Here is a 111,588-nt window from a genome sequence, read left to right on the forward strand (position 1 = left end):
TGGGAGGCGTCGCTGTTCGAGGAGCACGACTTCCGCGACATCAAGATCTCGGTGAAGCACAACGACCCGGTGGTGATGATCGAGGCCTACCGGCAGCTCGCCGAGAGTTGCGACTACCCGCTGCACCTGGGTGTGACGGAGGCCGGTCCGGCGTTCCAGGGCACGATCAAGTCGGCGGTGGCGTTCGGTGCGCTGCTGTCGCAGGGGATCGGTGACACGATCCGGGTCTCGCTGTCCGCGCCGCCCGCGGAGGAGGTCAAGGTCGGCCTTCAGATCCTGGAGTCGCTGAACCTGAAGCAGCGCGGTCTGGAGATCGTCTCCTGCCCGTCGTGCGGGCGTGCCCAGGTGGATGTGTACAAGCTGGCCGAGGAGGTCACCGCCGGTCTGACCGGGATGGAGGTCCCGCTGCGGGTGGCGGTCATGGGCTGTGTGGTCAACGGTCCGGGTGAGGCGCGTGAGGCCGACCTGGGGGTCGCCTCGGGCAACGGCAAGGGGCAGATCTTCGTCAAGGGCGAGGTCATCAAGACCGTTCCGGAGTCGAAGATCGTGGAGACCCTGATCGAGGAGGCCATGAAGCTGGCCGAGCGGATGGAGCACGGTGGCGTCGCGTCCGACGCCCCCGCCGTCACGGGGACACCCACCGTGACAGTGAGTTGAAGCACGGCACGGACCGAGAGGGGGCCGAGCGTGACCATTCTGGAGACCATCCGGGGACCACGCGACCTGAAGGCGCTGTCCGAGACGGAACTGGCCGAACTGTCCGACGAGATAAGGGAATTCCTGGTGCACGCGGTCGCCAGGACCGGCGGCCACCTCGGCCCCAACCTGGGGGTGGTGGAACTCACCCTCGCGCTGCACCGGGTCTTCGAGTCCCCGGCCGACCGCATCCTGTGGGACACCGGCCACCAGAGCTATGTGCACAAGCTCCTGACGGGGCGCCAGGACTTCTCCAAGCTGCGCGGCAAGGGAGGCCTGTCCGGCTACCCCTCGCGCGAGGAGTCCGAGCACGACGTCATCGAGAACAGCCACGCCTCCACCGCGCTCGGCTGGGCCGACGGGCTCGCCAAGGCACGCCAGGTCCTGGGCGAGAAGGGCCATGTCGTGGCGGTCGTCGGCGACGGCGCGCTGACCGGCGGCATGGCCTGGGAGGCGCTCAACAACATCGCGGCCGCCAAGGACCGGCCGCTCATCATCGTCGTCAACGACAACGAGAGGTCGTACTCCCCGACCATAGGGGGCCTCGCCAACCACCTGGCCACTCTGCGCACCACCGACGGCTATGAGAAGGTCCTGGCCTGGGGCAAGGACGTCCTGCTGCGCACGCCGGTCGTCGGCAGCACCGTCTACGAGTCCCTGCACGGCGCCAAGAAGGGCTTCAAGGACGCCTTCGCCCCGCAGGGCATGTTCGAGGACCTGGGGCTGAAGTACCTCGGCCCGATCGACGGGCACGACGTCAAGGCGGTCGAGTCGGCGCTGCGCCGGGCCAAACGCTTCCACGGCCCGGTCCTGGTGCACTGCCTCACGGTCAAGGGCCGCGGCTGTGAACCCGCCCTCGCCCACGAGGAGGACCGCTTCCACACCGTCGGCGTGATGGACCCGCGGACCTGCGAGCCGCTGACTCCGGCCGGCGGTCCCTCCTGGACGTCCGTGTTCGGCGACGAGATCGTCCGGATCGGCGAGGAGCGGGAGGACGTGGTGGCGATCACGGCCGCGATGCTGCACCCGGTGGGCCTCGGCAGGTTCGCCGAGCGCTTCCCCGGCCGGGTGTGGGACGTCGGCATCGCCGAGCAGCACGCGGCCGTCTCCGCGGCGGGCCTGGCCACCGGAGGCCTGCACCCGGTCGTCGCCGTCTACGCCACCTTCCTCAACCGCGCCTTCGACCAGCTGCTGATGGACGTGGCGCTGCACCGCTGCGGGGTCACCTTCGTGCTGGACCGGGCCGGTGTCACCGGCGTCGACGGGCCCTCCCACAACGGTATGTGGGACATGTCCGTCCTCCAGGTGGTGCCAGGCCTGAGGATCGCCGCCCCGCGCGACGCCGACCAGCTGCGGGCCCAGCTCCGCGAGGCCGTCGCCGTGGACGACGCGCCGACCCTGCTCCGCTTCCCGAAGGAGTCGGTGGGCCCGGCCGTCCCGGCGGTCGGCCAGGTGGGCGGCATGGACGTGCTGCACGCGGACGACGACCCGGACGTCCTGCTCGTCGCCGTCGGCGTGATGGCGCCGGTCTGCCTGAAGGCCGCCGAGCTGCTCGCCGCCCGCGGCATCGCGTGCACCGTCGTCGACCCCCGCTGGGTCAAGCCCGTCGACCCGGCGCTTCCCGGTCTCGCCGCCGGCCACCGCCTGGTCGCCGTCGTCGAGGACAACAGCCGCGCGGCCGGCGTCGGCTCCGCGGTCTCCCTGGCCCTCGGCGACGCCGAAGTGGACGTACCGGTGAGGCGGTTCGGCATCCCGGAGCAGTTCCTCGCGCACGCCAAGCGCGGCGAGGTGCTGGCCGACATCGGCCTCACGCCCGTGGAGATCGCCGGACGGATCAGCGCGAGCCTGGCCACCAAGGAGCAGGCCGGGGCCCCCGGCGCGGGACACCGCCGGGGGCCCCGGGCCAGTCAAGGAGAGAGCTGAATGAGCAAGGAGTTCGACCTCGGCAGCCTCCTGTCCGAGCGCGGAGCCGAACGCTACGAGCTGCACGCCCGGCACCTGAACCACCAACTGCCGCGCATGCTGCACACCATCGGCTTCGACAAGGTCTACGAGCGTGCCGAGGGCGCCTACTTCTGGGACGCGGACGGCGACGACTACCTCGACATGCTCGCCGGGTTCGGCGTGATGGGCCTGGGCCGCCACCACCCCGTCGTCCGCAAGGCGCTGCACGACGTGCTCGACGCGCAGCTCGCCGACCTCACCCGCTTCGACTGCCCGCCGCTGCCCGGACTGCTGGCGGAGCGCCTGCTCGCCCACAGTCCGCACCTGGACCGGGTGTTCTTCGGCAACAGCGGGACGGAGGCGGTGGAGACGGCACTGAAGTTCGCGCGCCGCGCCACCGGCAGGCCGCGCGTCCTGTACTGCGAGCACGCCTTCCACGGCCTGACCGTGGGCTCCCTGTCCGTGAACGGCGAGGACGGCTTCCGCGACGGCTTCGCCCCGCTCCTGCCCGACACGGCCGTACCACTCGGCGATCTCGACGCCCTGGCGAGGGAGCTGGAGAAGGGCGACGTCGCCGCCCTGATCGTCGAGCCGATCCAGGGCAAGGGCGTGCACGAGGCCCCGCCCGGCTATCTGCGCGCCGCCCAGGAGCTGCTGCACCGGCACAAGGCGCTGTTCATCGCGGACGAGGTGCAGACGGGACTCGGCCGCACCGGCGACTTCTACGCCTACCAGCACGAGGACGGCGTGGAGCCGGACCTGGTGTGTGTGGCGAAGGCGCTGTCCGGCGGCTATGTGCCGGTCGGCGCCACGCTCGGCCGGGACTGGATCTTCAAGAAGGTCTACTCGTCCATGGACCGGGTGCTGGTCCACTCGGCCAGCTTCGGGTCCAACGCCCAGGCCATGGCGGCCGGACTCGCCGTGCTGTCCGTCATGGAGAACGAGCAGATCGTCGCGGGCGCCCGGGCCACCGGCGAGCTGCTGAAGTCGCGGCTCGCGGCCCTGACCGAACGGTACGAACTGCTCGCCGACGTGCGTGGCCGGGGCCTGATGATCGGCATCGAGTTCGGCCGGCCCCGTTCGCTGAAGCTGCGCGGCCGCTGGACCGTGCTCCAGGCCGCCCGCAAGGGCCTGTTCGCGCAGATGGTGGTCGTCCCGCTGCTCCAGCGGCACCGGATCCTCACCCAGGTCTCCGGCGACCGTCTGGAGGTGATCAAGCTGATCCCGCCGCTGATCATCGGTGAGCGGGAGGTGGACCGCTTCGTGGACGCCTTCACCGCCGTGATGGACGACGCGCACGACGGCGGACTGATGTGGGACTTCGGGAAGACACTGGTGAAGCAGGCCGTCGCCCACCGGTAGGCCAGGGGCCGGGCTTTTGCCTCTGAGGCAATAAATTTGCCTCAGGGGCAAGACCGGGGCTGAATGGAGGCATGAGCGCTCCCGAGTCCGAGCCCTCGGCGGGACCGGTCGAGGACCTTCCCGCCGTCGCCCCGCAGCTGCGTGCGCTGCGCCGCCGCAGCTCCCTCACCCTGGAGGCCGCGGCCCGTGCGGCCGGGCTGTCGCCCGCCCACCTCTCCCGCCTGGAGACCGGACAGCGCCAGCCCTCCCTGCCTCTGCTGCTCGCGCTCGCCCGTGTCTACGGTACGACGGTCTCCGAGCTGCTCGGCGAGAGCGTCGCCGCCCGGGACGCCGTGGTGCGCGCTCCGGACATGGAACCGACACGGGCGGGCGGCTGGACGTACTGGCAGGCCGGCGCGCCCGGCCGCGGGATGCAGGCCCTGCGGGTCCACGTGCCCCACGGCTCCCAGGGCGACATCGTGCGGGTGCACCCGGGCGAAGAGTGGCTGTACGTCCTCAAGGGGCGCCTGCGCCTGCGCCTCGGGGACACCGCGCACCTGCTCGCACCGGGCGACAGCGCCCACTTCGACTCGCTGACCCCGCACCGGATGGCCGCCGAGGACCACGACGGGGTCGATCTGCTCTTCGTCCACACCCTGCTGCAGAGCCCCACGGCCGCGCTGTGCCTGGGCCCCCACACCGGAGACAAGTCATGACCGACATGGAAGAGAAGTTCCCGCGAGCCCTGTGGATCCGGCTGATCATCTACATCGCCGTCGGGCACGTCTTCGCCGCGTTCGTCTGGCTGCTGTTCGAGGTGGGCGCCAAGTAGGGATCGCGAAGGAGGCAAGCGCGGAGTGGGGAAGCCGGAGCGGGCCGCGGCCGGCCCGGCGTTCCCGCACCGGCCGTGGACCCGCGGCGCCGTCCCTCAGTCGAGCAGTCGCTCCCGCAGCCGTTCCCGGGTCTGCGGGGTGAGCTTCAGCCCCCGCTCCAGGTAGGCGTCGACGCCTCCCCAGGTCTCCTCGATGGTCTCCAGGGCCGCGGCCAGGTACTCGGCCCGGGCGTCGAAGAGCGGGCCGAGCAGCTCCATGACCTCGGGGGAGTAGGCCGAGGCCGCGCTGCTGCTGCGGTGCACCTTGTAGCGACGGTGCTTGGCGTTCGACTCCAGGTAGTCCGCCCGGATCGCGTCCTCGTCCACGCCCACCGCGAGCAGCGTCACGGCGATCGACAGGCCCGCGCGGTCCTTGCCCGCCGCGCAGTGCATCAGGGCGGGGACGCTGTCCTGCGCGAGGGCGTGCAGCACGTGGGAGTGCTCGGCGGTGCGCTCGGTGATGATCATGCGGTAGGAGGCAATCATCCGGTTCGCCGCCTTGCCGTCCGCCAGGATGGTGCGCAGCTGGTCGAGGTCGCCGTCGCGGACCATCCGCCAGAACTCGGCGCCGTCGGCCGGGTCGCTCAGCGGCAGGTTGACGTTGCGCACGCCGGGCAGCTCGACGTCCGGGCCCTCGAGCTTCTTGTCGGCCGCGTTGCGGAAGTCGAAGATCGTGTGCAGGCCGAGGGAGGACAGAAAGTCCGCGTCCCGGTCCGTCGCGTGCGCGAGGTGGCCGCTGCGGAACAGCACTCCGTGCCGCACCCGCCGTCCGTCCGCGGTCGGCAGCCCGCCCACGTCGCGGAAGTTGCGCACTCCGGCCAGCTCCGGTTCGGTCGACGGGACCTGCTGCGTCACGGGGGCTCCTCCCACTCGGTCGGCCCGGCCCGAAGGGCGGGGCCCGCGCCCGCCGTCACGGCTCGTCGGCGGGCGCGCCTTCCGACGATACGACATGGGTTCCCAGGGCAACGGTCTGGCCACGGGCGAGGAAGCTCCCCGGTCGGCGGCGGCCCCGCTCCGCGGCGATCGCCCAGGCGACCGACCGCCCCCCTTTTGCCCTATATAGGCAATTTAGCCGTCTTGGGGTATTGAGCCCCAACTCGTCAGCCCCTGGGGGCTACTGGCGGGCGGCGACGTGAGGAGCGTCATATTCGTGACCCACGGTGGCCCGCCATGTCCACGTAATCGCGGTGCCTTCTCGGCGGGTTGGCGAGGAGGGCGCTGATCGAATGCACGGAGCGTCACCGGTTTTGCCCGAATTGGATCATGATGAGCTCCTCTGAGCGGAACCGGCTGCTTGTCCGAACACGTCCCGCTCGCTTACGTTCCACCCCGATCCGGACGGACGCCTCATCCTGCCGCCGTCCGGGGCCCGCACACCCACCCGTGCACGGCAGGAGCGGGGGACCCACAGGTACAACCGCCTGTTCCGGTCTCCGGAACGGCTAGGGGTGAAGCCGCGTCCCGCGCGGCCGGGCATCTCCAGCCCGAACCCGACAGCTCACCTCGCAGGCGCCGGAGAGGAATCCGCCATGCCCGCGAAGGGTAAGCACCGCCGTCCGAAGCCCCAGCGCCTGACCCGCATCCTCGCCGCCGCCGGAACCGGTGGCGCCGTGCTCGCACTGCCCCTCATAGGCGCCGCGGGAGCCCACGCGGCCCCCGCGCAGTCCGTCACCGAGCAGACCGTCCGCAGCGCCCCGGCGGCCGCCAAGGCGCCCGCGGCCAAGGGCGCCGGCGCCCGGACCTACACCGTCCGCGCCGGCGACAGCCTGTCGGGCATCGCCGAGAAGCAGCACGTCCGCGGCGGCTGGAAGCAGCTGTACCAGGACAACCGCCGGGTCGTCGGCGACGACCCCTCGCTGATCCACCCGGGCCTGAAGCTGACGCTCGGTCACGCGGCCGCCGGCGTCACCCGGGCGCCCGCGTCCCCGAAGCCCGCGACCGCCGCCTCCTCCGCCGCCAAGGCGAAGACTGTCTCCGCCGCCCAGGTGAAGACCGCGGTCGCCCGCGCCGAGCGGACCGCCGCCACCGGCTTCACCCTGCCGGTGACCAGCGCCGCCATCGGCACCGGCTACCACGTGGCCGGCAGCCACTGGTCCAGCGGCTACCACACCGGCGTCGACTTCGTGGTCCCCACCGGCACACCGGTCAAGGCCGTCGGCGCGGGCACGGTCGTCTCCGCGGGCTGGGGCGGCGCCTACGGCAACCAGGTCGTCCTCCGGCTCCAGGACGGCCACTACGCCCAGTACGCCCACCTGTCCGCGCTCTCCGTCTCGGCCGGCCAGGCCGTGACCACGGGGCAGCGGCTCGGCCTGTCCGGTGCCACCGGCAACGTGACCGGCCCGCACCTCCACTTCGAGATCCGCACGACGCCGAACTACGGCTCCGACGTGGACCCGGTCGCCTACCTGCGCGCGCACGGCGCCCCCGTCGCCTGACGCACGCGTCACCGCCACCACCTGCCTGACACGCCACCGAAGGCCGGACCCACACCCCCCGGGTCCGGCCTTCGGTGTGTTCTATTCCTGGTCGGCCACATTCGCCCAGTGGCTTATCTCACCGTCCGTCAACCCTTGCCTACGGTCGCGTAGGTCACATTCCACGGTGAATCATGGGCCGATGTGGCAGACGATTCGAAGAGTGACAGCAGAGCAGTGATCGGGTCGTACGTGGCGGTGGGGGACAGCTTCACCGAGGGCGTCGGCGACCCCGGCCCCGACGGGGCGTTCGTGGGCTGGGCCGACCGGTTCGCGGTCCTGCTCGCGGACCGACGTCCCGAGGGCGACTTCCGGTACGCGAATCTCGCCGTGCGCGGCAAGCTGCTCGACCAGATCGTGGCGGACCAGCTCCCGCGGGCCGTGGAACTCGCCCCTGACCTGGTGTCGTTCTGCGCGGGCGGCAACGACATCATCCGTCCCGGCACGGACCCGGACGACGTGGCGGAGCGGTTCGAGAAGGCCCTCGCCCGGCTCGCCGCCGCGGCCGGCACCGTGATGGTCACCACCGGCTTCGACACCCGGGGCGTGCCGGTGCTCAAGCACCTGCGCGGCAAGATCGCCACCTACAACGGGCACGTGCGGGCCATCGCCGACCGCTACGGCTGCCCGGTGCTCGACCTGTGGTCCCTCAAGGCCGTCCAGGACCGCCGGGCCTGGGACCACGACCGACTGCACCTGTCGCCCGAGGGGCACACCCGGGTGGCGCTGCGGGCCGGCCAGGTCCTCGGCCTCGACGTGCCGGCCGACCCCGAGCAGCCCTGGCCGCCGCTGCCGCCGCGCGGCGCCCTCGGCATCCGGCGCGACGACGTCCAGTGGGCCCGGGAGTTCCTGGTGCCGTGGATCGGCCGCCGCCTGCGCGGCCAGTCCTCCGGGGACCATGTGACGGCCAAGGGCACGCTGTCACCGGCCGACATCAGGAGCCGGATCACGACGGTGGCGTGAGGGCGGCCGGAGTCCGCCTCGCACCAGGGGGCACGCCGGAGCACAGGGGCACGGCATCCCGCCGCGGGGCCGTGCCCCTCGCCGTACCGGCCGACGCTCGCCCCGGCCCGCGCCGGGGCCCGTGTACGGCGCCGACTTCACCGTCCGGCGGTCGTCAACGCCTCCCGATCCAGGCCCAGTTCCCGAGCCAGTGCCTCGTCGACCCACACCTGGGCCCGCGCGCGGGAGACCCCGCCGCCGTACGCCGTCAGCTGCACGGCGAGCCCGTCGAGCAGGGCCGTCAGACGCAGCGCCGAGGCTCCGGGGTCCGGGCACTGGAACTCGCCCGCCGCCACACCCTCCGCGACGACCTCGGCGATCGCCGCCTTCCACCGCCGGTCGAGGCCCTGGGCGACCTCCCGCAGGGCGGGTTCGCGCAGTGCGGCCGCCCACCCCTCGATCCACAGCCGCCAGCCCTTGGCCTGCCCGGTCGGGGCGTACCAGCGGACGGCGGCCCGCAGCCGGCGCAGCGCCGTCGTCCGCCGGCCCAGCAGCTTGCGCAGCTGCGCCAGATCGTCCTCGGCGGCATGGGCGAAGGCGGCCGCGACCAGCTTCTCCTTCGTCGAGAAGTGATAGAGCACCAGCGCGTTGCTCACCCCGAGCACCGAGGCCACGTCGGCGATCCGCACCGCCGCCACGCCCCGCTCCTCGATCTGCCCGATGGCGGCCCGCAGCAGCTCCTCGCGCCGCTCCGCCACGCTCAACCGCACTCTCGCCACGCGGTCACCCTAACTCCCCCCGCATCCCGCCCGATTGGCGCGCACGGCGGCACGGCCCGCGGGCCCTCCCGCGCCGCCGTACCCTCCCGCGGGCGCGGCGGACGGGAGGGTGCCGGAGGGCACCGCGCGGCGGCCCTCCATAATGGAAAATCTGACCGACTCCACCTGGAGGTACCGTGGCCGGCTTCCGTTCCCTGAGCGCCGGGCTCCGCGCGCTGCAGCCCGCGGCCTTCGGCGCGGACCCCGGCGGGGAGCGCATGGCGCGCATCCGCCGGTCGCCCCACTTCAAGGACGGCGTCTTCCAGAACCCCGGGGGCGTCGCGCGGACCCGGCCCTCCGGCTCGATGCCGGCCTTCGCCAAGGTCTACTTCGACAAGGACGCCCGCCCCCGCCGGGCCCCCTCCGGCACCGTGCCGGTGCATGCCACCACGCTCGCCGACCTGTCCCGGCCCCCGGCCACCGGCCTGCGGCTGACCTGGATGGGGCACTCCAGCGTGCTGGCGGAGATCGACGGGCGGCGAGTGCTGTTCGACCCGGTGTGGGGCGAGCGCTGCTCCCCGCTCCCGTTCCTCGGGCCCCGCCGGCTGCACCCGGCACCGCTGCCGCTCGCCGCGCTCGGCCCGGTCGACGTGGTCGTCATCTCGCACGACCACTACGACCACCTGGACATGCCCACGATCAAGGAACTGGCCGGCACGGACACCGTCTTCGCCGTGCCGCTCGGCGTCGGGGCCCACCTCGAGCACTGGGGCGTGTCCGCCGACCGTCTGCGCGAGCTGGACTGGCACGAGGCCACCGAGGTCGGCGGAATCACGCTGACGGCGACGCCGGCCCGCCACTTCTGCGGCCGCCGGCTGCGCAACACACAGCACACGCTGTGGGCCTCCTGGGTGGTCGCGGGCGACGAGCACCGGATCTACCACAGCGGCGACACCGGCTACTTCGACGGCTTCCGGGACATCGGCGCCGAGCACGGCCCGTTCGACGCCACGATGATCCAGATCGGCGCGTACTCCGAGTTCTGGCCCGACATCCACATGACACCCGAGGAGGGCTCGCGCGCCCATCTCGACCTCCAGGGCGGTCCGTCGGGCGGCCCGATGCTGCCGATCCACTGGGGCACGTTCAACCTCGCCCCGCACGCCTGGGCCGAGCCGGGGGAGTGGACGAAGGACGCGGCAGCGCAGGCGGGACACCCGGTGGCGCTGCCCCGGCCGGGCGAGCCCTTCGAGCCGGCCGGAGACCTTCCCGCGCGCCCCTGGTGGAGGGACGTGTCCCTGCCGCTGGACCGCGAGTGGCCCGTTGCGAAGGCCACTCCGACGGCGTCTCCCGGCGACCTCGACCTCGTGGGCGAGGACTGACCGACCGGATCCGGTACGCCGCCGGCATCGAGCCCCGGTCGTCGGCAACCAACTGCCCGTTCACACCCTCTTCCTGGTCGACCGATGGACGCGGCCGGCACCGGCCCGGCCATCTCCGGCCGAGGGGGAATCGTTGTTCCGCAGTGCGGTGAGGGCCGTGGGCGTGGCCGGTATCGCCATGGCGACCCTGCTGGGAGGGGCGGCAGTGGCATCGGCCGAGGGCACCGGCCCGGCTCCGGGCGGCAGCCCGTCCGCGGCGGTCCGCCTGGAGTACCACGTGCCTCAGGGCAATACCCCGGAGGCGGGCGACGCTCTCTGGTTCAGCATCGAGGGAATGCCACCGGGATGGGACAAGGTCGAGGTCACCTCCCCGGCCCTGCGGGAGCCGGTCACCCTGGCTCCCGTGCGGAAGGGAGCGACGCAGTCGGTCCAGGTGGACGAGGCGGGAACACAACACCGCATCCGCTCGGGTCTGCGACCGGGCACCTATCCGGTCGTCGCGACGAGACACGGCCGGACCGTCGCGACGGCCCGGCTCAAGGTCGCGGCCGAGGGCTCCGCGCAGATCGACCGGTTCGTCCTCGGGCCCAGGGACGCGTTCCCCGGCGGCGACGAACCCGCCTCCCCGCGGCCGGGCAGTGACGTCCGAGTGGTCCTCACCGACCTGCGGGCCGCGCCGGGGGAGAAATACCTGACCGTCACGTCGCCCATCTTCAAGGACCCGTTCACCATCAAGACGGACAGCCCGGACGACCCCGGCTGCAAGTGCGACGACGGCGGCACTGTCTACGCGGGTCACGCGCGGCTGCGCGGCGACGTACCCGACGGCCGCTACACCGTGACCGTGGTCAGCCACCACGGGCAGCAGACCACAGAACAGCACGTCACGGTGGCCGGCCGGCCCGTCACGGACGGCGCGCCCTCCTGGGCGGTCGCCGGTGGCGTCGCGGCCGCGGGTCTGGCCCTCGCCTCCGGCGGAGTGTTCGCCGCGCGGCGCCGCCGCTCGCGGAAGGCCGAGCCCTCCGCGTAGCCGCGAACCCGGCCGGAGCGGCGAACCATGAAGCCGAAGAGCGCCTGGAAGGACGCCACCCTGGTGACCGCGGGCGACTTCACCGGGGGCAGCAACTGGGACATCCTGGTGCGCTGGTCCGACGGAAGGGTCTCCCAGTTCCAGGAGACCGGCCCCGACGGCGTCGGCAAGGAGGTGCGGATGGCTCCGGCCGGCAGCATCTGGTCCCACGACTCGGTGATGACGGCGGGCGGCTACGACTCCAACGGCTGGCCGGACGACCTGGTCGTCCGCTGGTCCGACGGCGAGACCACCATGTACACGCACACCGGCGCCACCTTCGGCACCGAACGCATGCTCGTCGCCCCGAAATAACCGCTCCGCGACCCGCCCGGCGGCCGGGGCGGATCCGGGGGACCCGAACCACCGGGCCCCCTGGATCCGCCCGCCGGGGATCCGCCGTGACCGCGGGCAGACCCCGATCGCTGTCGGGAGGGTCGGAGAGCCCCGGTCACCGCCGGCCGGGCACGATCCCGCTCACGGAAACCCTTCCGTGACCCGGGGCAGCCCCGCCGCTCGCAGCGCCCGGTTGAGCGGCCCGAGATCGTAGATGCCGTCCAGGTCCGCCGACTTGAGCAGGCCCACCCGTACCGCGTGCCGGGCCTGGGCCCGCAGGGTGGCGGCCAGCGGGTCGTCGGTGAACGTGATCCCCTGCCAGGCCTGGTCGAGCACACGCGCCGGAAGGGCCCTGCCCGTCAGCCGCTTCAGCCGGGCGTTGGCCGCCGCCTCGGCCTGGTCCGGATGGGCGGAGATCCAGGTGTTGGTGGCGACGGTGCCCCGCACCACCGCGTCCACCACGTCCGGGTGTTCGGCCAGGAACGTGCGCGAGACGATGACGTTCGTCGTGACGAACCGGTGCCCCGGCCAGAGGTCGGCCTCGTCCAGCAGCACCCGCGCCCCCTGTGCGACCAGGAGGGACGCGGTCGGTTCGGGAACCCAGGCGCCGTCGACCGAGCCGGAGCGGTAGGCGTCCACCGTCACCCTGTTGTCGCTGCGGACGACCGAGACGTCGCCCCGGCCGGTCGCCGGGTCGATCTTCCAGCCGCGACCCGCCGCCCAGTGCAGGAAGGCCACGTCCTGCGTGTTGCCGAGCTGCGGGGTGGCGATCCGCTTGCCCTTCACCTCGGCCAGGGAGTGGATGCGGTCGGGGTTCACCACCAGCCGTACGCCGCCGGACGCGGAGCCCGCCACGATCCGCAGCGCGTCACCGCCCGACCTCAGATATCCGTTGACGGCGGGCGACGGGCCGGTCCACGCGATGTCCACGGACCGGGCGCCGAGGGCCTCGATGGCGGCGGGGCCCGCGTTGAAGACCCGGGGCGAGATCGCCGTGCCCTTCAACTCGCGGGCGAAGAAGCCGCGTTCGAGTCCGACGAGCGCGGTGGCGTGGGTGAGGTTGGCGAAGTAGCCGATACGCACGGTTTTGACGGAGAGGGCGGGGCCGTGGGCGGGGGGACCGGCGGCGGCCGCCGACTGGGGCCGGTTCTTTCCGTATCCGCATCCCGTCAGCAGGCTCAGCGCGACGGCGAGCGCCGCGGCGGCCACGAGCCGGGTCAGGTGCGGTAACGGTAACGGGGCAGGTCGCATACCGGGGTCCTCGGGGTCAGTCGTGGAGACCGTCGGAAGAAGGAGGGGAGATGGCCGCGGGGCTCTGGGCCACGAGGCCGCGGCGCGCCACGTCGATCGGCCCGGTGAAGGCCCGTGCGGCCGCGCCGAGGGCAGCCGAGGGATCGGTGCCCGGCCACAGATGGGTGAGCAGCAGTCGCGCTGCCCCGGCCGCCTCAGCGTACTCACCCGCCGATCGCGCGCTCAAGAGGAACTCGGCGTCGGCACGCGGTACCTGGTCGACGTAGGTGGCCTCGGACAGCAGCAGATCGGCCTCGCGGGCCAGGGCGGTCAACTCGGGGCTGGGACCGGTGTCGCCGGTGTAGGCGAGGGACGTGCCGCTCGCGGTCAGCCGCAGGCCCGCGTTGGGGACGAAGTGCGGCAGCAACCGGGTGTCGACGCGGAAGGGGCCGATCTCGAAGCGGTCGCCGCCCCGGAACTCCCGCAGCGTGAAGGCGTCCCGCAGCATTCCGGGCCGGTCCAGGGCGAGTACGGCGTCGAGGGCGCCCGGCAGCGAGTGCACGGGCAGCGGGGCCGGCGGCTCGTCGGTGAGGGCGCGGGCACGCAGCAGCGGGTTGAGGTCGGCGCAGTGGTCCGGATGCCCGTGCGTGACCAGGACGGCGTCGATCTGCTCCGCTGTCGCGTACTCCTGCAGGGCCGGGAAGGTCGCGTAACCGGGGTCCACGAGGAGCCGGAAACCCTCGCTCTCCACCAGGTATCCGCTGCACGGCTGGCCCGGGACCGGCCAGGCTCCGCAGCCGCCGAGGACGGTGAGGTGCATCATGCGGCGTTCCTGTTCGGACGTGCGGCGGCGCGCGGTGACGGGGTCTGTCGATCTTACGCTCGCCGGGTCCGCGCACCCCCACGGAGAGGTCTCGGCCAATCGGACGACGGTGGGAAGCCGCCGCGCACGGCACGCCACAAAACGGAATCTTTTCCTCCCCGCTCGGTCGGCGGCCGGACGAAAGAAATGGTTATGAGCGACGTGGGCCGACCGGGGCGTCCGGGCGGGGAAGGCCGGGCCGATGCTCCGTTCGCCCCGTTTCCCTCATAAGTCGTGCTTATCGGAACCCACACGGATCGTGGAGATGTTGTACATGGAACGTTCATGGCCGAAAGGCACCCCGAACGCCTGGGGCTGGAGATACCTTGATTGACATTGTTGTCATACGCTTGCAATGATTCGATCAAAATTCGAGTCAGAGCTGTCCGTCGATACTCACAAGGCATCAACGGGAAAGTAAGGGGATGACTGTGCAGCAAAAGGTTCCGGACGTCAGCGGTTTACGAGCGGAACGCGTCGTCGTAGTCTCGCTGATGAAATCCGGCACCCATCTCGTGCAGGAACTGATGCTGGCTCTCGGCTACAGAATCTACGGCCAGTCGAGGATCCCGCAGGAAATACAGCCCGTTCTGGACGAGGGGACGCGCGATCGGATCGTGCGCATGGTCCACGGCGACCAGGCCGCCGACGCGCTCGGGGAGCAGGGCGAAGAGGCTTTCCGGGTCGGCTCCGACCAGGCGTGGGAGGCCCTCGGCTGGGCCTGGCAGCAGCGTCTGGGGATGCCTCTGGTCAACCGCTACGGTGCGCGGCTCACCCAGACCGAACTCGTCGAGCAGGCCTTCCGGCGCACGGCCGGCACGCCCTTCTCCGCCACTCCGGAGAACACCTGCTGGATCATTCCGGAACTGGACATCAAGAAGCTCGACGGCAAGTTCGTCGAGGAATGGGCGCAGACCGGCGAGCCGCGTATTCTCTTCATGTACCGCGACCCTCGCGACATGGTCCTCTCCATGGTCAACTTCCTGCTCGGAAAGACCGTCCAGGGATTCGGCAACTTCAGTGAGTTCCAGGTTTTCCACAGTATTCTGAAGTCCAAGGGTTCCCTGGAGGAACGCCTTCTGTACGCCCTGTCGGACCCCGCCTTCCCCGGCAGCGGCGACCACGAGCGGATGCTCTGGCTGCTGAACCACCCCAACGTCTGCAGCCTCTCCTTCGAGGAGATGGTGGGCCCGCAGGGCGGTGGCTCGGCCGAGGCCCAGCTCGACGTCGTACGCCGCGTGATCGAGTTCGTCGGCGCCGACGCGGACCCCGAGAAGACCGCCGACGGCATCTTCCGCAGGGACTCGTTCTCCTTCTTCAAGGGCCAGATCGGCAGCTGGCGGGAGGCCTTCACCCCGCGGGTCGAGCGACTGGCGCACGAGCGCCTGGCCAAGTCCCTGGAGCTGTACGGCTACTCGGCCTGACCGCCGGCCGGGCAGGCCGCCCCCCGGCGGACTCTCTTTCCCCGCACGCCGAACCAAGGAGTTCCGAACCCGCATGACCAAGGCCAACAGTCCTGCGCGGCGCACCCTCGTGCTCGTGATGAGGCGTGGGCTGAGCACGTCGCCGGACCATGTGCAGACCATGCTCGACCTGGACATCCGGACCCACCTCCTGACCGTCGACACCGAACCCTGGGCGAACGACCCCCGCTTCGCGTCGGTGCGCCGGCTCCCGCACGACGCCGACCAGCGGGCGTTCGTGCGGGCCGCCGTCGAGATCGCCCGGGACCGTGACGCGTCCGCCGTCGTCACCTTCATCGAGCCGGACATCGAGATCGTCGAGGAGGCCAACGCCGAACTCGGCCTCGACTGGGCGATCCCCGAGTCCGCCCGCGTCTGCCGGGACAAGCTGCGCCAGCGGATGTTCCTGGCCGAGCACGACATCCCCTCGGTCTGGTTCCACCCGGTCACCGACATCGAGTCGGCCGTCGAGGCGGCCACCGCTCACGGTCTGCCGGTCATGGTGAAGCCCACCCGGGCCGCCGCCAGCGACTGCGTCGAACTCGTCCACGACCCCGACCGGTTGAGGGCCTCTCTGAAGGTCGTCCAGAGCTACATCGAGAGCGGCCGCAACTTCTACTTCTCCGGCGCCCCCGAGTCCTGGGCGGTCCTGGAGGACTACCTGCCCGGCGAGGAGGTCACCCTCGACGGCGTCGTGCTCGACGGGCGGTTCGTCCTCGGCGGGGTGCACAACAAGAAGCACTCCACCGGGCCGCACTTCGAGGAGGACCTGTACACGCTGCCGTTCCGCACCCCGGAGCACGAGGCCGAGGTCGCCGGCATCGCCGCCGACATCACCCGGCGGCTGGGGGTGAAGCACGGCCTGTTCAACGCCGAGCTGCGGCAGGACGCCCAAGGCCGTTACCGCGTGGTCGAGTTCTCGATCCGCGTCTCCGGCGGCCATGTCTACCGGCACATCAAGGACGTGTACGCCATCGACATCGTGCGGATGTTCCTGCGCGCGGCCTGCGGCGAGAGCGCCGCGGACATCCTGGCGCAGGAGAACGCCAAGCAGCCGCCCCGGATGACCGTGAGCGCCAAGGTCATCTACCGCAACGGGCGCGTGGTGCGCAACAGCGTCGGCGAGGCCATGCACTCGCCGTACTTCCGCACCTACTTCCCCGTGGCCAAGCCCGGTACGGACGTCGTCTCCGGGGAGAACGGCTTCGACTTCACCGGACTGCTGTCCGTGTGGCACCCCTGGGAGCCCGGCCAGGACCCGGCCGTCGTCCACGAAGTGGCCCGCTCCCTGGCGGAGATGCTCGACGTGGAGGTGGCCGAACCGGCCGGGACGCACGGGCAGGAGGCCCCGTGACGGCGTCGCGCCCCCGCCGGCGGCGCCTCGCCGTCGGCGGCGCGGCCCTCGGGGTCGCCCTCCTCACCGCGTCCTGCGGGGGAGCGTCCTCCCAGAAGGCCACCTCCCCGCGGGTCAAGAACGTGACCCTGGTGAGGTCCGGGAAGATCGTGGTGTGCACCAACGTGCCGTACGAACCGTTCTCGTTCACGCGGAACGGCAAGGTCGTCGGCTTCGACATCGCGCTCATGGACAAGGTGGCCGCGCGACTGGGCGTACGGCAGGAGATCGTCGACATCGACTTCGACCCGATCCGCAGCGGAGCGGCACTCAACTCAGGCAAGTGCGACGTCGCGGCGGCCGGCATCACCATCACCGAGGAACGCAGGAGGAACGTCGCCTTCTCGAACCCGTACTTCGACGAGGCACTCACCCTGATGAGTCCCAGGGGCAAGCCGGTGGCCACCCTCGAGCAGGCCAGGAAGGGCAAGCTGCGCGTCGGGGTGCTCACCGGCACCACGAGCATGAAGGCCGCGGTGGACGCGGGCATCGAGCCGCAGGAGTACAAGGACTCCGGCAAACAGCTCACCGCCCTGCGTTCGGGGAGCGTGGACGTCATCGTGCAGGACCTCCCCGTGGTCACCAGCTGGCTCAGGAAGCCGGAACTGGCGGGGAGGTTCACCGCCGGACAGTCCATCGCCACCGGAGCGCACTACGGCTTCGTGGCGAAGAAGAAGGGCAGCGAGCACCTGCTCGGAGTGATCAACGAGGTGATCGCGGCAGCGAAGAAGGACGGCAGCTACGCCCGGCTCCACCAGCAGTGGCTCGGTGTCCCGCCCGAACAGAGCACGACCTCCTGAGAGAGTCATGGCAAAGACGTCCGCAGCTCCGCCGAACCTCGACCCCCTTCCCTTACCCCCGCCCCCTTCCCGGATCGGCCCGCGCCGCCGCAGACGCATCGGCCTGGCCGCGCAGTACGCGGTGTTCGCCCTGGTCGTCGTCGCGGTGGCGCTCCAGGTCGACTGGACCGCCGTGCGGGAGAACTTCCTCGACCTCGGCGTCGCCCGGGAGACCTTCCCCGGCCTGCTCACGGTGGCCCTGCGCAACACCGTCGTGTACACCCTCTCCGGCTACGTCCTCGGCTTCCTGCTCGGGCTCGTCCTGGCGCTGATGCGGCTGTCCTCCGTACCGCTGCACCGCTGGACCGCCCTGATCTACATCGAGGTCTTCCGGGGACTCCCCGCACTGGTGATCTTCCTGATCATCGGCTTCGGGATCCCGGTCGCCTTTCCCGGCTTCGCCCTGCCCGGCGACATCTACGGGCAGGTGGCGCTGGCCCTCGGCCTGGTCTCGGCGGCGTACATGGCCGAGACCTTCCGGGCCGGCATCCAGGCGGTGCCCAAGGGGCAGATGGAGAGCGCCCGCTGCCTCGGCATGTCGCACAGCCGGGCCATGTTCTCCATCGTGGTCCCGCAGGCGCTGCGCATCGTCGTGCCACCGCTGACCAACGAGCTCGTCCTGCTCTTCAAGGACTCCTCGCTCGCCTTCGTCCTCGGAGTCACGGCGGCCACCACCGAACTCGCCAAGTTCGGCTCCGACGTGGCCGCCGACCAGGCCGACTCCACCCCGCTCGTGGTGGCCGGCCTCGGCTACCTCCTGATCACCGTCCCGCTCGGGATCCTGGTGCGCCGGCTGGAGAGCCGCCGCGCCGAAAGGGGCTGACGCATGGCCACGGCTCGACCCGCCGTCGAGATGGCGGGACTGCACAAGTCGTACGGGCGGCTCGACGTCATCAAGGGAGTCGACCTGAGCGTGGCGCACGGCGAGGTCGTCTGCGTCATCGGGCCCTCGGGCTCGGGCAAGTCCACGCTGCTGCGCTGCGTGAACCTGCTGGAGGAGCCCACCTCGGGCGCCGTCCTGGTCGACGGCGTCAGGCTCAACCACCCCGACACCGACCTGGACGCGGCCCGGCGGCGCATGGGCATGGTCTTCCAGATGTTCCATCTGTTCCCCCACCTGACGGTGCTGGGCAACGTGACCATCGCCCAGCGGCGCGTCCTGCGCCGGGACCGCGCCGAGGCGGAACGGGCCGGCCGCGAATGCCTGGCCCGGGTGGGCGTCGAGGACAAGGCGGACGCCTACCCGGCACAGCTCTCGGGCGGGCAGCAGCAGCGCGTGGCGATCGCCCGCGCGCTGGCGATGAACCCGGGCCTGATGCTCTTCGACGAGCCGACCTCCGCCCTGGACCCCGAACTGGTCGGCGAGGTCCTCACGGTCATCCGTGACCTCGCCCGGGACGGCATGACCATGCTGATCGTCACGCACGAGATGGCCTTCGCCCGGGACGTGGCCGACCGGGTCGTCTTCATGGACGGCGGGGTGATCGTCGAGGAGGGCCTGCCGGCGCAGGTCATCGACGCCCCCCGCCACGAACGCACACGGACCTTCCTCCAACGGGTCCTCGGACCGCAGGGCCCGGCAGCTCCGGGTCCGGCTCCGCGGGGCCCGGCAGCTCAGGGCCCCGCGGGGCCGGGCTCCACCAGCACGGGGAGAACACATGAATACCTCTGACGCACCCGCGTCGCGCGTCACGGCCGACGCCTTCGACGTGCCCGACACACCCGACGACCACGCCTTCGCCCGCGCCTGCGCCGCCGCCGCGGGAGCGCGGCTCCTGGAGATCAGAGCAGCGGCGGCACCCGGCACCGACCCGCGCGAGCTGAGAGCCGCCGGCGACCGCGGCGCCCAGGCCGTCCTCGCCGGCCTGCTCGCGCGGCACCGGCCCCTCGACTCGGTCCTCTCCGAGGAGGCGGCCGACGACCGCACCCGGCTGACGGCGCGCCGGGTCTGGATCGTCGATCCGCTCGACGGCACCCGGGAGTTCGCCGAGCCCCCACGCGAGGACTGGGCCGTGCACGTGGCCCTGTGGGAGGCGGGCGGGCTGACCGCGGGCGCCGTCGCGCTGCCCGCCCGCGCCACCGTGCTGAGCACCGCCGACCCCGTGGCCGCCCGCGCGCCGCTCCGGCCGCGTCCCCGGATGCTGGTCAGCCGCAGCCGGCCGCCCGCCTTCGTCGCGCGGCTGGCCGAGGAGCTGGGCGCCGACGTCGTACCGCAGGGCTCGGCCGGGGCCAAGACGGCCTCCGTCGTGCTCGGCGAGGCGGACCTGTACGTGCACGCGGGCGGCCAGTACGAGTGGGACTCGGCCGCGCCCGCCGCGGTCGCCGCCCACCACGGATGCGTGGTCACCCGGCTCGACGGCAGCCCGCTCCGCTACAACAGACCCGACCCCGCCCTGCCCGACCTGGTCGTCTGCGCACCGGAACTGGCCGGGCCGCTGCGGGCGGCGCTCGCACGGGTCTGCCCCGCCCCGCCCGCCACCGAGGCGGGTGGGACCGTATGACGGCCGCCGTGCGACAGGGCTGCACCGTCTGGCTGACCGGGCTGCCCAGCTCCGGCAAGACCACCATCGCCACCGCGCTCGCCGCACGGCTGCGCGGCGACGGGCACCGCGTGGAGGTGCTCGACGGCGACGTGATCCGCTCGTTCCTCTCGGCCGGCCTCGGCTTCAGCCGCGCGGACCGCGACACGAACGTCCAGCGCATCGGGCTGGTCGCCGAGATCCTCGCCCGGAACCGGATCATCGCCCTGGTCCCGGTGATCGCCCCCTACCGGGACAGCCGCGACGCGGTGCGCAAGCGCCACGAGCAGAGCGGCACCCCGTACCTGGAGGTCCACGTCGCCACGCCCGTCGAGGTGTGCGCGCGGCGGGACGTCAAGGGGCTCTACGCCCGGCAGGCCGCCGGCGAACTGACCGGCCTGACCGGGGTGGACGACCCCTACGAGGCGCCCGACTCCCCGGATCTGCGGATCGAGACCCAGAACCAGACCGTGCAGGAGTCCGCCGTGATGCTCCATGCGTTGCTGATCGTGAGGGGGTTGTCATGACGCGGGCGACCGCACCGGACTCGCCCGCGCGGGCCTCGCGGGTCTTCGGGCACCTGGACTCGCTGGAGTCGGAGGCGGTGCACATCCTGCGGGAGGTGGCGGGCGAGTTCGAGAACCCGGTGCTGCTGTTCTCCGGCGGCAAGGACTCCGTCGTCATGGTGCACCTGGCGCTGAAGGCGTTCGCCCCGGCGCCCGTGCCGTTCCCGCTGCTGCACGTGGACACCGGGCACAACTTCCCGGAGGTGCTCGCCTACCGGGACCGTACGGTGGCCGTGCACGGACTGCGCCTGCTCGTGGCCGGTGTGCAGGACTACATCGACCGCGGCGTCCTGCGGGAACGCCCGGACGGCACCCGCAACCCGCTGCAGACCCTGCCGCTGACCGACGCCATCCGGAAGCACCGCTTCGACGCGGTGTTCGGCGGCGGCCGCCGCGACGAGGAGAAGGCACGCGCCAAGGAGCGGGTGTTCTCGCTGCGCGACGAGTTCTCCCAGTGGGACCCGCGCCGCCAGCGTCCCGAGCTGTGGCAGCTCTACAACGGCCGGCACGCCCCGGGCGAGCACGTGCGGGTCTTCCCGCTGTCCAACTGGACCGAGCTCGACGTGTGGCAGTACGTCCAGCGCGAGCGGATCGAGCTGCCGGACATCTACTTCGCCCACGAGCGCGAGGTGTTCCTCCGCTCGGGGATGTGGCTGACGGCCGGCGGATGGGGCGGGCCCACCGCGGCCGAGGCGGTGGAGAAGCGCCTGGTCCGCTACCGGACCGTCGGCGACATGTCCTGCACCGGCGCGGTGGACTCCGACGCCGCGACCGTCGAGCAGGTGATCGCGGAGATCGCCGCCACCCGGCTCACCGAACGGGGCGCCACACGCGCCGACGACAAGCTCTCCGAAGCGGCGATGGAAGACCGCAAGCGCGAAGGGTACTTCTAGCGATGGGCACGACCACCGAGCAGACCGCCGCCCGCCCGGCGGCCACCACCCTGCTGCGCTTCGCCACCGCGGGCTCCGTCGACGACGGCAAGTCCACCCTGGTCGGACGGCTCCTGTACGACTCCAAGAGCGTGCTCGCCGACCAGATGCAGGCGGTCGAGCACGCCTCCCGCAGCCGCGGCCGGGACGCCCCGGACCTCGCGCTGCTCACCGACGGCCTGCGCGCCGAGCGCGAGCAGGGCATCACCATCGACGTGGCCCACCGCTACTTCGCCACCCCCCGGCGCCGGTTCATCCTGGCCGACTCGCCGGGCCACGAGCAGTACACCCGGAACATGGTCACCGGCACCTCCACCGCCGAGCTGACCGTCATCCTGGTCGACGCCCGCAAGGGGATGGTCGAGCAGACCCGGCGCCACGCGGCCATCGCCGCGCTGCTGCGCGTCCCGCACGTAGTGCTCGCGGTGAACAAGATGGACCTCGTCGGCCACGAGGAGTCCGTCTTCGCCCGGATCGCGGTCGAGTTCACCCGGTACGCCGCCGAGCTGGGCGCCGGGGAGATCACCGCGATCCCCATCTCCGCGCTGGCCGGTGACAACGTCGTCGAGCCGTCCGCGAACATGGACTGGTACGGCGGCCCCACCGTCCTGGAGCACCTGGAGACCGTCCCGGCCGGCGCCGACCCGGGCGGGCGCCAGGCCCGTTTCCCGGTGCAGTACGTGATCCGGCCGCAGACCGCCGGCCACCCCGACTACCGCGGCTACGCGGGCCAGATCGCCGCCGGGACGCTGCACGTCGGCGAGTCCGTCACCGTGCTGCCCTCGGGCCGGGTGACCACCGTCGCGGCGATCGACGCCCTGGGCGTCCGCGTCCCGAGCGCGTCGGCGCCCGAGTCGGTGACCGTCCTGCTCGCCGACGACCTGGACGTCGCGCGCGGCGACCTCATCGTGCCGACCGGCGCGGCCCCCGGTCTCACCCGCCGCGTCGAGGCCACCGTGTGCCATCTGCACGAACGGCCGCTGACGGTGGGCGCGCACGTGCTGCTCAAGCACACCACGCGCACGGTCCGGGCGAGCGTCAAGGAGCTGCCGTACCGCATCGACACGGCGCACGGCCTGACGCGCCGGTCCCGGCCGCAGTCCCTGCGGGCGAACGACATCGGGACGGTCGTGCTGCACACGTCCGAGCCGCTGGCCATGGACGGATACGCGGACTCACGCCGCACCGGATCGTTTCTGCTGATCGACCCGGCGGACGGGGCCACCCTCACCGCCGGCATGGCGGGCGCCGCGTTCGCGGACGGCTGCGGGGGAGTGCGGTGAACCGGCCGGTGTGCGACGGTCTCCGCGCGGGCGAGCAGGTCGCGGAGGGTCTCCGCGCGGGCGAACAGATCGCGGACGGCCTCCGCACGGGCGAACCGGTCGTGACGGCCGAGGCGCCCACGCCGCCGCGGGCCGGGCCGGCGGGAGCCGCCGGCGAGCCGCCCGCGCTCGCACTGCGGTCGGTCTCCAAGTCCTTCGGCCACCCCGGCGGGCGGCAGCTCGTCCTCGACGACATCAGCCTGGACGTCGCCCCCGGCGAGTTCGTGTGTCTGCTCGGCGCCTCCGGGTGCGGCAAGTCCACCCTGCTCGGGCTGGCCGCGGGCATCGAGGCACCCAGCGCCGGGACGATCTCGGCGGTGGGCCCGCGCCCCGCGCTGATGTTCCAGGAGCACGCGCTGTTCCCGTGGCTGACCGCCGGGAAGAACATCGAACTGGCGCTCAGACTCCGGGGAGTTCCCCGGCGCGAGCGCCGCCCCGAGGCCGAGCGCCTGCTGGAGCTGGTGCGGCTGGGCGGCGCGTACCGCAAGCGGGTGCACGAGCTGTCCGGCGGGATGCGCCAGCGCGTCGCCCTCGCCCGGGCGCTGGCCCAGGCGTCGGAGGTCCTGCTGATGGACGAGCCGTTCGCGGCGCTCGACGCGATCACCCGCGACCTGCTGCACGAGGAACTGATCCGGGTCTGGCACGAGTGGAACCGGCCCGCCGCGTCCGAGGCCCGCCGCCTGTCGGTGCTCTTCGTGACGCACAACGTCCGGGAGGCGGTGCGGCTCGGCGGACGGGTGGTGCTGCTGACCTCCCGGCCCGGCCGTGTCGCCCGCCAGTGGCGCATCGGCCTGCCGTATCCCAGGCGTCTGGAGGACGAGGCAGTGGCGGAGATGTCGAAGGAAATCACCGAAGAGTTACGCACGGAGATCAGCCGCCATGGCACACACTGACACGACACGGTCCCCGCGGCCGGCCGGCGGCCGCGGTGTCCTGCCGGGCGGCTCCCGGGACGGCTCCGACCTCGCCGGCCTGAGCACCGGGCTGGACGCCCTGCAGAGCGCGCCGGCCGGCGGCGGCGCCCGGCTGGGCAGGATGCTGCGCTCCCGCCTGCTGCCGCCCGTGGCCGCCTGCGCGCTGATCCTGACCGTCTGGCAACTGGTCTACCTCTCCGGTGTCAAGCCCGCCTACGTCCTGCCCGGGCCGCGCGCCGTGTGGGACGCCCTGGTCGAGCAGTGGTACCTGGGCACGACCCTGGGCGTGGTCTGGACGAGCGTCTCGCGGGGTGCCCTCGGCTTCCTGGTCGCCATCGCCGTCGGCACACCGCTCGGGCTGCTCGTCGGACGGGTGCGTCCCGTCCGCACCGCGATCGGGCCGATCCTGTCGGGGCTGCAGTCCCTGCCCTCGGTGGCCTGGGTCCCGGCCTCGGTCATCTGGTTCGGCCTGACGGACACTGCCATCTACGCGGTCGTGCTGCTCGGTGCCGTACCGTCCGTGGCCAACGGCCTGGTGGCGGGCATGGACCAGGTGCCGCCGCTGTTCGTGCGCGCCGGGCGGACGCTGGGCGCCCAGGGCCTGCACGGAGTGCGGCACATCCTGCTGCCCGCGGCGCTGCCCGGGTACCTCGCCGGGCTGAAGCAGGGCTGGGCGTTCTCCTGGCGGTCCCTGATGGCCGCCGAACTCATCGCCGGATCACCGGAGATGGGGTACGGGCTGGGGCAGATGCTGGAGAACGGGCGGGTGGCGCAGGACATGCCGCTGGTCCTCGCGGCGATCCTGCTGATCCTGAGCGTCGGCATCGGTGCCGAACTCCTCGTCTTCGCGCCGCTGGAGCGGTACGTGCTGCGGACCCGCGGGCTGCTGGAGCGTGTGCGGTGAACGGCCGGGACGTCCCCGAGGGCGAGGGCATCGCCGCCGGCGAGCTGCGCGGCCTGCGCTACTTCCTCGCGGTGGCCGACGAGTTGAGCTTCGGCCGGGCTGCGGTGCGGCTGCACATGACGCAGCCGGGCCTGTCCCAGGGCATCAAGGCGCTGGAGCGCCGGCTCGGGATGCCGCTGTTCGAACGCGACCGGCAGGGCGTCGCCCTGACCGCCGCGGGCCGGGTCCTCGAGCCGAAGGCCCGCCAGCTCCTGTCCCACGCAGAGGAGTTCGACAGGTTCGCGAGTGTGCTGGCAGGCCGGCACAACGGGACGCTCGCCCTGTCCTACTCCCGCTCCGGCGGGATCGGGCTGGCCTCCGATCTCACCCGCCGCTTCCAGGAGGAGTACCCCCACATCACCGTCGAGACCTCCACCGGCCACACCCACTCCAACGCCGAGCGGATCCGGATGCGCGCGATCGACGTCGGCTTCGTGCGGCCGCCGATCGCCGGGGACGACCTCCAGTGCTCCGTCATCGCCTACGACCGGGTGGTCGTCGCGGTGCCGGCCGGCCACCCGGTCGCGGACCGGGCCGGCGTGTCACCGGCGGACCTGGCCGGCGAGCGGCTGGTGTTCTTCCCGCGTGAACGCAGCGGCCTGTGGGAGTCCATCCTCGCCGCGGTGTACGGACCCGGCGCCGAGCCGGAGATCGGCCGCGTCGAACCCGACGAGCCCCACATGCTCGCGGCCGTCGCCCAGGGCGCGGGCATCACGCTGGTCACCGAGCCGACCGCGGCGCTGCTCGCCGTGCCGGGCGTGGTGTTCCGGCCGTTCACCGTGCCGGTCGCCGTGCCGATGGCGCTGGCCTGGCGGAAGGACAACGCCAATGCGGCCCTGCACACCTTCGTGTCCTTCGTGCGCGGCGCCGTCGCACCGGCCGTGCCGCCCGCGTCCCCGGCGGGCACCGTCGTATCGGGCCGGAGCAGACACGGCCGGCCGTCGGAGGGACAGCCGGGGTCCCGGCCCCCGCGCAGTCCGGCTACCCGGGGACCGCGGCCGTCGGTCGCCCGGCGGTGAGCGGGGGCCGCAGTTCCAGCGTGCAGCACTTGACGCCGCCGCCGGCCTTCATCAGCTCGGACATGTCGACGCCGATGGGGTGGAAGCCGTGCGCACGCAGCTGTTCGGTCAGCCCGGTCGCGGCCTGCGCCAGCACCACGTGGTGCCCGTCGCTGACCGCGTTGAGGCCGAAGACGGCGGCGTCGGCGCCGGAGGCGAGCAGCGCGTCGGGGAACAGCTCGCGCAGCACCGCGCGGCTGCCGGGGGAGAACGCGGAGGGGTTGTACATGATCCGGTCGTCGTCGAGCACCGCGAGGGCGGTGTCGAGGTGGTAGTAGCGCGGATCGGTCAGCGTGAGGCTGACGACGGGGCGCCCGAAGAACTCCTGGGCCGCCCGGTGACCGGCCGGGTCCGAGCGGAAGCCGCAGCCGGCCAGCACCCAGCGGCCGGTGACGAGGTAGTCGCCCTCGCCCTCGTTCACATGGCCGGACTCGTGCACCTCGGGGAAGCCGTTGGCGCGGAACCACTCGGCGTAGGCGGGCCCCTCGGCGGCGCGCTCCTCGTTGCGGAAGCGGGCGGCCAGCACCCGGCCGTCCACGACGGTGGCCCCGTTGGCGGCGAAGACCATGTCCGGCAGCCCGGGCAGCGGGTCGATCAGCTCGACCGTGTGTCCCAGCGCGACGTACAGGTCGCGCAGGTCCTCCCACTGCGCCAGGGCCAGTCCCTGGTCCACCGGCTTGCTCAGATCCATCCACGGATTGATCGAGTAGGTGACGTCGAAATGGGCCGGTGGACACATGAGGTATCGCCGCTTACGAAACCCACGGGGGTGCTCTTCGACCATCTGGGCTGCCTCCGGAGCGCTTGCGAATTTCCGGTACGGAGAAATGTGCACGGCTCGCATTCGGGAGTGCACTTGACCAGTAGCGCACAAAGTCGAAGGGGCCGTCCAATTCCATCTCCTGATCAGCTCATAACGGCGCCCTATGGATCCGGAACGGCAGCTGAGGTGTTGTCAGGAACCGCTTGACAGTGTGCTCGACATGCTGCAAAGGTCGTAGTCAAATTTTCACAAGAAGGCCCGGAGGGATGGGGCGTGGGAAAAGCATCTGCCCTGAAGAACGGTAACGTCGTGACGTTTTCCGATGCGCGCGTGGAAGCCGCGCTGGACGCCGGTGACCCGGATATCGGAACGTTGTGGGAACTGTGCATGCTGTTCGAGTTCGACCGTGAGGAGACCGCCGACGGAATAGCCAGGTGGCTGGGTCCCGCGGAGGGACTCAGCATTCTCGACTGCGCCTGCGGAAGCGGATTTCCCGCCCTGGAGCTGATCCGCCGCGGCTACGACGTGACCTGCACCGACGGCAGCGAGCTGATGCTGGCCCACTTCCGCCGCAACGCCGGCGTCGAGGGTCTCGGCGTCCGCCCCGAGCTGGTGCTGTGGGAGGACCTCCCGCGCCGCTACGCCGGGCAGTTCGACGTGGTGATGAACCGCGGCGGCGGCAACTACATCTACGCCGGAGCCTGGGACGAGGAGGGGCTGGCCGACCAGTCCGCCATGGCCGAGGCCATCGGGCAGTGGGTGGCCTGTGTGCGCCCCGGCGGCCGCTTCTACGTCGACATCACCCGCGCGGAGGACCTGGAGCGCCGGGAGGAGCAGTCGGTGGTCCACCCCACCCTGCGCATCGGCCGGCACACCGTGGACATCGCCGAGACCATCTCGATCGACCGGTCCAGCGGCATCCGCACCTGGTGGAGCAGCCTGACCGTGGACGGCACGGAACGGACCTTCCAGCGCCGCTCCCGCTATCTGCGGCACGACCAGCTCGTCGACATCCTCGAGGGCTGCGGGCTGACCGACGTGCGCAAGACGCCCGTACGGGGCGAGTACTACGACATCTACACCGGAGTGCGTGCCTGACATGAAGTTCCGGTCCCTGCACCCCAACCTCCGCGTCCGCATCGTCGTGGGATCCGTGCAGCGCTTTCTGCACGTCATGGTCATGCCCCTGATGACCGTGTTCCTGGCCGAGCGTTTCGGCGTCGCGGTCGCCGGTGCGATGGTCCTGGTCATCGCGGTGTGCGAGGTGTCGGGATCGCTGCTGGGCGGCTACCTGGCCGACATCCACGGCCGCCGCCCGCTGCTGCTGGCGGGCGAGGCGGGCGTCGTCGCCGCGTATCTGACGATGGCGGCCGCCGCGACGCCCTGGTGGGAGAACTCCGGCGTCGTCTACGCGGGCTTCCTCGCCGCGAGTCTCGCCTCCAACCTCGCCGTACCGGCGAACGACGCGATGATCGTGGACGTCAGCACCCCCGAGTCGCGGCAGTTCGTCTACACGATCAACTACTGGTCGATCAACCTCGCCCTCGCCTGCGGCGTCCTCATCGGCGGCTTCCTGTACCGGGGTTACTTCCCCCAGCTCCTCGCCGCGGTCGCCGCCGGTTCGCTCGTGGTGTTCCTGGTGACCCTCGTGAAGATCAGCGAGACGGCACCGGAGGGGACGGCGGCGGAGAAGTCCGAGTCGGCGCGCGCCTACATCCGCAGTTTCACCTCCGGCTACCGCGCGGTCCTCGCCGACCGGCTGTTCTCGGCGCTGCTGATCGCGGCCACCCTGCGCATGGCCATCGAGGTGCAGATCAACTACTACATCAACGTGCGGGTCAGCGAGACCTTCGGGCAGCAACGGCTGTTCGGACTCGGTTCCTGGGACGCCACCGTCGACGGGGTCGAGATCCTCGGCATCCTGCGCGCCGAGAACACCATCCTGGTGGTGCTGCTCGCGCTGGTCGTCCACCGCCTGCTGCGCCGGGTGCGCGACCGCCCGCGGCTGTACGCCGGCGTGATCCTGTTCACCGGCGGCTACATGGTGATGGCCGTGTCCGGCAACGGCTGGGTGCTGCTCGCCGCCATGCTCGTCCTCACCGTCGGCGAACTGCTCAACGTGCCCGTGCAGCAGACCATGCTGGCCGACCTGGTCCCCGAGCGCTCACGGACCAAGTACATGGCCGTCTTCAACCTCAACGTCCGCCTCGCTCTGCTCATCGCCTCGCTGTGCATGACGCTCGGGGCCGTCGTCTCGCGCTGGGGCATCGCGGCGCTCTACGCGGTCTTCGGAGCGGTGATCGTCCTGAAGTACCGCACCATCCTGGTCGCGCGCGACCGGGGCCGGCCGGCGGCCGACGCGGAGGGCTCCGTACCGGTGGGACGTCCGGCACAAGACTGAAAGGGAAACACATGGATTCGTCGTGGACGGACACCCCGGTCGTCGACGTACTGGGCGTGGGATTCGGCCCGGCCAACCTGGCACTGGCGATCGCGGTCACCGAACACAACGAGACGGGGGGCGGGGCGCCGCCCCTGACCGCCGAGTTCCTCGAACGCAAACCCGCCTTCGACTGGCACGGCAGCATGCTGATCGAGGGCGCCACCATGCAGGTGGCATTCCTCAAGGACCTGGCGACGCTGCGCAATCCGGTCAGCCGGTTCGGCTTCGTGCCCTACCTGCACGCCCGGGGCCGGCTCGTGGACTTCATCAACCACAAGATCCTCTACCCGTCCCGGGTGGAGTTCCACGACTACCTCTCCTGGTGCGCCGGGCAGGTGGACCACCTGGTCCGCTACGGCCACGAGATGGTCTCCGCCAGAACGGTCGCCGAGGACGGCGCCGTCACCCACTTCGAGGTCATCGCCCGCGACGAGAGCACGGGCGAACTGGTGGTCAAGAAGGCCCGCAACCTGGTCCTCGCCCCGGGCCTGGTGCCCAGGATGCCGCACGGCCTCGAGGTCTCCGCCCATGTGCGGCACAGCTCGACCACACTCGCGGACCTCGCGCGGCTGGACGCCTCCGCGCGCACGCCGCGCCGCTTCGTCGTCCTGGGCGCGGGGCAGAGCGCCGCCGAGGTCGCCGACCATCTGCACCGCACCTACCCGGCCGCCGAGGTCCACGCCGTCTTCTCCCGGTTCGGCTACAGCCAGGCCGACGACAGCCCCTTCGCCAACCGGATCTTCGACCCCTCGGCCGTCGACGACTTCCACGGCGCGCCCCCGGAGGTGAAGGACGCGCTCTTCGGCTACCACGCCAACACCAACTACTCCGTGGTGGACGTCGACCTCATCGAGGAGATGTACCGCCGCGTCTACGAGGACCGGATCGCCGGCGTCGAACGGCTGCGCCTGCACAACGTCTCGGTGCTGCGCGACGTCCAGGAGGCCGGCGACGCGGTCAAGATGACGGTCCATCACCTGTCCACCGGCGGCACCACCGACCTGGAGGCGGATCTGCTGGTGTGCGCCACCGGCTACCGGCCCCCCGACCCGCTGGCCCTGCTCGGCCCGGCCGGCGACCCGCTGCTCCGGGACTCCGAGGGCAGGCTCCTCGTCGAACGCGAGTACCGGGTCGCCACCGCGCCCGAGGTCCGGGCGGGCGTGTACCTGTGCGGAGGCACCGAGCACTCGCACGGCATCACCTCCTCCCTGCTGTCCAACGCCGCCGTACGCGCCGGGGAGATCCTCGACTCCGTTCTGGACCGCGCCGGACGGGACCCGGGCCCGGCCGCCGTACGCCAGGACACCGCGGCCGCGAAAGCCTGCTGAACGACGGAAGACGCACGACGAACGCCCCATCCGCGCGTGCTCAGAGAACGAGAGGCACATGATCAGGACGTTCCGCATCCACGAAGAGAACGCGGCCCAGGAGTTCGGCATGGCCTGCCAGCGCCTGGTGCCGTGGGCCGGCCAGGGCGAGGAACCGCCCTTCGGCGCGATGGCCTGCTTCCTGCCCGCCGGGGCCCGGTCCGCCCCCGACTGCCACGACCAGGACGAGGTGATGATCACCCTGGGCGGCCGGGGCACGGTCGGCGTCGGCGACGAGAGCGCCGCCATCGACGCCGGCACGGTGCTGGTCATTCCGCGCAACCAGACCCACGTCGTACACAACTCCGGAGAATCGAACCTGAGTTGGGTCTCCATGTACTGGCCGCTGCACGAACCGGGGACCGGGGGCGAGAAGTGAGCGTGCCCACCCCGACCTGGATCACCGCGACCCCGCCGACACCCAACGGCGAACTGCACGTCGGCCACCTCGCGGGCCCCTACGTCGCCGCCGACGTCCTGCGCCGCTTCACCCTCGCCGAGGGCGGACCCGTCCTGATGACCACCGGCCTCGACGACCACCAGAGCTACGTCGCCACCCGCGGCCTGCTCGACGGACTCACCGGCGAGGAGGTCGCGGACCTCAACGGCGAACGCATCACCCGCGGCTGGGACCTCGCCGGGGCCGCCTTCGACCGGGTGGTCGCACCGCGCCGCGACCCCGGCTACACCGAGGTCGTCCAGGCGTTCTTCCAGAAGCTCCACGACAACGGTGTCCTGGTGCCCCGCACCCGGCCGCTCCCGTACTGCGTGCCCTGCGACCGCTGGCTCTACGAGGCCTACGTCACCGGCGGCTGCCCGCACTGCGGCGCCGGCTCCAACGGCAACGCCTGCGAGCCGTGCGGCCGCCCCAACGACTGCGGCGACCTCACCGACCCGCACTGCGTCGTGTGCGGCGCGGCGGCCGAACTGCGCCCGCAGACCCGCCTCTACCTGCCGCTGGCGCCCTTCGCCGACCGCCTGGCCCGCTTCTGGCGCGACACGCCCATGCCGCCGCACCTGCGCGCGCTGTGCGAGCGGATGCTCGGCGACGGCATGCCGGAGATCGCGGTCAGCCATCCCTCCGACTGGGGCGTCCCGGTACCCGTGCCCGGCTTCGAGGACCAGCGGATCTTCGTCTGGTGCGAGATGGCGCCGGGCTACCTCCTGCAGTACGACCCCGAATCCGCCCGGCCCGCGGTCGGTCCGGTCCAGTTCTTCGGCTTCGACAACGGCTACTTCCACGCCGTCCTCTTCCCGGCGCTCTACCTGGCCTGGGACCCGGAGCTGCCCCTGGCCGGCGCGTTCGTCGTCAACGAGTTCTACCGGCTGGAGGGCAAGAAGTTCTCCACCAGCCGCCGCCACGCGGTGTGGGCGCTCGCCGCGCTGAAGGAGGGCGGTGCCGACGCCCTGCGCCTGCAGGTGCTGCGCGACCGGCCCCACGGCCGGCAGACCAGTTTCAGCGACGGCGACCTCGCCCGGGCCCGCGAACACCTGGACACCCTCTGGAACGGCTGGCTGAACCGCCTCGTCGAGGCCGTCCACGCGGAGACCGGCGGCGTCGTCCCGGACCGGCGACCGGACGGGCCCGGCTGGGAGTTGCTCGAGGGCCGGCTCACCCGGCTGTGCGGGGAGCTGCGCGAGGCGTACTCCGTCGAGGGCTTCGACACCCGCCGCGCGGTCGATCTCCTCGACGAGACCGTGCGCTGCGCGGCGGACTTCGGGCACGTCCACCGCCACGAGCGGCAACGCCCCGCCGGCCGCGACGCCTACCGGGCGGCACTCGCCGGTGAACTCGCCGTCGCCTCGGCGCTGGCCGCCTGGGCGGCCCCGGTCGTCCCCGCGGGCGCCGCCCGGCTGAGCGAGGCCCTGGGCTGGGACCCGGCACGGCGGGTGGACGCGACGGCGCTGACCCCGCCGCCCGCGGGCACCGTGCTGACGCTGCCGGACGGCCCGCTCTTCGGGAGCTGACGCCCCATGGGACGACGAGAGGTGGACGCACGGCCCCGGGTGGCCGTGGTCGGGCCGTTCAGCGGGCCGCGCGCCGCCTGGGGCGAGCTGCTGAGCGGCGCGCTCGGCGCGGTGCGCCGGGCCCCGGTGGAGTGGGTGCTCCTCGACGACCGGGGCGAGGCGGAGCGGGGCGGGACCAGGGCGCGCGAGGTCGTCGCCGACGGCGGCTTCGCCGCGGTCGTCGGCCACTTCAACAGCCTCGGCGCCGCGGCCGCCCTGCCGGTCTACCGGGAGCACCGGCTGCCGGTGCTGCTGCCGCTCGCCACCGCCCCCGGCCTGCTCGACGGGGCCGGCGGCCTGGCGCTGCGGCTGTGCCCCGACGACGCCGGGCAGGCCGCGGCCGTGGTGGCGGCCTGCCGCGCCGAGGGGCACCCGCACCTCGACGTGGTGCACGACGGCACCGGGTACGGGCTGCGGCTCGCCGGACTCCTCCGGGAGGCCGCCGCCCCCGGCCTCTCGGTGGACGTCCACTCCCGGTGGCCCGCCACCGCGGGCGCCGCGGTCGCGCTGTGCGGCGTCCACCATGGGGCGGCCGCGCTGCTGCGCGACCGGACGCACCCGCGACCGGAGCGGTGGATCGTGGCGACGGACGACTGCGACGTGCCCGAGTTCGCCGAGCTGGCGGGGCCCGCCGCCGAGGGCGTACGGGTCGCGCGGCTGGCCGGGGGACCCGCGGCACGCGTCGTGGCGGCCTTCGCGGCGCTCGCGGCGGCCCTCACCAAGCACCCGGCGCGCCGCGGCGCACGGCTGGTGGAGACCGTACGCGGCGAGCTGGCCCACGAACTCGACGCGCGGGGCGAGGTGGTGGGCGGCTCGCGCGGCGCGGGGTGGGAGGTGCTGCCGGTCGCCGCGCCGGCCGCCGCGCCCCGGGGCCCGTTCGACGTGGCGGTCGTCGGCGCGGGCGTGGTCGGCAGCGCGACGGCCGCCGAACTCGCCGAGCGGGGACGGTCGGTGGTGCTGCTGAACGGCACGGCGGACGCCGCCAGCACGGTGTCCGGGGCACTGGTCCGGGCCTGGGAGGCGGACGCCGCCGAGCGGGCCCGGGCGATCCGGTCCTACCAGCTGCTGTGGGGCCGGGCGGAGCGGGCGGCCGCCCACGGCTTCCGCCGGACCGGCGCGCTGGTGCTCTTCGGGCCCGGGGGCAGGGCCGCCGCGGAGGAGGGGGTCGCCGACCTGGCCGCCGCGGGCCTCGCCGCCGAGGTCCTCGGTTTCGACGAGGTGACCCGCCGCTGGCCGCTGATCGCGGGCGACGGCGTGGAGGGCGCGGTGTGGGAGCGGGGCGGCGGGTACGCGGTGGCCGCCGTGGCCCTGGCCGCGCTGACCGACCGGGCCCGCCGCGCCGGGGCGCACCTCGTGCCCGGCCACGACGTGCGCACCCTCCGGGCCCGCGCCGGTGCCGGAGTCGTCATGGACGAATCGCTGCGCGCGGGAGGGGCGGTGGTGGCGGCGGGCTGCGGCACGCCCGCACTGCTCGGCCCGCACTGGCCGGCCGGGCACACCGCCCGCGCCAAACGGATCCAGTACGCGATCTTCGAACGGCCGGCCGGCGGGACGGGCGACCCCCTGCCCACGCTGGTCGATCTCACGACCGGGATGTGGGCCCGGCCGGACGGCCTGGACGGCGTCCTGGCCGGGGTCCCGGTCGAGGAGTGGGACGTGCGGGCCGCCGACGGCACCGCCCTGACGCCGGACCGGATCGACCACATCCGGGACCGGGCGGGCGCACGGCTGCCGTTCCTCACCGGGGCCAGGGCGCTCACGAGCGTGCGGGGCCGCGATCTGTACGTCGCTCCGGCCCCGGTCCTGGGGCCCTTGCCCGGCCTTCCGCACACCGTGGTGGCGGCGGGCTGGTCGGGCGCCGGCTTCAAGACGGCCCCGGCGGCGGCGGAGGCGGCCGCGGACGCCGTCATGGCGGAGGCGGCGACCATGAGCACGGTCACCTTGAGTGATGTTCAGGGGAGTGCCGACGGGGGCGACTGTGAGCCCGGAGCCGCCCCCGCGGGCTGACCCGGGAGGGAAACGGACGGCCGGCCGGGGGCCGGGGAGCACACGCCTCCCCGGCCCCCGGCTTTCGTTCTGGACCGACCCTGAACAGGTGCGATCGTTCTCTTTCGTTCATGCATCGCGTGGATGCGCCGCGCCTCGCTCTGTCGTGCGAACCCTCATACCAGAGCGGGAAGCGTCCTGGGTGATTTCGTCAACTGCCCACCGCGCAAGTTGCGTTGGTGACTACTGTGAGTTGCGGTCGGGCGAGGCGGGGCCGCTTCTTCCCGCTCCTCCGGCCGGCACAGCGAAGGCGCATGCCCGCTCGCGCACCAGGCGCGCGCATCACGGGCCCGACGGACCAGACGGACCAGTACGAGGAACAGATGTCTCACCTCCGTGCACCGGTCGCACGCGCAGACCGCCGCGAGGGCGGGCGGCACGGGCGGCCGGTGACCCGCACCGTCCCCTCGCCGCCCGACACCGCCCTACGACCCCAGCTGATGCGGCTGGCGGTGCTCCCGCCGACCGCGGTCGCCCTCGCCGCCTGCGCCGCCGTGCTGTTCACGGTGCGCTCCACCGGGGCACGTCCCGGCCTCACCCTGTGGGTCGTCCTCGCCGGGGCGCTCTCGGTGACGCTCGCGGGCATCGGGATCGCCGCCGTCGCCGCCGGCCGCGCCGCACGCTCCGTCCACGACCGGATCGCCGCCCTGCGCGGCGGCACCGCGCACCGCGAGTCCGACCTGCGGACCCTCCTGGAAACGCTGCGCAACGGCGAGGCCCCGGCGCAGCGCAGGGCACGCGGCGGGCCCCCCGAAGGCGCCGACGACTTCGAACTGCTCGCCGCCGACCTGGCCCGCGCCCACGACGGCGCCGTCACCGCCGTCGTCCAGGCCGCCCAGCTCTCCAGCCAGTCGGGCAGCGAACAGAAGCTGGAGGTCTTCGTCAACCTCGCCCGGCGCCTGCAGTCCCTGGTGCACCGCGAGATCTCCATCCTCGACGAGCTGGAGAACGAGATCGAGGACCCCGACCTGCTCAAGGGGCTCTTCCACGTGGACCACCTCGCCACCCGCATCCGCCGGCACGCCGAGAACCTCGCCGTGCTCGGCGGCGCCGTCTCCCGCCGGCAGTGGAGCAACCCGGTCTCGATGACCGAGGTGCTGCGTTCCGCCATCGCCGAGGTCGAGCAGTACTCGCGGGTCAAGCTCGTCCCGCCCGTCGACGGCGAGCTGCGCGGCCACGCCGTGGCCGACGTCATCCACCTGCTCGCCGAACTCGTCGAGAACGCCACCGTGTTCTCCGCCCCGCAGACCCAGGTCCTGCTGCGCGCCGGCCTCGTCACCTCCGGACTCGCCGTGGAGGTCGAGGACCGCGGTCTCGGGATGCCGGTCGCCGAGCACGCCCGGATGAACGCGCTGCTCGCCGACCCCGACCAGGTCAACGTGGCCGGCCTGCTCGCCGACGGCCGCATCGGGCTGTTCGTGGTGTCCCAGCTCGCCAAGCGGCACGGCATCTCCGTCCGCCTGCACAGCAACATCTACGGCGGTGTGCAGGCGGTCCTCGTGGTGCCGCAGGCACTGCTGGGCACGGCAGCGCCCCTCCCCGGAGCACTGCCCCGGTTCCAGCCGCAGCCGCTCCCGCAGCCCCACCCGCAGTCGCTTCCGGAACCGCACACGCCGGTGAACGGGCGGCGGCCCGCGATCCCGGCACCATACGCCCCGGGCCCGCCGGCCGGCCGCCCCGGCACGCCCCACCGCGCGCCCACGCCGCCGGCAGCCACCCCGCCCCCGGACGACGCCCACGTCCGCGCCCCCGCCCCGGACCCGCACGACGGGGTACGCCCCGTCCCGGCCGGGACTGGCACGGACCTGCGCGGCGACCCGGGCCCGGCCCGGAACGCCGCCGGGGACCCGCCGTCCGTGTCCGCGGACGCCACGGCCGGCGCCACGGGTGACGTACGCCCCGGCGCGCCCGCGCACGGCGGCGGACCGGCGCCGCTGCCCCGGCGCGGAGCCCGCAGGGAGCGGCCGACCCCGGCGGACGCCGCGCCCGGCGTCAGACCCGAGGACCGGCCCGTCGTCGCGGCGAACGTGGCCATGCCGTCCACTCCGCGCGCCGACGCCGTACGCGGCACCATGGGAAAGCCCCAACTGCCCCGGCGCCGCGCCCAGCAGCACATCGTGCCCCAGTTGCGCGGCGGCCCGCTGCCACGGCAGGACACCGAGAGCGCCGGCCACGACCCGGGCCTGATGGCCGCCTTCCAGCGCGGCATCGATCTGGCCGAGGCCCAGGAGCGCCGGGAACCGGCCCGCCCCGAGCCGGACACCCCGTACGCCACCGAAGCCCCGGCCGCCCCCCACCTTCGGGACGTACCGCCCCCGGACGCGCCCCCGGTGGCCGAGGCACCGGACGCACCCGCCCCCGCCGAGACGTTCGGCGCGCAGGACGGACCGGCCGCGCCCGGACACCACCCCACCGCCCGGCACGACGGGAGCACGCCGACGGGATGACCGGCCCGCCCACCGTCCCGAGTGCTCCCGCAGACCTTCGTACCCCAAGGAGTCGATCCACCATGGCGAGCGATGCGCCGACCGGCCATGTTTCCGATCTCGACTGGCTGATGAGCGGCCTCGTGCAGCGCGTACCGCACACCAGCAGCGCCGTCCTGCTGTCCTGCGACGGGCTGGTGAAGTCCGTCCACGGCCTCGATCCCGACAGCGCCGACCACATGGCCGCCCTGGCCTCCGGCCTGTACTCGCTCGGCCGCAGCGCCGGTGCCCGCTTCGGCGACGGCGGCGAGGTGCGGCAGGTCGTCGTCGAACTCGACTCGACCCTGCTGTTCGTCACCACCGCGGGGTCCGGCACCTGCCTGGCCGTGCTCGCCGGCCGCGAGGCCGACGCGGCGGTCCTGGGCTACGAGATGGCGATGCTGGTCAAGAGCGTCCGGCCCTACCTCGTGACCGCGCCCCGCCAGCACACCGTCGAACCCCCGGCGCTGAGGCCTTGAGCGCGGCGACGGCCGGCGACGGGCCCTGGCTCGACGACGCGGCCGGACGGCTGGTGCGCCCGTTCACGGTCAGCAACGGCCGCACCCGGCCGAGCATCGCACTCGACCTGATGTCGCAGGTGATGGCCACCGGAGTCACCCCGCTCGGCTACCTGGGCCCCGAGCACTCCCAGGCGCTCGACCGGTGCCGCGCCCCCGCCCCGGTCGCCGAGGTCGCCGCCCACCTGCGGCTGCCGGTGGCGGTGACCAAGGTGCTGCTGTCCGACCTCGTCGACTGGGGGGCGCTGACCACCAAGACCCCCGCGTTCCACCACCAACCCACTGACCGGGCCCTTCTGGAGGCAGTGCTCGATGGACTACGACGACAGCTCTGACTACGACGGCGGCCCCGACCCCTTCCCCACCGCGCTGAAGATCCTGGTGGCGGGCGGGTTCGGCGTCGGAAAGACGACCTTCGTGGGCGCGGTGAGCGAGATCGCGCCGCTCAGCACGGAGGAGCTGCTCACCACGGTCGGCGCGGCCACGGACAACCTCGACGGCATCGAGAACAAGGTCGAGACGACCGTGGCGATGGACTTCGGCCGCATCACCCTCGACGCGCACCACGTGCTCTACCTGTTCGGCACGCCCGGACAGGAGCGGTTCTGGTTCATGTGGGACGAGCTGTCCGAGGGCGCGCTCGGCGCGGTGATCCTGGCCGACACCCGCCGCCTGGAGGAGTGCTTCGCGGCCGTCGACTTCTTCGAGCAGCGCGGCCTCACCTTCATCGTCGCCGTCAACGAGTTCGACGGCTCCTACCGCTACGACCCCGAGGAGGTACGGGCCGCGCTGGACCTCGACGCGCGGGTGCCCGTCGTCCCCTGCGACGCCCGTATCTCCAGCTCCAGCGTCCAGACGCTGCTCGCCCTGGTCCGCCATCTCCTCGCCCACGCACCCGCCCCCGCGCCGAGCCACGGCGCCCACCGGTGACCCCGCCCCCCGCCACGGAGCCCGAACATGACATACGCGCACAGCGTCGGAACCCGGCCATGAGCTACGACCCGCCCCGCCCGGCCGGTCGCCTGCTGCTCACCCCCGAGGACCGGGACGCCCCCGCCCGCACCGCGCGGCTGCGCGGGCTCGGCCTGGGGGAGCGCTCCGAGCCGGCCCTCGACGCCTTCGCGGACCGTCTCGCCCGGCGCACCGGGGCGCCGTACGCGATGGTCAACTTCCTCGACGGGAACCGGCAGTTCTTCGCCGGACTGCACCGCCCCGAACGGGACGTGCTGACCGTCGACACCGACGGCACCCGGCCGGAGGTGGGCCGCTATCTGGCCCGCGACCACGGCTTCTGCCCCCACGTGGTGGCGCGGCGCAAGGCGCTGGTGCTGGAGGACGTGTGCGACTACCCGCGCTTCGCGGGCAATCCGGTCGTCGACGAGTTCGGCATCCGCTCCTACCTCGGCGCCCCGCTCATCGACAGCACGCGGACGGTGCTGGGCACGGTCTGCGTCGTCGACGTCGAGCCGCGGCCCTGGGGCCGGGAGGGGCTGGACACCATCAAGTCGGCGGCCGCCGAACTCGTCCCGCTGCTGGAGGGGCGCGAGCCCGGGGGCCTCCTGATCTGAACCCGCGCCTGGCCCGGGGGCGCAACCTGGGGACGTGGTCCGGGGACTGACCCGGGTGTGTAGGAAAGCTGTGGCCGCGCTTAAGAAATCCTCGATGGACCAGCGCGCCGCCGTAGGGCAGATTGCTACGCGATTCCACCCCTCTCCCCGGGCGCGGGCCGCTTCGTCATGCCCGGCCCCGGGGTCGAACCACAGGAGCCGTAGCGTTGAAGGCGCTGGTCAAGGAGAAGGCGGAGCCCGGACTGTGGCTCGCGGACGTCCCCGAGCCCGCCGTGGGACCCGGCGACGTACTGATCAAGGTCCTGCGGACCGGCATCTGCGGCACCGACCTGCACATCCGGGCCTGGGACGGGTGGGCGCAGCAGGCGATCCGCACCCCGCTCACCGTCGGGCACGAGTTCGTCGGCGAGGTCGTCGAGACCGGCCGCGACGTCAGCGACATCAAGCCCGGCGACCGGGTCAGCGGCGAGGGCCACCTGGTGTGCGGCAAGTGCCGCAACTGCCAGGCCGGCCGCCGCCACCTGTGCCGGGCCACGGTCGGCCTCGGGGTCGGCCGGGACGGTGCCTTCGCCGAGTACGTCGCCCTGCCCGCTGCCAACGTCTGGGTGCACCGGGTCCCCGTCGACCTCGACGTCGCCGCGATCTTCGACCCGTTCGGCAACGCCGTGCACACCGCGCTGTCCTTCCCGCTGGTCGGCGAGGACGTCCTGATCACCGGGGCGGGCCCGATCGGTCTGATGGCGGCGGCCGTCGTCCGGCACGCCGGCGCGCGGAACGTCGTCATCACCGACGTGAGCGAGGAGCGGCTCGAACTGGCCCGGAAGATCGGCGTGAGCCTCGCGCTCGACGTCTCCGAGGCCACCATCGCCGACGGGCAGCGCGCGCTCGGCCTGCGCGAGGGCTTCGACATCGGCCTGGAGATGTCCGGCCGCCCGGAGGCGATGCGGGACATGATCGCCAACATGACGCACGGCGGCCGGATCGCGATGCTCGGCCTGCCCTCCCAGGAGTTCCCGGTCGACTGGGCGCGGATCGTCACCTCCATGATCACCATCAAGGGCATCTACGGCCGGGAGATGTTCGAGACCTGGTACGCGATGTCGGTGCTGCTGGAAGGCGGCCTGGACCTCGCCCCCGTCATCACCGGCCGGTACGACTACCGCGACTTCGAGGCGGCGTTCGCCGACGCGGCGAGCGGCCGCGGCGGCAAGGTCATCCTCGACTGGACCGCGTAAGTCATCTGCTTCTTAGGAGCTTTACGATGTTCGACTCCGTGCGCGACGACCTGCGCGCCACCCTCGACGAGATCCGTGCCGCCGGCCTCCACAAGCCCGAGCGTGTCATCGGCACCCCGCAGTCCGCGACCGTCGGTGTCAGCGCCGGCGGCCGCCCCGGCGAGGTGCTCAACTTCTGCGCCAACAACTACCTCGGCCTCGCCGACCACCCCGAGGTCGTCGCCGCCGCCCACGCGGCCCTGGACCGCTGGGGCTACGGCATGGCGTCGGTGCGCTTCATCTGCGGCACCCAGGAGGTGCACAAGGAGCTCGAGGCGCGGCTGTCGGCGTTCCTCGGGCAGGAGGACACGATCCTGTACTCCTCCTGCTTCGACGCCAACGGCGGTGTCTTCGAGACACTGCTCGGCGCGGAGGACGCGGTGATCTCCGACGCCCTCAACCACGCCTCGATCATCGACGGCATCCGCCTGTCCAAGGCCCGCCGCTTCCGCTACGCCAACCGCGACATGGCGGACCTGGAGCGGCAGCTGAAGGAGGCCACCGAGGGCGGCGCCCGGCGCAAGCTGATCGTCACCGACGGCGTCTTCTCGATGGACGGCTACGTGGCGCCGCTGCGGGAGATCTGCGACCTCGCCGACCGCTACGACGCGATGGTCATGGTCGACGACTCGCACGCCGTCGGCTTCGTCGGACCCGGCGGCCGCGGCACGCCCGAACTGCACGGGGTCATGGACCGCGTCGACATCATCACCGGCACCCTCGGCAAGGCGCTCGGCGGAGCCTCCGGCGGCTATGTCGCCGCCCGCGCCGAGATCGTCGCCCTGCTGCGCCAGCGCTCCCGGCCGTACCTGTTCTCCAACACGCTCGCCCCGGTGATCGCGGCCGCCTCCCTGAAGGTGCTGGACCTGCTGGAGTCCGCGGACGACCTGCGCGTCCGGCTGGCCGAGAACACCGCGCTGTTCCGCCGCCGCATGACCGAGGAGGGCTTCGACATCCTCCCCGGCGACCACGCCATCGCGCCCGTGATGATCGGCGACGCGGCCCGGGCCGGCCGGATGGCCGAGCTGCTGCTGGAGCGCGGCGTGTACGTCATCGGCTTCTCCTACCCGGTGGTGCCGCAGGGCCAGGCCCGTATCCGCGTCCAGCTGTCCGCCGCCCACTCGACGGCCGACGTCGACCGCGCCGTCGACGCGTTCGTCGCGGCCCGGGCCGAACTGGAGGGCTGACGGCGGGGGCGGCCGGCTCCCGGGGCGACCCGGTTACGGCCAGGGGCCGGGCCGCCCGCCGGGCTTGCGATAATCGGGGGCATGATCGAGGCACGGCGGCTGCACATCCTCCGGGCGGTGGCCGACCACCGTACGGTCACCGCGGCTGCCGCCGCGCTGTATCTCACCCCCTCCGCGGTGTCGCAGCAGCTCACGGCGCTGGAGCAGGAGACCGGCCACCGGCTCGTGGAGCGCGGCGCCAAGGGCGTACGGCTGACCCCAGCCGGCGAGATCCTGCTCAGCCACACCAACGCGGTCCTCGCCCAGCTGGAGCGGGCGGAGGCCGAGCTCGCGGCGTACCGCTCGGGCGCGGCCGGCACGGTCACCGTCGCTGCCTTCGCCACCGGCATCGCCCTCGTCGTCGCCCCGGCGGTGGCGCGCCTGGCCGGCACGTCGCCCGGCATACGCATCCGTGTGCAGGACGCCGAGGGCGACGAGAGCCTGCCGATGGTGCTGGACCGGCAGGTCGACGTGGCCGTGGCGGTCGAGTACAGGGGAGCGCCGCCCGCCGACGACCCCCGCCTGACCCACGTCCCGCTCTACGCCGAGCCCTTCGACGCGGTCGTCCCGGTCGCCCACCCGCTGGCCGCCGCCGCCGAGGTCCCGCTCGCCGGGCTGGCCAAGGACTCCTGGATCGGACCCTACCCGGGCAACCCATGTCATGACGTGGTGGTCCTGGCCTGCGAGAACGCCGGTTTCCAGCCCCGCATGGAGCATTCCTCGGACGACTTCCGCGCGGTCGTGGCCCTCGCCTCGGCCGACGCGGGTGTGGCCCTCGTCCCCCGTTCCGCGCTGCGCGGCATGGATCTCACCGGCGTGGTCGTCCGCCCCGTCGACGGCGACGCACCCACGCGCCGGGTCTTCGCCGCCGTCCGCCGGGGAGCCGAGGAACATCCCCTGATCCGCCCGGTACTGGCGGCCCTGGGCGATGTCGCGCACACCTGACGGCGATGTCAGTGGCAGGGGCTAGCGTGCGTGTCATGCCCGACGCCGAAGACGTACGCCGTATCGCCCTGTCCCTGCCGGACACGACGGAGAAGCTCGCCTGGAACATGCCCACCTTCCGGGTGGCGGGCAAGATGTTCGCCACCCTGCCGGAGGCGGAGACCTCCCTCGCCGTGCGCTGCCCCAAGGAGGAGCGCGACGAACTGGTCCGGGCCGAGCCCGGGAAGTTCTGGGTCGCCGGGCACGAGGCGCAGTTCGCCTGGGTCCGGGCCCGTCTCGCCGCGCTGGAGGACGAGGACGAGCTGCGCGACATCCTCGCCGACTCCTGGCGCCAGGCCGCCCCGCCCCGGCTCCTGGAGGCGTACCCCGAGCTGGGGCTGCCCACGAAGCGGTGAGAGGCGGCCACCGGGACGGCCACCGGGCTGCCACCGGGACGGCCACCGCCGGTCAGGCTCCCACCGGGGGCCGCCCGGCCCTCTCCCCGACGAAGGCCGAGATGCTCTCCCGCAGGGCTCGCGCGTCGAGTCCGTGCGCGGCGACGTGCTCCTCGACGCGCCCGTAGCGCCGCAGCTCGCGGCGGCCCACGCCGAGGCCCAGCACCCGGTGCGGGAGGTCGCGCAGGGCGTCGTTCGCCGCCGCCGTCGAGGTCCCCGCCAGATACGGCTCGACAAGGACGACGTCCGTCCCGGCCGTCTCCGTGGCCCGGCGCAGCGCCGCCGCGTCGAAGGGCCGTACGGTCGTCGTGTACAGGACGGTGACGTCCAGGTCCCGCGTCGCGGCGAGCACCTCGTCGAGCATCGGCCCCACGGCGACGACCACCCCGCCACCGCCCTCGCGGACGGTGCGGAGGCGCTCACCGTCGACCGGGCGGCCCTCGGCGTTCGACTGCGCCGACAGCCGCACGTACACCTTGTCGTCCCCCGCCGCGACCGCGTGCCGCAGCAGCCTCTCCGCCTCGTCCGGGTGCCCCGGCACGTGCACCGTCCAGCCGTCCAGGGTGTCGAGCAGCGCCACGTCGCCGGGTGCCATGTGCGTGAAGCCGCCCGCGGGCCAGTCGAACGAGGCCGCCGCGCTCACCAGCACCGCGCCGGCCCCCTGGTGCCCCAGGTCCAGCTTGACCTGTTCGAAGGGCCGCTCGACGAGGAAGCCGGCGAAGGTGTGCACCACCGGCCGCATCCCGGTCAGGGCCAGCCCCGCGGCGGCGCCGATCAGGAGCTGCTCGCGGATGCCGACGTTGATCACCCGGCCGGGATGCCGGCGCCGGGCGGCGGCGAAGCCGTCCTTGCCGATCTCGGCGAGGACGACCGCGACCCGCGGATCCTCGTCGAGCAGGCGGGAGACGACGGGGGCGAGACGGTCGCGCATGGTGTCCATGGAGGGAAGCCCTTCTTGCGGGTCGGTGGAAGCGAGCGGGGCAGCCGGGGGAGAACGGCCGGGAAGCGGGGTCCCGGCGGGCGAGCGGGGCCGTGGCCGGGGCGTCAGACGGACTTCGGCTCGACCCGGGCCACGACCACGTGCGGGCGGCCCGGATGCGGCGCCGTGAACGCGGTGTGCAGCGCCTCGTGGTCCCGGCCGTCGACGGTCAGCGCCGACCAGCCCGCCGCCTCGAAGCGGGCGGCGATCCCGCCGGGGCGGGCATGGCTGGCGGAGGCGTTGTCCACGACGACGGTGTGCAACCGCTCCAGCCCCGCGGGACCGGCGAAGGCGATGGCCTCGTGGTTGCTGCCCTCGTCCAGCTCGGCGTCCCCGATCAGCACCCACACCCGCGGCCCGCCCAGCCCCTGGGCGCGCAGCCCCAGCGCGGTGCCGACGGCGATCGGCAGCCCGTGCCCCAGCGACCCGCTGCCGATCTCCGCGCCCGGCACCAGCAGGCGGTCCGGATGGTGTCCGAGCCGGGAGTCGTACGCGCCGAAGTCCGGCAGCCAGTCCACGGGCACGAAGCCCTTGGCGGCGAGGACGGCGTAGTACGCCATCGGCCCGTGCCCCTTCGACAGCAGGAACCGGTCCCGTTCCGGGTCGTCCAGGCGGTCCGGGGCGACGTCCAGCACCCGGTCGTAGAGCACCCAGAGCACGTCCAGCGTGGACGTGGCGGCCGGTCCGTGCTTCTCGTCGCCGGTCATCAGCCCCATCAGCCGGGGCAGGTCGGCGTACCCGTGGGCGCGCCCGAGGTCGTCGGTGATCGTCATGCGACGAGCGTGCAACCTCGACCAAGGTTGAGGTCAAGCGCGCGCCCCGCCCGGAAAGGGGTGCGCGACCACCGACCCGAGTGCGGTATTGTTTTCCTGCACGTTCGGCCGGAGGAAAGTCCAGGTCAGACGGGCAACGGGACGTGGCGCAGCTTGGTAGCGCACTTGACTGGGGGTCAAGGGGTCGCAGGTTCAAATCCTGTCGTCCCGACTTGTGAAGCAGCAGGTCGGAGGCCGCACCGGAACACACCGGTGCGGCCTTCGCCGTGTCCGGGCCCCGCGGGGCCCGCGCCGTCAGGGGGCGCCGGCCGTGCCCACCGTGCCGGCCGTGCCCGGCAAGGACCTGCCCGGCGAGCCCGCGCCGGTCGCGCCCGGCAGGGTCCCCGGGAACCCCGCGGGGACGCGCTCCAGGACGCCGCCCGCGAAGACGTCGTACAGCGGCAGGGTCTCCAGGTGGACGTAGCCGATGTGGCAGTCGCACGCCGTCAGCGGGCAGGGCCGTGGCGCGAGCGCCGCGCGGTAGGAGCCGTCGTAGAGGTTGCCGAGCTCGGCGCGGACGAAATGGCAGCGGCGGACCGTGCCGTCGCCGTCCACGGAGACCACGGTCTCGCCGGTGCGGCAGGGCAACCCGGCCGAGCGGTGCGGACGGCGGCTGTACGGGAACAGCGGGTCGAGCGCGGTCCAGGTGTCCGCCTCGTCGTCGGTGTAGAGGTGGCCTTCGGCGGCATTGACCCACAGATAGACCTCGGCGGGCAGCGCGGCGCGCAGCCGGCGGGCGTGCTCCAGGTGCCCGGGCAGCCCGACGACGCCGACGCTGAAGCGGATGCCCCGGCCGGCGAGATCCCGCGTCTTGGCCAGGAACCGCTCGTACGGCGTCTCGCCCGGGTGGTACGTGCACCACAGCGCGACGGTGCTGGGGTCGGCGTCCGCCAGCCAGTCGGTGCGGCAGCTGAGGTTCGTCTGGATGGCCACCCGCTCGACGTGCGGCAGGTGCGACAGCTCGACCAGGGCCCGCCGGTACCAGGAGCGGACGAGCCCCTCGCCCCAGGGGGTGAACAGCACCGAGAGCCGGTCGGCGGTCTGCTTCCCGGCCCAGTCGGTGAAGCGTTCGAGCGCGGCGCGGTCGGCGCGCAACCGCGCGGAGCCGTCCCGCCGCTTGGCGAACGGGCAGTAGGGACAGTCGTAGTCGCAGGAGGCGAGCGGGCCCCGGTACAGGATCGTCAGGTCCATGGCGGGCTACTTCGGCGCGTAGGCGGCCATGGCGGCCCGCACGGCGGGGGAGAACAGCGCGGGGCCCAGCGCGTCGGAGTGGGCGAGCCCCTCCGGGGTGAGGCGCAGCAGGTCACCGGTGCCGTCGCCCTCCAGCCAGCCGCGCGCGGCGAAGGCGGCCAGCTCACCGGGGAAGTCGTCCCACGGGCCGGTGCCGAACCGGTCGCGGTAGCCGGCGACCGGCATGCCCCGCGCCTGGAGCACCGACTGCAGGAGGTGGCGGCGGCGCGCCTCGTCCCCGTCGACGCTGCGGCCGTGGACGGCTCGGCCGAAGTCACCGGTGGCCGTGTAGTCGTCGACGATCGCGCGGATCTCGCCCATGCCGACCGCGTAGTCGAAGGAGTAGTGCAGCGCGGAGGTGTAGGAGCGGGCGCCGCAGCCCAGGCCGATCATCCCGTCGGTCTGGCAGGCGTGGTCGTCCGGGCCCTGCGCGGGCGCGCCGGCCCGGCGGAACATCCGCATCGACACCTGTTCGTACCCGTGCGCGAGCAGGTGGTCGCGGCCCTGCCGGTACAGGGCCAGCCGCTGCTCGTCCCACGCGCGGTCGGTGTGCGCGGTGCGCCGGGCGAGGCCCGTCAGGGGACGCACGTACAGCGGGTAGAGGTAGAGCTCCTCGGGCCGCCAGGCGAGCGCGGCGTCCAGGGAGGTCCGCCAGGTGGCGGGCGTCTGGCCGTCGATGCCGTAGATGAGGTCGATGTTGAGCACGGGGATCGCGGCGTCGCGGATGCGGCCGAGGGCGGCCTCGACGTCGGCCCGGCGCTGCGGCCGTACCGCGGCCCTGGCCTCCTCGTCGACGAAGCTCTGCACACCGATGCTGAGCCGGGTCGTGCCGCGCTCGGCCAGGACGGCGAGCCGGTCGGCGGTGGCGGTGGCGGGGGACGCCTCCACGGAGAGCGGGATCGTCCTCAGGTCGGCGCCCATGCGCTTCTCGGCGATGTCGCACAGCCGGGACAGCTCGCCGGCGGTGAGGAAGGTGGGGGTGCCGCCGCCGAACGCCGCGTTCGCGAACCGCGCCAAGCGCGTGCCGGCGGCGCCGGGCTCCCCCTCGTCGAGCGCGTCGCGGACGGCGGTCGCCTGGCGGTCCAGGGCGTCGAGATAGCGGCCCGTGAGCCCGTCGGGCGCGCCGATCCGGGTGAACAGGTTGCAGAAGCCGCAGCGGACCTCGCAGAACGGTATGTGCAGGTAGAGCGAGAGCGCGTCCTTGCGTTCGCCCCGCCACAGCTCGCGCAGGGCGGGCCGGCCGGGCAGCGGCCGGTAGGCCGTCTTGTGCGGATAGGCGTACACATAGCTCTGGTACGGGCGCGCGCTCACGTCGCTCTGGTCCGGGCGCGCGCCCATCCGGCTCTGACGGGGGCTCACGGCGGTGCCGTCGGTGTGGTTCATGCGGCGGGCTCCAGGAAGAAGTGGGCGTACGGCACGGTCCACACGGCCTCGTGGCCAAGGCGGTGGCCGGTGTAGCCGTCCTCGCCGTAGGCGGTCCCGTGGTCGGAGCAGACGACGGCGAAGCAGCGGCGGCGCGAGCTCATGGCGGCGAAGAGCCGGCCGATGTGCCGGTCGACGTACTCCAGGGCGGCGGCGTGGCTGGCGAGGGTGTCGCCGTCCTCGCGGGTGGCGCCGGGCAGGTGGAACCAGTTGGGCTGGTGCAGCGCGGACACGTTGAGGAAGAGGAACAGCCGCCGGTCCGCCGGAAGCCCGGCGACGACCTGTTCGGCCCGCTCCACCTGCGCCTCGAAGGACGTGGGGGAGGGCACGCCGAACTCGGGCTCCCAGTGGCTCTCCTGGAACATCCCCGGCAGGACGTCGCCCAGCGCCCCCTGCTTGTTGAAGAATCCGACGCCGCCGATGCACACCGTGCGGTACCCGGCCGCCGCGAGGCCGGAGACGAGGTCGGACGTGTCGAAGACGTAGGTGCGCCCGGCGGTCGTCTCGCTGCCGGCGAAGCGCGCCGCGAACAGCCGGGGATGCGGCCCGGGAGCGGCCGGGGTCGGCAGGAACCCGGCGAACATGGCCTGGTGGGAGGCGTAGGTGAAGCTGCCGGGCGCGTGGCGCTTCTCCCAGGCACCGCCGGGCAGGTGCCGGGCGAGGTTCGGGATGCGTCCGGCGGCGGCCAGTTCGGCGGCCACGTCGTGGCGCAGGGTGTCCAGGGTGACCAGGAGCAGGTCGTCGCGGCCGACGACCTCGTTCATGTCGGGAAGCGGTCCGGCCTCGGGGGGTCGCATGGTGGTCCTCGTTCGGTTCTCGCGCTGTTTCCCGCGCTGTCTCTTGCGCAGTTCTCGCGCTGTTCTGGCTCAGTGGTGCTTTCGGCGGTGCCACCGGGGGGCCCGGAGGGCGGCGACCTGGGCGGCGTAGGTGTCCAGGCCCTCGGCGCCGCTGCCGGGCAGGCCGGTGAGGCCGGGCAGCAGGTCGCCGAAGGCGTTGACCTCCGCGACGGCGAACCGGCCCCAGCCGACGGCCGGGAGCAGGTCGACGCCGACGCACAGCGTGCCGGGGAAGCAGGCCGCCGCGCGTTCGCAGACCCGCAGGGCCTCGGCCCAGCGTGGACCCGCCGCCTCGACGACGGCGGCGAGATCGCCGCGCCGGCCGCCGAGGTGGAGATTGGTCATGGGGGAGTGGCTGGTGCGCACCACGGCGTGCGTGGCCCGGCCGGCCACCACGACGACCCGCAGGTCGGCCGCACGGCCGTCGCCCACGGAGGCCTTGGGCCACCACCGCTCGACGTGCAGTCCGTCCGGGGCCAGCGCGTCGACGAGGGCGGCGATCTCGCGCTCGCCGGTGACGCGGCGCACCCGCAGGGAGTTGTGCAGCCGCCCGTCCGCGGCCGCCTCCACGGAGGTGGTCGCCCGGATCCGGCCGCGGCCCGCCGACTCGACGGCGAGCACACCGGACGCCGACGACCCGTGGGCGGGCTTGACGAACACCCGCGGCATCCCGTGCGCCCGCATCAGGGCCCGTAGGTCGTCCCAGCCGCGCACCGGGGTGCCGCCGCCGGACGTCGGCGAACGCGGCACCGGCACCCCGGCCTCGTCGAGCGTGCGGTGGCAGAGCCGTTTGTCGAAGAGGACGGCCAGTTCGCCGGGATCGTCGAGCCGCACCCCGCCGGTCAGCGTCCGGACGGCCGCGGTGAACCGCGCGTACCAGCGGGCGCCGCCCTCCACCCGGGTCGGGTCGGCCAGACCCCGCAGGGCGCGGTCCACCTCCTCGTCCTCCCCGGGCGACTCCAGCCGTACGACCTCGTCGGCCGCGAAGGACGCGCCGCCGTCCCGCAGCACGGCCGCCCAGGGCACGACACGCGGCGCGGGCAGCCCCGCCTCGCGCACCGCCCGGTCGAACAGGCCGACGCGGCGGTTCTCCGGGTTCCCGACGACGACGAGCCGCGGGGCCGCTTCCTCCCTCATGACCGGACGTCCGCTACTCGCCGACGGCCACATAGCGCCAGACGCGGCCGTCGTCCTCGTCCTCCTCGGCATACCCCCGCTCCAGGTCGAGGGTCACGCCGGCGTCCCCGAGGGACTTCCGGAAGCGCTCCCGCAGCGCGTCGCTGAGGTAATTGTGGTGCAGGTCGAGGGTGGTCAGGTGGGTGAGCGGCTGGCCGTCGAGCAGCGCGGTCGCGCCCTCGTCGGTGAGGACGCCCATGGACAGGTCGAGGGTCCTGAGCCGGGCGACGACGGGGGCGGCGGCCATGGCGGCGGCGATCTCGTCCTGGATGTCGCTGTTGCGCAGGCCCAGGTACCGCAGCTTCGGCAGGCGGGATCCTTCCAGGATGGGTGCGACGTCGGAGAGCTCGCAGTCGCCGCCGTACTCGGAAGTTCCCAGCCACAGGTCGAGGCGGGTCAGGGCCGGCAGGTCGCAGGCGGCTATGCCGCGCACCGCCGCGGCCGGCAGGCCGCCGGTCTGCACGGTGAGCGAGAGCAGCCGTCGGTGCGTGACCGCGGGGAAGACCAGGCCGCTGCCGCCGCGGACGCCGAAGTCCTCCAGCTCGGGGAAGCCGCTCAGCAGCGGACCGACGTCGCCCTGGTTGATCCAGGAGATCTCGCACTCCTCCGACACCATGTCGCCGAGGAACAGGGCGCGCAGCGAGGTGAGCCGGGCCTGGACGCCGAGGAGCGCGTCGATCACCGGCTTCGGGCCGGTCTCGTAGGCCCCCTCCCAGGGGCCGACGATGAGCGCGTACACGCGGGTGAGGTCGACAGCCGCGGTGAATCGGGCGAAGGCCTCCGGCCAGGTCTCCTCGCTGTCGTAGGTGTCGGCGGAGATGCGCCATGCGACCGCGTCGGCGGCGGGCAGGCCGGCGACGCCCTTCTCCTCAGGGCCGGGGAAGTCGAAGACGGGCAGTCCGTACAACTCCCGCAGGTGGTTCGCTGTGCTCATGTCTCCGACGCTCCTCGCCGATCGCGGTCTCCACTGCCGCAAGTTGTAGCAAGGACCACTGACAACGCCTTCGGCGGAGCGGCGGCCGACGGCCGGGCACGAGGGCCGCTCGTCGCCGCGCTCCGCGCCGGACGAGGACGACGGGGTCCGCTACGTGCTCCGGCGCCCGCGGGCGGGGCGCCGGGCGCCGTTCAGGACACGTGTCCGACGTGGGCGAGCGCCTGCTTCAGGAGGACGCCGTGCCCGCCCGGCATCTCGCTCTGCACCGCCGCCGACGCGGCCTCCTGCGGGCTGAACCACACGAGGTCCAGGGCGTCCTGCCGGGGACGGCAGTCACCGGTCACCGGGACGATGTAGGCCAGCGACACGGCGTGCTGCCGGGGGTCGTGGTACGGCGTCACGCCCGCCGTCGGGAAGTACTCCGCGACGGTGAAGGGCTGCAGGGAGGCGGGTACCCGGGGCAGCGCCACCGGACCGAGGTCCTTCTCCAGATGGCGCACCAGGGCGTCCCGCACCCGCTCGTGGTGCAGCACCCGGCCGGAGACCAGGGTCCGGCTGACCGTGCCGTCCGGCCCGATGCGCAGGAGCAGGCCGATGCTGGTCACTTCGCCGCTGTCGTCGACGCGCACGGGCACCGCCTCGACGTACAGGATCGGCATGCGGGCGCGGGCCGACTCCAGTTCGTCGGTGGTCAGCCAACCCGGCGTGGTTTCGGTCATGTCAGACATTGCTTGATCATACTTTCAGGCGTTCCTGGTTGGGGCGTGCCGCACCGGGCGGCTGCTACCGGCCCCTGCCGGTCAGGCCTCCCGGTCGTCGTCGGTCAGTCCGTAGACACGCTGGGCGTTGTGCCGTCCCGCCCACCGGGCGATCCGCAGCGCGTCCGCAAGACTCAACTCGTCGGTGTCCACCCGGTCTTGCAGCAGACCGGCCAGTCCGGACCGGAAGGCCACCGCGCCGAGGTGGTGGAACTCGGCCACACCGTAGGCGTCGGAGCTGTACAGCAGTTTGCGGAACGGTGTGATCTCCAGGGCCTCCGCCAGGATCGCCCGCGCCCGGCCGGGGCCCACGTGGTGCAGCGTCAGGCCGACGTCCAGGTACACCCGCGCGAAGACCGCCGCGAGATAGGCGGCCTGGCGCTGGTAGGGCCAGCAGTGCAGCAGCAGCACCGGGATCGTGCCGGCCGTCCGGTGCAGCCAGTCGGTGAGCAGGGCGGGGTCCGCGCGGTGCAGCCGCAGGTCGTTGTCGCCGAATCCGGCGTGCAGTTGGAGCGGCAGGCCGAGGTCCACGGCCGTCCACAGCAGGTGCCGCACGAGGACCGGGTCGTCCAGGCGCCGGCCGCCGCCCGCCGTCCAGCGCGCCGCCGCCCGCGCGACCTCGGCCTCCGAGGGTCGGGCCGGGTCCAGGTCGAAGCCGGTGCGGTAGGCGGCCACCGACTTCACCGCCAGCACGCCCGGCCGCCGTACGGCCTCCTGCGCCGCCGCCCGGAACACCGCGCCGTACTCGCCGGGTTCGACCCCTCGCGCCGCCACGGCCTCCGCCACGTTCTCCAGCCGTACGACCTCGTAGGCCCTCGCCTGCCCGCCCGCGGCCGCGGCCAACTCCGCCGGGGTGGTGGCGTGGTCGGGCACGAATCCGGTGTCGACGCAGAACACGTCCGCCCACGCGGCGGCGAGCAGGCGCCGGTTCACCTCGGGCGCCCCCAACTCCGTGCGCCGGGCCAGGTAGACGTCGGCCGGTGCGTGCCGGGGCAGGCCGAGCACCGGGGCGCAGTGGCGCCGTACGGCCACGCCGGCCGGGCTGTCGAAGGTCGAGATGCCGCTGCCCGGCCACGCCCCGCCCTCGCTGATCAGCGCCTCGAAGCCCGGCCGGTCCAGGTCCGTGGAGACCACCGGGTGGCAGTGATGGTCCACGAGCGGCAGCGCGGCGAGCGCCTCGTGCACCGGTCCGGCGCTACCCGCGGTCACCGCCATCGGCACGTCCGGCTCCGGGGCACGGGTCCCGTCCCGGCCCACGTCCCGTCCATCAGTAGGCCCAGCGGTACGCCGCCGCGACCTGCTCGTCGTCCAGCCCGTCCACGGCCGCGATCTCCCCCTCGCGCACCGCGATCACCGCGTCGGCGAGGACGGGCCCGAGGGCGGAGCGCAGCAGCGCGTCCGCGCGGAAGGCGGTGACCGCCCCCGCCAGTGAGGAGGGCAGGCGCCGTACCCCGCGGGCCGCGGCCTCGGCCGCGTCGAGCCGGGCCGGGTCCCCGGTGATCTCCTCGGGCAGGGACGCGGACGAGGTCAGCCCGTCCAGGCCGGCCGCGATCAGGCAGCCGAGCGCGAGGTACGGGTTGGCGGCGAGGTCGACCGGCTTGACCTCCAGGTTCGCGGCCTGGTCGCGCACGCCCTGGGTGCCGGTGACCACGCGGACGGCGGCCTCCCGGGTCTCCCGGCCCCACGCGGTGAACACCCCCGCCCACTGGGAGGGCCGGAGCCGCAGATAGCTGGCCGGGCTCGGCGCGGTCACCGCGGTCAGCGCCGGGAGCCGGGCGAGCAGGCCGGCCACGAAGGACTCGGCCGCGGCCGTCATGCCGTACCGGCCCTCTCCGCCGGAGTGCAGGTTGACGCCGTCGCGCCAGGCGGAGAGGTGGATGTGGCCGCCGTTGCCGACGCCCCGCGCGGTGACGGCGGGGGAGAAGGAGACCTTCAGCCCGTGGCGCCGGGCCACGGCGCGGACCGTCTGCCGCACCAGCACGCTCCGGTCGGCCGCCGCCACGGGGTCGAGCGCGCCGACCGAGACCTCGAACTGCCCGGCGGCGTACTCGGGATGGAGCTGGTCGACGTCCACGCCCTGCGCGGCCAGCGCCGCCAGCAGATCGGCGGCGCAGTCGCTCAGCTCCACCTGCCGGGTGGCGCCGTACGCAGGTCCGGCCACCGCCGGCACGAACTCCCCGTCGGGGGCGCCGCCCTGGCCGAAGGCCCACTCGATCTCGATACCGGCCCGGAAGGTGATGCCGTGGCGCTGCTCGGCGTCCGCGACGATGCGGCGCAGCGCGGTGCGGCCGCACCCGGGATGGCGTGTGCCCTCCTGGGTGATCCGGTCCACCGGGGCCCAGGCCCAGCCGGGCTGCCCGGACAGGACGACCAGGTGGTCGAGGTCCGGGTAGAGCCGCAGATCCCCGTCCGGGGAGCCGAGGACGTCGGTGGCGACGATGGAGTCGTCGGCGAGGAAGGTGTCGAACACCGGCGACATGCCGACGCCCCAGGCCGCGGCCGAGGGCAGCTTCGCGGTCGGCACGGTCTTGACGCGGGCCACGCCGGCGGTGTCGACGTAGGCCAGGACGACGCCGTGCACACCCCGGCCGGCCAGCTCGCCGCCGAGCGCGGTGGCCCGTTCGAGGTCACCGGGACGCCCACCGGGGACGGGGTCGGCAAGGGTGGTCATACGCCCTCCTCGGCGCGCGGTGACGGTCCGGCGGCGCCGGGCCGCCCGCGTCAGGGTTTCACGGCCACCGCGCCGAACTGCGGTACCACGGCCGGGGCGCCGGAGCCGGAGTCGGCGCGCCACCGCGAGCACGGCACCAGGCCCGGTTCGACCAGGTCCAGCCCCTCGAGGAAGGCGGCGATCTCGGCACGGCCGCGGGCGGTGATCGGCGGCGTGGCGTTCGCGTTCCAGAACTCCATGGCCGGGATGTTGCCCTCGCCGCCGAGGTCGGCGTCGTAGGTGGGGTGGGTCAGCACCAGGAAGCTGCCCGAGGGCACCGCGGCCATGACGCGGCGGACCGTCTCGTGCGCCTCGTCGGTGTCCAGGACGAAGTTGAGGATGCCCAGCATCATCACCGCGACCGGCCGGCCGAAGTCGAGGGTCGCGGCGGCGCGCTCGACGATGGTGTCCGGGTCGTGCACGTCCGCGTCGATGTAGTCGGTGACGCCCTCGGACGTGCTGGTGAGCAGGGAGCGTGCGTGCACCAGGACGATCGGGTCGTTGTCGACGTAGACGATGCGGGCGTCGGGCGCGATCCGCTGGGCTATCTCGTGGGTGTTGTCCACCGTCGGCAGACCGGTGCCGATGTCCAGGAACTGCCGGACTCCGCGCTCGGCGGTCAGATGGCGGACCGCCCGGCCGAGGAAGTCGCGGTCCGCGCGGGCCACGTCGCGGATCACCGGGAACATCCCGGCGATGTGCTCGCCGACCCGCTGGTCGACCTCGTAGTTGTCCTTGCCGCCGAGCCAGTAGTTCCAGACGCGCGCGTTGTGCGCCACCCCGGTGTTCAGCCTCGGCGATCCGCCCGAGGTGCGGTGGGTCTCGCTCACGTCTGCGCTCCGGTTTCCTCGTGCTCCGTCCCGCCCCATGCGGCCGTCGCCGCCATTGTGCCGCCCGGTGATCACGCTGTCCCGGGAATCGAGGGACCCGGGAGAAGCGGATGGTCGGCCCCTTTTTGGTCAGGACTCTTGCCCAAACCGCGTGGGCCGTGCTTCGCTCGAAGTCTAGTAAGGAGCCCTGACCAAAGGAGGTCGACGATGACCGCCGGCACCGACCGGCAGCGGGACGCGCTGCCCCTGCCCCACTGGGAGACCGTCCCGGAGGACCTGCCCGCCGCGATCCGGGAGGTCAAGGCCGCCCTGCGCGCCCGCATCGAGGCGTCCGGCCGGACCGTGGAGGAGGTCTTCGCCGTCGTCGAGCGCCGCGTCGCCGCCCGCGTCGCCGAGATCCGGGCGGAGAAGGAGCGCGGCGAGAGCGTCTGGCCGGCCGTCGACTACGCCGACATCGAGAACGGCACCGTCCCCGCGGACCGGCTGGCCGCGGTGCGGCGGCGCGGCTGCCTGGTGGTGCGCGGCCACTTCCCCCGCGAGCAGGCCCTGGCCTGGGACGCCGGCATCGTCGACTACGTGGAGCGGAACAGGTTCTTCGAGACCTACACCGGCCCCGGCGACGACTTCTTCGGCAGCGTCGGCTCCAGGCCGGAGATCTACCCCGTCTACTGGTCCGAGGCGCAGATGGAGGCCCGGCAGAGCGACCGCATGGCCCGGGTGCAGTCCTTCCTGAACTCCTTCTGGAAGCACACCTCGGACGGCGTGCGGTGGTTCGACCCCGACCGGGACGCGCTGTACCCCGACCGGATCCGCCGCCGCCCGCCGGGCACCGACTCCGGCGGCCTCGGCACGCACTGCGACCCCGGGACGCTGGACCTGTGGATGACCCGCGCCTACCAGCGGGCGTTCCGGCACCTCTTCGACGGCAGCGCCGAGCGGTACGACCCCTGGGACGCCGCCCACCGCACGGCCGGCCCGCAGTACCCGGGCAGCACCATGTGCTCGGCGTTCCGCACCTTCCAGGGCTGGACCGCCCTGTCCGACATGGACCACGACCAGGGTGTGCTGCACACCGTGCCCGTCCCCGAGGCCATGGCGTACCTGCTGCTGCGCCCGCTCCTGCCCGATGTGCCCGAGGACGACATGTGCTCGGTCACCGTCAACCGGGTCTTCCCGGCGAGCGAGAAGTGGCACCCCCTGCTGATGGAGGCCCTGACCGGCATCCCCGACGTACGGGCGGGCGACTCCGTCTGGTGGCACTGCGACATGATCCACAGCGTCGCGCCGGTCACGGACCAGAAGGGCTGGGGCAACGTCATGTACATCCCCGCCGCGCCCTGGTGCCCGCGCAACGAGGCGTACGCGGCACAGGTCCGCGAGGCGTTCCTGACCGGGTCCAGCCCGAGCGACTTCCCCGAGGAGCACTACGAGCGCGCCTGGACCGGCCGCTTCACCGCGGACCGGCTGAACGCGACCGGCCGCCGCGGGCTGGGCCTCGCGGAGGCCCAGGACAGGTCCTAGTCAGGAAGGAGCCCTTACCGTCCCCGGGTCGGTAGGCTGGCGGCGGTCGCCGGGCGGCGACCAGCGGCCCGAGGACGAGAGGTGCGATGGAGATCCGCCGGGAGCTCGCGGGAGCGGCCCTGCCGAGCATGGCTCTGGTACGGGAGCTCACCGACCAGATCGTGCTGGACACCGTGTTCGAGCAGGCGCCGGTCACCCGCGCGGAGATCGCGCACCGCACCGGCATCTCCAAGACCACCGTCTCGGAGTCGGTACGGCGGCTGGAGGAGCTGCGGCTGCTCCGGCCGGCCGGCGAGCAGCGCGGCCGGCAGGGCCGGGTGGGCACCTACTACCGGGTGGCCGCCGACGCCGGATTCGTCGTCGCCGTCGACCTGCACCCCAGCGAGATCCGGCTGTGCGCCGCCGACCTGTTCGGCCGCCCGTTCCTGCAGAGCACGCACCAGCCGCTGCGGCCGCGCAACCCCGAGCACACCGCCCGGCAGCTGCGCACGCTCGTGGCCGGCGCGATCGAGCAGGGCGGCGTCGACCACGGCCGGCCGCTGGCCGTCGGGATCTCGGTCGCCAACCCGGTCGACCCGCGGACGTCCGCAGTGATCCCGCTCCGGAACACCCCGTACCCGGGCGGCGTCTTCCAGCCGCAGGACGCCCTCGCCGGCCTGACCGACGCCCCGCTGCTGGTGGAGAACGACGTCAACCTCGCCGCGGTGGCCGAACGCTGGCACGGCGCGGGCCGCGACGCCGAAAGCTTCGCCTACGTCTACATCGGCGCCGGCCTCGGCATGGGCCTGGTCGTCGGGGACCGGCTCGTCCAGGGGGCGCGCGGTGTGGCCGGCGAGATCGGCTACCTCAGCGTCAGCTCCCAGCCCTCCGGTACCCCGCACGGCCTCGCCCGCGCCGTGGCCGAGGCGGGATTCCGGACGGGGCAGCTGCCGCAGGCCGACGGGGCGGACCCCGTGGCCGCGGCCCGCGAGATCCTGCGGCGCGCCGAGGACGGCGACGCCGAGGCGGGGGCCGTCGTGGCGGAGGAGGGACGCACCATCGGCGAGGCGATCGCGACCGTCTGCGCGGTCGTCGACCCCGAACTCGTCCTCCTCGGCGGACCCGTCGGCAGCCACCCCGCGCTGCTGCACCCGGTCCGCGAGACGGTGCGCGCGCTCGCCCCGCTGCCCCCACCGGTCGAACCCGGCGCCCTCGGCGACGGCGCACCGCTGCGCGGCGCCCTGGCCGTCGCCCTCCGCCGCGCCCGCGCCGACCTGCGCACCCGCGCCGGCACCGGCTGAGGCACCCGGCCGGCCCACCCGCCCCGAGCGCTCCCCGCGCGCAGGCGCCCGCGGCAATTCACGGGACGGCCCCGGCCACAGCAGCGACACCCTCCCCGCGTACGGCAATGGCGCCGGCGCACCACCCCGGCGCGTCCCCCGCGCCCGCCCCGGAGAACCGGACCATGCCCAGCACCCCCTCGCCCCTGCTCACCATCCCCGGACCCGCCGCCGGGCCCGCCGACATCCGGCTGATCGTCACCGACATGGACGGCACGCTGCTCGACGACGCCAAGCGGATACCCGCGGGCCTGTGGCCCACCCTGGCCGAACTGCGCCGCCGCGGCGTGCTCTTCAGCCCGGCGAGCGGACGGCAGTACGCCACCCTGGCCGAACAGTTCGGGGACGAGGGCCGGGGCATGGTGTTCATCGCCGAGAACGGCACCTACGTCGTCCGCGACGGCGTGGAACTCAGCTCGGACCCCCTGGAGCCGGCCGTCGCGGGCCGCATCGTCCACGCCGTACGGCAGCTCGCGGCCGGGGGCGTCGACGTGGGCGCCGTCGTCTGCGGCAAGCGGTCGGCCTACGTCGAGCGGACCGACGGGGCGTTCCTGGCGGAGGTGCGCAAGTACTACGTCCGCCACCGGATCGTCGAGGACGCGGCCGCCGTCGAGGACGACGTCATCAAGGTGGCCCTCTTCGACTTCGGCCCGGCCGAGCGGACCACCGCACCGGCCCTGGAGCAGTTCGCCGCCACCCACCAGGTCGTGGTCTCCGGCGAGCACTGGGTCGACGTCATGAACCGCACCGCCAACAAGGGCACCGCCCTGCGCGGGCTCCAGCGGGAACTCGGCATCACGCCCGCGCAGACGATGGTGTTCGGCGACTACCTCAACGACCTGGAGATGCTGGACGCCGCGGACTGGTCCTTCGCCATGGCCAACGCGCACCCGCGGGTCGTCCGCAGGGCCCGCCATCTGGCCCCGTCCAACAACGACAACGGGGTCCTGCGCACCATCGCCCGCCTCCTGCACCTGCCGGCGGCGGACCACTGACGGGCAGGGGCACGCGGCAGGGTGACGCGCAGGGGCGGCACGGCCCGGTCGGCTGACGGGCCGGGGCACGCGGCTCGGTCACGCGCGGAGGTGGCACGGCCCGGTCGGCCGAAGCGGCCGGGCGGGACGGCCGGGAGGCACGATCACGCGGCGTGGCCGAGGCACTCCTCGGCCACCTTCCGGTCGAGCGCCGCGCGCACCAGCGCGGCCGCCAGCACGGCCGGATCGGTGCCGCCGGCCGTCTCGGCGAGCCGGCCGGGATCCGTCGGCAGGCCGAGCCGCTCCGCCCCGGACAGCGCCTTGGCGTCCAGATAGGGCGCCGTCTCCGGCCAGACGCGCTGCACCTCGCGCAGGAAGATGTCCGCGCCGACCGGGCCGATGCCCGGCACCTCCCGCAGCAGGCCGCGCAGCTTCGTGAGGTCGCCGTCGGCCTCCCCGCGCAGGCGGCGCAGATCGCCGCCCCACCGCTCGTCGATCAGCTCGGCGCCCTCGCCCAGCAGGGTGGCCGTGCGCTCGTCGTAGCGCCGGTAGCCGCCGCGGCCCAGCGCGTCCACCCGGTCCTGCCGGCCGGACCCGGCCATGGAGCGCGGGTCCCGCAGTCCGGCGTCGTACAGGGCCCGGGCGGTGGCGATGGCGACCGAGCCGCGGACGCGGGCGCTGAGCAGGACGGCGAGCACCAGCAGCCGGTACAGCGGTTGCGGGGCGTCCTTGAGCGGGATGCCGGCCTCCTCGGCGAACGTCCTGCCGTGCGCCCGCACCAGCTCCCGCAGGACCCGGGCGTCGTGCTCCGTCATCGGGTCACCCTCTCCGCTCGTTCGCACGTCCGTCGGTCCGTCCGGCCGTCCGCTCGCTTCGCTCACGAGGGAGAGCGGGCGCGGGTCAGACCTCCTGGGTCACGTTCTCGGCGGCGAACATCCACCGCTGCTTCTCCAGCTCCGCGGTGATGCCGATGAGCAGGTCCTGGGTGACCGGGTCGGCCTTCTCGGTCGCCTCGACGCGTTCGCGCAGCCGGCGGACCGCCGCCTCCAGCGACTCGACCATCACCTCCACGACCTCCGTGTCGCGCACCCAGCCGTCCTTGGGGCTGGGCAGCGTGAAGGCCGAGGCGATCGTCTCCGGCCGGCCGTCGGGCGGCAGTCCGAGCGCCGAGGCGCGCTCCGCGACCGTGTCGGCGAAGTCGCGGGCCGCCGCCACCACTTCGTCCAGTTGCAGATGGATGGAGCGGAACCGCGGTCCCACGATGTTCCAGTGCGCCTGCTTCCCGATGAGGGACAGGCCGAGAAGATCCACGAGGGTGCTCTGCAGCGCGTCCCCGGTGACCTGAAGGGCCGCTTCGGGGATCGTGCTCTTCACGACGGTCATGGCGTGGTGCTCCTTGAGGAGTGGTGTCGGGCGGTACGGAACGGTGCGCCGCACTCCTCCTAGCGGGCCCCGTCCCACCGGCGGGCAGCACGGCGCGACCACTCCTTGGGGCGGCGGGTGCCCCTGGCGAAACGGGGCAAACACCACACGCGTGCCCTACTGCTCAGCTCCCGAGCACCCCGTCCAGGAAGGCCCTCAGGTCCGCGAGTACCTCGGCCCGGTTCGTCTCCTGGAACACCTCGTGCCGGGCGCCCGGATAGGTCCGCTCGGTCAGGTGTCCGCCGCTGAGCCGCTCCACGCCGGCACGGCTGCCGGCGAGCGGGACCAGCCGGTCCTCCGTCCCGTGCAGCCACAGCACGGGCAGGGCGCCGACGTCCCCGCCCTTGGCGACGGTCTCTAGGGTCCGGGCGAAGGCCTCCACCGTCGGCCGCTTCATCGGGCCGTGCCAGACCAGCGGATCGGCCGCGTAGGCCGCGCCGACGGCCGGGTCGCGGGAGAGCGCGGCCGGGCTGACCGGCGTGTCGGGGATCTCGTCCAGGGCGAGCAGCCGCTCCGGCAGCTCCCATGCGCCGATGACGGGGCCCGACAGCACGAGCGCGGCGAGCCCGGTGCCGTACCGCTGGGCGAAGCGGGCCGCGATCAGCCCGCCCATGGAGTGGCCGATCACCACAAGCGGCAGGCCCGGATGCGCGGCGCGGGCCCACTCCGCGACCGCCCTTACGTCGGTCACCACGTCCTCGAAGTCCTCGATCAGCACCCGCTCGCCCGCCGACGTCCCGTGCCCCTGGTGGTCGGGGGCGAACACCGCGGCGCCGTGTTCCACCAGCGCCCCGGCCACTTCGGCGTAGCGCCCCGCGTGCTCGCCGTACCCGTGCACCAGCAGGGCGACGTACCGGGGACGCCGGTGCGGCCACTCGCGTACGGTGAGCCTGCCCCGCGTACCGGTGAGGACGTGCTCGCGGGTGTCGGCCATGTCGCCTCCAGAAGCGTGGGTCGGACGCGTGTGTCGGACGGGTGGGTCGGACGTGCGGGCCGGACGGGTGGGCCGGACGGGTGGGTCGGACAGGTGAACGCGGCTCCGGGGGATCTTCCCAGGGGTCCGGCGCGCGGTCTATAGTCCAAAACTAGCAGTGCTAATTAATTGGGTCGTCCAAGGAGTCCAGCCGTGCGCCCCGTCCACTTCGCGGCCGCCCGCCGCACCCCGATCGGCAAGTTGCGCGGAGCCCTGTCCTCCGTGCGCCCCGACGACCTCGCCGCGTCCGTGATCCGTGCCCTGGCCGACGGCGTTCCCGCGCTCGACCCGGCCCGCATCGACGACGTGTACTGGGGCGCCGCCAACCAGGCGGGCGAGGACAACCGCAATGTCGCCCGGATGGCCGCGCTGCTCGCCGGGCTCCCCGAGTCCGTGCCGGGCGCCACGGTCAACCGGCTGTGCGCCTCGGGTCTGGAGGCCGTCACCACCGCGGCCCGTACCGTCGCCGCCGGCGAGGCCGACGTCGTGGTCGCGGGGGGCTCGGAGTCGATGAGCCGCGCGCCCTTCGTGCTGCCCCGACCCGACGAGGCCCTGCCGCACCGCATCGAGACCGTCGACACCCGCCTCGGCTGGCGCCTGGTGAACCCGGCGATGAAGGACCTGCACGGACTGCTGTCCATGGGCGAGACGGCGGAGGAGGTCGCCGAGCGCTACGGCATCCCGCGGGAGCGCCAGGACGAGTTCGCGCTGCGCAGCCACCAACGGGCCGCCGAGGCACGCAAGCTGGGCCACTTCGACGACGAACTCCTGCCCGTCGAGCGCCCCGACGGCACGCTCGTCGGCACCGACGAGTGCATCCGCGAGGACACCTCCTACGACCGGCTCGCCCGGCTCAAGCCGGTGTTCCGCGCGGACGGCACGGTCACGGCGGGCAACGCCTCGCCCATGAACGACGGCGCGGCCGGACTCCTCCTGGTGAGCGAGGAGGCCCTGAACGACCTGGGTCTGGAGTCCCTGGGCCGGTATGTCGCCGGCGCCTCGGCGGGCGTCCACCCCGACGTGATGGGCATCGGGCCGGTTCCCGCCACCCGCAAGGCGCTCGCCCGCGCCGGCTGGCGCGTCGACGACCTCCAGGAGGCCGAGTTCAACGAGGCGTTCGCGGCCCAGGCGCTCGCCTGCGTGGACCAGCTGGGCATCGACCCGGACCTGGTCAACCCCAGCGGCGGCGCCATCGCCCTCGGCCATCCGCTCGGCTGCTCGGGCGCCCGCCTCCTCACCACCCTGCTGCACCGGATGCGCCGCACGGGCGCGACCCGCGGCCTGGCCACGATGTGCGTGGGCGTGGGCCAGGGCAGCGCGCTGCTGGTCGAGCGGGCCTAGGGACGTCGGCGGGGCTCGCCGTGCGGCCCGGCACGGCGAGGAAGTGGGCGCGGTCGGGCCCGCCCGCGCCGGGCACGCGGCCGGCGCGGGAACCGTACGGCGAGACGGCTCGCCCGGACCGGGATACGTGCGCATAGCATCGGTGTCCGCATGAACACGATGACGCTCTGGCACATATCCGGGTGGGGGTTCGCGGCGCTCGCCTGCGCGGCCCTGCTCGTCGGCTTCTCCAAGACCGCGGTCAGCGGGGCGAACACGGTGAGCCTCGCCGTCTTCGCGGCCGTGCTGCCCGCCCGCGCCTCCACGGGCGTCCTGCTGCCGGTCCTGATCGCCGGGGACGTGCTGGCGGTCCTCACCTACCGGCGGCACGCCCACTGGCCCACGCTGTGGCGGCTGTTCCCGGCGGTCGCCGTGGGAGTGGTCGGCGGCACGCTGTTCCTGGTGTGGGCCGACGACGGCGTCGTACGGACGTCGATCGGCGCCATCCTGCTGCTGATGGCGGCGGTGACGGTGTGGCGGCGCCGCGTGGCCGGCCGCGAGCGGGAACCGGACGCGGTCACCGGCCGGTCCGGCCGCCTCAAGGCCCGCTCCTACGGCGTCCTCGGCGGCTTCACCACGATGGTCGCCAACGCGGGCGGCCCGGTGATGTCGATGTATCTGCTCTCCGCGGGCTTCCGCAAATACGGCTTCCTCGGCACGTCGGCGTACTTCTTCCTCGTCGTCAACGTCTCCAAGGTGCCGTTCAGCGCGGGCCTCGGCCTGATCGACGGCCGCTCGCTGCTCCTCGACGCGGCGCTCGCGGTGTTCGTCGTGCCCGGCGCGCTGCTCGGCACCTGGGCGGTGCACCGGATCAACCAGCGCCTGTTCGAGCGGCTCGTGATCGCGGCGACGGTCGTGGGCGGCGTCCAGCTCCTGCTGCGCTAGCCCACAGCCCACAGCCCACAGCCCAAGTCCCCGGGCCGTGCGGCCGGGCTCTCCCGCGCGGCTACCGCCCCAGCCCCAGCAGCGCGGGCACGTCCGCGAAGGAGCCGACGACGTGGTCGGGGCGCCCGCCGGCGTCCCGGAGGGCCTCCGGCAGGTACTTGCCCGTCCTGACCAGCACCCCCGTCACCCCGGCCCGCTGCGCCGCGAGGACGTCCGACTCGACGTCGTCCCCGACCATCACCGTCTCCTCCGCCCGCGCCCCCAGCTGCGCCAGCGCCGCCTCGAAGAACGCTCGCGCGGGTTTCCCGGTGACCTCCGCCTCGGTGCGGGTGGCCGCCTCCAGCCCCAGGAGGAAGGCCCCCGAGTCGAGTTGGAGTCCCCGGTCGGTGCGCCAGTACAGGTTCCGGTGCATGGCGACCAGCCGTGCTCCCCGCCGCAGGTGCCCGAAGGCCCGGTTCAGCGCCGCGTAGTCGAACTCGGGACCGGCACCGCCGACGACGACGGCGTCCGGCACGGTGGCGGTGTCGGCGGCGTCGAGGACGGTGACACCGGCCAGGTCCTCCGCGATGTCCCCGCTGTTGAGCAGCGAGCAGCGCGCCCCGGGCAGGCGCGCGGCGAGATGGGCGGCGGTGGCCGCGGGGGCGGTGAGGATGTCGCCGGCGGTCACGGGGAAGCCCGCCGCGGCGAGGGTCCCGGCGATCGAGGCGCGGGTGCGGGACGTCGTGTTGGTGAGCAGGACGACGCCGAGCCCGGCGTCCCGGACCGCCCGCAACGCCTCCACCGCGCCGGGCAGCGGACGCCAGGAGACGGTGAGCACCCCGTCGATGTCGATCAGGACCGAGCGTGCGTATGCCATGAGGGGCCCCGGCCGTCCGCGGTCTCAGGGAAGGTGCACGGGCCGGGAGAACGCCTCCCGCATCCGCTCGAAGCGGTCCAGGTCCGCCCACAGCGCGATGCGGCGCGGCCGTCCCGCGATCCAGCCCCACACGCTCGCCCCGGCGGCCGCGACCAGCGGAATGAGCAGCCACGACAGAATGACCACCGTCGTCCTCCTTGTCCGAGCGGATCAGCGGGCAGGACGACCATTACACACATAATCGGCTGCGCATATCGGCACAAGAGGCCATTCATCATCTTTTCACTCCTCTGGGTAGGTCATGTTCGAACGACTCCTCGAACGCCTTCCGGCGGCCCTCCGGACCGTCCCCTACGCGGCGTCCCGCTTCCCCGGCTCGCCCGCCGTCGCCGCCCGGCCGGATCCGGCGGCCGGGGCGAACTGCCAGCTCTACGCCTACGCGGTGCTGCGGCACTTCGGCCTGGCCCCGCCCCCGCTCCGGTCGAGCGAGCTGTGGGCCGACACCCGGGACACGGTCCGCGTGCCCCGCCCCCGGCCGCTGGACCTGCTGCTGTTCAACGCCGTGGACGACGCCTACGGCGCCCATGTCGGGGTCTGGGCGGACGAGGACCGCGTCCTGCACCTGTGCGCGGAGGCGGGCCGCCCGGCGGTGTGGACCCCGGCGGACTTCGCCGCGCGGGAGCGCTACCGTGTCCTGGTCGGCGTCAAGCGGGTGACCGCCCGCCCGGCGTAGCCGCCCCGCGGTCCGGCGTGGTCCGCGCGGCGTCAAGTGATCGTTAAGATGGGCTCGTTGCCGCGAACCGTGCGCGCCGCCCGGCCATGGCCGGCAGGCCGCGGGCGGCGGACGTCGTGGGTGGGACTTCAGGGTTGTCGTGGGTGGGAATTCGGGGATTGAGGACGGTCTACGGGTGCTGGTGGCGGGTCGTTACCGGTTGCACGCGGTCATCGGTCGGGGCGGCATGGGCGAGGTCTGGCGGGCCCTCGACGAGGTGCTCGGCCGGCCGGTCGCGGTCAAACTGCTGCTGAACGACGGGGCGGACGCCTCGGCGGCGGCCCGGTTCAGGCTGGAGGCGCAGACCTCGGCACGGCTGAACCACCCGAACGTCGTGGGGGTGTTCGACTTCGGCGCCTGGGAGGACCGCTTCTTCCTGGTCATGGAACTGGTCGAGGGCGACAGCCTGGCCGGGGAACTCACCACCGGCGGTCCGCTCACCCCGGACCGGCTGGCCCAGGTGGCCCAGCACACGGCGGAGGGACTCGCCGCGGCCCACGCGCAGGGCATCGTGCACCGCGACATCAAGCCCGGCAACCTGATGAGCGACCGCGACGGCACCGTCCGCATCGGGGACTTCGGCATCGCGCGCTTCGTGGACGACCACTCGGCCGCGCTCACCACGACCGGGCAGATCGTCGGCACCGGCCTGTACCTGGCGCCCGAGCGGGCCATCGGCACCCCGGCCACCTCGGCCTCGGACCTGTATTCGCTGGGCTGCGTGCTCTACCAACTGGCCGTGGGAAGACCGCCGTTCGAGGCGGCCGCCCCGACCGCGCTGCTCTACCAGCACGTCGACTCCGCGCCCGTGCCGCCGCACCAGCGCGGCGCGTCCCTGCCGCCCGCCTTCGAGGCGTACCTGCTGAGCATGCTCGCCAAGCGGCCGGAGGAACGCCCCACCGCACGGCAGGCGGCGGACTGGTTCGGCAGCGGTGCCTGGCGCGGCGCGCCGGAGCCGCTGCCGCCGGAACTGCCGGGCGCGAGCCCCGCACACCACCGGGACGCCCCGCCCCACGCCGCCCTCGCCGCGGCCGCACCGGCCCCGGCCGCCCGCGCCACGGCCGTACGGACCCGGGGTGCCCGCGCCGCCACGTCCGCACCGGCGCATCGCGCCCGGGGCGGCGCCCCGGACCCGGCCGCCCGGGCCGCGGGCCGTACCGATCCGGCCGGTGACGGCGGCTGGAACACCACCGTGCACCGGGTGCCGACGCGGCGGCCGGGCCTGCGGACGTCGCTGCGCCGCCACCCCCGCGCGGCCGCCCTCATGGGCGGCGCCGTCCTGTTCGTCTCGGCCCTGCTGGTGGGCATGGCCTGGTTCTAGGCCCCTCTTCCGAATCTCCCCGGGTGCGGGGGCGGCTCGGCGGGCGCCGTCACCCGGAGCCCGCCCCACCCGCACGAAAGGCCCTGGCCGGGATGCCGGCGAGCGGACCCGCCCGGCGCCCGGACCGCCTTGGACGCCCGGCCCCCGCTGGGTACGCTCCCCACCATGCGGATCTCCGTCTCCTCGGACATGGACGAACCCGTGGCCCGCGCCCTGGTCGACCGGCTGCGCGAGCGCGGGCACGAGGTGGTCACGCACGGCGCGCTGCGCCGCGGGGACGACCCGCAGTGGGCGTCGTGCTCCGCGGCCGCCGCCCGTGACGTCGCCGACGGAACGAGCGACCAGGCCGTCGTGTGCTGCTGGACCGGCACGGGCGCCTCCATCGCCGCGAACAAGGTGCCGGGGGTACGGGCCGCCCTGTGCGCCGACGCGTACACCGCGGACGGCGCGCGCCGCTGGAACGACGCGAACGTCCTGGCGCTCAGCCTGCGCCTGACGTCCGAGCCGCTGCTCGGCGAGATCCTCGACGCCTGGTTCGCCGCCGCGCCGAGCGAGGACGCCGAGGACCGCCGGAACGTGGCCCGCGTCGGACGGCTGGACCGGGACCGCGCGGCCCCCGCCTGACGGCGGCCCCGCGTGCGGGCACCGGGCTTTCGGGGCGGCGCGGGCCGCCCCGTACGCTCGACGCCATGTCCCCGCACGTGCTGGTCCTCGGCGGCACCACCGAGGCCCGCGAACTGGCCGCCGCGCTCGCGGCGCGCTCCGGCACGCGGGTGACCACCTCGCTGGCGGGCCGCGTGTCGCGGCCGGGCGCACTGGCGGGGGAGGTGCGCGTCGGCGGTTTCGGCGGGGCCGAGGGCCTGGCCGCGTGGCTGCGCGCGCACCGGGTGGACGCCGTCGTCGACGCCACGCACCCCTTCGCAGAGTCGATCACGCGGAACGCGGCCCGGGCCGCGACCGCGACCGGCGTGCCCCTGGTGGTCCTGCGCCGCCCCGGCTGGCGGCCGGCCCCGGGCGACCGCTGGCATCCGGTCGCCTCGCTCGACGCCGCGGCCGGGCTGCTGCCGCGCCTCGGACGCCGGGTGTTCCTGACCACGGGCCGGATGGGTCTCGCCGCCTTCGCCGGGCTCACCGGCCTGCACTTCGTCGTACGGTCCGTGGAGCCGCCCGGGCCGCCCCTGCCGCCCGACGTGCGGGTGCTGTCGGCCCGGGGGCCGTTCACCGTGCCCGGCGAGACGGAACTGCTGCGCACCCACCGCATCGACGTACTGGTGACCAAGGACAGCGGGGGAGCGGCGACGGCCGCGAAACTGACGGCGGCTCGGGAGCTGGGGCTGCCGGTCGTCGTCGTACGGCGGCCACCGCTGCCGGAGGGGGTGGGCGCGGTGCCGGACGTGGCGGCCGCGCTGGACCGGCTGGGCCTCCGCACGCCGTGAGGGGCTATCCCTGCCGCGGATTGCGGCGCAGCAGGTAGGTGTCCATGATCCAGCCCTTGCGCTCGCGCGCCTCGGCCCGCAGCCGCTCGATGCGCGGCGCGGCCTCGGCGATCGGGCCGGAGTCGAGGAGCTCGTCCGGGGTGCCCAGGTAGGCGCCCCAGTAGATGTCGATGTCCTGGTCGGCGTACTGCCGGAAGGTCTGGTGCGCGTCCAGCATCACCACCACGTCGTCCACCCCCTCCGGGAAGCCCTCGGCCAGCCGCCGCCCGGTGGTGATCTGCACGGGGCGGGCGACCCGGTTGAGCCCGGTGCGGTGCCGGGCCACCAGCGAGGAGACGCTGCTGATGCCGGGCACGACGTCGTAGGCGAATTCCACCCTGCCCCGCTCCAGCACCTCCTCCAGGATGCCGAGCGTGCTGTCGTAGAGCGACGGATCGCCCCACACCAGGAACGCGCCGCTGTCCTGCTCGCCGAGCTCCTCGGTGATCAGCCGCTCGTAGATGTCGGCGCGGGCGCTGCGCCAGTCCCCGACGGCGGGGGAGTAGGCGGCGCCGCCCGCGCTCCGGTCCCGCTCCGGGTCGCGCGCCTCGACCAGCCGGTACGCCCCCTCCGGCAGGTGCGCGTCGAGGATGTCCCGGCGCAGCCGCACGAGGTCCGACTTCGTCTCGCCCTTGTCGAGGACGAAGAACACGTCCGTGCCGCGCAGCGCCCTGACCGCCTGCAGGGTGAGCTGCTCGGGGTCGCCCGCGCCGATACCGATCACATGAATCTTTCGCACGCCCCGAGTCTGCCGTACGGCACTCGCGGCGCGGACACCGGTTCCACCCGGTCCGGGACCGGCCGTTCTACCCCGCCCCGCGGAGCCGGGGCGCCCGCCGCGCCGCGTCCACGACGGGCCCGGCCGCCCGCTCCACGTCCGCCCCTCGCTCCCCGTCCTCCGCCCCCTCCACGTCCGCCGCGAGCTCCCGCGCCCAGGCCTCCAGCCCGGTCAGATCCATGCCGTAGGGGTCCGGCCGCCCGGTGGCCGCCGACCACTCGCCCACCGCGTCCGCCCCGCGCCGCAGCAGCCGGGCCCCACCGGTGGCGTTGCCGCGGGCCGCGTGGGTGAGCCCCACCGCGAGCTGCGCCAGCCCGCGCCACAGACCGCGCTCCGCCCGCGGCCCCGACTTCCAGGCGTCCTCGAAGACCTCGTGCGCGTGGAAGGGCTTCCCCTCGTCCAGCAGCGCCTGGGCCTCGGCGACGGTCTGCCGCGGGGTGCGCGGCACGCCCTCGGGCTGCCGTGGCACGCCGTCGGCGCCGTACGGCAGCGGCCGCCCGAGCCCGTCCCGGGGCCGCGCGTTGCGCGCCCTGCCCTCGGTGTCCCGGTCGCGCGCGCCGGCCGGCCGTCCGGAGGATGAGGATGTGCTGCCCATACGCCGATTGTGCCCCGTCGCCCCGTCCCGTCGCCCCGCCCCGTCTCAGCGCCCCTTCGGTACAGCCCCCGGCGTGCGGTATGGTGACATTCGCGCGATCACGTGGGTCACTCCGCGTGAGCGCAGCGGGACGTGGCGCAGCTTGGTAGCGCACTTGACTGGGGGTCAAGGGGTCGCAGGTTCAAATCCTGTCGTCCCGACTTGTGAAGTCACAGGTCAGAGGTCGTGTCGGAGCCATCCGGGACGACCTCTTGGTCATTTCTGGGAACCCCTCGAAGGCGATGACGTGTTGACAGCGTCGGCAATCATCGGCACCTCCTCCTCCGCCGCCCGGCCGTTCTCCTGGCGCAGGACTTCGAGCACGACGGAGCCGTCGACGGTCTCCTGGGCGACCAGCCGTTCGGCCAGGTGCTCCAGCGCGGTCCGGTGGCCGCGGAGCAGCGTGATCGCGCGCTGTTCGGCCCGGCGCAGCAGGCGGGCGACCTCCTCGTCGACGATGCGCTGGGTCTGCTCCGAGTACGGTGGCCGGCCCGCCTCCTCGGCGGTCTCACCGAGGAAGCGTGCAGGGGCGGAGGCGTAGCCGATGGGTCCCAGTTCGGAGGACAGGCCGAACTCGCGGACCATACGAGTGGCGATCTGGGTGGCTCCGGCCAGGTCGTTGGCGGCTCCCGTCGACCCCTCGCCGAAGACCACCAGTTCGGCCGCGCGCCCGCCCAGGCGCACCGCCAGAAGATCGGTCAGGTAACTCTCACTGTACAAATGGCGTTCCGCTTCGGGGAGTTGCTCGGTGACGCCGAGGGTGAGACCGGCCGGCAGGATGGTGACCTTCGCCACCGGGTCGGCGTGCTCGCACAGCGCCGCGACCAGGGCGTGGCCGGATTCGTGGACGGCCACCGAGCGGCGCTCCTCGGGAAGCAGCGCGTTGGAGGACTCCCGGCGGCCCAGCAGCACACGATCGCGGGCGGCGTCCAGGTCGTGCGGTTCGATCCGGGTGCGGTCTCCGCGTACGGCGTTGATGGCGCCCTCGTTGACCAGGTTGGCGAGATCCGCTCCGGAGAATCCGGGCGTGGCACGTGCCACGGCGTCCAGGTCGACCTTCGGAGCCAAGATCTTGTCACGGGTGTGCACGGCGAGGATCGCGGCCCGTTCGGCCTGGTTGGGCAGCGGCACGGTGACCTGGCGGTCGAACCGCCCGGGGCGCAGCAGGGCCGGATCGAGGGCGTCGGGCCGGTTGGTGGCGGCGAGGACGACGATGCCGCTGGACTGGTCGAAGCCGTCCATTTCGGAGAGCAGCTGGTTGAGGGTCTGCTCCCGCTCGTCGTTGCCGCCCAGCCGGGCCCCGCCGGCGCGCCGCGAGCCGAGCGCGTCGATCTCGTCGATGAAGATGATCGACGGGGCGCGTTTGCGGGCTTCGCCGAACAGGTCGCGCACCCGGGAGGCGCCGACCCCGACGAACATCTCCACGAACGCGGACCCGGTCACCGACAGGAACGGCACGTCCGCCTCGCCGGCGACCGCCCGCGCGAAGAGGGTCTTGCCGGTACCGGGCGGCCCCACCATGATCACGCCGCGGGGGCCTTTGGCACCGGCGGCGGTGTAGCGGGCGGGGTGGCGCAGGAAGTCGACGACCTCGCTGATCTCCTGCTTGACCCCGTCGTACCCGGCGATGTCGTCGAAGCCCGTGGTGGGCCGCTCCGCCTCGATGATCTTCGCGCGGGAGCGTCCGATGGCGCTCAGCCCGCCGGCCATCGACCCTGCGGCCCGGCGTCCCATCCAGAGGAAGAAGCCGATCAGAAGCAGGAACGGCAGGAACGTGACGAGTATGGACGGCCATGCCGAGCCGCTGCTGCTCTGGCGGGCGCTGATCCGTACGTGGTGCGAGGTCAGCTGCTGCTGGAGCTGGGCCCCGGTGCCCAGCGCGGTGGGGATCTGGGTGGTGAACCGGGTGCCGTTCCTCAGGGTGCCGCTGACGGCGCCCTTGTCGTTGATCTCGACCGTCCGCACCTGGCTGGTGCCGACCTTGCCGACGAAGTCGCTGTAGGACAGCGCGGTCGCGTGCGGCCCGGTCGGCGCGCGGGAGAGCAGCAGGAAGACGGCGACCGTCATCAGGATCCACCACAACATCCACCGTCCGCCGGCCGGCTGTGGTTGCCGGGACGGCGGGGTCGGCGGTTCGCGTGACGGCCCGGACTTGGCGGGCGGCGTCAGGTGCCGGTGCGGCATCCGCACTCGTGTGATCACCAGTCCCACGCCCTTCGATCGGCACGGACCCCCGTCCACCAGCCTCGCCCCGGCAATTCCCGTGGGTCAGGGGTCGAACGGCCCTAATGGGGTCCGTCCGGTCGGAGCCCGGTACCGGCTGCCCCTCGGCGCGGAGCTGGGCATCGTCTGCGTCTGCGCGGCCGCCTTCCGCGTCCTGGCCGTCCACGGTTTCGGGAGGCCGGAACAGGCTGCCCGGGCGCATCCTGGAGTTGGACGAGACGCGGCACGCGACCGAACGTGTCTCGATACGGCGGCGTCCCGGGCGTGCGGCTCGTGGCGCCGACAGCGCACTCGGGAGTGACCATGAGACTGTCCTTCCTCGAACCTCTGTACAAGGAGCCCGGTCCCTTCGCGTCCGTCTATCTGGACACCTCGCGCGACGCCGCCGTCGAGGACCCCGAATCCGCCGTACGACTGCGCTGGCGGCGTCTTCGGGACGATCTGCTGTCCGAGGGGGCGGACCGGGATTCCCTCACCGCGGTGGCGGGCGCGGTGGGCAGCGACGCGGACGTCCCCGGTACCCACGGTCAGGCCGTGTTCACCGCGCACGGACGCCTGGCCCTGCTGGACGAGCTGCCCCTCCCGCCCGACCGGAGCACGGCGCATTTCGGAACCCTGCCGGACACCATGCCGCTGATCGTCCAGCACGCGCCCGGAATCCCGTACCTCGCGGTTCACGTGCACTACGGCGGCCGCCACTCCACGGACGCCACCGGCACCCTGCGCATCGAGGCCGAAGCGGGCACGTGGCCGCTGACCAAGGTCACGCCGGGCCTCCGCCTGGACGAGGAGATCCCGGTGGCCGACTGGACGCGCGCCGCCGGAGAGGTCGGCCGGGAGCTGGAAGGCCACGCCCGGCGCATCGACGTGGAGACGGTGGTCGTCGCCGGAGACCTCTGGGCCCGCGGCATCCTCGTCAACCGGCTTCCGGCCGGCCTGCGCGGGCAGGTCACCACCGTCGAGGCCGCCGGTGAGTCCCAGCCGGGGCGGGCCCTGCTGGAGCGGCACCTGGAGGGCCTCTTCGAAGGCCGCATGGCCGCTCACGACCGGGCGCTCCTGGATGCCTTCCTCGCGGAGCGGGCCCGAGGCGGAGCGTCCGCGGAAGGCCTCGCCGCGGCCGTGTCCGCGCTGCAACGCGGCCGGGTCAAGGCCCTTTTCCTCAGCGACCACCCGGAGTCGCCGTTCCGCCTGTGGGCCGGTCCTGAACCCGGCCAAGTGGCCCTCACGGAACAGGAACTGCGCTCCTACGGCATAAGGGAGGCCCGCGAGGAACGGGCCGACGCGGCGCTGGTCCGTGCCCTCGTCGGCACGAGGGCCGAACTGGTCCTGGTGTCCGAGCGGGAGCTGGGGCTGAGCGAGGGCGTGGGCGTGCTGCTGCGCTACGCCGACCCCGCCTCCCGCGAGTGAACAGGCCTGCCGGACGCGGCGGTCCTCCGGTTCTCGCGCTTCTCGCGCGCCGTCACCTCATCCGGCCTCGGGGAGCCGGGTGCTGCGGACGACCTTGTCCTCACCCGCGCTCGCGAGGAACCGGCCGTCCGGGTAGAAGGCCACGGCGTTCACCGCGCGCCTGTGCTCGATCTGGAGCAGCGGCTGACCGGTGTCGGCCCGCCACACGCACACGAGACCGTCCCGGCTTCCGGTGCTGCACGTCAGCCTGACCTGGAACAAGTCCTGAACAGCGCGCGGTGCGCTGACGGGCCGTCACCGGCCGCAGCGCACCGCGCGTTTCGCTTGTTCCCGGGCCGGTGGGGGACCGCCCGGGCGTGCCGTCAGTTCGCGGCGTTGAACACGTCCGTGCCGAACCGGCTGAGGCCCTTCTGCCCGGCGTATCCCAGGTACGGGAGGTTGAACCGGTCCTCGATGCTGGCGAGCAGCGAGTAGTGGTTGTACGGCGTGCTGCTCCAGGTGCCGCCCTTGGTGAAGGGGGAGAGCACCAGCGCGCCCGTACGGCCGCCGCCGAGGCCGGTGATGCCGGGCAGCGGGGAGTTGGGCGACGGGCCCTCGCCGCAGCAGGCGCTGGAGTCCTTGTCGGGGCCGTCCGACTCGTCGAAGGTGATCACCAGCATGCCGTCCTTCTTGAAGGCCGGGGACGAGGTGATGGCCGGGACCCACTTCTTCAGCCACTCGTCGGCGGATGCCAGCCCGCCCGGACGGCCGTCCACGCAGGGGGAGTCGTGGCCGTCGTCGCACAAGTCGGGCGTGATGTAGCTCAGGTCGGGCGTCGTGGCGGTGGTCTGCAGGTCCGTGCCGAGCTGGGACTGGTCGACGACGTGCCGGGCGCAGCCGTCCTGCTGGTCGATGACCGAGTGGAAGTACATGAACGGGTTGTGGCGGGTGGCGTACTGGTCGCCCACCTCGGCCTTCTGCGTGTCGTCCACCGCGCCGACCGCGGGGTGGCGGCACGGGGTGCCCATGTCCTCCATGTAGCCCTTCCAGCTGTGCCCGGAGGAGTCCATCTGGTCGGCCAGCGTCTTCACGCCGGAGGGGTAGACGCAGCCCCGGCCCACGGCCTGGCCCGGGTCGGCGGTGCCGGTCTGGACGAACGGCGCGAAGGTCTGGCAGTCGGCCTGGGTGTCCGGATTGGGGCCCTGCCCGGATATCTGGGCGACGTAGTTGGTCAGGCTGTTGTGGCCGATGCCGTAGTACTGCGACAGCAGCACGCCCTGGGAGCGCAGGGTCTTGCTGAGGTACGGCGCCTTGGAGTCGGGGCCCCAGGTCTCGTCGTACCCCTTGTTCTCCAGGTTGATCACGAAGACGTGACCGGGGTTCGCTGCGGGCGCGGCCTCGGCCTGCATCGCCGCCAGCGTGCCGCCGCCGGCCGCGAGGAGGGCGGTGAACGCGGCGACCAGGATCATGAGGCGGCGGGTGCCGCGGCTGAGGCGGTGCTTCATGAGGGGAGCTTCCATCCGAGGGACTGGGCCTTGTCGCGCAGCTTGCGCCACTCCTCGTAGTCGGGTGCCACGGCCGGCGCGCAGGGCTGGCCGACGACGGGGGGCACCGACCACTGCGGGGCGTCGAGGCTGGGCGGGCTGGTGAAGTCGAGCACCTCGGCGATGTTGTTCGCCGCGGCGTCGCGAGGCGTGAGGGAGGGCAGGTTCCAGCGCCACTCCATGGCCTTCAGGACCGAGGTGTGGTCGTAGACGCCGTGCGCGACGTACCCGCGCCTGGCGCGCGGGGAGACCACCAGGCAGGGCGTGCGGAAGCCGCGCAGGCCCCAGTCGGGGTGGGCGTCGGGGGCGGTGGAGGGCGCCACGTGGTCGAAGAAGCCGCCCCACTCGTCGTAGTTGATCACCAGCAGGGTCCGCGACCAGGCGGGGCTCTTGGTGACGGCGTGGTAGACCTCGTTGAGGAAGTACTGCCCCGCGCGGATGTCGCCGTGCGGGTGGTCGTCGGCGGAGGTGCCGCTGCCCTCGTCGAGGAACTTGGGGTCGACGAAGGAGACCTGGGGCAGGGTGCCGGCGGCGCAGTCGGTGAGGAAGTCCGCGTACGGGTTCGAGATCCCGAGGAGCTTGGTGCCCCACAGCGCGGTGAACGGCACGTCGTGGTAGTAGTACTTGCCCTTCAGGCCCGCGTCGGCGAGACGGTCCCAGATGGTGGGCAGCGTGGAGGTGTCCGTGGAGTTGTGGATGCGGTCGGTCTGCGCGGCGTGCTGGTAGAAGCGGTTGGGGTACGTCTCGGCCATGATCGCCGAGAAGTAGCGGTCGCAGACCGTCCAGGCGGGGGCGGCCCTGCCGTAGAAGTCGAGGTCCTCGGGCTGGTAGTAGCCGATGGAGAACTCGTCGTTGGTGCCGGCCCGCAGCCAGCCGTCGCAGCGGCCGTCGTTGTACTCGATCCGCCCGCCCTCGTAGCTGTGGTCCGGGTCGTTGTACTGGCAGCCCTGGGCGGTGTCCAGGTGGTGGGTGGCGTGGGCGACGCCGTCGCGGTCGGTGTACTTCAGCCCGGACTGCCTGCCGTCGGCGCCCGGGAGCCAGCCCAGGTAGTGGTCGAAGGAACGGTTCTCCATCATCACCACGACGATGTGGTCGATCCCCGAGTCCTTGGGCGCCGGAAGCGAGGACGTCCCCGAGGTGGAGAGCGGGGTCTGACCTGCTTCGGCCAGTCCCTCCGTGGCGAGAGGGGCGGTCATGGCCGCGGCCGCGCTCGCGGCCCCGACGATCAGTTTCCTGCGGGAGATACTCACGCACTCCTTGATAGTCGCCGCGCGAACCGGATGATTACCATCCGGTTGATGCTTCTGCGGACGTTCACGCGGTGTTCTCCGCGGCCCCACAAGGTCTTTGCCGGGGGTCACGGTCCGTGGCCGGAAACGTACGGTAACGGTTCACAGGGGACGGCGGCGTGCGGCGACCTCGCGGTCGTAGCGCGCGCGGGCCGCGACGGCGGCCTCGCGGGCGGCCACCTCGGCCACCGGAACGTCCCACCAGGCCTCGGCCGGGGGAGCGGTCGGCGCCGGGTCGGTCTCCACGTACACGCAGGTCGGGCGGTCGCAGGCGCGGGCCGCGGCGAGGGCCTCGCGCAGTTCCCCCACCGTCTTGGCGCGCAGGACGTCCATGCCGAGGCTGGCGGCGTTCGCGGCCAGGTCGACCGGGAGCGGGGCGCCGGTGAAGGTGCCGTCGGCGGCCCGGTGCCGGTAGGCGGTGCCGAAGCGCTCGCCGCCCACCGACTCCGACAGGCCGCCGATGGAGGCGTACCCGTGGTTCTGCACCAGGACCAGGTTGACGGGCAGCCGCTCCTGGACGGCCGTGACGATCTCGGTCGGCATCATCAGATAGGTGCCGTCGCCGACCAGTGACCACACCACCGCCTCCGGCGCCGCCTGCTGGACGCCGATGCCGGCCGGGATCTCGTAGCCCATGCAGGAGTAGCCGTACTCCACGTGGTACTGGCGCGGCGAGCGGGCCCGCCACAGCTTGTGCAGGTCGCCGGGGAGCGAGCCGGCCGCGTTGATCACCACGTCCTCGTCGCCGACGACCGCGTCCAGCGCGCCGAGGACCTGCGTCTGGGTCGGTACGGCACTGTCGTCTCCGGCGCGGAAGGCGGCCTCGACCACCCGCTCCCAGCTCTCCCTGCCCGCCCGGTACTCCGCCTCGTAGGCGGCGTCGACGCGGTGCCCGGCGAGCTGCCCGGCCAGCGCCTCCAGGCCGGCCCGCGCGTCGCACACGAGGGTCGCGGCAGCCATCTTGTACGCGTCGGACGGGGCGATGTTGAGGTTGACGAAGCGGACGTCCGGCCGTCCGAAGAGCGTGCCGGAGGCCGTGGTGAAGTCCGTGTAGCGGGTTCCGACGCCGATGACCAGGTCCGCGCCGCGGGCGACCGCGTCGGCGACCGCCGTCCCGGTGTGGCCGATGCCGCCGAGGTCGGCGGGGTGGTCGTGGCGCAGCGATCCCTTGCCCGCCTGGGTGGAGGCGACCGGCACGCCGGTGGCGTCCACCAGGGCCTTCAGCGCGTCCTCGGCCTCGCTGTGGTGGACACCGCCGCCCGCGACGATCAGCGGCCGGGACGCGGCCCGGATCGCGCGGGCCGCCTCGGCGAGCTCGACCGGGTCGGGGGCGGGGCGCCGGATCCGCCACACACGCTCGGCGAAGAACTCCACCGGCCAGTCGTACGCCTCGGCCTGCACGTCCTGCGGCAGCGCGAGGGTGACCGCGCCGGTCTCGGCGGGGTCGGTGAGGACCCGTACCGCGGCCAGCACGGAGGGGATCAGCGCCTCGGGGCGGGTGACGCGGTCGAACCAGCGCGAGACCGGGCGCAGCGCGTCGTTGACCGAAACGTCCGCCGCCACCGGGTGCTCCAGCTGCTGGAGCAGCGGGTCGGCGGCGCGGGTGGCGAAGTAGTCCCCGGGCAGCAGCAGCACCGGCAGCCGGTTGATCGTCGCGAGCGCGGCCCCGGTGACGAGGTTGGTGGCGCCGGGTCCGATGGAGGTGGTGACGGCCTGCGTGGACAGGCGGCCCCGCTGACGGGCGTACCCGACCGCCGCGTGCACCATCGCCTGCTCGTTGCGGCCCTGGTGGTACGGCATCACCTCCTCGCCGGCCTCCAGCAGCGCCTGGCCGACACCCGCCACGTTGCCGTGGCCGAAGATGCCCCAGGTGCCGGCGATCAACCGGTGCCGCACACCGTCCCGTTCGGTGTACTGGGCGGCGAGGAAGCGGACCAGTGCCTGGGCGACGGTCAGGCGGTGCGTCGCGCGGCTCGGCCGGGGCGGCCGGCTCATCGGGGACATCGGTTACCTCACTGGGACGACGGAGCGGAAGGGGAGGCGCCGGGCGCGGAGGACGGCGGGGACACGACGGGCGCGTCGTAGAGCGGCAGGCGGGGGTCGACCGGACGGCCGGGCCAGGTGTCGCGGATCCACGCGTGGTCGGGGTGGTCGCGGATCAGCCAGGCGCGCTCGGCCTCCGGACCCGCCATGACGTTGAGGTAGTACATGTGGTGGCCGGGCACCGCCATCGACGGCCCGTGCCAGCCGTCCGGGATCAGCACCACGTCGCCGTCGCGCACCTCGGCCAGCACGTCGGTGCCCCGGCCCCGCCCGGAGGGGGAGACCCGCTGGTAGCCGAGGCCGGGTGTGCCCTCGTGGGCGGCGAACTCGAAGTAGTAGATCTCCTCCAGGACGGACTCCTCGCCGGGGCGGTGCTCGTCGTGCTTGTGGGGCGGGAAGGACGACCAGTTGCCGCCCGGCGTGATCACCTCGACCGCGATCAGCTTGTCGCACTCGAACACCCCGGCCGCGCCGAAGTTGTTCACCTGGCGGCTGCACTCGCCCGTGCCGCGCAGCTCCACCGGGACGCCCGAGGCGGGCCCGTAGCGGGCGGGCAGACGGCGGGCACAGCGCGCGCCGGCGAGCGCGAACCGCCCGCCGCCGGCGGACGAGACGGTCGTACGGGCGTCGCGCGGCACGTAGGCGAAGTCGCTGACGGCGTCGAACACGTTCGCGCGGCCGGTGAGTTCGAAGGTGTCGTGGCCGAACTCGTCGGAAGCGGCCACCGTGCAGCCCCCGTTCAGCGGCAGCACGATCCACTCGCCGTCGCCGGTGCCGAAGGTGTGCGAGCCGCCCGGCGGCAGCTCCAGCACGCGCAGGGCGGAGTGGCCCCAGCCGGCCGACTCGGGGCCGACGTCCACGGCGTAGGGGCCGGTCCGGGCCCGGCCCGCGGGCAGGTGGTAGGGGCTGGTGCCGGTCATCGGGAATGCCTCCTTGTCACGTCGGGCCCGTCACAACAGGCCCACGGCCGTGTCGACCGCCTGCTCCACACTGCCCTCGGCGGGGTACAGCAGCGAGCGGCCCACGACCATGCCCTGGACGGTGGGGAGTCTGAGGGCCTTGCGCCACCGCTCGTAGGCGGCCTCCTGGTCGTCGCCGACCTCCCCGCCGAGCAGCACGGCGGGCAGCGTGGAGGTCGCCAGTACCTCGGCCATGTCGTCCGCGTCCTCGGTGACGGGCAGCTTCAGCCAGGTGTAGGCGGAGGTGCCGCCCAGGCCCGAGGCGATGGCGATGGAGCGGGTGACGGCCTCGGCCGACAGGTCGTTGCGTACCCCACCGCCCGTACGGCGGGAGAGGAAGGGCTCGACGAAGACCGGCAGGTGCAGCTCGGCCATCTCGTCTATGGCGCGGGCGCCGGACTCCAGCGTGGCGAGCGAGCCGGGGTCGTCGTAGTCGATGCGCAGCAGCAGCTTGCCCGCGTCGAAGCGGAGCCGGGCGAGGTCGCGGGCGCGGTGGCCGGTGAAGCGGTCGTCCATCTCGAAGGACGAGCCTGCCAGACCCCCGCGGTTCATGGAGCCCATGACGACCTTGCCGTCCAGCGCGCCGAGCAGCAGCAGGTCCTCCAGGATGTCCGCGGTGGCGAGCACCCCGTCGACGCCGGGCCGCGACAGCGCCACGCACAGGCGCCGCAGCAGGTCGGCGCGGTTGGCCATGGCGAGTCCCCGGCTGCCGACGCCGAGCGCGCCGCGCGCGGGATGGTCGGCGGCCACGATCATCAGCCGGCCGCCGGCGCCGATCAGCGGGCGGCGCACCCGGCGTGCCGCCGCCTCGGCGACGGCCTCGGGATGCCGGGCTCTGACCGTCGTCAGATCGGGGATGCTGAGGGTCAAGGCGAAGCTCCGTTCAGGCAGTGGCTCGCGCGAGGAGGTCGTCGACCTCCGCCCCGGTGGGCATCGCGGAGGAGCAGGCGAGGCGGGAGGCCACGATGGCGCCGGCCGCGTTGGCGTAGCGCAGGACCGCCGTCAGGTCCCAGCCGGACAGCAGTCCGTGGCAGAGCGCGCCGCCGAAGGCGTCTCCGGCGCCGAGCCCGTTGACGACCTCCACGGGCACCGGCGGCACCTCGGCCCGGGTGCCGTCGCGGTGCACCGCCAGGACCCCCTTCGGGCCCTGCTTGACGACGGCCAGCTCCACCCCGGCCGCGAGCAGCGCCTCGGCGCAGGCCCAGGGCTCGCGCAGGCCGGTGGCGATCTCGCACTCGTCGAGGTTGCCGACCGCCACCGTGGCGTGCCGCAGCGCCTCGGCGTAGTGCGGGCGGGCCTGGCCGGGGTCGGTCCAGAACATCGGCCGCCAGTCGAGGTCGAAGACGGTGGCACCCGCCCGGTCGCGGGCCCGGAGCGCGGCGAGCGTGGCGGAGCGGCTCGGCTCCTCGCTCAGTCCGGTGCCGGTGATCCAGAAGACACGGGCCGCGCGGACGGCGGACAGGTCCAGCTCCCCGGGGTGGATCTCCAGGTCGGGGGCCTTGGGCCGGCGGTAGAAGTACAGCGGGAAGTCGTCCGGCGGGAAGATCTCGCAGAACGTGACGGGGGTGGGAAGGTCGCCGACCGGCGTGACCCAGCGGTCGTCGACCCCGAACTCCCGCAGCGCCTCGTGCAGGAAGGCGCCGAAGGGGTCGTCGCCCGTGCGGGTGATCAGGGCGGTGGAGCGGCCGAGCCGGCCCGCGGCGACGGCGACGTTGGCGGCCGAACCGCCGAGGAACTTGCCGAAGGTCTCCACCCGTGCCAGGGGTACGCCCGTCTGGAGCGGGTAGAGATCGACTCCGATGCGGCCCATCGTGATCAGGTCGAAGGTATCGGGTGAACCGGCCATGCGCGACGCTCCTCGAACTGTTCCGGGGGTGCGGATCCCAGGGCCCGCTGCGACGGTGGAGTCGCGGATCCCGAGGGTCCGCCGACTCCCAGATGTAGGTCCCCGGGGCCGCAGTGTCAATAGTTTGTACTTACATTCGGACCTGTGCGTGAAATAATGTCTTGACAAAGTATTGACAGCGGACGCGGCAGGGGATTGGATCCCGTCCCAGCGCACCACCGTCTTCACGCCGCACGACCCGGGTCCGGACGGATCCGGGCCCCGGATCCTCCCGATCTCTTGCCTTCCCCCGTCGCACAGTGAGGTGCAGGAAAGATGGACCGCTCTTCTCGCTCCCGCCGACTCCTTCCCGCCGCGGCCGTCGCCGCGGCGGCGGCCCTGACCCTCGCCGGCTGCTCCAGCGGCTCCGGGGGCAAGAAGGCCGAGGAGGGCGGGGGCGCCGCCTCCGCGGGCAAGGCCACCACGCCCCGGATGACGGTCGCGCTGGTCACCCACCAGGCGCCCGGCGACACCTTCTGGGACATCGTGCGCAAGGGCGCCGAGGCCGCCGCCGCCAAGGACAACGTCAAGCTCGTCTACTCCGCCGACCCCAGCGCCGGCATCCAGGCCAACATGGTGCAGAACGCCATCGACCAGAAGGTCGACGGCATCGCGGTCACCCTGGCCAAGCCGGACGCGATGAAGGGCGTCATCGGCAAGGCCACCAGCGCCGGGATACCGGTGGTCGGCCTCAACTCAGGCGTCAGCGACTGGAAGAAGCTCGGCCTGACGGAGTTCTTCGGGCAGGACGAGTCCGTGGCGGGCGAGGCGTTCGGCACCAGGCTGAACGAGGTGGGCGCGAAGAGGGCCGTCTGCGTGATCCAGGAGCAGGGCAACATCGGCCTGAACCAGCGCTGCGACGGCGTCAAGAAGACGTTCAAGGGCACCGTCCAGACCCTCTACGTCAACGGCACCGACATGCCGTCCGTGCAGTCCACGATCACGGCCAAGCTGAAGCAGGACAGCGGCATCGACTACGTCGTCACCCTTGGCGCACCCTTCGCGCTGACCGCGGTGCAGTCGGTGGCCGAGGCGGGCGGCAAGGCGAAGATCGCCACCTTCGACCTCAACCCGCAGCTGACGAAGGCCATCCAGAAGGGCGACATCCAGTTCGCCGTCGACCAGCAGCCCTACCTCCAGGGCTACCTGGCGGTCGACTCCTTGTGGCTCTACAAGAACAACGGCAACTACAGCGGCGGCGGTGTGCAGCCGGTGCTCACCGGCCCGGCCTTCGTGGACAAGTCCAACGTCGACAAGGTCGCCCGGTTCGCCGCGAAGGGCACCCGGTGATCCGTATGACCCAGCAGGCCGAGCCGGCGGTGGGCACACCGCCGGCTCCCGGCGCCGAGCAGGCCGACGGCCGCACCGCCCGGCGCCCCCTGGCGCTCCGGCTGCTCGCCCGGCCCGAGGTCGGCGTCTTCCTCGGCGCCGTCGCGGTGTTCGTCTTCTTCCTGGCCGCGGCGCCCTCGGTCCGCCAGGGCAGCTCGATGGCGACGATCCTCTACCAGTCGTCCACCATCGGGATCATGGCGCTGCCGGTCGCCCTGCTGATGATCGGCGGCGAGTTCGACCTCTCGGCCGGTGTCGCCGTGATCACCTCGGCGCTCACCGCGAGCATGCTCAGCTACCAGCTCACCCTGAACGTCTGGACGGGTGTGGTCGTCGCCCTGGCGGTGTCGCTCGGCGTCGGCGCGCTCAACGGCTGGATGCTCGTGAGGACCGGGCTGCCGAGCTTCCTCGTCACCCTCGGCACCTTCCTCATCCTGCAAGGTGTGAACCTCGCGGTCACCAAGACGATCACCGGCAACGTCGCCACCGACGACATCAGCACCATGGACGGCTTCGACCAGGCCAGGGCGCTCTTCGCGTCGTCGTTCGACGTCGGCGGGGTGCAGGTGAAGATCACCGTGGTGTGGTGGCTGGTCTTCGCCGCGCTGGCCACCTGGGTCCTGCTGCGCACCAAGTACGGGAACTGGGTCTTCGCGGTCGGCGGCAACAAGGACAGTGCCCGCGCGGTCGGCGTCCCGGTGACCTTCACCAAGATCTCGCTGTTCATGCTGGTCGGCTTCGGCGCCTGGTTCGTCGGCATGCACCAGCTCTTCTCGTTCAACACCGTGCAGTCCGGCGAGGGCGTCGGCCAGGAGCTCATCTACATCGCAGCGGCGGTGATCGGCGGCTGTCTGCTCACCGGCGGTTCCGGCTCCGCGATCGGGCCGGTCTTCGGCGCCTTCATGTTCGGCATGGTGAACCAGGGCATCGTCTACGCGGGCTGGAACCCCGACTGGTTCAAGGCGTTCCTAGGCGTGATGCTGCTCGGCGCCGTCCTCATCAATCTGTGGGTCCAGCGCACGGCGACCCGGAGGTGACCGACATGACCAGCCACGAAGCGGCAACCCACGGCACGGGCCTCGCCGGCACCGCGTCCGACCAGGAGCGGCCCGTCGTCGAGCTGCGCGGCGCCGGCAAGTCCTACGGCAACATCCGCGCCCTGCACGGCGTCGACCTGGCCGTCCGTCCCGGCAGGGTGACCTGCGTGCTCGGCGACAACGGCGCCGGCAAGTCCACCCTCATCAAGATCATCTCCGGGCTGCACCAGCACAGCGAGGGCGAGTTCCTCGTGGACGGCGAGCCGGTGCGCTTCTCCACCCCGCGCGAGGCCCTCGACCGCGGTATCGCCGCCGTCTACCAGGACCTGGCGACCGTGCCGCTCATGCCGGTGTGGCGCAACTTCTTCCTCGGCTCTGAGCTGACCCAGGGCCCCTGGCCGATCCGCCGCCTGGACATCGCCCGGATGAAGCGGACCGCGGACGAGGAACTGCGCAACATGGGCATCGTCCTGAACGACCTGGAGCAGCCGATCGGCACCCTCTCCGGCGGCCAGCGCCAGTGCGTGGCCATCGCCCGCGCCGTCCACTTCGGCGCCCGCGTCCTCATCCTCGACGAGCCGACCGCCGCCCTCGGCGTCAAGCAGTCCGGGGTGGTGCTGAAGTACATCGCCGCCGCCCGCGACCGCGGCCTCGGCGTCGTCTTCATCACCCACAACCCGCACCACGCCTACATGGTCGGCGACCACTTCAGCGTGCTGCGCCTGGGCACCCTCGAACTCAGCGCCGACCGCAGCGAGATCGGCCTGGAGGAGCTGACCAACCACATGGCCGGCGGCGCCGAACTCGCCGCGCTCAAGCACGAACTGGCCCAGGTCCGGGGCGTCGACGTCGACGGGCTCCCCGAGGAGCGGGACCTCACCGCACCCGCACCGGCCACTGGCGAAGGGAAGACCTGACATGACCCCCGCGCTGGACCGCATCCGGGTCGGCTCGGCCCCCGACTCCTGGGGCGTCTGGTTCCCCGACGACCCCCGCCAGGTGCCCTGGGAACGCTTCCTCGACGAGGTCGCCGAGGCCGGCTACTCCTGGATCGAGCTCGGCCCGTACGGCTATCTGCCGACCGACCCGGTCCGCCTGACCGACGAGGTGCGCCGGCGGAACCTGAAGGTCTCGGCGGGCACCGTCTTCACCGGCCTGCACCGCGGTCCGGCCGTCTGGGAGTCCACCTGGGAGCACGTCGGCCAGGTCGCCGCCCTCACCCAGGCCATGGGCGCGAGGCACCTCGTCGTCATCCCGTCCTTCTGGCGCGACGACAAGACCGCCGAGATCCTGGAGCCGCCGGAGCTGACGGCCGAGCAGTGGGCGCACCTGACCACCGGCATGGAACGGCTCGGCCGCGAGGTCAAGGAGACCTACGGCCTCGACATCGTCGTCCACCCGCACGCCGACACCCACATCGACACCGAGGCGCACGTCGAGCGCTTCCTGGACTCCACCGACGCCGACCTGGTCGGCCTCTGCCTGGACACCGGGCACTACTCCTACTGCGGCGGCGACAGCGTCAAGCTGATCGAGACCTACGGCGAACGCATCGGCTATCTGCACCTCAAGCAGGTCGACCCGGGGATCCTCGCCGACGTGGTGGCGAACGGAGTGCCGTTCGGGCCGGCGGTCCAGCGCGGGGTGATGTGCGAACCCCCTTCGGGTGTACCGGAGTTGGAACCCGTCCTGGCCGCCGCGCAGAAGCTCGGAGTGGAGCTGTTCGCCATCGTCGAGCAGGACATGTACCCGTGCGAGCCGGACAGGCCGCTGCCCATCGCCGTACGCACCCGCAGGTTCCTGCGCTCCTGCGGCGCCTGACCGGCCGCCCGCGCACAGGCGTCCCGGGCCCGCCGGTACGGGCGGGCCCGGGACGCGTCGTGGCGGCGGCCGGCTCAGCTCACGTCAGGAACGTGGAGCACGAGCTCGGCGGGAGCCAACGGTGCGAGCTGATGGCGTCGTTCACGTTGTAGCCGCTGGTGAAGTAGTCGTCGGTCAGGTTGTCGGCGTAGTACTCGCTCCGCTTGAGGCAGGTGTAGCCGCCGCCCCAGTCCGTGCCGGTCCCGTTCAGGAACTCGACGGCGGTGTACGACGTGTCGTACGTGCCCGCGTTGAGGACGGAGCTCGCCCTGTTGGTGTCGCTGCCCTGGAAGGCTCCCAGGCTGTTGCCCCAGTCGGAGTCGTCACCCGCCGTCTGGCCGAGCATGGTCCCACCACAACTGACGTTCTCGTAGGCCCTCATGGATCCGGCCGGCATGTTGTGCCAGGCATTGTCGCAGGCCGTCGAGGCCTGCGCGGTGCCGGTGGGGAGGAGTACCCCCAGGAGCGCGATGCCGAATGCCGCCGGTGCGGCCAACCATTTACGCACGTGTCCTCCTGATTCAGGCAGTGCTGATGGGATGTTCCGCGGCTCCGCGGCCACGGAAGTCATGGGAAACGGGAAACGGGAAAGGGGAGCGGCTGACGAGGAGCGGGGACGAGGAGCGGGGACGAGGAGCGGGAACGGAGCAGGACGGGGCGGTGGGCCTGTGCCCCGCCGGTCGGAGCCGTCAGGCCGTCGCCCCGGTGATCCGCCTCGCGCGTGCCAGCGCGGCCAGTTGCATCCGGCGGCAGGCCGTCACGTCCGCGTCGTACCGGGCCGTCCGCCTGGCGCGGTACTCGCTCTCCAGTCTGCGGGCCGTGTCCGCGAGGGAGCTGGCGCGGGCACACGTCGCCTCCGCGACCGCCAGCGGCACCTCCACGGCGTGGGCCCGTGCGTCGCTCAGCCCCCCGGTGAGTGCGGGCAGCTCCCTGCGGATCCCGGCCGGGTCCGTGTAGCGCAGTCCCCGGCCGCGCATACAGGCCGACCAGGCCCGGACCGCCTTCCCGAAACGCCGGTCCGCGAGCAGGTCCGGCACGTACAGCGGGGTCAGGTTCGCGGCGATCGTGGAGACCCGGAACCACCTCGGGAAGTCCCCGTAGAGCTCGTCCTCCGCCGCGGTCCGGCAACTGTGGCGCGGGGTGCCCACCGTGCCGCCCCCGGGCAGACGGACGGACAGCGTCCCCTGCGCCGGGCTGCCGGCGAGCGCCTTGTTGTAGTCGGTTCGCCGCTTCACCGACAGGGTCCGCACATAGGTCGCGTTCGGGCCGTCGCGCCGCGCCTTCGCGGCGTCCCGCTCGAACTGCCCCCCGAGGCCGTGCTTCCTCGCCCACGCCACGTCGTCGATGACGTACCCCTGGCCCTCGCGCTCCTCGGGGTCCGGCACTCCCGCGACCCAGAAGCGGAAGCCGGCCTTCGCCATGCAGGTCTTGATGAGCACCTTCTCGGCCCGGTCGAGGAGGGCCTCCTCCGACGCGGTCGGTTCGCGTACCGGCCCCTGCTGCCCCCGGGCGGCCCGCACGTGCCCGCCGCCGTCGCCGTCGGCCGCGCAGCCGACGGCGCCGGTGAAGGTGAGGACGGCCGCCGCCGCGGCGGCCGTCGTCCTCCAGCGCGCTCCTGTGCCCTGCAAGTGTTCGTGGGACCGCACGTTTCCCCCTCATCACACACGCCCCGTCCGTGGTGCCCGGCGCGAACGACGATGGCAGGGGGCCGGCGCGGCGGACCACCTTTTCGGTCCGCGCCGAAAAGGTGCGGCGGCCGAGGGACGGCACGCGGCTTCCGCGGCGGGGCCGAAAGGGCGTCAGCCGGCGCCCTGTAGCAGGCCCAGGCCCAGCGGTGTGAGGCTGTGCCGAACCCGCTGGCCCTCGCGATGGGAGGTGAGCAGCCCCGCCGCCCGCAGCGCGCCGGTGTGCTCGCTGGCGGTCGCCGGCGCCACCCCCAGCCGCCCGGCGATCTCGCCCGTGGTCGCTCCCTCCTGCACGACCTCCAGCACTGCGGCCCGCGTGCGCCCGAGCAGAGCCGCGAGGGCCTTGCCCGGTCCCTCACCGGCCTGTCGCAGAACCTGCGCGGTGACGAGCGGCTCGCGGGCCACCGGATGCACGACGAGGATCTCGCCGCCCTCGGCGGGCAGGTACACCTGGGGGCGGCGGCAGAAGAAGGACGGCGCCAGGGCGATGCCGTCTCCGCTCAGGTGGTACGTCTCGCGCCCGGACCAGGTGCGGTACGCGATCTCCAGGACGGGCGGCTCCCAGCGGGCCCAGGGGCGCAGGGACTCCAGCAGCCCGTGCACGCCGTGCCGGGTCAGCAGCTGGCCTGCGGCCGACTGCTCGGTGGTGAGCAGGGCCTGGATCCGGCTCCAGTAGGGGGCCACCGTGCTCTCGTAGGCCGCCGTCACAGCGTCCGCCAGGCGGCGCGAGGCGTCCCGGCGGCCGTCGAACCCGTCCAGCAGCCAGGGCGGGAACTGCTTGGAGAACTTGGGCGGGTAGAAGGAGAGTTCCGCACGCAGCCCCGCCCCGTGGGTGAGCAGCCGGTCCACTCCCTCGGCCACGTCGCCGACCGGGCCCACCAGGGTGTAGAGGTCCAGATGCCCCCAGGGAGTGGCCGCGGCCCGGGCGAACGCGCGCGCGTCGGCCGACAGCCGGCGCAGGCTGTCGGCCCGCCAGCCGCCCAGCGGGGCACCGGCCCCGCGCTCCTGGAGCGCCGCCAGGCTCATCTGGCATTCGGCCAGCGGGCCCAGTACGACGACCCGGACCCGCACCATGTCGGCCGGGGTCAGATGTAAACGCAGCACATCAACTCCTCTTCAGTGACTGTCCGTTGGCTACCCGACGTTCGGCGTGCGGAAGCAATCCGCACGGAGCCGGGCAGCGCCGCCGCACCGCCCGTGAACGGCCTCACCGGCCCCGTACGGCGGCGGTCGTACGATGAGGATCAGGGAGCGCTTCCGTCCCGGCCCGCACCGCTTCCCCGGTGCCGGACGCGGCGGGTCCGTTCCGGCGCCACTACCACGGGGAGCCCTCATGAGCACACCGCGGGACCTGATGATCGTCGTCCTGGACGCCGGCGAGAAGCGGCCCGTGCGGCAGGGCGAACTCTCGCTCGCGCTCGCCGGAGCCGAGGCCGTCGACCTCGTGCGGGCCGAGGTGCTCGCGCTGGACGGCGAACGCGTCGTGCCGCGGCTGAGGCCGCGCCTGGGCGACCCGATGCTGGACGAGGCCGCCGCCTCGCTGGTGCGCGAGGCGCCGTACGAGAGGCTCGAGGACTGGCTCTGGCGACGGGGCCGCGAGCTGTCGACGGCGTACCTGACGGCGCTGGAGCGGGAAGGCCTGCTGAGCTGGCAGCGCAGCCGCTGGATGCCCTTCGGCGGGGTGCGCGCGGTGCTCGCCGACACCGACGAGCGGCGGCGGGCGGCGGCTCGCTGGGCCGCGGAGGAGCCGGTGCTCGGCGCCCTCGCGGCGGCGGTGGGCATCCGAGAGGAGCCGGACCGCACGGCCGGGGCGGAGGTGTCCGACGACACGGTCCTCACCGTGCTCGCCGCCGTCCACGACGCGCTGATGGAGCTGGAGGCGGTGCGCCAGCGCCGGGCCATCGAGGACGCGGCCTTCGCGAACGTCTGGCGGGGCGCGTAGCCGCCGCATGTCCCTCGGCGGGCGCGCGCACGGGCGCGGACACCGCTGACCGGCGCCGACACCGCTGACCGGTGCTGAATGCGCCGACGGGCGTCGGCAGGCGGTGGGGCGGGGGCGCTCCTATGCTGAACGAGTCGGGTCGTGAGGTCTGTGTGACAGCAGATGCGCGCCCGTGTCATGGCCGGTCCAGAGGGGCGTCCGCCGCGGACGGACGCCCGTCGTCCGTCCCGCCCCCGTCCACGACGGGAGCGGGTAGCGTCCGCATGTGCTGGGAGTTCGTCCATGAGGCACGCGTGCACACGACTGCGCAGGGCGACCACGGCCGCGGCCGTCGCGGGGACGCTCGTCCTGCCGTTCACCGGCGGACCCGCCACCGCGGCCCCCGCGCCCGTCCACGGCCCCGTCACCGCCCCCACCCCACCGGGACCGACCCCCACCGGCACCGGCTTACGCACCCTCACCCCCGGCGTGGCCCGCCAGATCGACCAGGCCGTGCGGCAGGTCATGCGGCAGGCGAACGTGCCCGGCGTCACCGTGGGGCTCTGGACACCGGGCCAGGGGCAGTACGTGAAGTCGTTCGGCGTCGCCGACAAGAGCACCGGCCGGCCGATGACACCGGACCTGTACATGCGGATCGGCAGCGAGACCAAGACGTTCACCGTCACGGCCCTGCTGGAGCTGGTAGACCGGGGCAAGGTCGGCCTGGACGACCCGATCGGCAAGTACGTCCACGGCGTGCCGAACGGCGACACCATCACCCTGCGCCAACTGGCCGGGATGCGCAGCGGGCTCTACAACTACTCCAACGACGAGGGCTTCTTCAAGGCCCTCACCTCCGACCCGCAGCGGCCGTTCACCCCGCAGGAACTGCTCGCCTACTCCTTCAAGCACCCCGTGCTCTTCCCGCCCGGGCAGAAGTTCGACTACAGCAACACCAACCTCATCCTGCTCGGCCTGGTCGTCGAGCAGGCAGGCGGTCTGCCGCTGGCGGACTTCATCCGCGCCCACGTCCTCGACCCGGCGGGCCTGGACCACACCCTCTTCCCGGCCGGCGCGGAGTTCCCGCGGCCGCACGCGCAGGGCTACACCGACCAGACCGCCGACGGGAAGATCGCCGACACGGCCGACTGGAACCCCTCCTGGGGCTGGGCGGCCGGCGCGATGATCTCGAACCTCGACGACATGCGCATCTGGGCGCGCACGGTGGCCACCGGTGTGCTGCCCGACGGCCGTACGCTCATCAGCCCCGCCACGCAGAGGCAGCGGCTCACCACGCCGCCCACCCCGATCCCCGGTGCCGGCTACGGCCTCGGCATCTTCGACGTCCAGGGCTGGATCGGCCACAACGGCTCCCTGCCGGGCTATGAGTCGCTGACCGTCTACCTGCCCTCCGCGCGGGCGACCCTCGTGGTCCTGCTGAACACCGACATCGACTACCGGGGCAACGAGCCGAGCACCCTCTTCGGCGAGGCGATCACGAAGATCGTCGCCCCGGGGCACGTCTTCAACCTGCCGGCGCAGCCCGCCGCGAGGTGAGCCCGCGGCCGCGTGCGTGCGTCCGGGGTCAGCCGGCGCGTACCTCCTCGACGCGCACCGGGCGGTGCTCGTGCAGCGACCGCGTGCACGCCTCCGCGATCCAGCCGGCCTCCAGTGCGTCCGCGACCGTGCACGGCGAGGGCAGACGCCCGGCCACGACCTCGGTGAAGGCGGTGAGTTCGGCGCGGTAGGCCTCGGCGAAGCGGTCCATGAAGAAGTCGTGCGGAGTGCCGGCCGGGAAGGCGACCCCCGGTTCGGCGGAGCGCAGCGGCAGCTTGTCGTCGAGGCCGACCGCGATCGAGTCGTCGAAGCCGTGCAGTTCCATCCGGACGTCGTAACCGCGGCCGTTGTGGCGGCTGTTGGAGACCACGGCGATCGTGCCGTCGTCGAGGGTCAGGACCGCGCCGGTGGTGTCGGCGTCGCCCGCGTCCCGGATGTATCCGGCGCCCCGGTTGCCGCCGACGGCGTACACCTCGGTCACCTCGCGGCCGGTCACCCAGCGGATGACGTCGAAGTCGTGCACCGAGCAGTCGCGGAAGATGCCGCCGGAGGAGGCGATGTACCCGGCGGGCGGCGGCGCCGGGTCCAGGGTGGTCGACCGTACGGTGTGCAGCGCGCCCAGTTCGCCGCGCCGCACGGCCGCGCGGGCGGCGGCGAAACCGGCGTCGAAGCGGCGGTTGAATCCGATCTGGACCGGTACACCGCGGCCCTCGACGGCCTTCAGCACCTGAACGCCCTCCCGCATGGTGCGGGCCACGGGCTTCTCGCAGAAGACGGGCACGCCGGCCTCGACGGCGGCGACGATCAGGGCGGGGTGGGCGTCCGTGGCGGCCGCCACGACGATGCCGTCCACCCCGGCGGCCAGCACGGCCTCGGGCGAGTCGGCGGCCTCGGCCCCGAACCGCCCGGCGGCCGCCTTGGCGGCGCCCGCCAGCGGGTCGGCGACGACGAGCGACTCGACCGCGTCGAGTCCGGAGAGGGTCTCGGCGTGGAAGGCGCCGATACGGCCGAGGCCGAGGATTCCGATGCGCATCAGGTCCAGCTCCTTGGTGCGGTGCGGTGCGGTGCGGCTTGGTGCGCGGGCGGGGGAGACGCGGGAGCCGGGACATCGTCGTCCCTTCGGTCACGGCGGCCCGGTCGCGGTGGACGTGCTCCCGGAACCGGGCACGGGGTGGACGCGGCCCTGTCATTCTTGTCCGTACAAACCCCTCGAACAACCAGTACACGGCCGTCAAAAACCCCTCAAGGCAACCCTCAAGGAGCCTGCCATGGGCCACCCGTTCCCGATCCGCGAGATCGCGCGTCAGGCCGGTCTGAGCGAGGCCACCGTCGACCGTGTGCTCAACGGCCGGGGCGGAGTGCGGGAGAACACCGCGCGGGAGGTGCGCCGGGCCATCGCCGACCTGGACCGGCAGCGCACCCAGGTCCGGCTCGTCGGCCGCACGTTCATGGTCGACATCGTGATGCAGGCGCCGGAGCGCTTCACCACCGCCGTACGGGCCGCCCTGGAGGCCGAACTGCCCTCCCTGCACCCGGCCGTGGTGCGCTCCCGGTTCCACTTCCGGGAGACCGGTCCGGTGCGGGAGCAGGTCGGCACCCTGGACCGGATCGCCCGGCGCGGCTCGCAGGGCGTGATCCTCAAGGCGCCGGACGTCCCGGAGGTCACCGCCGCCGTCGGCCGGCTGGTCGCGGCCGGGATCCCGGTGGTCACCCTGGTCACCGACCTGCCCGCGAGCGCCCGGCTCGCCTACGTCGGCAGCGACAACCGGGCGGCGGGCGCGACGGCCGCGTATCTGATGGGCCAGTGGCTCGGCGACCGGCCCGGCAACATCCTCACCAGCCTCAGCAGCGGCTTCTTCCGCAACGAGGAGGAGCGCGAGATGGGGTTCCGGGGCGCCATGCGCGCCCGCCATCCGCGGCGCGCACTGGTGGAGATCGCCGAGGGGCAGGGCCTGGACGCCACGCAGTACGACCTCGTGCGGGCCGCCCTGGAACGGGACCCGGAGATCCGCGCGGTCTACTCGATCGGCGGCGGCAACATCGCCACCCTGCGGGCCTTCGACGACCTCGGCCGTACCTGCGCGGTGTTCGTCGCGCACGACCTCGACCACGACAACACGCGCCTGCTGCGCGAGCACCGCCTGTCCGCCGTCCTCCACCACGACCTGCGCCAGGACATGCGCGAGGCCTGCCGTCTCGTGATGCGCGCCCACGGCGCCCTGCCGCCCGCCGGGCCGACGCTGCCGTCCGCGATCCAGGTGGTGACGCCGTACAACATGCCGCCGCGATCGCCCGCCGGCTGACGCGCGGGCGGAGCGCGCACAGGTGGCAGGTCCTCATCGGCGTCGCCGCCCTGCGCTCGGCGAAGCGGCCCGCGCAGGGCGGTGCGCGACAGGAACTGCTCACCACCGGCTGACCGCCACCGCCCCCGCGACGCGGGGAACACGATGCCGTGGTGGCGGTGCGACGCGGTGAGAACGGGGTACCCGAGGCGCCACGGGTGTCGGGTGAACCGAGGGAGCACGCCGCCGGGTTGGGGTCGTCCCGCCGCGGCCGGCCCCCTCCGTCCGGCACTCCTTCGCCCGCCGTCGGCCGTTGGAGGGGAACGACCGGCGGCGGGCCCTCCGGCACGCATCCGCCGACCGCCGACCGGCGACCGGCGGGAAGGCGGACCGGTGAGCCCCCGCCGGGACGCGCCGCACCGGGCGAGCGGGGGCACCCGCCCCCGTACGATAGGGTTCACCTGGACGTTCACGCGGAGCACCGCACGAGCGCACCGGGACGTGGCGCAGCTTGGTAGCGCACTTGACTGGGGGTCAAGGGGTCGCAGGTTCAAATCCTGTCGTCCCGACGGGAGCCCCGCCCCGAGGGCGGAGGCGGACGTCGCAGGCGAGGGTCCTGTCCCACATGTGGGACAGGACCCTCGGCCGTTCCCGCGGACCACTCCGGAAGCACGGTCGGCCCGGCCCTCGGCGGCCGCGGCGCCTCCCGGGCTCAGGCCGCCCCGAACGCCGAGAACGCCCACCCCGTGGCCTGGTGCACCGCGTCGCCCGGCAGGGCGGAGCGGGCGTCGCGCAGGGCCTCGGCGAGGGACAGCCCGGCCCCGATCCCCTTGTGCAGCGCGAGCATCAGCGGCACCACCGCCGCGTCGTTCACGGGCGCGCTGCACGCCACCACCCCGGCCGTGCCCAGCGGCAGCAACGCGGTGACCAGGCCCAGGAGTTCGTCGGCGCCGACCGAGGCGAAGCGTGCGGTGTCGCAGCAGGACAGGATGATCCGGTACGGGCTGCGGTCCAGGCGTTCGAAGTCGTGCACGATCAGCGGGCCGTCGGCCATCGTCAGCGACGAGAACAGAGGGCTGTCCGCCCGGAAGGCGCCGTGCGCCGCGATGTGCGCGAGCGCGGCCCCGTCGAGCTCGCGGAGCACCCGCGCCGCGTGCGCCTCCCCGTCCTCCAGGACCGTCGGCGTACCGTACCGGCCGGCCAGTTCCGGCACCTCCGCGCCCCCGGTCGCCAGGCCCGGACCACGCACCAGCACCTGACGGCCGCCCGGCGGCGGCACGGTGTCGCGGGCGCGCAGCCAGCTGCTCGCCGACGGCGACACGCTCAGCACCCGCTCCCGCAGCGACGGCAGCAGTGCCCACGGCACCCGGTGCAGCGACCCCGGCGGAACGACCACCACCGGGCCGCAGCCCAGGTGCCGGGCGGCCGGTCCCAGCAGCAGCTCCTCGAGGCGGCGGCCCGCCGCCTCGACCAGCGGCAGCCGGGCCGCGCCCCCGGGGTGGGCCAGGCGCCGCAGCCCGGCCTGCACATGCTCGGCCTCCGTCACCGCGTCCGCGAGCCGCCCGGCCTCGAACCGCCGCACCCGCCCCTCGCCGCACAGCAGCACGTGCACCCGCCCGTCGAGCACGGCGAGTTCGACCAGTCGCCCGTCGCCGAGCCGCTCCAGCAGCGCGCCGGGGTCCAGGCGGTCGCCGCCGCCGGGCGCCCCGCCGCGCAGGCGCAGCGTCCGGGACCGGATCTCCCGCTCCAGCCGCCGCCGCTCCCGCTCCAGGGCCGGGACCGGATGCCCGTCCCGGCGGGCCGCCTCCGCACGGGCGGCGATCTCCCGGAACGCGGTCAGAGCGCTGACCAGCGCCGGATCGGCGGGCGGCCGGGTCGGCGGCGCCGACAGCACGGTCGCCCGCCAGCGCTCGCTCCACACCAGCAGCCGCCGCGGCTCGCCGGAGGCCAGACTGGCCTGCTGGGCCAGCGCGGCCAGTTCGGCGCCCTGGGCGGTGGCCCGGGCCCGCAACTCCGAGGCGCCGAGGGTCATCCGGTGGTCGTCGAGCACGTCGAGCCCGCGCCGGCAGGCCTCCAGCACTCCCCGGCCCGAGCCGGCCGCCCGGGCCCGCAGCGCCTGCGCCGCCCAGCCCGTCATCCGCGCGAGCGGCGGCCCGGCGTGCCGGCTGCGCGCGGCGGACGCCAGATGCCGCTCGGCGTCCGCCGTCCAGTTCAGCGCCAGCGCGATCCGGCCCGCCAGCAGCGACGCCTCGGCGGCCGCCGGGGAACCGAAGGACGCAAGCCGTCCGGCCACCACCGCCGCGTCCGCGACCAGGCGGCCCGAGCGCCGCCCGATGGCGACCCGCGCCTCGATCAGCACCAGCCGGGCGTGCGTCTCCCACCAGGCGCGCCGCTGCCCCGCGAACAGCCGTACGGCCACCGCCGCGCGGGCGATCGCCGTGTGCGGGTCGTCCGCCAGGCGGGCCGCGCGGGCGGCGGCCAGCAACAGCTCCGCCTTGCGGGTGGACTGTCCCCCGATCCGGTCGAGGGCCGCGATCGCGGTGTCCGCCTCGGTCAGCGCCTCCGGGGCGAGCCCGGCGGCCATCAGCACCTCGCAGCGGCGGATGCTGAGCATGAACGTCGGCGTGCCGAGCTTGGCGTACCGCTCCTCGGCCTCGTCCAGCAGCCGCAGCGCCGCCGGGATGTCGCCGCGGCGGAAGGCCGCGAGGCCGCGGCTCTCCACGGCGTCCGCCTTGTCGTGCTCCTGGCCGGTGGTGTCCCACAGCGCCTCGGCCGCCGCGAAGTCCGCGTCGGCCCGTTCCACCGCCCCGAGCGCCAGGTGCACGGTGGCCCGCAGGGTGAGCGCCCGGGCCGTCCAGATCACGTCGTCCGCCTGCCGCAGCACGGGAATCGCCCGGCGTACGTCGTCCAGCGCCTCACGATGGCGGCCCAGCACCCACCAGACGTACGCCCGCCGGTACAGCACCCGGGCCCGGGTGTGGCCCGTGCCGCGCGCGACCCCGCGCTCGAACGCCGCCAGGCCGTGCCGGGTGCGCCCCGCGTGCACCAACGCGACCCCGAGGGTGGCCAGCACATCGGCCTCCCGGTCGGCCGACTCCGCGCGGGCCGCCAGGTCCCGGGCCCGCCGCAGATGACGCAGCGCCAGGCGCAGATCGCCGAAGTCCCGCTGCCAGATGCCGATCACCTGGTGCGCCACCGAGGCGTGCAACGGCGGCGGACCGTCGCCGAGCACCTCCTGAGCGCGCGCCAGCGCCTCGCCCGGGGCGGCGAACACCATCGGCAGCAGTTCGAGAACCGAGTCGTTTCCCGCTCTCACCCCAAGGATGGTAGTGGCCCGCGGAACCGGCTCCCACGGGTTGGGCTCTGTATCAGGTACGGGCCGGGAGGATCACACTGACGACCGCGGCCACAACGGGAGGACACGCCATGGCACCACAGCGATTCCACGAACAGTTCGACCAGGTCCAGCGCTCCATGCCCGGCGTCCCGCTGGCGATGGGACCGGACGACTCGGCGGAGTTCTTCTACGAGAAAGGGGTCGTCCTCGCCCGCGACGGCGAGGAGGCACGGCTGGTCGAGGACACCGTACGGACGCACTTCACCGAGGCGACCGGTCTGACCGCCGACCATGTGCGCCGGGCGGGCCCGGAGACCAACCGCACCGGCGTCACCCGTATCCAGGTCGGCGACCCCGGCCACGGCGACCGCGGCGGCGACCGGGCCGTGGCGCACGCGCTGCGGGCGCTGCGGACCCACGAAGGGCGCGCCGGACGGCGGCTGGTGAGCCGCAACCACGTGGTGTCCGTCGCGGTCAACGCCTGCCCCGGCGACGAGCCCGTGCCCGCCGCGCTCACCCAGGGCACCAATCCGGCGCCCGCCGGGACCGCCTACGACCCGGACGGCGCCGTCGGCGTCCTCGTCATCGACACCGGCCTCATGCACGACTACCGGTCGCTGCCGCTGCTCGCCCACGTCCAGGGCGACAGCCAGGTGCGGGAGTGCGACGACCAGGGGATCCTCCAGCAGTACGTCGGGCACGGCACGTTCATCGCCGGGCTGGTCGCCGCCGTCGCCCCGAGCACGGACATCACGGTGCGCGGCACCCTCAACGACGCCGGCGCCGTCCTGGAGTCCGAGTTCGGGCACAAGCTCTTCGAGGCGGTCGACGAGCACGGCTGGCCCGACCTCATCAGCCTGTCCGCCGGCACTTCCAACGGCCGCACCGACGGCCTGCTCGGCGTGCAGAGCTTCATGGAGGAACTGCGCGACCAGGGCACCCTGCTCGTGGCGGCGGCCGGCAACAACGCCAGCGCCACCCCCTTCTGGCCCGCCGCCTACGCCGACCTGCCCGACTTCGCCGACTCCGTGCTCTCCGTGGGCGCGCTGCGCGGCGACGGCGAGCACGGCGCCTGCTTCAGCAACCACGGGGCCTGGGTCAAGGTCTACGCCCCCGGTGAGCGGCTCACCAGCGCCCTCACCGGCTTCCAGGCGCCCGTACCGTACGTCTACCAGCACTCCACCTACGACGCCTGCCGGTTCGGCTTCACCTACGCCTGCACCTGCCAGTACCCGCGCCACACCGGTGTGTTGAGCGAGGGACGCGAGGCCGGCTCCGGCAAGGCGGACCAGGTGATGTTCGAGGGGTTCGCGCACTGGAGCGGGACCTCCTTCGCGACGCCCGTCGCCGCCGGCATGGTCGCGGCGCACATGACGGCGCACAAGGAGCGCGACCCGCGCGCGGCACGGCGCCGACTTCTGGAGACGAACACCGAGTACGCGGAGGTGCGCGGGGCGCACGTACCGGCGCTGCGCCCGCCCACGTGGCGCCCGGTTCCCGTCGTGCGGCTCGCTCCGCCGGCATGAGGGCCGAAGCCGTCCCCACCACGGCGTACGATGTCGTGCCGTACACGAGGGGTGGGGCCGTGGACCGTGCAGATGTCGGCGCGCTCGTCCAGTCCGCCGTCGACGGTGACGCGGCGGCCTGGAAAGCGCTGGTGGAAGGGCTGAGCCCGCTGGTGTGGTCCGTCGTGCGCGCGCACCGGCTCTCCGACGCCGACGGGCACGAGGTGTACCAGACCGTCTGGTTCCGCTTCGCCCAGCACCTCGGGCGGATCCGGGAGCCGCACAAGGCGGGCTCCTGGCTCGCGAGCACCGCGCGGCACGAGTGCCTGAAGACCATCCGCGGCCTGAGCCGGCTGACGGTGACGGACGACCCGCAACTGCTCGACCGGGTCAGCGAGGACCGTACGCCGGAGCAGTCGCTGCTCGACTCCGAGGAGGCCGCCGCGCAGAGCGAGCGGGTCCGCCGGCTGTGGCAGGAGTTCGAGGCACTCGGCGAGCGCTGCAGGCAGTTGCTGCGCGTCCTGATGGCCTCGCCACCGCCCAGCTACCAGGAGGTGTCCGCGGCGCTGGGCATCGCCGTGGGCAGCATCGGACCCCTGCGCCAGCGCTGCCTGCGGCGCCTGCGCGCACGACTCGACGCACGGGGGGCACTGTGAGCGACGACGACGGCGTCCTCGACGGGAACGCCCCGGACGAGGAGGAGTTCGACGTCGGACTCCTGGAGGAGGAACTGCGGGCGGCCACCGCCATCCTTGACCCGGTGCCCACCGCGCTGCGCCAACTGGCCGTCGAGGCGTACGCGTTGCACGACCTCGACACCCGCATCGCCGAGCTGACCTTCGACTCGCTGGTCGACGCCCTCCCGGTCAGGGGCGCCACGGACGTGCCGCGGATGCTGACCTTCCGCGCCGGTGAGCTGACCGTGGACGTCGAGGTCACCGAGGACGGGCTGCTCGGGCAGCTGATGCCGCCCCGGCCGGCCCGCATCGAGGTACTGAGCGGGCCCCATGCCGGCGTCCCGCTCACGGCCGACGAGCTGGGCCGCTTCACGGGCGACGCCCCGCCCGCCGGCCCGTTCGCGCTGCGGTTGCGGACCGGCGGGGACGTGGTGGTCACGGAGTGGCTGCGGGCCTGACGGGAGGGGGACGCCGCCGACGGCGATCGGCGGCGTCCCCCTCCCGGCACTCACTCACCCGCGGCCGCTCGGCCGGTCGTGGATCGCGGCGGCGAGTTCCGCGATGCCGTGTGGCCTCAGCACGCCGTAGTGGTCGCCCGTCAACCGCACGACGGCCGGCGGGGTGGCCGACCAGCCGGAGTGCGCCTCGATGAACGAGTAGTCGTCCCCGGTGGCCTTGAGGACGGTCACGGGTGCGTCCAGGCGCCGTTCGGCGAGTTCGCGGAACGTGTACTCGAACTCGTAGGTCTCCGCGACGACGCGCATGATGCGGCGGATCAACTGCTCGTCGAGTCCGGGCACCCGCTCCTGGACGAAGCCGACGAAGCCGGCCTCGTCCCGTGCGGCCGCGACACAGGCGTCCACGTCCGGGCCGCTGACGGTGCCGGTGAACACCGAGTACAGGATCGCCACGTACACCGGGTCGCGGTAGGACGCCTCGCGGCCGGAGCGCGCGCGGTCCGCCGGCCCGACCTCGGGGTTGCCGGGGCAGATCAGCAGCAGGTCGTCCACCCGGCGCCCGGACCGCTCGAGCTGCCAGGCGGCCTCGAAGGCGACGCGGGCACCGAAGGAGTAGCCCCACAGGGTGTAGGGGCCCTCGGGCTGGAGGCGCAGGATCTCCGCCACGTCCGCCGCGGCCATCTCGCGGATCGTCGGGTACGGCGTCTCACCGCTGTTGATGCCGTGCGCCTGGACGCCGAGGAACGGGCGGCCCGCGCCCGCCTCGCGGGCCAGCAGACGCAGGTTCATCGGGTAGCCGCCGAGCCCCGGCCAGCAGACCACCGGGCGGCCGGTGCCCTCGGCGTGCAGCGGGACCAGCCGCGAGGAGGGCGCGGCACCGTGGTCCTCGATACGGGCGGCGAGATCGGCGAGCCGCGGGCACTCGAAGACGACCTGGAGCGGCAGGCGCAGGCCGAACTCCCGGTTGACGCGGTTGACGAGCGCGACCGCGATCAGCGAGTTGCCGCCGGAGGCGAAGAAGTCGTCCTCCACGGACACGTCGTCGTACTTCAGCGCCTTCGCCCAGGCGTCGGCGAGCCACCGCTCCGCCGCGGTGGCGGGGGCGACGTAGGGCCTGCCGGTGTCGGTGGAGCGCACCTGGTCCAGGGCGGCCACGGCCTTCACGTCGACCTTCCCGTTGGCGGTGAGCGGCAGCCGGTCCAGCACCAGGACCCGGTTGGGGACCATGTAGTCGGGCAGCCGCTCGGCCAGGTCGTCGCGGATCATCTCGGCCGGGCCCTTCATGTGCACGGCGTCCTCGTTCATGCCCTCGTCGGCGATCTGCTCCTCGCCCACCTTGCCGCCGAGGAAGAAGTACGACGGGCCGGTGGGGATCGCGCAGGAGGCGAGGATGTCGTCCACGCGCCGTGCGGCGGGCAGCGGGTGGCCGGTCTTGGAGCTGTAGCCGGAGGACATGAGGCCGAGGTTCACGGCGTTGCGCTGGAGGTGGTGCAGTTTCGCGCCCATCGCGATGTACTCCAGCCACTCCTCGGGCGCGCGGCTCACGGCGGTCACGCCGAAGCTCGCCCGCTCGTACACCTGTTGGTTGATGGCGATGACGTGCTTGCCCAGGACGAGCGAGCCGGACACGCGCTCCAGGTCGCGGCCGGTCCACCGGTACTGTCCCGCGGGCAGCCCCGCGACGCGGTCCGGGTGCGACTGCACGTAGATCTCGGTGGGGTCGTGCGGGGCGAGGCCGTCGTTGCGGTCCACGGTGAAGCTGCCCAGGTAGTAGTCCTCGGCCGCGACGTCCAGGGCGTCCTTGACGGCGGGGCGGTGGGCGGCCGGGCGGATCGTCAGGCCGTACTCGGGCAGCATCTCCTCGAAGACGCCGAGCATGTGGCCCGCCTCGAACTCCAGCACCTCCCGGATGTTGTTCCTGTAGACGGGCTCTATGGCCCGCCTCTTCCCGACCAGGTGCACCGACAGCCGCGCGTCGGCGCTCGGCGGGGCGCCGGCGATCCGTACCAGGGTGTGGTCGGCGGGATGGTGGTAGTACACGCCGTCCGGCAGGCCGTCCAGACCGCTCGTCTCCAGGTACAGCTGCGTGGCGTACAGGGCGCCGGGGGAGGCGTAGGCGTACTTCGGCAGCAGCCGCTCCTCGCTGCGGAACTGGCCGAACCAGCGCAGCAGTTCACCGAGCTGGGCGAAGCTCAGATCGGCGAGGCTCCGGGAGAGCGTGCGGGCCGGACGCGGGGCGAGCAGGGCGAGGAGGTCGTCGCGCGTCACCGGGCCGCCGTCGAAGAAGCGGTACGTCTTGCGGGCGAACGTCTCCCGTCGCTGCCTGGTGGTCTCCCGCCGGCCCGGCAGGGGCACCACGGGCCGGCCGGCGAGTTCGGCCGCCTCCCGCAGGCCCGGGTTCGACAGCTGCGCCCTCACCTGGAGCTTGCTGGCCTTCGACTGGTGGTGCGCGCCGGCGTCGCCCTGGTCCATCAGAGCGGCCTCCTTCGCGTTCAGCTCGACGCACGCCAGCAGGTTGGTGGAGCCGGTGCGCGGGTCGTCCGCGGTGATCGCGGCGGCGCGGCGCACCCAGGTGTGCTCCTCGACGGCCAGGGCGATCTCGTCGAGCTCGACGCGGTAGCCGCGCAGCTTGATCTGGTTGTCGGTGCGGCCGGTGAACTGGATCGTGCCGTCGGGGTTCCAGTACGCCAGGTCCCCGGTCCGGTAGAGCCGCTCGGTCGGCACGAACGGCGAGGGGACGAACCGCTCCTCGGTCTGCTCGGGCCGGTCCAGGTAGCCGCGGGCCAGCTGGACGCCGCCGATGTACAGCTCACCGGTCTCCCCGATGTCCACCGGCGCCCGGTCATCGTCGAGGATGTAGCACTGGGTGTTGTCGACCGGCACGCCGATGGGGACCGAGCCGGCGCCCTCGCCGAGCGCGTCCGGGTCGACCAGGTGGGCGGTGGCGTTGATGGTGCACTCGGTCGGGCCGTACAGGTTCACCAGCGAGGCCCACGGGACCTGGTCGAGGAAGGTGCGCGCCAGCTGCCGGGAGAGCGCCTCGCCACCGGAGAAGACCCGGCGCAGGGTGGTGCACGAACCGAGCCGTTCCGTGTCGAGCAGGGCCTGCAGCAGCGTGGGCACGCACTGGAGCGTGGTCACCTCGTGCTCGGCGAGGGCGGCGAGCAGCGCCTCCGGATCGCGGTAGCTGCCGGGCGGGGCCATCACCACCCGGGCGCCGACCGCGGGGGCGAGGATCTCCCATTGCGCCGCGTCGAAGCTCATCGGCGTCTTCTGCAGCACGGTGGTGTGCGGGGTGAGGTGCCCGCACGTCTGCATCCACCGCATCTGGGACAGGACGCCGCGGTGTTCGATCAGCACGCCCTTGGGCCTGCCGGTGCTGCCGGAGGTGTAGATGACGTAGGCGAGGTCGGCCGGTGCGGGCGCCTGCGGCGCGGCGGCCGTGCCCGGCGCGGCGTCGGCCGGGGTGACGACGACGGTGCCGCGCGGGACGAGGTCGCGGAGCCGGGCGGCGAGGTGGTCCTGGGTGAGGACGACGCGGGTTCCGCTGTCCTCGATCATGTAGCGCAGCCGTTCCTCGGGGTACTCCGGGGACAGCGGCAGATAGGCGGCGCCACTGGACAGGATGCCCCACACGCCGGTCATGAGGTCCAGTGACGGTTCGGCGAACAGACCGACGCGAGCGTCGCGGGTCACGCCCAGCGCGTGCAGGCGCGAGGCCAACCGGGACGCGGCGGCGTCCAGTTCGCGGTAGGTGAGGCTTTCGGCGCCGCTGATGACGGCGGTGGCGGTGGGGCGCAGGGCGGCCTGCTCCCGCAGCAGGTCGGGCAGGCAACCGCCCGGGCGGAGGTCCCGGACGCGTACCGAGGGACGTGCGGTGGGCTGTGCAGTGTTCACGGTTTCCCCTTGACTGCGGGTTCGGTGTTCCGACCCGGCGCCGGTGACGGGCCGTCAGGCGGCAGCCCGGCGCGAGGTCCGGGCGATGCCTGGGCGAGCGCCGCGGCGGTGACCACCGCTGCGGCGCCGACGAGTTGGAGGGCCGTCAGGCCCTGGTCCAGGACGAGGTATCCGAGGACGGTGGCGGCGAGCGGACTGGCGAAGCCCAGGACCGAGACCGCCAGGGCAGGCAGCCGCCCGATGCCCCGGAACCAGACCGCGTAGGCGAGCAGCGCCCCGATCAGGCTCAGATACGCGAAGCCCGAGATGTTCGCGGCGGTGACGCGGGCGGGCAGCCCCTCGGCGGCCAGCGTGACCGGCGCGAGCAGCAGACCGCCCGCGGTGAGCTGCCAGCCGGTGAACGTCAGCAGGCTCACCCCCTCGGGCCGTCCCCAGCGTTTGGTGAGCACGACGCCGGCCGCCATGCTGACCGCCGCGGCGACCCCGGCGGCGAGGCCGGTGAGGTCCAGCCCGGCCCTGGGCGTGAGGGCGAGCAGCGCCACGCCCGCCACGCCGAGCAGGCAGGCGGCCACCTGCGCCGGACGGATCGGCTCCTTCAGCAGTACGGCGCCGAGCAGCAGCACGATCGCCGGCTGGACCGCGACCACCAGGGCCGCCACCCCGCCCGGCAGGTGGTAGGCGGCCACGAACAGCAGGTAGAAGAAGACGCCGATGTTCAGCGCCCCCAGTACCGCGGCACGCCACCACCAGGCGCCGCGCGGCAGTCCGCGGGCGACGGCGAGCAGGACCAGCCCGGCGGGCAGTGCCCGCACGGTGGAGGCCAGCAACGGCCGCCCGGGCGGCAGCAGTTCCGTGGTCACCAGGTACGTGCTGCCCCACACCGCCGGGGCGAGGGTGGTGAGGGCGATGTCGAAGGGGCGTGTCGGTCCGGGCGCGGGCAGGGGAGCGCGCGGAGCAGAGGGCATGGGTGGGTCGCCTGTCCGTCGGGGGTGGTGCCGCCGTCTTTTCGACCTTGTGTCAGAGAGAAATCCGTAGGTCAGCGGCCGTGCGCGCGGATGTGTGCGTGGCGGACGTCAGCGCAGGGCAAGAGACCGCCGGGCGTCCTGGGGCGTGAGCATCAGGTCGCGCAGGGGTTCCAGGAGGACGGGCCCTCCGTACCGGATCGTCCGGCGCCGCACGCGCGCTCGGTCGAGGGTCTCGTCCGCGCTGGTGCCGGACACCGCGAGGCGCACCACCGTGGTGCCGCCCGGGGTGTCGACGACGAGCTCGTCCGCCCGGCTCCAGCCCCGCGTGGCCAGCCGCTGGGCGACCGTGCCCTCGATCACCGCGGCGGCGGCCACGGTGATGGCGTCGGCCGGCGCGAGGGGCGCGGACTCGCCCGGGCCGGACGGGGGATCCGTCTCACCGGGGGCCGGCAGGGGCAGTACCGCCAGGCGCCGGTACTGGTACTGGCCCACCGCGGCGATCCCGGGGAACGCGCCGTCCTCCGGGAGCCCCAGCCGGCGGGCGGCAGCGCGGCGCAGACCGGCGAGCCGCCGCCGTACGGCCGAGTCGGCGGCGAACAGGGTTTCCTGGTCGTGCAGTCCGAGGTCGGCGGCGTCGACGAGCACATGCGGATTGCCGGCCGACACCACGGACACCGTCAGACCGTCCAGCTCCTCCTGAGGCGTCCCGGTCGGCAGCAGGTCCCGCAGCCGGCGCGGGGGCCGGTAGGCGAACTCCACGGCGAACGTGGCCGTGCGGCCGGTCCCGTCGACCTCGCACTCCACGCGGTCACCGGTGTTGAGGACCTTGACCCGCAGGGGGCGATCGGCGGTGTGGCGCGGCAGCCAGGCCAGGCGCCGTGCCACGGCGACCGAGCAGAGGATCGCGTGCCCGCAGCTGCCGCGCAGCGCGAAACGCGGCGAAGCGCCGGGCAGGTGGCGGGCGAACCGGTGGTCCAGATCGAACTCCGGGTCGGTGGACGGCTCGATCATCGCGATCGTCGTGATGTCGATCCCCTGTGCGGCCGCCAGCCAGTCACGGGCCAGGAGCAGCGCGGTGGCGAGTTCCCGCTCGTCGCAGGGCAGTGCCCTGCGGTCCAGCACGAGCGTCGGGTCGTCCTTTTCCGCCGTGTGGCACAGATGGCCGATCATCCGGTCCCTCCCTAGCTGGGGTCTGCCTCGGCCCTCCTCGGACGATGCCGTCGGAGCGGGAACCGGCCAGACGCGGTGGACCCGAGCAGGTCCTTTTGCAGCTTGGTTCGGGGTCGTCGCGGCTCACAACAACCGGCTGGTAAACGCGGGGGGAACCACGCGTTCGACAAGGTCAGAGGCGTGCTGACGGGCCGTTGGTGATCATGGTCACAGCGTTTCCGCCGCCTCGGCGAGCGGGGGTGACACCCGTCGGGAAGTGCTCTGACCTGGCCTGATCCCAGGCTTCGTCGGCTGTTCGCCCGATGGTCGTCCGCGCGTGGGGGCGCCGCGGGTAGCGTCCGGCGTCGGCCGGGGCGGGTGCCGTATCCCGGCGGCCGGATTCCACCGTCGTGTTCCGGCCGTTGACCGCGCCCGTCCCGCAAGTCCCTTGTTCCCCGTCCCCGTTGAAGGGCTGAAGCTCATGAACCGCTTCGTCGAACCCGCCGCGCTGAAGGCCGCCGGGCCCGTGCACTCCCTGGTCCGTATGGTCGTCGGCTTCCTGTTCGCCTGTCACGGCGCCGCGTCGCTGTTCGGAGTGCTGGGCGGAGCCTTCGGCACGCACGGCGGGACGGTCCAGTTCGGGGTCTGGCCCGACTGGTGGGCGGCCGCCATCCAGCTGGTCGGGGGGACCCTGGTGGCGCTCGGCCTGTTCACCCGGCCGGCCGCGCTGATCTGCTCGGGATCGATGGCGTACGCCTACTTCGCCGTGCACCAGCAGGTGGGCCTGCTGCCGCTCGAGAACAACGGGGAGCCGGCCGCCCTGTACGCCTGGATGTTCCTGCTGCTCGCCGCGTTCGGGCCCGGCCCGTGGGCGCTGGCGCGGCTGCTGCCGGCCGCCGGGCCGGAGGAGCGGCCGTCGGGCGTGGCCGACCCGGCCGCGGCGAACGCCTGAGTCCGGCGCCGCCGTGCGCGCCCGGCCGCCCTACCAGGTGACCGGCAGCGTCCGCGGACCGCGGATCATCGTCCTCCGGCGCCAGGCGACCTGGGCCGGGGGCACGGCGAGCCGCAGCCCCGGCAGCCGGTCGAGCAGGGTGTCGACGAGCAGTTCGGTCTGCAGCCGGGCGAGCACGGCGCCGGTGCAGTAGTGCGGCCCGTTGCCGAAGGACAGATGCGGGTTGGGGTCGCGGTCGGGGTCGATGCGGTCCGGGTCCGGGAAGACGTCCGGGTCGCGGTTGGCGGCCAGGTAGGAGACGTAGACCGGGTCGCCGGCGCCGATGCGGACCCCGTGCAGCTCCACGTCCTCCAGCGCCACGCGGGCCAGGCCCACGGTGCTGCGGTGCGGGATGTGGCGCAGCAGTTCGTCCAGCACCGGTCCGCGGGCCTCGGGCCGCTCCCGCATCCGCGCCATCAGCTCCGGCCGGGTCAGCAGCAGGTACAGCATCTGGCCGCAGTTGTGGGTGACGGCCTCCCCGCCGATCTGCAGCGGCCCCGCGAGCCCGACGGCCTCCTCCAGGCTGATGTCGCCCCGGCCGACGGCGGCGCCGAGCAGCGACAGGACGTCCTCGGCGCGGCTGTCGCGGCGGGCGCCGATGGTGTCGGCGATCCACGCGTACATGCCCTGCTTGGCGTGGTCGGCGGCCTCGGCTCCGCCGCTCATGGAGATGATCTGCCGGGTCCAGGCGTGCACCCGCTCCCGCTCGGCGGCCGGAACGCCCATCAACTCGCTCACCACCGCCAGCGGGAACGGTTCGAGCACCCGCTCGACCAGATCGGCCGGCGGCCCGTCCCGCAGGACCCCGTCGACCAGTCCGTCGAGCATCTCCTGCGCCCGGGGCCGCAGCCGCTTCATCGCGCTGACCGTGAAGGCGGCGGAGACCGGCTTGCGCAGCCGGTTGTGGTCGGGCTGGTCGGCCCAGGCGAGCGAGCCCGGACGCGGCGCGAAGTGCGGGGCGAGCCGGGTCACCTGACGCCGGGTGACCTCGGCCCGGCTGAAGCGCGGGTCGTTCGTGATCAGCTTGACGTCGTCGTAGCGGGTGGCGAGCCATGCCCAGCCCTCGCCGTGCGGCAGGCGGATGCGGGTGATCGGGCCCTCGCGCATCAGGCCGGCGAGGACCGGATCGAACTCCGTGCCCTCCAGATCGAGCGCGGGCCAGTCCCTCACGGGGGGCGGTTCCGCCCGGTCGGCCGGGGCAGTGATCTCCTGCGTCATACAGTCACCCTCCCCTCGCCCGGCCCGGTTGTCGCGCCGGAGTGCTCCAGCCGGAGGTCGGCCTCAGACGCCGTCGACCAGCTCGGCCAGTGCCGCCGCGAGCCGGGAGAGCCCCGGACCCGCCGGACCGCCCGGCTCGGTCATGTACATGTCCCGCCGGATCTCCACCATCAGCGCGCCGACCCGGGCGTCGCCGCCGTGGAAGTCCAGCGGGACGTAGGTACCGGCGAACGGGCTGTCCAGCCCCGTCTCCCCGCACCGCGCGAAGGCCTTGCGGGCCAGCTCCGCCAGTCCGGGCGGGGTGTGGAAGGCGTCGGTGCCCAGGCAGACCGGCGGCCGGGGACCCGCACCGTGCAGCTCGTAGGGCAGGGCGGCCGTGGGGTAGGAGTGGACGTCGATGACGACGGCGCGCCCGGTGGCGGCCAGCCGGTCGGCCACCGCCTGCGTCATCGCCCGCGCGTACGGGCGGAAGTAGCGCTCCACCAGCGGCTCGGCGTCGGTGTCGTCAGGCCGCAGGACGGCGCCGTGCGTGGTCCGTGTGTACACCGCGCCCATGCCGGCCGCGAGCATCTCCTCCCGCTCGTCGGGGAACCGCTCCGGGTCGACGACCAGCCGCGACAGCCGGTTCACGAACCGCCAGGGGGTCACGGCGGACAGGGCCGCGGCCGCTTCGGCGAGTTCGGCGGTGTGCGCGTCGGTGATGTGGTCGAGCTCCCGCGCCAGCGCCCCGTCGTCCAGCGCGATTCCCGCGCGCACCGCGGCGGGGATCTCCCGCGCCGAGTGGGGCACATGCAGGATCACCGGCGACTGGGCGGCACCGGGCAGCAGGGCGAAGGACGGTACGGCGTCGGGCACGGGGTTGCTCCTGTCGCTCCCCGTGTCTCCACGGGGATCTCGGTTCCATGGCGCCTTGATCTTGGCGCACACCACTGACAAGGACGGGGCCCGCGCCCCGCTTCCAGCGGTACCCACCGCGACACACCGCCGACACCGAACGACTCCGCCCCGGCCGGCGGGGTGCCGGTCGGGGCGGAGTCGTGCCGGTCGGGCCGTCGGGCCCGGTGGGCGGGGTGCGTCAGCTCAGGGACGCCAGCGCCTCGTTCCAGGTGGCCGAGGGGCGCATGACCGCGGCGGCCTTGGCCGGGTCGGGCTGGTAGTAGCCGCCGATGTCGGCCGGCTCGCCCTGGACGGCGATCAGCTCGTCGACGATCCGCTGCTCGTTGGCGGCGAGGGTCTCGGCGAGCGGGGCGAACGCCTTGGCCAGGTCGGCGTCGTCGGTCTGCGCGGCCAGCTCCTGCGCCCAGTACAGGGACAGGTAGAAGTGGCTGCCGCGGTTGTCGATGCCGCCGACGCGACGGGTCGGGGACTTGTCCTCGTTGAGGAAGGACGCCGTGGCCTTGTCGAGGGTGTCGGCGAGGACCTTGGCGCGGCTGTTGCCGGTGGCCTCGGCGTACTGCTCGAAGGACGGCACCAGGGCGAAGAACTCGCCCAGGGAGTCCCAGCGCAGGTAGTTCTCCTTGACCAGCTGCTGGACGTGCTTCGGCGCGGAGCCACCGGCGCCCGTCTCGAACAGGCCGCCACCCGCCATCAGCGGGACGACCGACAGCATCTTGGCGCTGGTGCCCAGCTCCAGGATCGGGAACAGGTCGGTCAGGTAGTCGCGCAGCACGTTGCCGGTGACGGAGATGGTGTTCTCGCCGCGGCGGATGCGCTCCACGGACAGCTTGGTGGCCTCCACCGGGGACAGGATGCGGATGTCCAGGCCCTCGGTGTCGTGCTCCGGCAGGTACGCGTGGACCTTGGCGATCAGGTTGGCGTCGTGGGCGCGGGTCTCGTCCAGCCAGAAGACCGCCGGGTCGCCGGTGGCGCGGGCGCGGGTGACGGCGAGCTTGACCCAGTCGCGGATCGGGTCGTCCTTGGTCTGGCAGGCGCGGAAGATGTCGCCGGCCGAGACGGTCTGCTCGATCACGGCGTCGCCGGCCTGGTCGACCAGGCGGACCGTGCCGGTGACCGGGATCTCGAAGGTCTTGTCGTGGCTGCCGTACTCCTCGGCCTTCTGCGCCATGAGACCGACGTTCGGGACCGAGCCCATGGTGGACGGGTCGTAGGCGCCGTGGGCGCGGCAGTCGTCGATCACGGCCTGGTAGACGCCCGCGTAGCTGGAGTCCGGCAGCACCGCGAGGGTGTCGTGCTCCTGGCCGTCCGGGCCCCACATGTGGCCGGAGGTGCGGATCATGGCCGGCATGGACGCGTCGACGATCACGTCGGAGGGGACGTGCAGGTTGGTGATGCCCTTGTCGGAGTCGACCATGGCCAGCTCCGGGCCCTCGGCCAGCTCGGCGTCGAAGGAGGCCTTGATCGCGGCGCCCTCGGGCAGGTTCTCCAGGCCCTTGTAGATGCCGCCCAGGCCGTCGTTCGGGGTCAGGCCGGCCTTGGCGAGCGCCTCGCCGTACTGCGCGAAGGTCTTCGGGAAGAAGGCGCGCACCACGTGGCCGAAGACGATCGGGTCGGAGACCTTCATCATCGTGGCCTTCAGGTGCACGGAGAAGAGCACGCCCTCCTGCTTGGCGCGGGCGACCTGCTCGGTGAGGAACTCGCGCAGCGCGGCGACGCGCATGACGGAGGCGTCGACGACCTCGCCCGCGCGGACGGGCACGGACTCGCGCAGCACGGTGGTGGAGCCGTCGTCGCCGACCAGCTCGATGCGCAGGGCGCCGTCCTCGGCGATGACGGCGGACTTCTCGGTGGAGCGGAAGTCGTTCTGGCCCATGGTCGCCACATTGGTCTTGGACTCGGCGGTCCAGGCGCCCATGCGGTGCGGGTGGGTCTTGGCGTAGTTCTTGACCGACGCGGGGGCGCGGCGGTCGGAGTTGCCCTCACGCAGGACCGGGTTCACCGCGGAGCCCTTGACCTTGTCGTAGCGGGCGCGGATCTCGCGCTCCTCGTCGCTCTTCGGGTCGTCCGGGTAGCCCGGCAGCGCGTAGCCCTGGCCCTGCAGCTCGGCGATCGCGGCCTTCAGCTGCGGGATCGAGGCCGAGATGTTCGGCAGCTTGATGATGTTGGCCTCGGGCGTCTTGGCGAGCTCGCCCAGCTCGGACAGCGCGTCGGGGATCCGCTGGTCCTCGTTCAGGTACTCCGGGAACAGCGCGATGATGCGCCCGGCCAGCGAGATGTCACGGGTCTCGACGGCGACACCGGCCTGCGAGGCGTAAGCCCGGACCACCGGCAGGAAGGAATACGTCGCCAGGGCCGGGGCCTCGTCAGTGTGTGTGTAGATGATGGTCGAGTCAGTCACCGGGTGCTCCGCTCCACGTCTGCAACATTGCTCGACATCAAGATATCTCGTGACCGACCCCGGCTCGACAGGGGTCCGCGCCGGACCGGCCCCGGGACGCCCGGTGGATCACCCGCGCCGCCCCGCACACCGGCGGGAACGGCCGCCATCAGGACGTCCCGGCCCCTCGACGTGCGGAGACCGTCGGCCGCTGCCGCTGCCGCTGCCGCTGCCGCTGCCGCAGTCCGAGCCGCGCGGCGCTGCGGCCGGCGGCCCCGGCGCGGTGGCCGGGGCCGCCGGCACCGCACCGGGCGCACCGGGCGCACCGGGCGCACCTGACGCACCGGGCCTGCCGCGTCAGCCGACGACGGTCGACCCCGTCGTCGCGTCCTCGCCGCTGCGCTGCTGCGGGATGACGGCCTGGGCCGCTCCCTGCTGCAGCGCCACCGTCCGCGTGGGCGCCGGGATGCGGATGCCCTCCTCGCGGTAGCGCCGGTGGAGGCGCTTGATGAACTCGTGCTTGATCCGGTACTGGTCGCTGAACTCGCCGACGCCCAGGATGACCGTGAAGCCGATGCGGGAGTCGCCGAAGGTGTGGAACCGGACGGCCGGCTCGTGCTCGGGCACGGCGCCGGTGATCTCGGTCATCACCTGGGCGACCACCTCCGTGGTCACCCGCTCCACCTGCTCCAGGTCGCTCTCGTAGCCGACCCCCACCTGCACCAGGACCGTCAGCTGCTGCTCGGGCCGGGTGAAGTTGGTCATGTTCGTCTTCGCCAGCTGCCCGTTGGGGATGACCACCAGGTTGTTGGAGAGCTGGCGGACCGTCGTCTGGCGCCAGTTGATGTCCTCGACGTAGCCCTCCTCGCCCGTGCTCAGCCGGATGTAGTCGCCGGGCTGCACGGTCTTGGAGGCGAGGATGTGGACGCCCGCGAAGAGGTTCGCGAGGGTGTCCTGAAGGGCGAGCGCGACCGCCAGACCGCCCACGCCCAGGGCGGTGAGCAGCGGCGCGATGGAGATGCCCAGGGTCTGCAGGACCACCAGGAACCCGATCGCCAGGACCAGGATCCGGGTGATGTTGACGAAGATCGTGGCCGACCCGGCGACGCCGGAGCGGGACACGGTGACCGTCCGCACCAGGCCGGCGACCACGCGGGCCGCGGAGAGCGTCACCACGAAGATGAGCAGCACGGTGAGGATCTGGTTGGTGTGGTGCTGGACCGTCCGCGTCAGCGGCAGCACCGCGGCGGCGGACGCCGCGCCGCCCGCGATCGCCGCCCACGGCACCACCGTGCGCAGCGCGTCCACGATGACGTCGTCGCCGCTCCACCGGGTGCGCTTGGCGTGCTTGCCCAGCCAGCGGAGCACGGCGCGCGACAGGAACGCCGCCACCAGGCCCGCGGCCAGGGCGATGCCGGAGAGGATCAGGTCGTCCAGGGTCAGCGTGCGGTTCACCGGTCACCTCCGGTGGGACGATCTGCGGCGCACGGGGCCGCCGACGGCCGGATGTGAGATTGCGTCACGTTGTCACCTGCTCGATTGCGGGATGTGCGAACGCGTGGCCGCCGGACCCCCCGCGAGGAGAGCCGACGGCCGGCGCGATCGTTCATCCTGCCGTATCCGGCACGGCAGTTCGTACCGGGACCGGCGCGGGGTGAGGGCCGGTCAGACGATTCCCTCGGCCGGTTCGGCCTGGTCCCGGTCGCTGCCGTAGGCGGCCGCGGTGGGTGTTCCGTACGAACGGCGGGCGACGTACCACCACACAGCCCAGGTGCCACGGCCCCGGCCGGAAGCGGTCGCCCGCGGGTCGATCCCGGGGGCGGGCCGGTGCGGATCACGGTCGGCCGAGGCTGACGCGCGTGTCCCGGCGCGGTCTCACTCGTCGGTGAACGAGCCGTGCCGCCCCGCCCCCGCGGCGAACCGCGCGGCCCCCTCCAGACCCCGGTCCAGTACGCCCCTGCCGTGGCGCAGCTCGCCCAGCAGCGCCTCGGACTCGTCCCGGCCCTCCTGCTCCAGCACCGAGGCGCGGTCGGAGCGCAGGCAGTCCTGAGGGAACCGGGCGATCGCGGCGGCCAGTTCCTCGGCCTCGGCGCGGGCCCGCCCGGTGGGCACGACGCGGTTGGCCAGCCCCATCTCGCAGGCCTCGCGGGCCGGGACCGGACGTCCGGTGAGGATCATGTCCAGGGCGCGGCTCGTGCCGATCAGCCGGG

102 protein-coding genes, 3 tRNA genes and 1 riboswitch (1 of these 106 only partly in view) are annotated in these 111,588 nt (G+C 73.4%); of the genes, 61 read left to right on the forward strand and 44 right to left on the reverse strand.

The window, feature by feature from the left end; all coding sequences use genetic code 11:
- The 5 genes from ACIQ9G_RS05495 to ACIQ9G_RS05515 all read left to right on the forward strand — a co-directional run.
- Window positions 1-657: flavodoxin-dependent (E)-4-hydroxy-3-methylbut-2-enyl-diphosphate synthase (locus ACIQ9G_RS05495; RefSeq protein ID WP_403606798.1), on the forward strand; the 657-nt coding region annotated here is incomplete at its 5' end.
- Window positions 658-687: 30 nt separating this feature from the next.
- Window positions 688-2,619 (forward strand): 1-deoxy-D-xylulose-5-phosphate synthase, encoded by a 1,932-nt coding sequence (dxs, locus tag ACIQ9G_RS05500; protein WP_403606800.1) that lies wholly within the window; start codon window positions 688-690, stop codon window positions 2,617-2,619.
- Window positions 2,620-4,002 carry an aspartate aminotransferase family protein gene (locus tag ACIQ9G_RS05505; RefSeq protein ID WP_403606802.1) on the forward strand — a complete coding sequence of 461 codons (1,383 nt, stop codon included), beginning with the start codon at window positions 2,620-2,622 and terminating at the stop codon, window positions 4,000-4,002.
- A gap of 71 nt (window positions 4,003-4,073) precedes the next feature.
- Window positions 4,074-4,697, forward strand: a complete 624-nt coding sequence (locus ACIQ9G_RS05510; RefSeq protein WP_403606804.1) for a helix-turn-helix domain-containing protein — start codon at window positions 4,074-4,076, stop codon at window positions 4,695-4,697.
- A complete protein-coding gene (locus ACIQ9G_RS05515; protein WP_403606806.1) occupies window positions 4,694-4,813 on the forward strand; it encodes a DUF6126 family protein in 120 nt (39 codons plus the stop codon). The genes ACIQ9G_RS05510 and ACIQ9G_RS05515 overlap by 4 nt, the downstream gene beginning before the upstream one ends.
- A 96-nt stretch (window positions 4,814-4,909) precedes the next feature.
- On the opposite strand, the gene ACIQ9G_RS05520 is transcribed toward ACIQ9G_RS05515, so the two are convergent.
- A complete protein-coding gene (locus tag ACIQ9G_RS05520) occupies window positions 4,910-5,707 on the reverse strand; it encodes a tyrosine-protein phosphatase (protein ID WP_403606811.1) in 798 nt (265 codons plus the stop codon).
- Between the two features lie 513 nt (window positions 5,708-6,220).
- Window positions 6,221-6,377, forward strand: a riboswitch (cyclic di-AMP (ydaO/yuaA leader).
- A 4-nt stretch (window positions 6,378-6,381) separates the two neighbouring features.
- Here ACIQ9G_RS05520 and ACIQ9G_RS05525 point away from each other — a divergent pair.
- Complete coding sequence (locus ACIQ9G_RS05525; RefSeq protein WP_403606813.1) at window positions 6,382-7,287, forward strand: peptidoglycan DD-metalloendopeptidase family protein; 906 nt, start codon at window positions 6,382-6,384, stop codon at window positions 7,285-7,287.
- Window positions 7,288-7,503: 216 nt separating this feature from the next.
- A complete protein-coding gene (locus ACIQ9G_RS05530; protein WP_403607889.1) occupies window positions 7,504-8,289 on the forward strand; it encodes an SGNH/GDSL hydrolase family protein in 786 nt (261 codons plus the stop codon).
- Window positions 8,290-8,426: 137 nt separating this feature from the next.
- Here ACIQ9G_RS05530 and ACIQ9G_RS05535 read toward each other — a convergent pair whose 3' ends face one another.
- Window positions 8,427-9,047, reverse strand: a complete 621-nt coding sequence (locus tag ACIQ9G_RS05535; RefSeq protein WP_403606815.1) for a TetR/AcrR family transcriptional regulator — start codon at window positions 9,045-9,047, stop codon at window positions 8,427-8,429.
- Window positions 9,048-9,223: 176 nt separating this feature from the next.
- On the opposite strand from ACIQ9G_RS05535, the gene ACIQ9G_RS05540 reads away from it, so the two are divergent.
- The 3 genes from ACIQ9G_RS05540 (at window position 9,224) to ACIQ9G_RS05550 (ending at window position 11,792) form a co-directional block, all read left to right on the forward strand.
- Window positions 9,224-10,408 (forward strand): MBL fold metallo-hydrolase, encoded by a 1,185-nt coding sequence (locus ACIQ9G_RS05540; RefSeq protein ID WP_403606817.1) that lies wholly within the window; start codon window positions 9,224-9,226, stop codon window positions 10,406-10,408.
- Between the two features lie 163 nt (window positions 10,409-10,571).
- Window positions 10,572-11,438 (forward strand): hypothetical protein, encoded by an 867-nt coding sequence (locus tag ACIQ9G_RS05545; RefSeq protein ID WP_403606819.1) that lies wholly within the window; start codon window positions 10,572-10,574, stop codon window positions 11,436-11,438.
- A 27-nt stretch (window positions 11,439-11,465) separates the two neighbouring features.
- A complete protein-coding gene (locus ACIQ9G_RS05550) occupies window positions 11,466-11,792 on the forward strand; it encodes a hypothetical protein (protein ID WP_403606821.1) in 327 nt (108 codons plus the stop codon).
- Between the two features lie 162 nt (window positions 11,793-11,954).
- On the opposite strand, the gene ACIQ9G_RS05555 is transcribed toward ACIQ9G_RS05550, so the two are convergent.
- Entirely contained in the window at window positions 11,955-13,064 is a 1,110-nt protein-coding gene (locus tag ACIQ9G_RS05555) for an aliphatic sulfonate ABC transporter substrate-binding protein (RefSeq protein ID WP_403606823.1), read from the reverse strand.
- A 16-nt stretch (window positions 13,065-13,080) separates the two neighbouring features.
- Window positions 13,081-13,866, reverse strand: coding sequence for an MBL fold metallo-hydrolase (locus ACIQ9G_RS05560; RefSeq protein ID WP_403606825.1), 786 nt, complete (start codon window positions 13,864-13,866; stop codon window positions 13,081-13,083).
- A 464-nt stretch (window positions 13,867-14,330) separates the two neighbouring features.
- Between ACIQ9G_RS05560 and ACIQ9G_RS05565 the strand changes: the two genes are divergently transcribed.
- From ACIQ9G_RS05565 to ACIQ9G_RS05620, 12 genes are all read left to right on the forward strand, one after another.
- Window positions 14,331-15,329 (forward strand): hypothetical protein, encoded by a 999-nt coding sequence (locus ACIQ9G_RS05565; RefSeq protein WP_403606827.1) that lies wholly within the window; start codon window positions 14,331-14,333, stop codon window positions 15,327-15,329.
- 73 nt (window positions 15,330-15,402) lie between these two features.
- Window positions 15,403-16,722 carry an acetyl-CoA carboxylase biotin carboxylase subunit family protein gene (locus tag ACIQ9G_RS05570; RefSeq protein ID WP_403606829.1) on the forward strand — a complete coding sequence of 440 codons (1,320 nt, stop codon included), beginning with the start codon at window positions 15,403-15,405 and terminating at the stop codon, window positions 16,720-16,722.
- On the forward strand, window positions 16,719-17,561 hold the full coding sequence (locus ACIQ9G_RS05575; RefSeq protein ID WP_403606831.1) for an ABC transporter substrate-binding protein: 843 nt from the start codon (window positions 16,719-16,721) through the stop codon (window positions 17,559-17,561). Before ACIQ9G_RS05570 ends, ACIQ9G_RS05575 begins: the two co-directional genes overlap by 4 nt.
- Before the next feature lie 7 nt (window positions 17,562-17,568).
- Entirely contained in the window at window positions 17,569-18,423 is an 855-nt protein-coding gene (locus tag ACIQ9G_RS05580; RefSeq protein WP_403606833.1) for an amino acid ABC transporter permease, read from the forward strand.
- A gap of 3 nt (window positions 18,424-18,426) precedes the next feature.
- The gene (locus tag ACIQ9G_RS05585; RefSeq protein ID WP_403606835.1) at window positions 18,427-19,272 is read left to right on the forward strand and encodes an amino acid ABC transporter ATP-binding protein; all 846 of its coding nucleotides are present in this window, start codon (window positions 18,427-18,429) and stop codon (window positions 19,270-19,272) included.
- Complete coding sequence (locus ACIQ9G_RS05590; protein ID WP_403606837.1) at window positions 19,259-20,101, forward strand: 3'(2'),5'-bisphosphate nucleotidase CysQ; 843 nt, start codon at window positions 19,259-19,261, stop codon at window positions 20,099-20,101. The genes ACIQ9G_RS05585 and ACIQ9G_RS05590 overlap by 14 nt, the downstream gene beginning before the upstream one ends.
- Window positions 20,098-20,646: an adenylyl-sulfate kinase gene (gene cysC / locus ACIQ9G_RS05595; protein WP_392196373.1), complete on the forward strand. Its 549-nt coding sequence runs from the start codon at window positions 20,098-20,100 to the stop codon at window positions 20,644-20,646. Before ACIQ9G_RS05590 ends, cysC begins: the two co-directional genes overlap by 4 nt.
- Window positions 20,643-21,578 (forward strand): sulfate adenylyltransferase subunit CysD, encoded by a 936-nt coding sequence (gene cysD, locus ACIQ9G_RS05600; protein ID WP_403606840.1) that lies wholly within the window; start codon window positions 20,643-20,645, stop codon window positions 21,576-21,578. Before cysC ends, cysD begins: the two co-directional genes overlap by 4 nt.
- Before the next feature lie 2 nt (window positions 21,579-21,580).
- On the forward strand, window positions 21,581-22,900 hold the full coding sequence (locus ACIQ9G_RS05605) for a sulfate adenylyltransferase subunit 1 (protein ID WP_403606842.1): 1,320 nt from the start codon (window positions 21,581-21,583) through the stop codon (window positions 22,898-22,900).
- A gap of 173 nt (window positions 22,901-23,073) precedes the next feature.
- Window positions 23,074-23,832, forward strand: coding sequence for an ABC transporter ATP-binding protein (locus ACIQ9G_RS05610; RefSeq protein ID WP_403607891.1), 759 nt, complete (start codon window positions 23,074-23,076; stop codon window positions 23,830-23,832).
- Complete coding sequence (locus tag ACIQ9G_RS05615; RefSeq protein WP_403606844.1) at window positions 23,819-24,757, forward strand: ABC transporter permease; 939 nt, start codon at window positions 23,819-23,821, stop codon at window positions 24,755-24,757. The genes ACIQ9G_RS05610 and ACIQ9G_RS05615 overlap by 14 nt, the downstream gene beginning before the upstream one ends.
- Window positions 24,754-25,815, forward strand: a complete 1,062-nt coding sequence (locus ACIQ9G_RS05620) for a LysR family transcriptional regulator (protein ID WP_403606846.1) — start codon at window positions 24,754-24,756, stop codon at window positions 25,813-25,815. The genes ACIQ9G_RS05615 and ACIQ9G_RS05620 overlap by 4 nt, the downstream gene beginning before the upstream one ends.
- Here the strand turns inward: ACIQ9G_RS05620 and ddaH are convergent.
- Entirely contained in the window at window positions 25,778-26,638 is an 861-nt protein-coding gene (gene ddaH, locus ACIQ9G_RS05625; RefSeq protein WP_403606848.1) for a dimethylargininase, read from the reverse strand. The genes ACIQ9G_RS05620 and ddaH overlap by 38 nt on opposite strands.
- 288 nt (window positions 26,639-26,926) lie before the next feature.
- On the opposite strand from ddaH, the gene ACIQ9G_RS05630 reads away from it, so the two are divergent.
- The 15 genes from ACIQ9G_RS05630 (at window position 26,927) to ACIQ9G_RS05700 (ending at window position 42,871) form a co-directional block, all read left to right on the forward strand.
- Window positions 26,927-27,715: a class I SAM-dependent methyltransferase gene (locus ACIQ9G_RS05630; RefSeq protein ID WP_403606850.1), complete on the forward strand. Its 789-nt coding sequence runs from the start codon at window positions 26,927-26,929 to the stop codon at window positions 27,713-27,715.
- 1 nt (window position 27,716) lies between these two features.
- Window positions 27,717-29,018, forward strand: a complete 1,302-nt coding sequence (locus tag ACIQ9G_RS05635) for an MFS transporter (RefSeq protein WP_403607893.1) — start codon at window positions 27,717-27,719, stop codon at window positions 29,016-29,018.
- Between the two features lie 11 nt (window positions 29,019-29,029).
- Window positions 29,030-30,388: a lysine N(6)-hydroxylase/L-ornithine N(5)-oxygenase family protein gene (locus tag ACIQ9G_RS05640; protein ID WP_403606852.1), complete on the forward strand. Its 1,359-nt coding sequence runs from the start codon at window positions 29,030-29,032 to the stop codon at window positions 30,386-30,388.
- A gap of 58 nt (window positions 30,389-30,446) precedes the next feature.
- Window positions 30,447-30,806: a cupin domain-containing protein gene (locus tag ACIQ9G_RS05645; RefSeq protein ID WP_403606854.1), complete on the forward strand. Its 360-nt coding sequence runs from the start codon at window positions 30,447-30,449 to the stop codon at window positions 30,804-30,806.
- 2 nt (window positions 30,807-30,808) lie between these two features.
- Complete coding sequence (locus ACIQ9G_RS05650) at window positions 30,809-32,395, forward strand: class I tRNA ligase family protein (protein ID WP_403606856.1); 1,587 nt, start codon at window positions 30,809-30,811, stop codon at window positions 32,393-32,395.
- A 6-nt stretch (window positions 32,396-32,401) separates the two neighbouring features.
- Window positions 32,402-34,441: an FAD-dependent oxidoreductase gene (locus tag ACIQ9G_RS05655; RefSeq protein ID WP_403606858.1), complete on the forward strand. Its 2,040-nt coding sequence runs from the start codon at window positions 32,402-32,404 to the stop codon at window positions 34,439-34,441.
- Window positions 34,442-34,803: 362 nt separating this feature from the next.
- Window positions 34,804-36,927, forward strand: coding sequence for an ATP-binding protein (locus ACIQ9G_RS05660; protein ID WP_403606860.1), 2,124 nt, complete (start codon window positions 34,804-34,806; stop codon window positions 36,925-36,927).
- A gap of 62 nt (window positions 36,928-36,989) precedes the next feature.
- On the forward strand, window positions 36,990-37,424 hold the full coding sequence (locus tag ACIQ9G_RS05665; protein WP_403606862.1) for a roadblock/LC7 domain-containing protein: 435 nt from the start codon (window positions 36,990-36,992) through the stop codon (window positions 37,422-37,424).
- Entirely contained in the window at window positions 37,421-37,798 is a 378-nt protein-coding gene (locus ACIQ9G_RS05670) for a DUF742 domain-containing protein (RefSeq protein ID WP_403606864.1), read from the forward strand. The genes ACIQ9G_RS05665 and ACIQ9G_RS05670 overlap by 4 nt, the downstream gene beginning before the upstream one ends.
- Window positions 37,776-38,393 (forward strand): GTP-binding protein, encoded by a 618-nt coding sequence (locus ACIQ9G_RS05675; RefSeq protein WP_403606866.1) that lies wholly within the window; start codon window positions 37,776-37,778, stop codon window positions 38,391-38,393. The genes ACIQ9G_RS05670 and ACIQ9G_RS05675 overlap by 23 nt, the downstream gene beginning before the upstream one ends.
- A gap of 59 nt (window positions 38,394-38,452) precedes the next feature.
- Window positions 38,453-39,031, forward strand: coding sequence for a GAF domain-containing protein (locus ACIQ9G_RS05680; RefSeq protein ID WP_403606868.1), 579 nt, complete (start codon window positions 38,453-38,455; stop codon window positions 39,029-39,031).
- Between the two features lie 206 nt (window positions 39,032-39,237).
- Window positions 39,238-40,266, forward strand: coding sequence for an L-threonine 3-dehydrogenase (gene tdh, locus ACIQ9G_RS05685; RefSeq protein ID WP_403606870.1), 1,029 nt, complete (start codon window positions 39,238-39,240; stop codon window positions 40,264-40,266).
- A gap of 26 nt (window positions 40,267-40,292) precedes the next feature.
- A complete protein-coding gene (locus tag ACIQ9G_RS05690; RefSeq protein ID WP_403606872.1) occupies window positions 40,293-41,492 on the forward strand; it encodes a glycine C-acetyltransferase in 1,200 nt (399 codons plus the stop codon).
- An 81-nt stretch (window positions 41,493-41,573) separates the two neighbouring features.
- Window positions 41,574-42,476: a LysR family transcriptional regulator gene (locus tag ACIQ9G_RS05695; protein ID WP_356193475.1), complete on the forward strand. Its 903-nt coding sequence runs from the start codon at window positions 41,574-41,576 to the stop codon at window positions 42,474-42,476.
- A gap of 35 nt (window positions 42,477-42,511) precedes the next feature.
- On the forward strand, window positions 42,512-42,871 hold the full coding sequence (locus ACIQ9G_RS05700; protein ID WP_403606875.1) for an MmcQ/YjbR family DNA-binding protein: 360 nt from the start codon (window positions 42,512-42,514) through the stop codon (window positions 42,869-42,871).
- Window positions 42,872-42,923: 52 nt separating this feature from the next.
- Here the strand turns inward: ACIQ9G_RS05700 and ACIQ9G_RS05705 are convergent, their stop codons facing one another.
- Both ACIQ9G_RS05705 and ACIQ9G_RS05710 read right to left on the reverse strand, forming a co-directional pair.
- Entirely contained in the window at window positions 42,924-43,850 is a 927-nt protein-coding gene (locus ACIQ9G_RS05705; protein WP_403606877.1) for a transketolase family protein, read from the reverse strand.
- A gap of 104 nt (window positions 43,851-43,954) precedes the next feature.
- The gene (locus ACIQ9G_RS05710; protein ID WP_403606879.1) at window positions 43,955-44,662 is read right to left on the reverse strand and encodes a transketolase; all 708 of its coding nucleotides are present in this window, start codon (window positions 44,660-44,662) and stop codon (window positions 43,955-43,957) included.
- 137 nt (window positions 44,663-44,799) lie between these two features.
- Between ACIQ9G_RS05710 and ACIQ9G_RS05715 the strand changes: the two genes are divergently transcribed.
- Window positions 44,800-44,873: transfer RNA gene (locus tag ACIQ9G_RS05715), tRNA-Pro, on the forward strand.
- 83 nt (window positions 44,874-44,956) lie between these two features.
- On the opposite strand, the gene ACIQ9G_RS05720 is transcribed toward ACIQ9G_RS05715, so the two are convergent.
- The 9 genes from ACIQ9G_RS05720 to ACIQ9G_RS05760 form a co-directional block, all read right to left on the reverse strand.
- Entirely contained in the window at window positions 44,957-45,892 is a 936-nt protein-coding gene (locus tag ACIQ9G_RS05720; protein WP_403606881.1) for an STM4011 family radical SAM protein, read from the reverse strand.
- 6 nt (window positions 45,893-45,898) lie between these two features.
- On the reverse strand, window positions 45,899-47,269 hold the full coding sequence (locus ACIQ9G_RS05725; RefSeq protein ID WP_403607894.1) for an STM4012 family radical SAM protein: 1,371 nt from the start codon (window positions 47,267-47,269) through the stop codon (window positions 45,899-45,901).
- Window positions 47,270-47,310: 41 nt separating this feature from the next.
- A complete protein-coding gene (locus tag ACIQ9G_RS05730) occupies window positions 47,311-48,117 on the reverse strand; it encodes an STM4013/SEN3800 family hydrolase (protein ID WP_403607896.1) in 807 nt (268 codons plus the stop codon).
- 102 nt (window positions 48,118-48,219) lie between these two features.
- The gene (locus ACIQ9G_RS05735; protein ID WP_403606883.1) at window positions 48,220-49,326 is read right to left on the reverse strand and encodes an STM4014 family protein; all 1,107 of its coding nucleotides are present in this window, start codon (window positions 49,324-49,326) and stop codon (window positions 48,220-48,222) included.
- 13 nt (window positions 49,327-49,339) lie between these two features.
- Window positions 49,340-50,299: an STM4015 family protein gene (locus ACIQ9G_RS05740; RefSeq protein WP_403606885.1), complete on the reverse strand. Its 960-nt coding sequence runs from the start codon at window positions 50,297-50,299 to the stop codon at window positions 49,340-49,342.
- Window positions 50,300-50,490: 191 nt separating this feature from the next.
- Window positions 50,491-51,018: an NUDIX hydrolase family protein gene (locus tag ACIQ9G_RS05745; RefSeq protein ID WP_403607898.1), complete on the reverse strand. Its 528-nt coding sequence runs from the start codon at window positions 51,016-51,018 to the stop codon at window positions 50,491-50,493.
- 81 nt (window positions 51,019-51,099) lie between these two features.
- The gene (locus ACIQ9G_RS05750) at window positions 51,100-52,272 is read right to left on the reverse strand and encodes an amidohydrolase family protein (RefSeq protein WP_403607900.1); all 1,173 of its coding nucleotides are present in this window, start codon (window positions 52,270-52,272) and stop codon (window positions 51,100-51,102) included.
- Between the two features lie 52 nt (window positions 52,273-52,324).
- Window positions 52,325-53,728, reverse strand: a complete 1,404-nt coding sequence (locus ACIQ9G_RS05755; RefSeq protein ID WP_403606887.1) for a glutamine synthetase — start codon at window positions 53,726-53,728, stop codon at window positions 52,325-52,327.
- A 50-nt stretch (window positions 53,729-53,778) separates the two neighbouring features.
- Entirely contained in the window at window positions 53,779-54,597 is an 819-nt protein-coding gene (locus tag ACIQ9G_RS05760) for an SAM-dependent methyltransferase (protein ID WP_403606889.1), read from the reverse strand.
- Window positions 54,598-54,804: 207 nt separating this feature from the next.
- Here ACIQ9G_RS05760 and ACIQ9G_RS05765 point away from each other — a divergent pair, with 207 nt between their 5' ends.
- The 3 genes from ACIQ9G_RS05765 to ACIQ9G_RS05775 all read left to right on the forward strand — a co-directional run bounded on the left by ACIQ9G_RS05765 (window position 54,805) and on the right by ACIQ9G_RS05775 (window position 58,432).
- Complete coding sequence (locus ACIQ9G_RS05765) at window positions 54,805-56,118, forward strand: DUF1479 domain-containing protein (RefSeq protein WP_403606891.1); 1,314 nt, start codon at window positions 54,805-54,807, stop codon at window positions 56,116-56,118.
- Between the two features lie 86 nt (window positions 56,119-56,204).
- The gene (locus ACIQ9G_RS05770) at window positions 56,205-57,398 is read left to right on the forward strand and encodes an ROK family protein (protein ID WP_403606893.1); all 1,194 of its coding nucleotides are present in this window, start codon (window positions 56,205-56,207) and stop codon (window positions 57,396-57,398) included.
- Window positions 57,399-57,562: 164 nt separating this feature from the next.
- Window positions 57,563-58,432 (forward strand): Cof-type HAD-IIB family hydrolase, encoded by an 870-nt coding sequence (locus ACIQ9G_RS05775; protein WP_403606895.1) that lies wholly within the window; start codon window positions 57,563-57,565, stop codon window positions 58,430-58,432.
- A 143-nt stretch (window positions 58,433-58,575) separates the two neighbouring features.
- Here ACIQ9G_RS05775 and ACIQ9G_RS05780 read toward each other — a convergent pair whose 3' ends face one another.
- From ACIQ9G_RS05780 to ACIQ9G_RS05790, 3 genes are all read right to left on the reverse strand, one after another.
- Window positions 58,576-59,226, reverse strand: coding sequence for an endonuclease (locus tag ACIQ9G_RS05780; protein ID WP_403606897.1), 651 nt, complete (start codon window positions 59,224-59,226; stop codon window positions 58,576-58,578).
- Window positions 59,227-59,311: 85 nt separating this feature from the next.
- The gene (locus ACIQ9G_RS05785; protein ID WP_403606899.1) at window positions 59,312-59,794 is read right to left on the reverse strand and encodes a Dps family protein; all 483 of its coding nucleotides are present in this window, start codon (window positions 59,792-59,794) and stop codon (window positions 59,312-59,314) included.
- A 163-nt stretch (window positions 59,795-59,957) separates the two neighbouring features.
- A complete protein-coding gene (locus tag ACIQ9G_RS05790; RefSeq protein ID WP_403606901.1) occupies window positions 59,958-60,767 on the reverse strand; it encodes a lysophospholipase in 810 nt (269 codons plus the stop codon).
- Window positions 60,768-60,959: 192 nt separating this feature from the next.
- Between ACIQ9G_RS05790 and ACIQ9G_RS05795 the strand changes: the two genes are divergently transcribed.
- Window positions 60,960-62,147, forward strand: coding sequence for a thiolase family protein (locus ACIQ9G_RS05795; protein ID WP_403606903.1), 1,188 nt, complete (start codon window positions 60,960-60,962; stop codon window positions 62,145-62,147).
- Window positions 62,148-62,297: 150 nt separating this feature from the next.
- Window positions 62,298-63,071 (forward strand): sulfite exporter TauE/SafE family protein, encoded by a 774-nt coding sequence (locus tag ACIQ9G_RS05800; RefSeq protein WP_403606905.1) that lies wholly within the window; start codon window positions 62,298-62,300, stop codon window positions 63,069-63,071.
- A 61-nt stretch (window positions 63,072-63,132) separates the two neighbouring features.
- Here ACIQ9G_RS05800 and ACIQ9G_RS05805 read toward each other — a convergent pair whose 3' ends face one another.
- Window positions 63,133-63,927, reverse strand: coding sequence for an HAD-IIA family hydrolase (locus ACIQ9G_RS05805; RefSeq protein WP_403606907.1), 795 nt, complete (start codon window positions 63,925-63,927; stop codon window positions 63,133-63,135).
- A gap of 24 nt (window positions 63,928-63,951) precedes the next feature.
- A complete protein-coding gene (locus tag ACIQ9G_RS05810; RefSeq protein ID WP_392196410.1) occupies window positions 63,952-64,113 on the reverse strand; it encodes a hypothetical protein in 162 nt (53 codons plus the stop codon).
- A 115-nt stretch (window positions 64,114-64,228) separates the two neighbouring features.
- Here ACIQ9G_RS05810 and ACIQ9G_RS05815 point away from each other — a divergent pair, with 115 nt between their 5' ends.
- The 4 genes from ACIQ9G_RS05815 to ACIQ9G_RS05830 all read left to right on the forward strand — a co-directional run bounded on the left by ACIQ9G_RS05815 (window position 64,229) and on the right by ACIQ9G_RS05830 (window position 67,456).
- Window positions 64,229-64,660 (forward strand): hydrolase, encoded by a 432-nt coding sequence (locus tag ACIQ9G_RS05815; protein WP_403606910.1) that lies wholly within the window; start codon window positions 64,229-64,231, stop codon window positions 64,658-64,660.
- Window positions 64,661-64,835: 175 nt separating this feature from the next.
- Window positions 64,836-66,020, forward strand: a complete 1,185-nt coding sequence (locus ACIQ9G_RS05820; protein WP_403606912.1) for a serine/threonine-protein kinase — start codon at window positions 64,836-64,838, stop codon at window positions 66,018-66,020.
- Window positions 66,021-66,185: 165 nt separating this feature from the next.
- On the forward strand, window positions 66,186-66,644 hold the full coding sequence (locus tag ACIQ9G_RS05825) for an RpiB/LacA/LacB family sugar-phosphate isomerase (protein WP_403606914.1): 459 nt from the start codon (window positions 66,186-66,188) through the stop codon (window positions 66,642-66,644).
- A 65-nt stretch (window positions 66,645-66,709) separates the two neighbouring features.
- Window positions 66,710-67,456, forward strand: coding sequence for a cobalt-precorrin-6A reductase (locus ACIQ9G_RS05830; RefSeq protein ID WP_403606916.1), 747 nt, complete (start codon window positions 66,710-66,712; stop codon window positions 67,454-67,456).
- A 4-nt stretch (window positions 67,457-67,460) separates the two neighbouring features.
- Here the strand turns inward: ACIQ9G_RS05830 and cobF are convergent, their stop codons facing one another.
- Window positions 67,461-68,234, reverse strand: a complete 774-nt coding sequence (gene cobF, locus ACIQ9G_RS05835; RefSeq protein WP_403606918.1) for a precorrin-6A synthase (deacetylating) — start codon at window positions 68,232-68,234, stop codon at window positions 67,461-67,463.
- 67 nt (window positions 68,235-68,301) lie between these two features.
- Window positions 68,302-68,868 carry a DUF309 domain-containing protein gene (locus ACIQ9G_RS05840; protein ID WP_403606920.1) on the reverse strand — a complete coding sequence of 189 codons (567 nt, stop codon included), beginning with the start codon at window positions 68,866-68,868 and terminating at the stop codon, window positions 68,302-68,304.
- 126 nt (window positions 68,869-68,994) lie between these two features.
- Between ACIQ9G_RS05840 and ACIQ9G_RS05845 the strand changes: the two genes are divergently transcribed.
- Window positions 68,995-69,068: transfer RNA gene (locus ACIQ9G_RS05845), tRNA-Pro, on the forward strand.
- Between the two features lie 55 nt (window positions 69,069-69,123).
- On the opposite strand, the gene ftsH is transcribed toward ACIQ9G_RS05845, so the two are convergent.
- Window positions 69,124-70,992 (reverse strand): ATP-dependent zinc metalloprotease FtsH, encoded by a 1,869-nt coding sequence (gene ftsH / locus ACIQ9G_RS05850; protein WP_403606922.1) that lies wholly within the window; start codon window positions 70,990-70,992, stop codon window positions 69,124-69,126.
- Between the two features lie 441 nt (window positions 70,993-71,433).
- On the opposite strand from ftsH, the gene ACIQ9G_RS05855 reads away from it, so the two are divergent.
- On the forward strand, window positions 71,434-72,537 hold the full coding sequence (locus tag ACIQ9G_RS05855) for a hypothetical protein (protein ID WP_403606924.1): 1,104 nt from the start codon (window positions 71,434-71,436) through the stop codon (window positions 72,535-72,537).
- Between the two features lie 57 nt (window positions 72,538-72,594).
- Here ACIQ9G_RS05855 and ACIQ9G_RS05860 read toward each other — a convergent pair whose 3' ends face one another.
- From ACIQ9G_RS05860 to iolC, 7 genes are all read right to left on the reverse strand, one after another.
- A complete protein-coding gene (locus tag ACIQ9G_RS05860; RefSeq protein ID WP_403606926.1) occupies window positions 72,595-72,798 on the reverse strand; it encodes a WD40 repeat domain-containing protein in 204 nt (67 codons plus the stop codon).
- Window positions 72,799-72,899: 101 nt separating this feature from the next.
- The gene (locus ACIQ9G_RS05865; RefSeq protein WP_403606928.1) at window positions 72,900-74,021 is read right to left on the reverse strand and encodes an alkaline phosphatase family protein; all 1,122 of its coding nucleotides are present in this window, start codon (window positions 74,019-74,021) and stop codon (window positions 72,900-72,902) included.
- The gene (locus ACIQ9G_RS05870) at window positions 74,018-75,310 is read right to left on the reverse strand and encodes an alkaline phosphatase family protein (RefSeq protein ID WP_403606930.1); all 1,293 of its coding nucleotides are present in this window, start codon (window positions 75,308-75,310) and stop codon (window positions 74,018-74,020) included. Before ACIQ9G_RS05870 ends, ACIQ9G_RS05865 begins: the two co-directional genes overlap by 4 nt.
- 141 nt (window positions 75,311-75,451) lie before the next feature.
- Window positions 75,452-77,353, reverse strand: a complete 1,902-nt coding sequence (gene iolD / locus ACIQ9G_RS05875) for a 3D-(3,5/4)-trihydroxycyclohexane-1,2-dione acylhydrolase (decyclizing) (RefSeq protein WP_403606932.1) — start codon at window positions 77,351-77,353, stop codon at window positions 75,452-75,454.
- An 8-nt stretch (window positions 77,354-77,361) separates the two neighbouring features.
- Window positions 77,362-78,312, reverse strand: coding sequence for a 5-deoxy-glucuronate isomerase (gene iolB, locus ACIQ9G_RS05880; RefSeq protein ID WP_403606934.1), 951 nt, complete (start codon window positions 78,310-78,312; stop codon window positions 77,362-77,364).
- Window positions 78,313-78,342: 30 nt separating this feature from the next.
- Window positions 78,343-79,221, reverse strand: coding sequence for a deoxyribose-phosphate aldolase (locus tag ACIQ9G_RS05885; protein ID WP_403606936.1), 879 nt, complete (start codon window positions 79,219-79,221; stop codon window positions 78,343-78,345).
- 13 nt (window positions 79,222-79,234) lie between these two features.
- A complete protein-coding gene (gene iolC / locus ACIQ9G_RS05890; protein WP_403606938.1) occupies window positions 79,235-80,197 on the reverse strand; it encodes a 5-dehydro-2-deoxygluconokinase in 963 nt (320 codons plus the stop codon).
- Between the two features lie 315 nt (window positions 80,198-80,512).
- Here iolC and ACIQ9G_RS05895 point away from each other — a divergent pair, with 315 nt between their 5' ends.
- From ACIQ9G_RS05895 to ACIQ9G_RS05910, 4 genes are read left to right on the forward strand one after another with little or no spacing between them, the layout of a single operon-like run.
- A complete protein-coding gene (locus ACIQ9G_RS05895) occupies window positions 80,513-81,526 on the forward strand; it encodes a sugar ABC transporter substrate-binding protein (RefSeq protein WP_403606940.1) in 1,014 nt (337 codons plus the stop codon).
- Window positions 81,526-82,602: an ABC transporter permease gene (locus ACIQ9G_RS05900; RefSeq protein ID WP_403607902.1), complete on the forward strand. Its 1,077-nt coding sequence runs from the start codon at window positions 81,526-81,528 to the stop codon at window positions 82,600-82,602. The genes ACIQ9G_RS05895 and ACIQ9G_RS05900 overlap by 1 nt, the downstream gene beginning before the upstream one ends.
- Before the next feature lie 5 nt (window positions 82,603-82,607).
- Window positions 82,608-83,519: an ATP-binding cassette domain-containing protein gene (locus tag ACIQ9G_RS05905; protein ID WP_403606942.1), complete on the forward strand. Its 912-nt coding sequence runs from the start codon at window positions 82,608-82,610 to the stop codon at window positions 83,517-83,519.
- Window position 83,520: 1 nt separating this feature from the next.
- Entirely contained in the window at window positions 83,521-84,423 is a 903-nt protein-coding gene (locus ACIQ9G_RS05910) for a sugar phosphate isomerase/epimerase family protein (RefSeq protein ID WP_403606944.1), read from the forward strand.
- 79 nt (window positions 84,424-84,502) lie between these two features.
- On the opposite strand, the gene ACIQ9G_RS05915 is transcribed toward ACIQ9G_RS05910, so the two are convergent.
- The 3 genes from ACIQ9G_RS05915 to ACIQ9G_RS05925 all read right to left on the reverse strand — a co-directional run bounded on the left by ACIQ9G_RS05915 (window position 84,503) and on the right by ACIQ9G_RS05925 (window position 87,251).
- Window positions 84,503-84,970: a hypothetical protein gene (locus tag ACIQ9G_RS05915; RefSeq protein WP_403606946.1), complete on the reverse strand. Its 468-nt coding sequence runs from the start codon at window positions 84,968-84,970 to the stop codon at window positions 84,503-84,505.
- Window positions 84,971-85,151: 181 nt separating this feature from the next.
- Window positions 85,152-86,108 carry a hypothetical protein gene (locus ACIQ9G_RS05920; protein WP_403606948.1) on the reverse strand — a complete coding sequence of 319 codons (957 nt, stop codon included), beginning with the start codon at window positions 86,106-86,108 and terminating at the stop codon, window positions 85,152-85,154.
- Between the two features lie 153 nt (window positions 86,109-86,261).
- Window positions 86,262-87,251, reverse strand: coding sequence for an ArsR/SmtB family transcription factor (locus ACIQ9G_RS05925; RefSeq protein WP_403606950.1), 990 nt, complete (start codon window positions 87,249-87,251; stop codon window positions 86,262-86,264).
- A gap of 229 nt (window positions 87,252-87,480) precedes the next feature.
- Here ACIQ9G_RS05925 and ACIQ9G_RS05930 point away from each other — a divergent pair, with 229 nt between their 5' ends.
- A complete protein-coding gene (locus tag ACIQ9G_RS05930) occupies window positions 87,481-88,089 on the forward strand; it encodes a GPP34 family phosphoprotein (RefSeq protein WP_403606952.1) in 609 nt (202 codons plus the stop codon).
- Between the two features lie 282 nt (window positions 88,090-88,371).
- Complete coding sequence (locus ACIQ9G_RS05935) at window positions 88,372-89,625, forward strand: serine hydrolase domain-containing protein (RefSeq protein ID WP_403606954.1); 1,254 nt, start codon at window positions 88,372-88,374, stop codon at window positions 89,623-89,625.
- 28 nt (window positions 89,626-89,653) lie between these two features.
- Here the strand turns inward: ACIQ9G_RS05935 and ACIQ9G_RS05940 are convergent, their stop codons facing one another.
- Complete coding sequence (locus tag ACIQ9G_RS05940; protein WP_403606956.1) at window positions 89,654-90,658, reverse strand: Gfo/Idh/MocA family oxidoreductase; 1,005 nt, start codon at window positions 90,656-90,658, stop codon at window positions 89,654-89,656.
- A 235-nt stretch (window positions 90,659-90,893) separates the two neighbouring features.
- Between ACIQ9G_RS05940 and ACIQ9G_RS05945 the strand changes: the two genes are divergently transcribed.
- A complete protein-coding gene (locus ACIQ9G_RS05945) occupies window positions 90,894-91,928 on the forward strand; it encodes a LacI family DNA-binding transcriptional regulator (protein WP_403606958.1) in 1,035 nt (344 codons plus the stop codon).
- Between the two features lie 474 nt (window positions 91,929-92,402).
- Window positions 92,403-92,476: transfer RNA gene (locus ACIQ9G_RS05950), tRNA-Pro, on the forward strand.
- A 143-nt stretch (window positions 92,477-92,619) separates the two neighbouring features.
- Here the strand turns inward: ACIQ9G_RS05950 and ACIQ9G_RS05955 are convergent.
- Window positions 92,620-95,184 carry a CHAT domain-containing protein gene (locus ACIQ9G_RS05955; RefSeq protein WP_403607903.1) on the reverse strand — a complete coding sequence of 855 codons (2,565 nt, stop codon included), beginning with the start codon at window positions 95,182-95,184 and terminating at the stop codon, window positions 92,620-92,622.
- Window positions 95,185-95,333: 149 nt separating this feature from the next.
- Here ACIQ9G_RS05955 and ACIQ9G_RS05960 point away from each other — a divergent pair, with 149 nt between their 5' ends.
- The 3 genes from ACIQ9G_RS05960 to ACIQ9G_RS05970 are packed head-to-tail and all read left to right on the forward strand — an operon-like array spanning window position 95,334 to window position 97,884.
- Window positions 95,334-96,770: a S8/S53 family peptidase gene (locus tag ACIQ9G_RS05960; RefSeq protein WP_403606960.1), complete on the forward strand. Its 1,437-nt coding sequence runs from the start codon at window positions 95,334-95,336 to the stop codon at window positions 96,768-96,770.
- Window positions 96,771-96,829: 59 nt separating this feature from the next.
- The gene (locus tag ACIQ9G_RS05965) at window positions 96,830-97,405 is read left to right on the forward strand and encodes a sigma-70 family RNA polymerase sigma factor (protein ID WP_356183098.1); all 576 of its coding nucleotides are present in this window, start codon (window positions 96,830-96,832) and stop codon (window positions 97,403-97,405) included.
- Window positions 97,402-97,884, forward strand: coding sequence for a hypothetical protein (locus tag ACIQ9G_RS05970; protein ID WP_403606963.1), 483 nt, complete (start codon window positions 97,402-97,404; stop codon window positions 97,882-97,884). The genes ACIQ9G_RS05965 and ACIQ9G_RS05970 overlap by 4 nt, the downstream gene beginning before the upstream one ends.
- A 54-nt stretch (window positions 97,885-97,938) precedes the next feature.
- Here the strand turns inward: ACIQ9G_RS05970 and ACIQ9G_RS05975 are convergent, their stop codons facing one another.
- From ACIQ9G_RS05975 to ACIQ9G_RS05985, 3 genes are all read right to left on the reverse strand, one after another.
- Window positions 97,939-101,781 (reverse strand): amino acid adenylation domain-containing protein, encoded by a 3,843-nt coding sequence (locus ACIQ9G_RS05975; protein ID WP_403606965.1) that lies wholly within the window; start codon window positions 101,779-101,781, stop codon window positions 97,939-97,941.
- A complete protein-coding gene (locus ACIQ9G_RS05980; protein ID WP_403606967.1) occupies window positions 101,778-102,746 on the reverse strand; it encodes an EamA family transporter in 969 nt (322 codons plus the stop codon). Before ACIQ9G_RS05980 ends, ACIQ9G_RS05975 begins: the two co-directional genes overlap by 4 nt.
- Window positions 102,747-102,854: 108 nt before the next feature.
- Window positions 102,855-103,916, reverse strand: a complete 1,062-nt coding sequence (locus ACIQ9G_RS05985) for a PrpF domain-containing protein (protein ID WP_403606969.1) — start codon at window positions 103,914-103,916, stop codon at window positions 102,855-102,857.
- 460 nt (window positions 103,917-104,376) lie between these two features.
- On the opposite strand from ACIQ9G_RS05985, the gene ACIQ9G_RS05990 reads away from it, so the two are divergent.
- Window positions 104,377-104,847 carry a DoxX family protein gene (locus ACIQ9G_RS05990; protein ID WP_403606971.1) on the forward strand — a complete coding sequence of 157 codons (471 nt, stop codon included), beginning with the start codon at window positions 104,377-104,379 and terminating at the stop codon, window positions 104,845-104,847.
- 30 nt (window positions 104,848-104,877) lie between these two features.
- On the opposite strand, the gene ACIQ9G_RS05995 is transcribed toward ACIQ9G_RS05990, so the two are convergent.
- The 5 genes from ACIQ9G_RS05995 to ACIQ9G_RS06015 all read right to left on the reverse strand — a co-directional run.
- Window positions 104,878-106,104, reverse strand: coding sequence for a cytochrome P450 (locus ACIQ9G_RS05995; protein WP_403606973.1), 1,227 nt, complete (start codon window positions 106,102-106,104; stop codon window positions 104,878-104,880).
- A 63-nt stretch (window positions 106,105-106,167) separates the two neighbouring features.
- Window positions 106,168-106,959: an N-formylglutamate amidohydrolase gene (locus ACIQ9G_RS06000; RefSeq protein WP_403606975.1), complete on the reverse strand. Its 792-nt coding sequence runs from the start codon at window positions 106,957-106,959 to the stop codon at window positions 106,168-106,170.
- Between the two features lie 220 nt (window positions 106,960-107,179).
- Complete coding sequence (locus ACIQ9G_RS06005; protein WP_403606977.1) at window positions 107,180-109,399, reverse strand: NADP-dependent isocitrate dehydrogenase; 2,220 nt, start codon at window positions 109,397-109,399, stop codon at window positions 107,180-107,182.
- A gap of 336 nt (window positions 109,400-109,735) precedes the next feature.
- Window positions 109,736-110,833: a mechanosensitive ion channel family protein gene (locus tag ACIQ9G_RS06010; RefSeq protein ID WP_403606979.1), complete on the reverse strand. Its 1,098-nt coding sequence runs from the start codon at window positions 110,831-110,833 to the stop codon at window positions 109,736-109,738.
- 420 nt (window positions 110,834-111,253) lie between these two features.
- On the reverse strand, window positions 111,254-111,588 hold the 3' portion of the coding sequence (locus ACIQ9G_RS06015) for a crotonase/enoyl-CoA hydratase family protein (RefSeq protein ID WP_403606981.1). Its footprint extends 430 nt past the window's final position; only the last 335 of its 765 coding nucleotides appear in the window; its start codon lies off the right edge, out of view — the gene reads right to left on this strand; its stop codon occupies window positions 111,254-111,256.

Origin of the sequence: Streptomyces sp. NPDC096152, from assembly GCF_044763235.1 — a bacterium.
In the GTDB taxonomy this organism is placed as follows: Bacteria; Actinomycetota; Actinomycetes; order Streptomycetales; family Streptomycetaceae; genus Streptomyces.

Excerpts from the sequence above, each read along its gene's own strand:
- ACIQ9G_RS05505 (WP_403606802.1), top strand. The coding sequence starts at position 2,620 with ATGAGCAAGGAGTTCGACCTCGGCAGCCTCCTGTCCGAGCGCGGAGCC.
- ACIQ9G_RS05510 (WP_403606804.1), top strand. The coding sequence starts at position 4,074 with ATGAGCGCTCCCGAGTCCGAGCCCTCGGCGGGACCGGTCGAGGACCTT.
- ACIQ9G_RS05515 (WP_403606806.1), top strand. The coding sequence starts at position 4,694 with ATGACCGACATGGAAGAGAAGTTCCCGCGAGCCCTGTGGATCCGGCTG.
- ACIQ9G_RS05525 (WP_403606813.1), top strand. The coding sequence starts at position 6,382 with ATGCCCGCGAAGGGTAAGCACCGCCGTCCGAAGCCCCAGCGCCTGACC.
- ACIQ9G_RS05550 (WP_403606821.1), top strand. The coding sequence starts at position 11,466 with ATGAAGCCGAAGAGCGCCTGGAAGGACGCCACCCTGGTGACCGCGGGC.
- ACIQ9G_RS05555 (WP_403606823.1), bottom strand. The coding sequence starts at position 13,064 with ATGCGACCTGCCCCGTTACCGTTACCGCACCTGACCCGGCTCGTGGCC.
- ACIQ9G_RS05560 (WP_403606825.1), bottom strand. The coding sequence starts at position 13,866 with ATGATGCACCTCACCGTCCTCGGCGGCTGCGGAGCCTGGCCGGTCCCG.
- ACIQ9G_RS05565 (WP_403606827.1), top strand. The coding sequence starts at position 14,331 with ATGACTGTGCAGCAAAAGGTTCCGGACGTCAGCGGTTTACGAGCGGAA.
- ACIQ9G_RS05570 (WP_403606829.1), top strand. The coding sequence starts at position 15,403 with ATGACCAAGGCCAACAGTCCTGCGCGGCGCACCCTCGTGCTCGTGATG.
- ACIQ9G_RS05580 (WP_403606833.1), top strand. The coding sequence starts at position 17,569 with ATGGCAAAGACGTCCGCAGCTCCGCCGAACCTCGACCCCCTTCCCTTA.
- ACIQ9G_RS05585 (WP_403606835.1), top strand. The coding sequence starts at position 18,427 with ATGGCCACGGCTCGACCCGCCGTCGAGATGGCGGGACTGCACAAGTCG.
- ACIQ9G_RS05590 (WP_403606837.1), top strand. The coding sequence starts at position 19,259 with ATGAATACCTCTGACGCACCCGCGTCGCGCGTCACGGCCGACGCCTTC.
- cysC (WP_392196373.1), top strand. The coding sequence starts at position 20,098 with ATGACGGCCGCCGTGCGACAGGGCTGCACCGTCTGGCTGACCGGGCTG.
- cysD (WP_403606840.1), top strand. The coding sequence starts at position 20,643 with ATGACGCGGGCGACCGCACCGGACTCGCCCGCGCGGGCCTCGCGGGTC.
- ACIQ9G_RS05605 (WP_403606842.1), top strand. The coding sequence starts at position 21,581 with ATGGGCACGACCACCGAGCAGACCGCCGCCCGCCCGGCGGCCACCACC.
- ACIQ9G_RS05615 (WP_403606844.1), top strand. The coding sequence starts at position 23,819 with ATGGCACACACTGACACGACACGGTCCCCGCGGCCGGCCGGCGGCCGC.
- ddaH (WP_403606848.1), bottom strand. The coding sequence starts at position 26,638 with ATGGTCGAAGAGCACCCCCGTGGGTTTCGTAAGCGGCGATACCTCATG.
- ACIQ9G_RS05635 (WP_403607893.1), top strand. The coding sequence starts at position 27,717 with ATGAAGTTCCGGTCCCTGCACCCCAACCTCCGCGTCCGCATCGTCGTG.
- ACIQ9G_RS05640 (WP_403606852.1), top strand. The coding sequence starts at position 29,030 with ATGGATTCGTCGTGGACGGACACCCCGGTCGTCGACGTACTGGGCGTG.
- ACIQ9G_RS05645 (WP_403606854.1), top strand. The coding sequence starts at position 30,447 with ATGATCAGGACGTTCCGCATCCACGAAGAGAACGCGGCCCAGGAGTTC.
- ACIQ9G_RS05655 (WP_403606858.1), top strand. The coding sequence starts at position 32,402 with ATGGGACGACGAGAGGTGGACGCACGGCCCCGGGTGGCCGTGGTCGGG.
- ACIQ9G_RS05660 (WP_403606860.1), top strand. The coding sequence starts at position 34,804 with ATGTCTCACCTCCGTGCACCGGTCGCACGCGCAGACCGCCGCGAGGGC.
- ACIQ9G_RS05665 (WP_403606862.1), top strand. The coding sequence starts at position 36,990 with ATGGCGAGCGATGCGCCGACCGGCCATGTTTCCGATCTCGACTGGCTG.
- ACIQ9G_RS05675 (WP_403606866.1), top strand. The coding sequence starts at position 37,776 with ATGGACTACGACGACAGCTCTGACTACGACGGCGGCCCCGACCCCTTC.
- ACIQ9G_RS05680 (WP_403606868.1), top strand. The coding sequence starts at position 38,453 with ATGAGCTACGACCCGCCCCGCCCGGCCGGTCGCCTGCTGCTCACCCCC.
- ACIQ9G_RS05690 (WP_403606872.1), top strand. The coding sequence starts at position 40,293 with ATGTTCGACTCCGTGCGCGACGACCTGCGCGCCACCCTCGACGAGATC.
- ACIQ9G_RS05695 (WP_356193475.1), top strand. The coding sequence starts at position 41,574 with ATGATCGAGGCACGGCGGCTGCACATCCTCCGGGCGGTGGCCGACCAC.
- ACIQ9G_RS05700 (WP_403606875.1), top strand. The coding sequence starts at position 42,512 with ATGCCCGACGCCGAAGACGTACGCCGTATCGCCCTGTCCCTGCCGGAC.
- ACIQ9G_RS05705 (WP_403606877.1), bottom strand. The coding sequence starts at position 43,850 with ATGGACACCATGCGCGACCGTCTCGCCCCCGTCGTCTCCCGCCTGCTC.
- ACIQ9G_RS05710 (WP_403606879.1), bottom strand. The coding sequence starts at position 44,662 with ATGACGATCACCGACGACCTCGGGCGCGCCCACGGGTACGCCGACCTG.
- ACIQ9G_RS05720 (WP_403606881.1), bottom strand. The coding sequence starts at position 45,892 with ATGGACCTGACGATCCTGTACCGGGGCCCGCTCGCCTCCTGCGACTAC.
- ACIQ9G_RS05725 (WP_403607894.1), bottom strand. The coding sequence starts at position 47,269 with ATGGGCGCGCGCCCGGACCAGAGCGACGTGAGCGCGCGCCCGTACCAG.
- ACIQ9G_RS05730 (WP_403607896.1), bottom strand. The coding sequence starts at position 48,117 with ATGAACGAGGTCGTCGGCCGCGACGACCTGCTCCTGGTCACCCTGGAC.
- ACIQ9G_RS05735 (WP_403606883.1), bottom strand. The coding sequence starts at position 49,326 with ATGAGGGAGGAAGCGGCCCCGCGGCTCGTCGTCGTCGGGAACCCGGAG.
- ACIQ9G_RS05740 (WP_403606885.1), bottom strand. The coding sequence starts at position 50,299 with ATGAGCACAGCGAACCACCTGCGGGAGTTGTACGGACTGCCCGTCTTC.
- ACIQ9G_RS05745 (WP_403607898.1), bottom strand. The coding sequence starts at position 51,018 with ATGACCGAAACCACGCCGGGTTGGCTGACCACCGACGAACTGGAGTCG.
- ACIQ9G_RS05750 (WP_403607900.1), bottom strand. The coding sequence starts at position 52,272 with ATGGCGGTGACCGCGGGTAGCGCCGGACCGGTGCACGAGGCGCTCGCC.
- ACIQ9G_RS05755 (WP_403606887.1), bottom strand. The coding sequence starts at position 53,728 with ATGACCACCCTTGCCGACCCCGTCCCCGGTGGGCGTCCCGGTGACCTC.
- ACIQ9G_RS05765 (WP_403606891.1), top strand. The coding sequence starts at position 54,805 with ATGACCGCCGGCACCGACCGGCAGCGGGACGCGCTGCCCCTGCCCCAC.
- ACIQ9G_RS05770 (WP_403606893.1), top strand. The coding sequence starts at position 56,205 with ATGGAGATCCGCCGGGAGCTCGCGGGAGCGGCCCTGCCGAGCATGGCT.
- ACIQ9G_RS05775 (WP_403606895.1), top strand. The coding sequence starts at position 57,563 with ATGCCCAGCACCCCCTCGCCCCTGCTCACCATCCCCGGACCCGCCGCC.
- ACIQ9G_RS05780 (WP_403606897.1), bottom strand. The coding sequence starts at position 59,226 with ATGACGGAGCACGACGCCCGGGTCCTGCGGGAGCTGGTGCGGGCGCAC.
- ACIQ9G_RS05785 (WP_403606899.1), bottom strand. The coding sequence starts at position 59,794 with ATGACCGTCGTGAAGAGCACGATCCCCGAAGCGGCCCTTCAGGTCACC.
- ACIQ9G_RS05790 (WP_403606901.1), bottom strand. The coding sequence starts at position 60,767 with ATGGCCGACACCCGCGAGCACGTCCTCACCGGTACGCGGGGCAGGCTC.
- ACIQ9G_RS05800 (WP_403606905.1), top strand. The coding sequence starts at position 62,298 with ATGAACACGATGACGCTCTGGCACATATCCGGGTGGGGGTTCGCGGCG.
- ACIQ9G_RS05805 (WP_403606907.1), bottom strand. The coding sequence starts at position 63,927 with ATGGCATACGCACGCTCGGTCCTGATCGACATCGACGGGGTGCTCACC.
- ACIQ9G_RS05815 (WP_403606910.1), top strand. The coding sequence starts at position 64,229 with ATGTTCGAACGACTCCTCGAACGCCTTCCGGCGGCCCTCCGGACCGTC.
- ACIQ9G_RS05825 (WP_403606914.1), top strand. The coding sequence starts at position 66,186 with ATGCGGATCTCCGTCTCCTCGGACATGGACGAACCCGTGGCCCGCGCC.
- ACIQ9G_RS05830 (WP_403606916.1), top strand. The coding sequence starts at position 66,710 with ATGTCCCCGCACGTGCTGGTCCTCGGCGGCACCACCGAGGCCCGCGAA.
- ACIQ9G_RS05840 (WP_403606920.1), bottom strand. The coding sequence starts at position 68,868 with ATGGGCAGCACATCCTCATCCTCCGGACGGCCGGCCGGCGCGCGCGAC.
- ftsH (WP_403606922.1), bottom strand. The coding sequence starts at position 70,992 with ATGTTGTGGTGGATCCTGATGACGGTCGCCGTCTTCCTGCTGCTCTCC.
- ACIQ9G_RS05855 (WP_403606924.1), top strand. The coding sequence starts at position 71,434 with ATGAGACTGTCCTTCCTCGAACCTCTGTACAAGGAGCCCGGTCCCTTC.
- ACIQ9G_RS05865 (WP_403606928.1), bottom strand. The coding sequence starts at position 74,021 with ATGAAGCACCGCCTCAGCCGCGGCACCCGCCGCCTCATGATCCTGGTC.
- iolD (WP_403606932.1), bottom strand. The coding sequence starts at position 77,353 with ATGTCCCCGATGAGCCGGCCGCCCCGGCCGAGCCGCGCGACGCACCGC.
- iolB (WP_403606934.1), bottom strand. The coding sequence starts at position 78,312 with ATGACCGGCACCAGCCCCTACCACCTGCCCGCGGGCCGGGCCCGGACC.
- iolC (WP_403606938.1), bottom strand. The coding sequence starts at position 80,197 with ATGGCCGGTTCACCCGATACCTTCGACCTGATCACGATGGGCCGCATC.
- ACIQ9G_RS05895 (WP_403606940.1), top strand. The coding sequence starts at position 80,513 with ATGGACCGCTCTTCTCGCTCCCGCCGACTCCTTCCCGCCGCGGCCGTC.
- ACIQ9G_RS05905 (WP_403606942.1), top strand. The coding sequence starts at position 82,608 with ATGACCAGCCACGAAGCGGCAACCCACGGCACGGGCCTCGCCGGCACC.
- ACIQ9G_RS05910 (WP_403606944.1), top strand. The coding sequence starts at position 83,521 with ATGACCCCCGCGCTGGACCGCATCCGGGTCGGCTCGGCCCCCGACTCC.
- ACIQ9G_RS05930 (WP_403606952.1), top strand. The coding sequence starts at position 87,481 with ATGAGCACACCGCGGGACCTGATGATCGTCGTCCTGGACGCCGGCGAG.
- ACIQ9G_RS05935 (WP_403606954.1), top strand. The coding sequence starts at position 88,372 with ATGAGGCACGCGTGCACACGACTGCGCAGGGCGACCACGGCCGCGGCC.
- ACIQ9G_RS05940 (WP_403606956.1), bottom strand. The coding sequence starts at position 90,658 with ATGCGCATCGGAATCCTCGGCCTCGGCCGTATCGGCGCCTTCCACGCC.
- ACIQ9G_RS05945 (WP_403606958.1), top strand. The coding sequence starts at position 90,894 with ATGGGCCACCCGTTCCCGATCCGCGAGATCGCGCGTCAGGCCGGTCTG.
- ACIQ9G_RS05955 (WP_403607903.1), bottom strand. The coding sequence starts at position 95,184 with ATGGTGTTCGCCGCCCCGGGCGAGGCGCTGGCGCGCGCTCAGGAGGTG.
- ACIQ9G_RS05960 (WP_403606960.1), top strand. The coding sequence starts at position 95,334 with ATGGCACCACAGCGATTCCACGAACAGTTCGACCAGGTCCAGCGCTCC.
- ACIQ9G_RS05980 (WP_403606967.1), bottom strand. The coding sequence starts at position 102,746 with ATGCCCTCTGCTCCGCGCGCTCCCCTGCCCGCGCCCGGACCGACACGC.
- ACIQ9G_RS05985 (WP_403606969.1), bottom strand. The coding sequence starts at position 103,916 with ATGATCGGCCATCTGTGCCACACGGCGGAAAAGGACGACCCGACGCTC.
- ACIQ9G_RS05990 (WP_403606971.1), top strand. The coding sequence starts at position 104,377 with ATGAACCGCTTCGTCGAACCCGCCGCGCTGAAGGCCGCCGGGCCCGTG.
- ACIQ9G_RS05995 (WP_403606973.1), bottom strand. The coding sequence starts at position 106,104 with ATGACGCAGGAGATCACTGCCCCGGCCGACCGGGCGGAACCGCCCCCC.